This window comes from Streptomyces sp. HD (assembly GCF_028369295.1).
Classification (GTDB): domain Bacteria; phylum Actinomycetota; class Actinomycetes; order Streptomycetales; family Streptomycetaceae; genus Streptomyces.
Window position 1 is genome coordinate 1 of sequence record NZ_JAQMYP010000009.1, and the last position, 113757, is coordinate 113757.

Sequence of the window (113757 nt, forward strand, 5' to 3'; positions counted from 1 at the left end):
AAGTGCTGACCCGCCCCGTACCGACGCGTGTGCCCGGGAACCTGCACACGCACCGGGGACCGCGCGAGGAAAACGGCCGGGCCCCATGAACCGATGCATCTGAACCGAGGCGTCATGACTCTTCCGCAGCTGAACATCTACCGGCACGACCGGGGCAGGCGGGCACTGATCACCCTGGCCGGTGAGATCGGCCCGGCCACCGCACCCCAGGTGCGCGCCGCTCTGGAGCGGTGCCTGCATGACGGCATCACCACCATCGACGTCGATCTGACCACCGTCGGCCGCTGCGACAGCAGCGGCCTGCGCGTCTTCCTCGACGCGTCGCGGCACGCCGCAGGGACCCGCGCGTCCCTGCGGCTGCACCACCCGTCCCCCCCAGACCGCACGGCTCCTCGCGGACACCGGCTCCGATCTTCTGCTCCTGTGACGGCTCCGGGAGAGATGTGGTGCACAGCGGCACGGAGAGCCATCTTTTCTGATCATGTGTGACATGCCGTTCTCTGGCGTAATGGGCTGTTCGGAGCGACCGGCCGCGTCACTCTGTGCGGGTTGATCGCGGTCGTGTCAGGAGCCCGTGTGTCGGTGCGGGCGCTGGACTCGCGGCACGAGGTGAGCATGGACACGGCGGCCGAAGCTTCGACGACGCCGATGGGGTGCGGTTGTGGCGGAAGGTGGGCGCCGACCCGACGAGGGCATGCTCGATCGGTCGGAAGGGTTCGGTGAGCGCCTGCTGGGGGTGCTGCTGGACCGGGCACACGAGATGCCGCCGCAGCTGATCGCCCCGCTGATCGCGGAAGAGGTGGCCAGGGTCGGTGGCCGCGACGTCTCGATCCTGCTGCAGGACTACGGCCAGCTGGTGTTGGTGCCGCTGTCAGGTCGGCGGCTGCTGGTCGGCGAGCCCGAGCCGATCGATGACTCTCCCGCCGGCACGGCCTTTCTGCACGCGACCATTGTCGAGGTGCCGCGGTCCGACGGCGTCCGGATGTACCTGCCGTTGCTGGACGGCAGCGACCAGGTGGGCGTGATGGCCCTCACCCTGGACACCGTCGATGACGACGACCGGCGGCTGCTGCGCAGGCTCGCCGGCCTGGTCGCCGACATGCTGGTCACCAAGCACAGTTACACCGACCAGTTCTTCCGCGCCCGGCGCCGTGAACCGATGAGCGTGGCCGCGGAGATCCAGTGGTCCCTGCTGCCGCCGCTGGCCATGTCCGTCCCGCAGGTCGCGGTGGCCGGAATCCTGGAGCCCGCCTACGACGTCGCGGGCGACAGCTTCGACTACGCCCTCAACGAGGACATCCTGCACGTGGCCATGGTCGATGCGATGGGCCACGGCCTGGACGCCGCCACGATGGCGACCGTCGCCGTCGGCGCCTACCGGCACGCCAGACGTGCCGACATCGGCCTGTCCGAGATCTACGCGTTCATGGACCGGGCCATCGCCGAGCAGTTCGGGCCCGACCACTTCGTCACCGCCCAGATGATGCGTCTGAACATCGCGACGGGCCACCTGCAGTGGGTCAACGCGGGCCACCCCGCACCGCTGCTGATCCGCGACCACCGGGTCGTCCGGCAACTGGCAGGCCCGACCACCCTGCCCGTCGGCTTCGGCGGTGAAGAGCCCCGCATCAGCCAGCAGATGCTCCAACGCGGCGACCGCGTGCTGTGCTTCACCGACGGCCTGATCGAGGAGCACGAAGCCGGCGAAGAACAATTCGGCGAAGAACAACTCATCCACTGGGTCAACCGCATCGAACACACAGCGAAGGGAGTACGAGCGGTGGTGCGCTCACTCTCCCACGCCCTGAAGCAGCAACGAGGCGGCCGCACCACCGACGACGCGACCCTTTTCCTGATCGAATGGCGAGGGGGCGCCGCCGACCACCTCGTGCTCCTGGAGTGAGCCGACAACCGCACCACCGAAGACAGGGCCGACGCCACAGCGACCCGGTGCCTGCCCAGCCCCGGTACTCACTCGCCCCTGGCTGTCCGCCGGTGCACCCTCGACCACGGCCGACACCGTCCATGTCCTGGGATGGGACGGCTTCGGACCGTCCCTGACACGACGCGAGGACTACGCTGTTGTACAGACGTCCCAGACCCCGGCGGCACGCTGTTTGCTGAACACAGATGGCCGCGGGGTACGGACTCCACGTCTGTCACCCGGCACATCCCCGGAGGGAACGGGGCGGGTCCTCCGGCCTGCTGCGCCGGCTGGGGACCCGCCGTTGCTCCGCCTCCGCCGAAAATTCGCCCCAGTCGGAGCGCGCCCAGGGGGCCGGAACTCCGGCCGCCGGTGCCCTGGCCGGACATCGGAGAACTTCGCAGGCCGGCGGGCGCCACCACGTTCCGTGTGCTGGTGTTTCCCCTCGGGGAACGCACCACGGCGAGGCTGAGGGCCTTGTCGCAATGCCTGGAGACGGTGGCCCGGCTGGGGCCTGACAGCCGGTCGGCTTTGCGGGCGACCTCGCGCCGGGCCCGCTCAAGGAGCGCGTGCGCTTCCTCCCGTACGCCCCCGGCGGACAGCACCACGGCGGAGTGGTACAGCACCTCCTCCGTACGGAGCGCCGGCATGTCCCCGACCGCGTCCAGGATGCGAACAGCCTGGCCAGTCTGGTCCTGGGCTGCGACCGTGTTGCCTTGCCGGAGCAGGATGCGGCTACGCAGCGAGTGGGCCGCGGTCTCACTGCGGATCATGCCGCTGCGCTGGGTCTCGACGCAGGTGGCGACCGCGAGCCGGTCGGCCTGCTCCAGAAGTTCACCCGACGAAGGCCCGGCCTCCAGCAGTGGAGGTCGGGCCTTCGTGATGGAGTCCGCGTCGTCCGGCACCGGTCCCTCCCCTCGTGGGGACCGGTGCCGGACGGCGGGGCGGTGTCGATCCGGGTTGTGACGGCGCCGTGTCGGTGAGGCGGCGGGTCAGTGTGGATCGAGCGAGTGTGGAAGGTGACCGAGAACTTGCGGCGCCATGAGTGGTCTCCCCTAGCTCCGGGCTGGTGGCCTGCCTGGGCGAGGCGCGAAGGTTGCGCTATTGCGTCGTGATCCTGCCATTCGGAAGGTGCCGACGAGGAGGTTCCGGTCTCCGGACGCTGACTTAGCCGCAGGTCAGCCGTATAAAGTGAGTTTTCCGGTCCGGATGCCGAGGTGCGGCGGAAGTAGCGGAAGTGAAGGAGTGGAGGCTTTGAGTTCCGACCCCGGGGCGCGTACGGCCTTCGCGGAACGGCTGGCGCTGCTGTACAAGGAGGCCGGCAATCCTCCGCTCAAGAGCGTGGCCGAAGCCGTCGTCCGGTTGCAGCGGGTCGATGAGCGAGGGCGGCCCGTGCGTGTGTCCGCTCAGCGGATCAGCGACTGGCGGCGGGCCAAGAACGTGCCCGCCCACTTCGCCGCGCTGGTGGCCGTACTGCATGTCCTGATCCCTCAGGCGCGGCGCGCCCGTCCCACGCCCGTGTCCCCCGGGCTGTACGACATGGGTCAGTGGCAGCGGCTGTGGGAACGGGCCACCTCCGGGGAAGACGAGGAGCACACTCCGGTCGAGGCCCCCGCGGTTTCCGGCGGGGTGTGTCCGTATCGCGGGCTCGCCTCGTACCGGCAGCAGGACGCCCGCTGGTTCTTCGGCCGCGAGCGCAGCACTGACGCCCTGGTCGACCAGCTCCGTACGGTGGAGAAGACCGGCGGCCTCGTCATGCTCGTCGGCGCCTCCGGGGCCGGGAAGTCCTCCCTTCTGAACGCCGGCCTGGTCCCCGCCCTGCGGAACGGTGCGCTGGGCGGCCTGCAGGAGAGGGAGAGGGACAAGGGGCAGGAGGGGGACGGCCGGGCCAGCACCGTCGTGCAGCTCGTGCCGGGCAGTGATCCGCTCGCCGAGCTGACCAGCCGTATACCGGAACTCGCGGAAGTCCTTCCAGGGCTCCCCGACACCGCCGAGGCAACCAGCTCCCCCGAATCCACCGACCTCGTCCACGCCACCCAGGACGCCGTCCACACCTGGGCCCGGCGTGAGGCCACCGGGGCCGCTCCTCCCGTGGTCATCGTCGACCAGTTCGAGGAGACCTTCACCCTCTGCCCCGACGAGGCCACTCGCCGTACCTTCATCCAGGTCCTCAGCGCCGCCTGCACGCCTCCCGAACCCGGCGACCCCGCCCCCGTGCTCGTCGTCCTCGGTATCCGTGCCGACTTCTACGAGCAGTGTCTGGCGCACCAAGAGCTGGCCGACGCGTTGCAGCACCGGCACATGGTGCTCGGGCCGCTCACCACCTCGGAGCTGCGGGAGGCGGTGAACGGGCCCGCGAAGGCGGTGGGCCTGGAGCTGGAGCCGGGGCTGGCGGAGCTGATCGTGCGGGAGGTGAGTGCGGACGGACCGCGCGGGACGCATGACGCGGGGGTGCTGCCGCTGCTGTCGCACGCGCTGCTCGCCACCTGGCAGCGGCGCAAGGCGGGGCGGCTGACGCTGGCCGGATATCGCGCCGCCGGCGGGATCCAGGGGGCGGTCGCGGCGACCGCCGAGCGTGCCTGGTCCGGGCTCGATCCGGCGGCGCGTACGGCCGCGCGGCTGCTGCTGCTCCGGCTGGTCCGGCTCGGCGAGGACACGCAGGCCACCCGACGGCGCGGGACCCGGCGGCAGCTGGCGGCCGAGTCGACGGATCCCGGCAAGACCGAGGAGTCGCTGGAAGCGCTGGTGCGGGCCCGGCTGGTGACGCTGGACGCGGAGACCGTGGAGATCACGCACGAGGCGCTGCTGCATGCCTGGCCGCGGCTGCGGGACTGGATCGACGACGACCGGCAGGGCAATCTGCTGCGTCAGCGGCTGGAGGAGGACGGCCGGGCCTGGGAGGAGTCCGACCGGGACACGTCCCTGTTGTATCGGGGGTCGCGGCTGGAGCAGGCCCACGGGTGGGCCCGTTCCGCCGGGGACACCTTCCTGACCCGCAGTGCCGTGGAGTTCCTGGCCGCCTCGGTCCGGCTGCGCCGGCGCACCGTCTGGATCATGCGCAGCGCGGTCGCGGCGCTGGTCGCGCTGGCGGTGCTGGCCGTCGGTGCGGCGGTGGTGGCGTGGCAGCAGCGCAACGATGCCGTGTTCGCGCAGGTCCTCGCCGAGGCCGACCGCGTCCAGGACACCGATCCGTCGCTGTCCGCCCAGCTCGACCTCGTGGCCCACCGGCTGCGCCCGGACGACGAGGGCGCGAACAGCCGGCTGATCTCGATCGTCAACGCGCCCCTGGCCACCCCGCTGCTCGGCCACTCGGGCGCCGTCTACCTGACCACGTTCAGCCCGAACGGCCGTCTCCTGGCCACCGCCAGCTACGACCGGACCGTACGCCTGTGGGACGTGAGCGACCGCTCCCGCCCCAAGCCCCTGGGCGGCCCCCTCACCGGCCACACCAGCTGGGTGAGCAGCGCCGTCTTCAGTCCCGACGGCCGCACCCTGGCCAGTGCCGGCGACGACGGCACGGTCCGGCTGTGGGATGTGAGCGACCCCGCGCACCCGTCGCGCATCGGTGCGCCCCTGACCGGCCACGACGGCACGATCTACCTGGTCGCGTTCAGCCCGGACGGCCGTACCCTGGCCTCTGCCGGCGACGACGGCACCGTACGCCTGTGGAACGTGGGCGACCCGGCCCGGCCGAAGGCGCTCGGCGCGCTCACCGGGCACACCGCCGCCGTGCGGTCGGTGGCGTTCAGCCCCGACGGGCGCACGCTCGCCGCGGGTGGCGACGACGACACGATCCGGCTGTGGAACACGGCCGATCCCCGTCACCCGGAGCCGGTCGGCACGGCGCTGACCGGGCACACGGACCTCGTGCACTCGGTGGCCTTCCGCCCCGACGGCCGCACTCTCGCCAGCGGCAGCGCGGACGGCACGATCCGGCTGTGGAACGTCTCCGATCCGGCGCGGGCGGCGCCCATCGGCTCTGCGCTGACCGGCCACACCGGCCCGATCTGGTCCGTGGCCTTCAGCCCCGACGGCGAACGGCTCGCCGCGGCCAGCGCGGACAGCACCGCCAGCCTGTGGAACGTCTCCGATCCGGCGTCGCCCTCCCAGGTCGGCGAACCGCTCGCGGGGAGCAGCGGTGAGATGTTCGCCCTGGGGTTCAGCCCCGACGGCCGTACCCTCGCCACCGGCAGCGGTGACAGCAAGGTCCGCCTGTGGTCGGTACCCACGCTGGACATGACCGGCCGCACCGGTGCGTTCCGCCCGGACGGTAAGGTCCTCGCCACGGCCGCCCGTGACGGCAGGGTCCGGCTGTGGAACGTGTCGGCGCCCGACCGGCCCGTGCCCCTGAGCAAGCCGTTCATGCCCGCTGACGGCTACCAGCGTTCGATGATGTTCTCCCCGGACGGCCGCACCCTCGCCGTACGGACCGGACACCACGAGCTGTACCTGTGGAACATCACCGACCCGGCCCGCCCGGCCCTGGCCGGGTCGCCCCTCACCCTGCACACGCGCTTCGCCGGCGCCGACTCACTGGCCTACAGCCCCGACGGCCACACCCTGGCGACCGCCTACGACGACCGCACCATCCAGTTGTGGGACGTCCGCGATCCGTCCCGCCCCGTTCCGCTCGGCGCCCCTCTGACCGGTCACAAGGGCTACGTCAACGCCCTCGTCTTCAACGCCGACGGCTCGGTGCTCGCCAGCGGCGGTGCGGACAGCGCCATCCGGCTGTGGAACGTGTCCGACCCCCGGCACGTCACCCGCCTCGGCAAGCCCCTCAAGGGTCATGCGGGCCCCGTCAACTCGCTGCTCTACACCCCGGACGGCGACACCCTCGCCAGCGGCAGCGACGACGACACCGTACGGCTCTGGGACGTCACCGACCCCCGCGCCGCGACCGCGCAGGGCTCGCCCCTCACCGGCCACTCCGAGGCGGTCGTGTCGCTGACGTTCAGCGAGGACGGCCACATCCTGGCCAGCGGTGGCGACGACAACACGGTCCGGCTGTGGAACGTCTCCGACCCGTCGGACGTTTCCGCCATCGGCCAGGCGATGAGCCCCAACGCCAAGACGGGCAACTTCCTGTCGTTCAGCCCGGCGAGCCACATGCTCGGCGTCTCCAGCGGCACGGACACCATCCGGCTGTGGAACCTGGACGTCGACGAGGCCGTCCGCCGCGTCTGCTCCACCACCCACGACGTGCTGACCCGGGAGAAGTGGCACGAGTACCTGCCCAGGCTGTCGTACGAGCCGCCGTGCGCGCCGTAAGTCGCGCGCAATGCCACTCAGTGACGGGGCAGAGACGGAAGTGATATGACGGCCGCTCGACGGACAGCGGTTTCCGTGATCCCAATCACAACCCCTCCCCCCAGCCGATCAGTCGGCTCCCACGAGGCGGGCAGCCTTGTTACTGTGGGGCCAGCCCGATCGCTGGTGCATCCCCCGTCGCCAGCGGTCGGGCCTTCGCATGTCCGGCGCCTGAGCGGTCGTACGCTGATCAAGTGCGCACCCCGATCCGCCGTGACAACCACCGGCACCAGTGGGAGAAGGACCGGGCCCGCCGTCCGCTCGACACCCGGGCCTCGACCGGGGCCACGGAGCACGAGACCGGCCTGGAGCCGCGCGACCTCGTCTTCCACGCGCACTACCGCGAGGTCCCCGCGCCCCCGTACCTCGCGGACGCCTTCGGCGTGCCGGAGGGAACCGTGCTGCTGCAGCGCACCTACCGGACCCGCTGCTCGGCCGAGACCGCCCCGCTCAGCCTCGTCACGTCCTACCTGGTCCGCGACATGATCGCCGCGAACCCCGACCTCCTGGACGCCGCCAGGGAGCCCTGGCCGGGCGGCACCCAGCACCAGCTGCACACCGTCGGCATCGAGCTGGACCGGGTCGAGGAGCGGGTCACCGCGCGGCCGCCGACGCCCGGGGAGGCGCGCGAGCTGGAGCTGCCGCCGGGGGCCTCGGTGCTCCTGCTGCGCAAGACGTCGTACGACACCGACGGCCGGGTAGTGGACGTCTCCGAGGCGACGCTGCCCGGCGACCGCACGGAACTGCTCTTCACGACCCCCTTGGAAAGGTGGTGAGCGGAAAGGTGGCGAGCGGAAGAGTGGTGAGTCCCGCTGTGACCCGGCGCGTCATCGTCGTCACCGCTGTCCACGGCCCTTCGGCGGCGTTCCTGCCGGAGGCCCACAAGTCGCTGGTCGCACAGGAGTTGCCGGCGGGCTGGGAGTGGCACTGGGTGATCCGGGAGGACGGCAGGACCGACGAGGTCCGCCCGTACGTCCCCGACGACGTGCGCGTGACCTTCCGTCAGGGCCGTCCCGGGGGCGCCGGTATGGCGCGCACCATGGCGCTGGCGCACGCCGAGGGCGAGTACGTGAAGATCCTGGACGCCGACGACCAGCTCACCCCGGGGGCGCTGGCCCGTGACGTGGCGGCCCTCGAAGCCGACCCCGCCATCGGCTGGACGGCCTCCCGGGTCCTGGACCTGCTGCCGGACGGTTCGACGGTGGGCTTCCCGCACGACCCCGACGAAGGGCCCGTCGAGCGGGGCGCCGTGCTCGACTTCTGGGCGGCACACGACTTCCGCGCCCAGGTCCACCCGGCGACCCTGTGCGTGCGCCGGGATCTGCTGCTCGGCCTCGGCGGCTGGATGGCGCTCCCGGCCTCCGAGGACACCGGTCTGCTGTTGGCCCTCAACTCCGTGAGCCGGGGCTGGTTCTCGGCGGAGGCGGGGCTGCTCTACCGGAAGTGGGAGGGCCAGGTGACGGGTCAGCCGGCCCACGTCGACCCGGCGGAACGGGCGGCGCGCATGGCGGTGGTGGAGGCGAGGGCCCGGGCGCTCGCCTCGTTCGACTGGAGCTATCCGCCGACGGCCGGGTGAGAGCCGCTGTTCGCCCACTCGGTGAGGGCCGCAGTTCGCCCACTCGGTGACGACCGCTGTTCGCCCCCGGCGACGACCGCTGTTCGCCCCCGGCGACGACCGCTGTTCGCCCCCGGTGGCGGCCGCTATTCGGTGAGGGTGATGGCCTGGGATGGGCACTGCTCGACGGCCTCCCGCACCTGCGGGTCGTCGCCGCTGTGCTCGCGCCCCGGTCGCACCACCCCGTACTCGTCCACGAAGTCGAAGACCGCCGGGGCGCGGTGCACGCACTCGGCAGAGCCGTAACAGAGGTTCGGGTCGATGGAGACCTTCATCCGCGCTCCCGTCGTGGACCGTGGCCGGGTTACACGACTGGACTGCCCGGCGGGGGAGCGTGCTCAACCCTCCTGATCGGACTGATCTGACCGGTCGAAGGGAAGTTCCAGCATCCGGATCGCGTTTCCGCGCAGCAGCTTGTAGGCGACCTCGTCGGGGAGCCCGCCGACGTGCTCCTCGGCGACCCGCTTCGTCTCCGGCCAGGTCGAGTCGACGTGCGGATAGTCCGTCTCGAAGGTGGCGTTGTCGACGCCGACGGTCTCGATCGCCTCGATGCCGTGCTTGTCCCGGAAGAAGCAGCAGAAGATCTGCCGGTAGTAGTACGTCGACGGCGGCTCCGGGATCAGGTCCTTCACGCCGCCCCACGCCCGGTGCTCCTCCCAGACGTCGTCCGCACGCTCCAGGGCGTACGGGATCCAGCCCATCTGGCCCTCGCTGTAGGCGAGTTTGAGCCGGGGGAACTTCACCAGCACCCCGGAGAAGAGGAAGTCCATCATCGACGCCATGGCGTTGTTGAAGCTCAGCGAGGCCTGCACGGCGGGCGGGGCGTCGGGGGACGCGGCCGGCATCTGGGAGGAGGACCCGATGTGCATGTTGACGACCGTGCCGGTCTCCTCGCAGGCCGCGAAGAACGGGTCCCAGTAGCCGGAGTGGATGGACGGCAGCCCGAGGTAGGTGGGGATCTCGCTGAAGGTGACGGCCCGCACGCCCCGGGCCGCGTTGCGGTGGATCTCCGCCACGGCCAGGTCGATGTCCCACAGCGGGATCAGACACAGCGGGATCAGCCGGCCGCCGCTGTCGCCGCACCACTCCTCGACCATCCAGTCGTTGTAGGCGCGCACACAGGCGAGCCCGACCTCCTTGTCCTTGGCCTCGGCGAAGGTCTGGCCGCAGAAGCGGGGGAAGGTCGGGAAGCAGAGCGAGGCCTCGACATGGTTGACGTCCATGTCCTCAAGGCGTGCCTTCGGGTCCCAGCAGCCGCGCCGCATCTGCTCACGGGTGATGCCGTCGAGCGTCATCTCGTCCCGGCTGAATCCGACGGCCGCGATGATGCGCTTGTACGGGAACAGATCGCCCTCGTACTCCCACCAGTCGGTGAGCTGGCCGTCCGGGTCGGTGGTGAACCGGTACTTGCCGCCGACGTACGCGAGTTCGCCGATCCCGGCGGTGAGGGGCTTGGGGCCACGGTCCCGGTACTTGGCCGGGAGCCAGGTCTCGAAGAGGTGCGCGGGTTCGATCACGTGATCGTCCACGCTGATGACCTTGGGCAGGTCCTTGGTGCTGCGGTCGGTGGTGCTGCGATCGGCGGTCGCCACGTCTGGCCCCCTCGTCCCGGCAGGCGGACCGTCCGACCCAGATCTGACGGTCCATCAGATTTGGGTTTCAGGTTAGGGGTGCCGCCCGAGGACGGCAAGGGCCCATCCGGTCGACGCGAAGGTCGAGCGGAAGGGGCTGCCGGGCCTCGCGCGTGCCGCCGGCATCCCCGGGGTGATCGAACTGGCGGAGATAATCCGGGAGTTGAGGAACGAGCTGAACGCGGCGCTGGCGGACGGGTCGGCCACGCCGGTGCGGTTCGAACCGGGTGTCAGGGGTACGCGGGGTCCCGGAGGCGGGTACCGGGCGGAGATCCGGCCCCACGGCGTCAGTTGTTCCAGCTCTCGTCGTACGGATCCTTCGGCGCCGTCACCGGCTTCGCCTCCGTGACCTCGATGAACGGGATGGGGCCGCCGTTGACCGGGTCCTCGGCGCGGCGCGGGGTGTAGGTGCCGGTGATCCGCAGCCAGGTGTCCGGTTGCAGGACCGGTGGGACCTGGCCGGTGAGGGCGACCTTGACCGGCTGGGCGTCTGCGGCACAGCAGTTGAGGGCCATGCGGACCAGGTAGGGGGTGCCGTCGCGGTCCAGGGCGAGGAAGCCGGTGAGCTGGACCCGGCGGTCGTGGAGGGTGCGGCCGTGGTCGTAGACGGCACGGCCCGCGTAGTCGACGACACTGAGGGGCAGGGGGTCGGCGGCGGGGAGGGCCGGGTAGGCGAGGGGTTCCTGGAGGGCGGTGCCGGTGCGGGTGGCGCTGTAGGAACCGAGGGCGGGTGGGGCGACCAGGATCAGGGCGAAGAGGGGGAGGACCAGAAGCCAGGCGACTCGGGGTTCGGGGTGCGAGTGCTCGGCGTCCTGGTCGTGGGCGGCCTGCACCTGGGCCTGCTTGCGGGCCTGCACCTGGGGCTGCTTCCGGGCCTGCTCCTGGACATGCTCCTGGGCCTGTTCGGGTGTCCGCTTCTCGCGGTGTGCCCGCTTCCGTTCGTACCAGATCGTCGCCACCGCCGCCGCGATCAGTACCGCGCCGGCCGCCAGCACCAGGGGGCGCAGGCCCTGTTTGACGTAGCGCAGGTAGAGGTCGGTGGTGCCGGCGTGGAGGAGGGACGCGCCGAGCAGGAACAGGACCGCGGACTGGGCCTGGCGGTTCACAGGATCACCCACCCCGTGAGTACCGATACGGCCACCGCGAGCGCGAAGGTGGCCGGGGCGAAGCGCAGGGCGAAGGCGCGGCCGAAGGTGCCCGCCTGCATCGCGAACAGCTTGAGGTCGATCATCGGGCCCACGACGAGGAAGGTGAGCCGGGCCGTCAGTGAGAACTGCGACAGTGACGCCGCCACGAACGCGTCCGCCTCCGAACAGATCGACAGGACGACGGCGAGGACCGCGAGGGCGAGGACCGACAGCACGGGGTTGTCGGCCGCCACGCGCAGCCAGCTCTCCGGGGCGACCGCCTTGAGGGTGGCCGCGGCCATCGCGCCGATCACCAGGAAGCCGCCCGCGTGCATCACGTCGTGCCGGACGGAGCCCCAGAAGGCCTCGCCCTTGCTCTGGCCCTCGTGGGACGGATGGGAAGGCGGCTTCAGCCAGTCGGTGCGGCCCAGGCGCAGCCACAGCCAGCCCATCGCGCAGGCCACCAGCAGGCTCGCGACCAGGCGGGCGAGGACCATCTCCGGATTGCCGGGGAAGGCGACCGCCGTGGCCGTCAGCACGATCGGGTTGATCGCCGGGGCGGACAGCAGGAAGGCCAGGGCCGCGGCCGGGGTCACCCCACGCCGGACCAGCGCCCCGGCCACCGGCACGGACGCGCACTCGCAGCCCGGCAGCACCGCGCCCGCCGCCGAGGCGACCGGGACGGCGAGGGCGGGGCGGCCGGGCAGGGCACGGGCGAAGAAGGACGGCGGGACGAACACCGCGATCGCCGCCGAGAGCAGCACGCCGAGGACCAGGAAGGGCAGCGCCTGGACGATCACCGCGACGAACACCGTCGTCCAGCTCTGCATGACCGGTGCGGAGAGCGCGCGGCGGATCGGGCTCTGCAGCAGGACCAGCGTCAGGAGCAGCATGGTGAGGAAGAGAGGGGAGTTGAGCTGCCGGCCCTCCTGGGTGGTCCGCCGGGGGTCCCTGCGGTCGTCGGTCCCGCCGTCCGTTCCCGGCGGGGTCTGCGAGGCCTGCGACGCCTGCGGGGCCGCTTTGGTGGTCGCCACGGGCGAGGTACCTCCGGTGGTGCGGAAGGGCGCTGGTTTCCCTCCCCTCCGATACGGGCGGAGGGGCCCGGGCGTTCAGCTGCGGAACGGCCGTTTCTGGAACCACCCGTCACTTTCAGGCAGTCTTTCCCCTCGTGGGGAGCGTTCCGAATCAGGGCTTGGCGAGTGACACCACCGCGCACATGGTGGTGTGCGGCGACGACGGGCTCGCGCACCGGCTGGCCGCCGAGTTGCGCGGGGTGTACGGCGAGCAGGTCACGCTCGTCGTGCCGCCCTCCGAACGCACGGAACGACCACCGGTCGTGGGCCGGGCCCGGGCCGCGTCGGCGGCGCTGCTGGACCGGATGGTCAGCGCGGCCGTCAACCGGGCGGGCGGCGGTGCCGGGGCCGGCGGCGAACCGGCCGGGAGCGTACGGGTGGTGGAGGCCGCGGAGGCCACCGAGGCCAAGCTCGCCGAGGCGGGCGTGGAACGGGCCGACGCGCTCGCCCTCGTCTATGACGACGACGAGACCAACATCCGCGCCGCCCTCACCGCCCGCCGCCTCAACCCCCGGCTGCGGCTCGTCCTGCGCCTGTACAACCGCCGGCTGGGACAGCACATCGAGGAACTCCTCGACCAGGCCGCCACGTTGGCGACCGGCGTCGGGGACGCGGGGCTGGACGCCTCCACCACCGTGCTGTCCGACGCCGACACGGCCGCCCCCGCGCTGGCCGCGACCGCCGTCGTCGGCACCACCAAGGTCGTACAGACGGACGGCCTGCTGCTGCGTGCCGTGGAGCGCCCGCCGCTGCGGCCCGGTCAGTCACCTCCGTCCGGGCTGGCCACGCTGGCCGTGCTGTCCAGCAACGACCCGGCCGTAGCGGACGGTTCGGACGGCAACGGGGAGCAGGGGCCGCTGCTGCTGCCGGACGCGGCGGCCGTGCGGGAGGCCAGGGGGCGGGGGACGGTCGTCCTGGAGCAGGTCTCCTACGCCGGTCCCTCGATGCCGTCGACCGGGGGCGGGCGCGGTCTCGTGCCGTCGTTCGGCTCGCTGTTCTCGCGGCGGCTCAGGTGGTCGCTGGCCGGGCTGGTGGGGTGTGTGGCGGCGTTGGCCGTGGCGCTGACGGTGGTGACCGGTGAACACCCGCTCTACGCCACCTACATGACCCTCCTCGACCTCTTCGCCATCAACGAACCCGCACTCCACCAGAACCTGGCTCGGCAGATCCTTCAACTCCTGTCCGGGCTGATGGGCCTGCTGCTGCTTCCGGTGCTGCTGGCCGCGGTCCTTGAGGCACTGGGTACGTTCCGCACCGCGTCCGCGCTGCGCAAACCGCCGCGTGGGCTGGGTGGCCATGTGGTGCTGCTCGGGCTGGGGAAGATCGGCACCCGGGTGCTGACCCGGCTGCGGGAGCTGAACATTCCCGTGGTGTGCGTCGAGGCCGATCCCGATGCGCGCGGGCTCGCCACCGCTCGGCGGCTGCGGGTGCCGGTGGTGCTCGGGGACGTCACCCAGGAGGGCGTCCTGGAGGCGGCCAAGATCCATCGGGCGCATGCGCTGCTGGCCGTGACCAGCGCGGACACGACGAACCTTGAGGCCGCGCTGTACGCACGGTCCGTGCGCCCCGATCTTCGTGTGGTCCTGCGGCTGTACGACGACGACTTCGCCACCGCCGTGTACCGCACCCTGCGTGCCGCGCACCCCCATGCGTCCACCCGCAGCCGGAGCGTGACGCATCTGGCCGCGCCCGCGTTCGCCGGGGCGATGATGGGGCGGCAGATCCTGGGGGCGATTCCCGTGGAGCGGCGGGTGCTGCTGTTCGCTGCCGTGGACGTGGCCGGCCATCCGCAACTGGAGGACAAGACCGTGGGCGATGCCTTCCGGCCGGGCTCCTGGCGGGTGCTCGCGCTGGATCGGACGCCTCGGGAGGAGCGCCGGGAGGAACCGGCGGCAGAGGAGTCCTACGAGGACAACCGGGCCGGCGACGGGGCGTCGGGGTGGGAGTGGGACCTGCCGGACACTCACGTGCTCCAGAGGAACGACCGGGTCGTACTGGCCGCCACACGGCGGGGGTTGGCAGAGCTGCTGGGGAGGCGGTCGCGGGAGCGGGCGGGAGCGTAGGCCGTTCCTCGCCCCCGCCGCCCCTGCCCGTCCCATCCCCCAGGGGTGCTGCCCCTTCGACCCCGCCGGGGCTGCCGCCCCAGACCCCGCTCCGGCCCTTGAAGGGCCTTGTCCTCAAACTCCCCCAGAGGGGGCACCCCCGGACGGGCTGGAATGCGTGACCTGCGTGGGCATGGCCGGGGACGCTCAGTTCGTCAAATGCCGCTCCGCGAAGTCCAGTTCCAGCCGTACCTGCTTGATCCGCTCGTCCACCACCAGTGACCCGTGCCCGGCGTCGTAGCGGTACACCTCGTGGGTCGCGCCCCGGGCCTTCAGGCGCTTCACATAGTTGTCGATCTGGCGGATGGGGCAGCGCGGGTCGTTCACGCCCGCCGAGATGTAGACCGGGGACGTCACCTGGTCGACGTAGGTCAGCGGTGACGACACCTCGTAGCGCTCCGGTACCTCCTCCGGGGTGCCGCCCAGGAGGGTGCGGTCCATGGCCTTCAGGGCTTCCATCTCGTCGTGGTACGCCGTGACGTAGTCGGCGACCGGGACCACCGCGATGCCCAGGGTCCAGGCGTCCGGCCGGGTGCCGAGGCCCAGGAGGGTGAGGTAGCCGCCCCAGGAACCGCCGGTCAGGATCAGGCGGGTCGGGTCGGCGAGGCCCGATGCCACCGCCCACGCGCGGACCGCCTCGATGTCCTCCAGCTCGATCAGGCCGACCCGGTGCTTGAGGGCGTCCGTCCAGGCTCGGCCGTAGCCCGTCGAACCGCGGTAGTTGACGCGGACGACCGCGTAGCCGTGGTCCACCCAGGCCGCGGGGCCCGCCGCGAACGAGTCGCTGTCGTGCCAGGTCGGGCCGCCGTGGATGTCGAAGACGGTCGGGAACGGGCCCACCGCCCCCGCCGGCCGCTGCACCAGGGCGTGGATGCGGCCGCCCGGGCCCTCCACCCACACGTCCTCCACCGGGACCGAGCCGGGGGACTTCATGCCGGGCGGGTCCAGGACCACGCGGCCCGTCGTCGAGCGCACCGTCGACGGCTCCGCCGCCGACGACCACAGGTACTCCACGCTGCCGTCCGGGCGGGCCGTCGCGCCGGACACCGAGCCCGCCGGGGTCGGGATCCGCTCCAGCTCACGCCGGGCCAGGTCGTAGCGGAACAGCTCGCTGCGGGCCTCGAAGCTGTGCACGATGAGCAGACCGGTCCCGTCCGGGTACCACTCCGCGCTCACGTCACCGGGCAGCTCCAGCGCGAGGTCCGTCTCCTCGCCCGTCGCCACGTCCCACACCAGCGGCTCCCAGCGGCCGCGCCTCTGGTGGCCGATGAGCAGGCGTGCGTCGCCGTCCACCGGGGCGAAGCCCAGGACCTCCAGGCCCAGCTCCTCGGTGCCGCCCTTGGTGTCGTCGAGCTCGGCGACCGCCGTGCCGTCGGGGCGCAGGACACGCAGGGCCGAGTGCATCGCGTCGCCGTGCTCGGTGTGCTCGACGGCGATCAGCGTGCCGTCGTAGGAGAGGTCGCCCACGCCCGCCGACTCACGGTGGCGGTAGATCTCCACCGGGGGCTCGCCGGCCCGGGCGAGATGGATCGTCGTGCCGTCCTCGTCGGTCGAGCGGCCCACGATCGCCGTACGGCCGTCCCGGGCCAGGGCCAGGCCCGCCGGGTACGACGGGTCCAGGCCCGGTGCCGCGAGCTCGTCCTCGCCGCCGTCGAACCGCTGGCGGCGCCAGACGCCGAACTCGTCGCCGTCCTTGTCGTCGAACCACCAGATCCACGCGCCCTCCGGGGAGAGCACGCCGTCCGTCGTGCCGTTCGGCCGGTCGGTCACCTGGCGCTGCTCGCCCGTCGCGCGGTCCCAGGCGTACAGCTCGTAGGTCCCTGTGGCGTTCGACACGAACAAGGAGCGGTCCGGAGCGTCCTCCGCCCAGTCGGGCAGCGACACCCTGGGCGCCCGGAAGCGCTTCTCCCAGTCCGGCATGTCCTTGTCCCGCACGGCCTTGTCCCGCATGTCGTGATCCCGTGAGTCGGACCCGTGGCTCTCAGTCATGGCCCCATAGTGCCTGGCCCGACCGACAATTCGCTGGCGAGGCCCCCGGCCTGTGGATAGCTTCGCCACCATGAGTTCCACCACCCCGCCAGACATCCCGGCAGACATCCCCGCAGCGCTTCCCCCCGACTGGAACGAGGCCAACCGCTCGCTCTGGAACGAACGGGTCCCGCTGCACGCCGCCGGTTCCTTCTACGACCTCGACGGCTTCCGCGCCGGCGCCGACCCGCTGCGCGACTTCGAGCTGGCCGAGGTTGGGGACGTCACCGGCCGGTCGCTGCTGCACCTGCAGTGCCACATGGGCCAGGACACGCTGTCCTGGGCGCGGCGCGGCGCCGCCCGCGTCGTCGGCCTGGACTTCTCCGAACCGGCCGTCGAAACCGCCCGCGGCCTCGCCGCCGACCTCGGCCTCGGCCCGGACCGTGCCGCCTTCGTCGCGGCCGACGTGTACGACGCGGCCGACGCCGTGCCCGACCCGGCGTACGACATCGTCTACACCGGCGGCGGCGCCCTGTGCTGGCTGCCCGACCTGCGCCGCTGGGCCGAGACGGCGGCCTCCCTGGTCGCGCCGGGCGGGTTCCTCTATCTCGCCGAGTTCCACCCCGTCACCGATGTCCTCGACGACGAGACCGGCTCCCGGGTCGTCCGCGACTACTTCGACCGCGACGCCCAGGTGTGGGACGTCCCCGGTACCTACGGCTCCGACCGCACCGACACGGTCCACAACCGCAGCGTCGAGTGGCAGCACCCGGTCGGCGAGGTCGTGACCGCGCTCGCGGCGGCCGGGCTGCGCATCGAGTTCCTGCACGAGCACGACGTCTCGCTGTTCCGCCGGTTCGAGAACTTCGAGAAGCAGGGCGACCACTACCGCTTCCCGGCGGGACGGCCGCGGATTCCGCTCATGTACTCGCTGCGGGCTCGCAAGGACTGATCCGGCAGTACGGGCACCGGGGCCTGCGACACGGGCCGTGACCCCGCGGCCCGGCCCTCCGCAGGAGCCCCGTACCGTTGAGGGCGTGTACCGGTTTCTGCTGACGCCCCGTTGGTGGGGGATCAACGTCTTCGTACTGCTCGCCATCCCCTTCTGCGTGTTCATGGGGTCATGGCAGCTGAGCCGGTTCGAGGCACGGGTCGAGGACCATCGCAACGCCGGTGAGCAGGCCGCGGAGAACAAGCAGGAGGCGGCCCGTCCGCTGGCCGAGCTGCTGCCCGTGGACAAGGCGACCGTCGGCAGACAGGTCACCGCGCACGGACGGTACGACAAGCAGCTGCTCGTGCCCGACCGGGAGCTGGACGGCAGGCGCGGCTTCTACGTCATGACGCTGCTGCGCACCGACGACGGCAAGGCCCTGCCTGTCGTACGGGGCTGGCTGCCCGGCGACGCCGACCGGGCCGAGGCTCCCGCCGCGCCCACCGGCGAGGTCACGGTCACCGGCGCGCTCCAGGCTTCCGAGGTGCCGGGCGAGAACGGCGTGCCGGCGCAGGGCGGCCTGCCGTCCGGTCAGACGGGGGCGATCAGCGCAGCGTCGCTGGTGAACCTGGTGTCGTACGACGTCTACGACGCCTGGGTCACCCTCGCCAAGGCCGACTCCGGCATGAAACCGGTCCCGGTGGCCGCCGCCAACGACACCGGCCTCGACCTCAAGGCGTTCCAGAACCTCGGCTACACCGGCGAGTGGTTCGTCTTCGCGGGCTTCGTGGTCTTCATGTGGTTCCGTCTGCTCCGCCGCGAGGTGGAGTTCGCCCGGGACGCGGAGCTGGGGCTTGTGGCGCAGGACGAGGGCGGCGAGAGCGCGGAACGTCCGCAGGAGCGGGCCAACGCCTCGTAGTCGCGGCGGGGCCGTCACGGCTCCGCGCCCCTCAGGGCGCCGTCGAACCGCCCCTCACGACTCACACCCCCGTCAGCACACCCGTCCAGTAAATGGTCCCCGCGCACGCGTTGGACACCGTCACCGCGGCCGTCGGCGCTCCCGCCTCCGTCGTGTTGGTGATCGTGACGCTTCCGTCGGCCGTGGTCTCGTCCGTCAGCAGCTGGGTGGAGGTGCCGGTGTCGCCGCCGGTGGAGGTGCCCTCCGTGGTGCCGGCGGTGTCCTCGGTCGCGGTCGGGGTGGGCGAGGGGTCGGGGCCGCCGGTGCTGCCGCCGTTGTTGCCGCCCGTCGTGGGGCAGGTCTCCGAGGGGACCCAGGCGAACTTCACCGCGTACGAGTCGCCCGGCTTGAGGACGAGCGAGGTGAGTTCCTGGGAGGGGTCGGGCAGACCGGCCGCCGCGTCACCGGCGACATGCCGGGACACGAAGATCTTCGTGGCGTCGGCCGCCCCACCCGTCGTGAAACTCACGGTGCCCGGGCTGCTCACGATGCAGTCGGCGGCGGAGCCGTTGCTGAAGCGGAAGGTGCCGTACACCGTGCCGGCCGAGTCGGGTACGTCGGCCGTCTCAGCGGCCTTGACGAGCTGCTCGGCGGTGCACGCGGACACGCCCGCCACGCTGGTCGCCATGGGGTTGTCGGGCCTGCCGGAGCCGGTGCCCGGACCGGCGCCCGTGCCCTTGTCCTCCTCCTTGTCGCTGCCCTTGCCCTGGTCCTGGGTCTTGCCCGAGGAGCCGCCGGAGGTGCTCTCGCCCCCCGCCGTCTCCTTGCCGTGACCGGCACCGCCCTGGGCCTGCTCGCCATGGCCGGCGTTGGATGAGTTGACGCTGGCGTCGGTGGAGTTGGAGACGTGCACCAGGGCCGGGACGGCGGTGCCGACGAAGAGGCACGCGGCCGCCATGCCGACGAGGGCCTGTCGCTTGCGCGCCCGCCGTGCGGGTACCGCCCGCCGCAGATGGTCCAGCGTGCCGTCGCGTGGCTCGATCTCGTCGACCGCGTGGTGCAGCATGCGGCGCAGTGCCAGCTCGTCCGAGTCGAGCCCGTCGAGGCCCTGGTCGTCGGGGCCGTGGTTCACAGTTCCGTTCCCAGCGTGCGATTGCTTCGGCTCTTGCTTGTACGGCGTCTCCGGCGTGTCCCGCCATCCCAGGGGCTCACGCCGGCCGTCATGGTCGTCGCTCATGCCGGTGCCTCCATGGCGACCCGCAGCGCCGCGATGCCGCGCGAGCCGTAGGCCTTCACCGAGCCCAGGGAGATGCCGAGCGTCTCGGCGACCTGCGCCTCGGTCATGTCCGCGAAGTACCGCAGGACCAGCACCTCGCGCTGCCGGCGCTGCAGGCCCTTCATGGCCTTGATCAGCGAGTCGCGCTCCAGCTGGTCGTACGCCCCCTCCTCCGCGCTCGCCATGTCGGGCATCGGCTTGGACAGCAGCTTCAGTCCGAGTATGCGGCGGCGCAGGGCGGAGCGGGACAGGTTGACGACGGTCTGGCGGAGGTAGGCCAGCGTCTTCTCCGGGTCACGGACGCGCTTGCGCGCGGAGTGGACGCGGATGAACGCCTCCTGGACGACGTCCTCGCAGGAGGCGGTGTCGTCCAGGAGCAGAGCGGCGAGCCCCAGCAGCGAGCGGTAGTGCGCCCGGTAGGTCTCGGTGAGGTGGTCGACGGTCGTGCCGGCCGCCGCGGCGTTCTCGGCGTGCTCGGCGCCGTCGCGCTGACTGGGAACGCGGGTCGGCCGCGCTGCGGGCATGGGCGCGATCACCGGCATGCCGCCGGCCGTGCCGGACATGCGGGGTCTGACGGGCCGGCGGGGCGGCCGTAGGGCCGTACCGCGGGTCGCCGCACTGAAGTCGAGTACCTCTGCCACGCCAGTTGGACACGCCTCCCCCCGCGAGGGTTGTACGTGCCGGACGTCACTTTTGCGACAGTCCCCGCAATCGACCCTCCGACCCCGGTGGCCGACCGTCTCGTGCCAGGCAGCACAGCTGACCGTGCGTCAAACGCCCACATGCCTACCCGCTCTTCCTTTATGTCCCAGATGAACTGGGCGTCCCCACGCCCGGCCCATGGCGTCCCCACGCCAGAAAAACGCGCCTCCACGCCCCGTAAGGGCGACCGCAAAGACGCTCCCCGCCCTGCAAGCGGTTGCAGGGCGGGGAGGAAAATCTTCGGCTGCCGCCGGGGCCCGGTTCAAGTGGTCCGGACCATCGATCGGCTCACACTTTTCACACAGATCCTACAAACGATTCCGTCAGGACCCAGGAGATTTGCGGCACAGCGCCGGTCTCACACGAACTCCGCCGCCACGAGCTCCGCGATCTGCGCGGTGTTGAGCGCCGCGCCCTTGCGCAGGTTGTCGCCGCAGACGAAGAGTTCGAGCGCCGTCGGATCGTCGAGCGCACGCCGCACCCGGCCGACCCAGGTCGGATCCGTGCCCACCACATCGGCGGGCGTCGGGAACTCCCCGGCCGTCGGGTCGTCGTAGAGCACCACCCCGGGGGCGGTGGCCAGGATCTCGCGCGCCTTGGCGACCGTGACCTCGCCCTCGAAGCGGGCGTGCACGGTCAGCGAGTGCCCGGTCAGCACCGGCACCCGCACACAGGTCACCGCGACCGGAAGCTTCGGCAGCCCGAGGATCTTGCGGGACTCGTCCCGCACCTTCATCTCCTCCGACGACCAGCCGTCCTCGCGCAGCGACCCGGCCCACGGGACGACGTTCAGCGCGACCGGCTCCGGGAACGGCCCGGTGTTGTCGCCGACGGCCCGCCGTACGTCACCGGGGGCGGTCCCCAGTTCCGTGCCGGCGACCAGGGACATCTGCTGTCTGAGCGTCTCCACACCGGCCCGCCCGGCCCCGCTCACCGCCTGGTAGGACGACACCACCAGCTCGTGCAGCCCGAACTCGGCGTGCAGCGCGCCCAGCGCCACGATCATGGAGAGGGTGGTGCAGTTGGGGTTGGCGACGATGCCGCGCGGCCGCATCCGTACGGCGTGCGGATTGACCTCGGGAACGACGAGGGGCACCTCCGGGTTCATCCGGAAGGCGCCCGAGTTGTCCACCACCACCGCACCCTTGGCGGCGGCGACCGGCGCCCAGTGGGCGGCCACCTCGTCCGGGACGTCGAACATCGCGATGTCGACCCCGGCGAAGGCCTCCTCGGTGAGCGCCACCACCTCGACCTCCTCGCCGCGCACGGCCAGCTTGCGGCCGGCCGAGCGCGGCGAGGCGATCAGACGGATCTCACCCCAGATGTCCGCACGCTGGGACAGGATCTGGAGCATGACCGAGCCGACGGCTCCGGTCGCACCCACGACCGCGAGCGTCGGTCGGTGAGTCATCGCCCGGTGCCCCCGTACACGACAGCCTCGTCGCTGTCGGAGTCGAGCCCGAAGGCGGAGTGCACGGCGCGGACGGCCTCGTTGACGTCGTCGGCGCGGGTGACGACCGAGATGCGGATCTCGGAGGTGGAGATCAGCTCGATGTTCACGCCTGCGTCGGACAGCGCCTTGAAGAAGTCGGCCGTGACGCCCGGGTTGGTCTTCATGCCGGCGCCGACCAGGGAGATCTTGCCGATCTGGTCGTCGTAGCGCAGGGAGTCGAAGCCGATGCCGGCCTTGTTCTTCTCCAGGGCGTCGATGGCCTTGCGGCCCTCGGACTTCGGCAGCGTGAAGGAGATGTCCGTCAGACCGGTGGAGGCGGCGGACACGTTCTGCACGATCATGTCGATGTTGATCTCGGCGTCGGAGATCGCGCGGAAGATCGCGGCGGCCTCGCCCGGCTTGTCCGGCACACCGACGACCGTGACCTTGGCCTCGGAGGTGTCGTGCGCGACACCGGAGATGATGGCCTGCTCCACCTGCTTGTCCCCTTGCTCGATCGGCTCGCTGCTGACCCACGTGCCCTGAAGTCCGCTGAAGCTGGACCGCACGTGGATCGGGATGTTGTAACGACGGGCGTACTCCACACACCGGTGGAGCAGCACCTTCGAGCCGGACGCGGCCAGCTCCAGCATGTCCTCGAAGGCGATCCAGTCGATCTTCTTCGCCTTCTTGACCACACGCGGGTCGGCGGTGAACACGCCGTCGACGTCCGTGTAGATCTCACAGACCTCGGCGTCGAGGGCGGCGGCCAGCGCGACGGCGGTGGTGTCGGACCCTCCGCGGCCCAGCGTGGTGATGTCCTTTGAGTCCTGGCTCACGCCCTGGAACCCGGCGACGATGGCGATGTTGCCGTCGTCCAGCGAGTCACGGATCCGGCCCGGTGTGACGTCGATGATCCGGGCTTTGTTGTGGACCGAGTCGGTGATGACACCTGCCTGGCTGCCGGTGAACGACTGGGCCGAGTGGCCCAGGTTTTTGATCGCCATGGCCAGCAGGGCCATGGAGATCCGCTCTCCCGCGGTCAGCAGCATGTCGAGCTCGCGCCCGGCAGGGATCGGGGATACCTGCTCGGCGAGATCGATCAGCTCGTCCGTCGTGTCGCCCATCGCGGAAACCACGGCGACCACCTGGTGGCCGTTCTTCTTGGCTTCCACGATCCGCTTGGCGACGCGCTTGATGCCCTCGGCATCGGCTACGGAGGAGCCTCCGTACTTCTGCACGACAAGGCCCACGTGCGCTCCTCGCTCAGTCCGTGTGTGTCGGCTCAGTTTACCGAGCGTCCGAATTCGACCTTGGGGTTCCCAGATGGTGAGATTCGGTCGCTCGGGGTCGTGTCTGCCCGGTGAGGAGCCCAGCACTCCGGAAAGTGGGACAGGTCACTCGGGGGGCGACAGGCTCTCTCGGGCCTCCGCCAGGTCGGCGCGCACGCTGTGGGTGTCCGGATGATCCTCGCCGAGGCTGCGCACGCAGTCCTCCAGGACCTGCTCAAGGACGACGACGGCCTCGCTCGCTCTGCCCGCCCGGTGGTACGCGCATCCCAGGTTCTGCCGCGCCGCCAGGGTCTGCCAGTGGGAGGCACCCATCAGACGCACATGGTCGTCGGCGTTGCGGCGCAGCAGCTCGATCGCCTGTTCCACGTCCCCGGCGTCCTGACAGGCCCCCGCCAGGTTGTTGCGGGCGGTCAGCGTCACCGGATGGTCCTCCCCGTGCATGCGTACGCAGTCCGCCAGGTACTGCCGTAGCAGTGGCACCGCGCTCTTCGCTTCACCCACCGCGACCATGCTGGTCAGAAGGCTGCCCTCGGCCCTGAGCGTGCGGAGGTCGTCAGGGCCCGCGGTGCGCTGCAGCTCGCGCAGCGAGCGCGCGTACAGCTCCATGGCGACCGCCCGGTTGCCGGCCTGGTAGTGCACGGTGCCGAGGCCGGCATGCAGTACCCAGAGCCGAGGATCGTCCTCGCCCAGGATCCGCGCGCCGTCCTGGCAGGTCCGCTCCGCCAGGGGAATCGCCACGGAGAAGTTCCCCGCCGCCGCGTGCGCCTGGGCGAGGCCCGTCGCCACGGCCAGCGCTTCGGGGCGCTCGGCGCCCAGCAGCCGTACGAAGGTGGCGAGTGCGCGGTCCAGGAGACGTACCGCCTGTCGCGCCTCCCCCTGAGCCATGAGGAACAGCCCAGCCTCGTACTCGACCCAGCTGAGTTCCTCCGTGTCCTCGTCGGCCTTCACACGGTCGACCAGCGCTTCGACATGGGGCATCAGAGAACGCCAGGCGGGCCAGGTGGCGACATCCTCGGACTCCGCGGGAAGGGACCGGAGGAGCAGCCGGATCGCGTGATCCCGGTAGGCCGCGATCGCCCCGGGCCTCGAAGTCGTGTGCTCACCGGGCGTCCGGGCGACGGCCTGCACCAGGCGGTGGACGGAGAGCGTGTCCCCCTGCATGGAGATCATGCTGTGGGCGGCGAGGCGGCCCAATGCGCGGGTGAGCTCCACCGGATTCGCCCCCGGCTCCAGCAGGCTCCTGGGAATGCCGTCCGGAGCGAACCAGGCGAGGACGTGCAGCAGGTCGACCGCCGCTCCGCCGCCCTCGGCCAGCCGGCTCAGCGTCACTCGCCAGACCCGGGCCACCGTCCGCTCCGGATCCCCGCCCTCGGCCGCCGCGCCGAACATGTCCGCCGGATACTCGGCCAGCAGCTCCAGATACCGCCGCGCCGAGGTCCCCGCCTCCCGGCAGAACGCCGCGGCCTGCTCCACCGCCAGCGGCAGGTTCCCCAGTTCCTCGACGAGCTCGGACACGTCCGCACCGTCACCGCCCGGACAGATGCGCTCGAACAGCTCCGCCGCGTGCCCGGTGTCGAGCACGTCCAGGTCCACGCACCCGGCCGTTCCGTGCCACCCGGTCCCCCGTCGGCTGGTGATCACGAAGCGCCCGCCCGGCACCCGCTCCAGCAGCGGCAGCACATCCGCCGGTTCGCTCACGTTGTCGAGGGCGATCAGCCACCCGTCGTGCGTGGCAAGCCACTGCAACGCCCGTTCGCGCAGGGCTTGTTGAGGCAGTACGTCCACCAGTTGCGGCTGCATGGCCATCGCGAGCCCGGTCAGTCCCGCGTCGATCGCGGCGGGCGTATCGGCGGTGATCCACCACACGGGATTGAAGTCGGCCGCGCCGTCCCGGACCCACTTCGCCACGAGCGTGGACTTGCCGATGCCTCCGAGGCCGTGCACGCACACCACCCTCGGCGCATCGTCCAGCAGCCGGAGTTCACGCTCCCGCCCCACGAACACCCGCGTCGGCACAGGCCAATCGACCAGCCGCTTCGCCAACTCCCCCACCGGAACAAGGGCTTCCGCCGGCAGCACCGTCGCCCGGTCGATCTGCTGAACGTGGTCCCCGGTCGCGATGTTGCGCACGTCCCCGCCCGCGGCGACCGCCCGCTCCCCCGAAGCCTCCGCCATTGACGCTCTCCGTAGTCGACCGCTAACTTCGCGTCGTCGTCGCCACACCAGGGGCACAAGGCTCCATCGGGACTTGCGACGCGAAGGATTCTCCTCCTTTGACGACTGCGACCGCAGCAGAGATCCAGCACGTCACCTCATTCGATCCGCCGGCCGACCTCTTCGAGGTCGAGCCCTTCACGCCCCACTGCGAAGTCATCCGCGCCGCGGGCGACCACGCCGTCATCGGCGTCTCCCCCCGGGAACAGCTACTTCTCCGCGCAACGGGTCCACGACCTCGCCCGCTGGGGCCTCGCCCTGTTCGAGCGGGTGGACTTCGTCTACACGGACCTGTACGTGGCCGAGATGTACGTGGCGTCCGGCTATCCGCCCGACGACGCGCGCCGCAAGGCGGTGAAGAACCTGCGCGGCGTACGGGCCAAGGTCCTCGGCGCCGTACAGGCCGTGGACCCCGGCGGCGAACGCCTCCGCGCCCACGCGATGTCCGACTTCCGCGGCAACCCGGCGTACCGCGAGATCCACGACCGCCTCCAGGCCCGCCTCACCACCGACGACGAGTTCCGCACGACCTGCGCGAAGCTCGTGGACTCCTTCCTGGCCGAGAAGGTGAGCCGGGTGACCGAGGCGCAGCGCGAGGTCTGCCTCGCCTACGTCTGCGCCGAGGCACCCCTCTTCCTGGACACCCCCGCCATCCTCGGCGTCCCCTCCTCCCTGAACTGCTACCACCAGCTCCTGCCGATGGCCGAGCTCCTCTACTCCCGGGGCGCCGGCCTGCGCGCCTCCCGCAACCAGGGCCACGCCATCGTCACGCCGGCCGAGGGAACCGACACGGACGGGACCGCCGATGCTCACTGAAGACCTGCTCGACTTCCCGTTCTCATGGCGCGGCGACCAACTCCCCGATGAGGTCGAGGAGTTGCGCACCCGCACCCCGGTGCGCCGGGTCCGCACCATCGCCGGCGACGAAGCCTGGCTCGTGTCGTCGTACGACCTCTGCAAGCAGGTCCTCGAAGACCCGCGGTTCAGCCTGAAGGACACCTCCGCCCCCGGCGTCCCCCGCCAGTACGCGCTGACGATCCCGCCCGAGGTCGTCAACAACATGGGGAACATCACCGGCGCCGGACTGCGCAAGGCCGTACTGAGGGCGCTCAATCCGAAGAGTCCCGGGCTCGCGGAGTGGATGCGGTCGTACGCCGTCGAGCTCGTCGACGGGCTGATCGGCGAGGGCGCCCCGGCGGACCTGCGCGGCGGCTTCGCCGACCCGTACTCGGCCGGCATGCACTGCCGCATCCTCGGCATCCCGGACACGGACGCGCCCCGGCTGATGCGGAGCCTGGACATCGCGTTCATGAACTCGGCCTGCCCGGTCGCGGGCGCCCGGCTCAACTGGGACCGGGACATCGCGTACATGGCGGAACGGCTGGACGACCCGGCGACGACCGGGCTGATGGCCGAACTCGCCGCCCTGCGCGCCGACCCGGACTACGACCACCTCACCGACGAGATGCTCGCGACGGTCGGGGTGACCATGTTCGGCGCGGGTGTCATCTCCACCTCGGGATTCCTGACCATGGCCCTGGTGTCGCTGATCCAGCACCCGGACCTCCAGGCCGAGCTCGTCGCGGACCCCGGAAGGATCCCGGCCGCCGTGGACGAGCTCCTGCGCATCAACCTGTCCATCGGCGACGGCCTGCCCCGCCTCGCGCTGGCCGACGTACGGCTGGGAGACGTGGACGTGAAGGCCGGTGACCTGGTCCTCGTCCTCGTCGAGGGCGCGAACTTCGACCCGGCCGCCTTCCCCGATCCCCACACGGTCGACCTCGGCCGCGAGAACGCCACCGCCCACCTCTCCTTCGGCGGCGGCCGCCACTACTGCCCCGCCACCGCGCTCGGCCGCAGACACGCGGAGATCGCCCTGGAGACCCTGCTGGAGCGGCTGCCGACGCTGCGGCTCGCGGTGCCGATCGAGCAGTTGGTGTGGCGCACCGGGTTCATGAAGCGGATTCCGGAGCGGCTGCCGATCATGTGGTAGCGGCGCGCCAGCCGTGCGACAGCCATGCCGTAACCATGCGATAGCAACCAATTTGCCCGCTTAACACCTGGTCACGGGCTCGGCGACCGGCCGTCTTTAAAGTTCAACCACTATGGTTCCGCCTGTGCGCGTACTTCTGGTGGAAGACGACGAACCGGTCGCCGAGTCGCTCCGGCGAGGACTCCTGCGCTACGGCTTCGAGGTGGCATGGGTCAGCACGGGTGCCGCGGCGCTGAGCCATGACACCCCCTACGACGTCGTACTCCTCGATCTCGGGCTGCCCGACACCGACGGTCTCGACGTCTGCAAGGCGCTGCGCGAGCGCGGTGACGTGCCGATCATCGTGATCAGCGCCCGCAGCGACGAGACGGACCGGGTGGTCGGCCTGGAGCTCGGCGCCGACGACTACGTGTCCAAACCGTTCGGGGTCCGTGAGGTCATCGCCCGGATACGAGCCGTCATGCGCCGCATGCAGCCCCGTACGGCCGCTGCCGCCGAGGCCGCCGGCCCGGACCGGTACGGAGACCGCCTCACCATCGACCGCAAGGCGGCCCGCGTCCGCCTGGACGGCGAGGAGGTGGGCCTCGCGCCCAAGGAGTACGACCTGCTGGCCTTCCTCACCGAGGAGCCCGGGGCACTGATGTCGCGCGAGCAGATCATGGAAGCGGTCTGGGACGCGAACTGGTTCGGTCCGACGAAGACACTGGACGTGCATGTGGCGGCGCTGCGGCGCAAGCTCGCCGGGGCGATCACCATCGAGGCGGTGCGCGGGGTCGGCTTCCGGCTGGAGATCGTCAGCGGTGACCGGGGCGAGGGCGACAAGGGCGACGGCGGTAGCGGCGCGTCATGATCCGTCAGCTCATCCGCAGTTACGTCCTGCTCGTCGCGGTCGCGATCGCCCTGTTCACCGTGCCGGTGGCCTTCACGCTCACGGACCAGCTGCGTCAGGACACCGCGGACTCCGTCCTGCGTGAGGCCAACACCATGGCCCTGCTCCTCGGCAACGGCAACGCCCCGTCGTGCGCGGCGCTGAAGGAGATGGCCACGGCGTACGAAGGGCAGACGGACGGCAGGGTCGAGGTGACCCGGCGCTGCGACACGGACCTGCCGAGTCCGAAGCAGGATGCGGCCCTGGCCAAGGCCCTGGAGACGGGCGAGCCCACCACTGACTGGGGCTCGTCCTTCATCTGGGGGCCGGAGCTGATGATCACGGTGCCCGCCCGCGCGAGCGCGAAGGATCTCGACGGACGCAACAGGGGCCCGGTCGTCGGCGCCGTACGCATCGTGTACGAGACCGACGGCATGACCAGTCGGCTCTGGCAGATCTGGGGCTTCCGCGCCGGACTCGCGGTGGTCGTGCTCGCCGTGGCCGCTGTGATCGGCGCCGCGGTGGCCCGGCGTATCACCCGGCCGCTGCGCCAGCTCAACGACATGGCGAGCAAGTTCAGCGACGGGGATCTGACCGCCCGTTCCCCGGTGACGGGCCCGCCGGAGACCCAGACGCTGGCGCGCACCCTCAACCAGGGCGCGGAACGCCTGGACACCCTGGTCGCGGCGCAGCGCATCTTCGTGGCGGACGCCTCGCATCAACTCCGTACCCCTCTCACCGCGTTGCGGCTGTCGCTGGACAACATCGCGGACGGCGTGGACGACGACTTCGTCAAGGAGGACGTGGAGCAGGCCACGGCCGAGGTCGTGCGGATGAGCCGGCTGGTGAACGGCCTGCTGGTGCTGGCGCGTGCGGAGGCCAAGGTGGCGGCCTCGGAGCCGCTCGCCCTGTGGGACATCGTGCGGGAGAGGCTGGACGTGTGGAGGCCGGCCGCCGACGAGCGCGGAGTCACCATCGCGCTCAGGGGGAATGCCGACGGCCGGCTGCTTGTGCTGGCCAGCCCCGGTCATCTGGACCAGGTGCTGGACAACGTGCTCTCGAACGCCCTGGAGGTGTCGCCGGACGGCGGCACGATCACCGTCCGGGTGGAGCCGAGGGGCGACGAGGTGGTGCTCTCGGTTCTGGACGAGGGGCCCGGTATGTCGGACGCCGAGAAGTCCCGGGCCTTCGACCGCTTCTGGCGCGGCCAGGGCCTGACCGGGAAGGCCGGTTCCGGGCTCGGCCTCGCCGTCGTCAAGCAGTTGGTGACCGACGACGGCGGGACCGTGGCCCTCGGGGACTCGCCCGAGGGCGGGCTGAAGGTGACGATCAGCCTTCGGGCATCTTCGAGGAGTGGTGGTTGACGATGAGCCACTCACCGTCCCGCTTCTCGTACTCGTAGGTGTAGCGGGCCTTGACGACGCTCTTCTCGCCGGTCTTGGGGTCGGTGAGCGTGAACTGGTAGACACCGGCGTCGAGCGCGGAGTTCCCGTCGAGGACGTTGACGTGCGACTCGATCTTCTTGCCGACCGGCTTGTTCGCCAGGAAGTGCTCGAAGTAGTCGACTATGGCGGCGCGGTCGGCGCGGACCTTGTTGGACACGGTCGGCAGCAGCACCGCGTCCTTCGCGTACAGGTCCGCGACCGTCTCCGGGTCGCCGGTCTGCAGCGCCTTGTTCCAGTTGTCGAAGAACCCGGCGACCTGCTTCCCGGTCGGCCGCTTGCTCTCGCCCCACGAGGGGCCGGCGACAGCGGCACCGGCGGCGACGGTGCCGACGGTGACCACGGCGGTGGCGGTGACAATGGCTACGCGCTTGCGTATGGACTTACCGGCCCTACGAGTCATTGCATCTCCAGAGGTGGTCTGGTGGGTTTGCCTCCCTCCGCGTCCTGTTGGGCGCTTGCCTCTGCGGTGGAAGTGACTCCAGATTCGCCGGACACCGGTTAGGGCCCGTGCAGCGCACGTACAGGCCCGGGACAGCACACTTCTAATTCACGCCGCGTATTAGGGCGATCACACAGAGTCAGGACGCTTCCCACGCCCGCGCACCAGCTCCGCCCCGGCCCCGAGCGACACGACGCCCATGCCGGCCGCGGTCATGATGCCCTGGGAGCCGTCGACGACAAAGGGGGCGGCCGCGGCGACGACTGCGTTGAAGAGGAAGAGGAACCACAGGACGGGGCGGGAGGACAGGAAGGCCTTCATGACGGTTTCCTTCGGGGTGGGGCCACGGTGGCGGCCGTTGACCTGGCGAGATCAACGATTCCGTTTCCGGGGGCGAGCGACGAGGGAGTGGTCTCCCGAAGGGGTGGTGTAGTGGGCTACACCGTGGCGAGCGAGGCACTGCTGGCCGGCATCGTGCTGCTCGGCTCCTGCGTCCAGTGGCTGACCGGCATGGGCTTCGCCCTGGTCGCCGTACCCGCGCTGGTGCTGTTGCTCGGGCCGGCGCAGGGTGTCGTCCTCGCCAACTGCACGTGCGGCGCGATCAGCGTCGTGGGCCTGGCGAGCGGCTGGCGGCAGGTGCGGCCGGCCGCGATGCTGCCGCTGTGCGCCGCGGCGGCCTGCACGGTCCCGGCGGGCACCTGGACGACACGCCAACTCCCCGAACCGGTCCTGCTGTTGCTCATGGGCGGCCTGGTGACGATCGCCGTACTCCTGGTCATGCGCGGCGCCCGGCTCCCCGCCCTGCGCGGCACCAAGGGCGCGGTCGCGGCCGGGGCGGTGGGCGGATTCATGAACTCCGCCGCCGGAGTGGGTGGCCCGCCGGTGTCCCTGTACGCGGTCAACGCCGGTTGGACGGTACGGGAGTTCGTGCCGAACGCGCAGTTCTACGGCGTGGTCGTCAACGTGTTCTCGTTGGCGGTCAACGGGGTGCCGGAACTGAGGGCGGGGCGGTGGGTGACGGTGGTCGCAGCGATGGTGACGGGTGGGCTGATCGGCGGGTGGCTCGCCGGACGCACCTCCGAACGGCGGGCGCGGCTGATGGTGTTGGGGCTGGCGCTGGCGGGTGGGGTGGTGACGGTGGGGAAGGGCCTGGTGGGCATGTGATCCCGCTCAGCCACCGTCGTCAGCCTGGTCCGCCTGGTCCGCCTGGTCCGCCCCGTCCGGCTCGTCCGGCTCCCCCGCCTTCCTGAGCAACTCGTCGAGCCGCTCCCGCGCCAACAGCCCCTGTGTGTCCACGCCGTCGTCCGGCACCGGACGCTTCCGCAGATACTCCTCGGTCACCCGGATCGCCCCGGCGAGATCGCCCGCCGCCTCGCGGACCTCGCCGAGCGTCCACATGAGGTGGAGGGCCGCCTCACCGGTCTCGCCCCGGGCCCGTACGGCCTTCTCCAGCAGCCGCTCGATCTCGATGACCGCCGTCCTGGCGGAACGCCTGGGCTTCGCCCGGGCCAGGTGGAGCCTGCGGCGGCATTTGAAGCGCTTCCGGCGGAAGTGTCAGGGACTTCTCCACCTGGTACGCGACCGCGCCGTCGCCGCTGAGCGCCTGCCGAATGGACCCGCCCGCGGCGACCGAGCGGTCCCCCGCCGCCTCCGCCGCCGCCCCGCTCACGTGTCCCCCGTCGACACCGACCCGATGTCACCGCCGGCTGCGACGGACCGCTCCCCGGAGGCGGTCACCGGCCCGTTCGCCGGTCGAGATGGTGAGGCGGGCATCGTCGGAGGGGGTGCGGCAGAGGCCCCGTCCCCAGTCGCCACGGCCCCGATGCTGCCGCCCGCGGCGACCGAACGCGCACCACTCGCCGTCACGGAGCCGGAGGGCGTGGACGTCGGATCCGGCGCCGGTGTCGGCGTCGTTGTCGGCGGCGTCGGCGTCGGCGTCGGTCCAAGAAGCGCGTAAAGCGTCACCGCCAACCCGAGCAACCCCGCCGCTCCCCCGGCCACGCTCGCCCATGGATCCGCGGCGGCAACGTCCAGCGCGCCGCCCACGCCCAACCCCGCGGCCCCCGCCACGCAGAGCCCGATTCCCGTCCACACCAACGCCTTTGACCGAGTCGCCATGCGTCCATCATGAAGGAGTTCGTGCGGTCAGGACCGCCGTATGCGGGCAGTGCGCGGCACCGTGATGCGGGTGCCGAGGGCTCGGGCGTAGGTGCGCATGGTCTCCAGGTCGTCGATCTCGCCCCCCTCTATCTGCGAGATCCACGTCGGGAAGAAGTCCGCGGCGTCGGCGGCCTGCCCGCGCGTCAGGCCCTGTTCCTCGCGGGCCTCCCGCAGCCGGTGTCCGAGGGCGTACGCCTGCGGCGCGGACAGCGGGCCCCGAAGACCGCCGCGGATCACACCCGCCCCCCGAACAGCGTGACGAGACCGTGGTCCAGTTCTGCGCCCACGGTCTCCTCGCCGGGGGCGATCACGGTGTAGGTGCGGGCCAGGAAGCGGTACAGGTCGGAGGTGGCGAACCGGAGCACTGCCGTGCCCACCGGGGAGTGGAACTCGACGTACGTGTGGGACGCCCCGCACGGCCGGACCCGCACACTCCCGAGCCCGGCGGGCGCGCACAGTCCCTCGCCCAGCAGGACACGGGCGAACGTCCAGGTCGTGACCTCGCCGTCGAGCGTGACATGGGGCGGGAAGTCGAGGTGGACGGCCAGCGGGTCGGCGGAGGTGTAGCGGAGGGTCGCCGGTATCGCGATGTCCTGGTCCGCGGCGGTCACAAGATGGGCGCCGGTCGGCTGCTCCAGGGTGACGTGCATGGTCGGGCTCCGTTCGGGGGGCGGGGCACCGGTCGGGGGAACCGATCGGTGTGCCTGTGAGAGCGCCGTAGGGGGTCGAGCATTACGCCACTTCAGAAGCCTTCTTCTGTAACCCGCGTCACATCCGGCCCAGTAGTACGTGCCAGAACGGCGCTCAGGCGCTTGCGAACTGCCCTGGTGCTCGGCGAGTCGTCCAGGAGACGCTCGCTGTCCGCGAGGAGTACCGACGCGAGCTGCCGGGCCCGATCCGTCTCCCTCGCGCTCATCAGAACGTTCACGAGATTCACCCGCGCCGTGAACGTCCTTGTGTCCGCGTCACCCCAGCGCTGCCGGAGTTCGTCCACCAACTCCTGGGCGACGGCGACGGCACCCGCGACATCACCGACAGCCATCCGCGCGGCGGCCAGCTCCCACTTCATATGGGCGAGGGTCTCGTCCCCGGGGGTCAGCCTCTCGGCTGTTCCGGCCAGTGCCACCTCAATGGTTTCGACCGCCATCGCCCCGTCCTCCTCCGGACGCACCTCGGCCGATACCCGGAACAACGTGAAGACCGGGACGAGCGCCTCCAGCACAACGGGATGTCCCGGACCCAGCACCCTCACGGCCAGCTCCAGCTGCTCCCCGAGCGCACGCAGCGTGGCACGCGGCGGATCAGGCCTGTTCAACGCGGCACAGCACAGGCGGAGACGTGCCTGGATGGTGCTGGGGTGGTCAGGTCCCAGGACTCTCTCGCAGTCCACGGCCAACCGCATGTACTCGGCCACGGCCCTGTCCCGCTCGCCCGCGTTCTCGCAGACGGAGGCGAGCGCCCGGCTCGCCGCGAGGCGGTGCACATGGTCCGGCCCGTACTTGCGCGCCACCAGAGCGACCGCCCGCTCGCCCAGGGCCAGGGCGCGTCCGAAGGCCGTCGTCGCCCCCAGGAAGGCGCTGGCCATCGCGAACAGCCGGGAAACATCCACCTCCTCGCTGTCGTCCCCCACGTGCGCCGCCAGCACCTCGGCATGGTCCGCGCACACCCGCCCCAGCCGCATCCCGTCCCGCGAGGTCTGCGCACGCGTCATGGCACGGTCGAGCAACTCCCCCGCCGTACGCCGCGCCTCCTCCACACCCCCCGCCGCACCCTCCGACGTCCGAGCCACCGCCTGCACCAGCCGGTGCACGGAGATCACATCCCCCCGCACCCTGATCATGCTGTGGGCCGACAGCCGCCGCAGTGCGTCCGTGACCGCCGGCGGATCGGCGAGGTCCGCCAGTAGTTCGCGGGGGATGCCCTCCGGCGCCCACCACGCCATGATCCGGAGGATCCGTTCCGCCAGCGGCGTGTCCGCCAGCCGGTCGAGGGTCATCCGCCAGACCCGGGCGACAGTCCGCTCGGTGTCCCCGCCCTCGGTCGTCGCCGCGAAGAGCCGTCCCGGGTAGGCCGCGAGCCACTCCAGATACGTCCGCGGCGTGATCTCGGCCTCCCGGCAGTACGCCGCCGCCTGGTCAACGGCGAGGGGCAGTCGGCCGAGTTCGGCGCACAGCTCCTCCACGCCGTCGGAGGGACCGTCGTAGATGCGCGTGAACAGCCGTACCGCTTCCGGGAGTTCGAGGAGGTCGAGGTCCAGCAGTCCGGCCATGCCTCGCCAACCGGCGCCGCTGTGCCGGGTGGTGATCAGGAAGCGGCCGTTGGGTGTCCGGTCCAGGAGCCAGTCGACGTCCGCCGGGTCCGAGACGTTGTCCAGGATCAGCAGCCAGCCCTCGTGGGCCGAGAGCCACTGCAGGGTCGCCTCGCGCAGGGCCTCCTCGGCGAGGGTGCCGACCAGCGTCGGGTGGAGTGCCCGGGCCAGTTCCGCCAGGCCCGCGTCCAGGTCCGGGCGGCTCTCGGCGGTGATCCACCAGACCGGGTTGAAGTCCGCCGCCCGGCGCCCCGCCCAGTGCGCGGCCAGTGTCGACTTGCCGATGCCGCCCAGGCCGTGCACCGCGTGCACGACCACGCCGCCCGCCTGCTCGAACGCCTCGTCCAGCAGGCGCAGTTCACGCTCCCGGCCGACGAACAGGCCTCCGGCGCGGTCCGGCAGATTCACCGTCCTCGGCACCTGCGCGGGCAGCGCCATGGCCAGCGCCAGCGCCTCCGGCGTCAGCGTGACCGCCGTCCCGACGAGCGTGGCCGTGGAGTTGTCCCCGGCCTGCGCCAGGCCGATCGAACCCGTCGCCGCGATCGAGCCGTCCCCCGACGCGGTCGCGCCGGGTCGCCACCCCTCGAACACGCCACTCATGCCTCACATGGTGACGCACCGGACGGACAACTGTCAGGAAAGTGGAGGCTGTTGGACGGCTGTCGAAGCCCGGGACCATCGAGGACCCGGTCCTGGACCCCGAAGGGACGTCAGTTCGCCGGGCGCAGCCCCAGCTGCTCCCCGATCTCCTGCTCCATGACCTGGCCGGCCTCGAACTCCAGCGTCTCGTCGCCCATCACGCCCTGGTCCGTGTCCAGGCCGTCCAGTTCCTCCAACGGCTGGTTCAGCCGCACATGGGCCAGGACCGAGTGCAGCGCGCGCAGGGTCGCGGACGCCGTCGAGCCCCAGTTGGAGAAGTAGGAGAACTGCCACCACCACAGAGCCTCGGCGGTGCGCCCGGCGCGGTAGTGGGCCATGCCGTGGCGCAGGTCGGTGATGACGTCGGCCAGGTCGTCGGAGATCCGGGCCGGGACGGGGGCCTTGCGGGGCTCGTAGGGGTCGAAGACCTCCGAGTAGACGTCCACCGGGTCCAGCAGGCGGGCGAGGTTCTCACGGAGCTCGTCGACGTCCCCCTCGGGGCCCAGGTCGGGCTCGTAGCGCTCCTCGGGAACGATGTCCTCGTGGGCGCCGAGGCGGCCTCCGGCCAGCAACAGTTGGGAGACCTCCAGCAGGAGGAAGGGCACCGTCGAGCCCGGCTCGTCGCCCTTCGCGACCTCCGTCACGGCGACCAGGAAACTCTCGATCTGGTCCGCGATCTGGACCACGAAGTCGTCCGGGTTCTGGCCGGTCGCGTGCAGCTTGGCGTCAGACATCTAGGAGTCGTCTCCCCTCGAAGGCGCGGCCGAGGGTGACCTCGTCCGCGTATTCCAGGTCGCCACCCACCGGGAGGCCGCTGGCCAGGCGGGTGACCTTCAGGCCCATGGGCTTGATCATGCGCGCAAGGTACGTGGCCGTGGCCTCGCCCTCAAGATTCGGATCGGTGGCCAGGATCAGCTCCGTGACCGTCCCGTCGGCCAACCTCGCGAGAAGTTCTCGTATACGCAGGTCGTCCGGTCCGACCCCCTCGATGGGGCTGATCGCGCCGCCGAGGACGTGGTAACGGCCGCGGAACTCGCGGGTCCGCTCGATCGCCACGACGTCCTTCGGCTCCTCGACCACGCAGATCACCGCCGGGTCGCGGCGGGCGTCCCGGCAGATGTTGCACAGCTCTTCCTGGGCGACGTTCCCGCACGTCGCGCAGAAGCGGACCTTCGCCTTGACCTCCATGAGGGCCTGGGCGAGGCGCCGTACGTCCGTCGGTTCCGCCTGGAGGATGTGGAAGGCGATCCGCTGCGCGCTCTTGGGACCGACGCCGGGCAGCCGACCCAGCTCGTCGATGAGGTCCTGGACCACGCCTTCGTACAACGGACTGCCGTCCTTCCTGGGGTTCCTTACGGTACGTACGGTAGTTGGCGGTGGCCCCTCTTAGAAAGACAAGTGGGGAACGCCCGGAACGTCAGAACGGCAGGCCGGGGATGCCGCTGCCGCCGCCCAGGCCCTGGGCCAGCGGTCCCAGCTTCTGCTGCTGGAGGTTCTGCGCGTTCTCGTTGGCCGCCTGTACGGCCGCGATGACCAGGTCGGCGAGGGTCTCGGTGTCCTCCGGGTCCACCGCCTTCGGGTCGATCTTCAGCGCCCTGAGTTCACCGGAGCCCGTCACGGTGGCCTTCACCAGACCGCCGCCCGCCTGGCCCTCGACCTCCGTCTGAGCCAGCTCCTCCTGCGCCCTCGCCAGGTCCTGCTGCATCTTCTGGGCCTGCTGGAGCAGCTGCTGCATGTTCGGCTGGCCACCACCGGGGATCACGATCAGCTCCTTGCGTGTCTACGGCTTTCCCGTTCAGCACGAGCCTACGTGGTCTGCGCAGCCGTCGCCCCGGCACTCTTTCGAGTGAGAGGAACGGGAGTCCTATACCTGATCAAGGCCCCCTTCCGGGCGGAAAAGAGGCGAAAGGCATCTCTTCGCCACCCATTGGGCGCTAGGAAGGATTCCGGCGCGTCAGCCTCAGGTGTCGCGTGACGTTCCGTGCGCTGCGGGGGGTCGTACCCGGTACGTACGTCGTACGTGATGTCACGCACCGTGACAGTAGGGAGTGGCGGGTGGGTCAGCCGGAGATGCAGCCCGACAGGTCGCCGAAGGACGGGCGGGGCGGCGAAGGGGTGGCCGGACTTCGGCCGGGTGATCTGAGGGGGCGGGCGTTTCCGCACGGGGACTGGGGGGAGCCGGCGGTGAGACTGGACGAGCTGTACCGGTGGGTGGAGCGGGGGGCGCTGAACACGGCCGCGTGGTATCTGGCCGACCGGGTGTGGAAGCGGCGGGGGGCTCGGGCGCTGCGGGGCGGGGCGGCGGCGGGGGCGGTCGTCGGGGCCGCGCTGCCGCTCCTCGACCTGACGGGGATGGCGAGCGGGGTGGCCCCCTGGGGGTATCTCGCGTTGCTGCTGGCCGTGGCCTGTGTGGCGGTGGACCGGTTCTTCGGGGTGACGTCCGGGTGGATAAGGGACGTCGCCACGGCTCAGGCGGTGCAGCGGCGGCTGCAGGTGCTGCAGTTCGACTGGGCGACGGAGAACGTGAGGGAGATCCTGGGGCCGGCCGAGGGCACGGCCGGTGAGGCGGCGGAGCGGTGCCTCGGGGTGCTGCGGCGGTTCTCGGAGGACGTGACCGAGCTGGTGCGCGCCGAGACGGCGGACTGGATGGTGGAGTTCCGGACCGGGTCCGCGCCGATGGGCATCCAGTCGGCGGTGGCCGGAGGCACGCGCCATGACGCGGGGTCCGGGCCGGGCCGGCTCGCGGTACCACCACCCAACGGTGCCCGCCCGAACATGCCACGCCAGCGACCGCCCGAGCCTCGATAGGGCCTGGGGAGCCTACGGAGCGCCTCCGGTGAACGCCCCGCGCGGGCCGCGCGGGGCGTCGTCATGTTCCGGGCGGGCGGTCCCGGTCCCGGTTTCAGTCGGGGCAGCCCTCGTTCCAGGCGGGCAGGCCCCGTACGAACTCGGTGACCAGGGTCGCCACCGCCTCCGGGGCCTCCATGTTCATGATGTGGGTGGCGTCGATCCGGCTGACGCCGATGGTCGGCCGGGTGCGGGAGAGCTCGGCCAGTTCGTCGGAGACCCCTTGTGCGAACCGGGCGCTGAACTCGTCGAACCACTCCATGCCGGGCGCGGTCGGCAGCCGTCGGCCGGCCTGCACCAGCAGCAGCGGGACGTCGACCCCGTCCAGCCACTTGGTGACACCGAGCGCGCCGATGCCGTGGAGTTCGTCGAGGACCCCCTGTGCCTCGGCCCGGCTCGGCAGCGTCTGCCATCTGCCGTCGGGCAACGGGCGGGCGGCCGCGCGGGCGGCGGTCTCCGCCCGGTCGGCCGGAATCCCGAACGGGGCGACTTTGGCGACCTGCTCCTCGATGTACTCGGGTGACGCGACGGCCCCCGCCGACGCCAGCAGCCCCGCGGCCACCTGCTCGGCGCCGGGGAACTCACGTGCCCACCAAAAGCCGTCGAGATTCACGGCGGCACGGGCACGGGCCCGGGAACGGGCACGGGCACGGTCCGAGCTCGCCCGCGCGTACTCGACCGCCACCAGGCCGCCGAGGGAGTGGCCCACCACGACGGCCTCCGGCACGCCGTGTGCGTCGAGCGTGTCCGCGATGTCCCGGACCACGGTGGGGATGGTCCAGGAGGAGGTGCCGGGCGAGCGGCCATGCCCGGGAAGGTCCACGGCGAGGACACGGTGCCCGGCGGTGAGGTGGGCGGCCGAGGCGTCCCAGTCGGTGAACGACCGTCCGTAGCCGTGCAGAAGAACCAGTTGCGGGCCATCGCCCCCGTAGTCATGAGCATGTAGGAGAGTCATATGGGCTTCACCGTAGGGGGCACCCGGCGCTTCGAGCATCGGATTAAACGCCCCCGACGACCACGGCCACGACCGCTACGCCTGCGGAGCAGGGAACGCCACCGGACTCCGCAGCCCCGACCGATTCACCGCCCTCACCCCGAAGAACACGTTGTCCTTCGACAGATCCACCTCGTGTGCCGTCACGTCGCCCACCGGCACGACATGCGTCCACTCGGCAGCCGTCGTCTCCCGCCAGACGATCTCGTAGCCCGCGAGGGCCGCTTCCGTGCCCCGCGTCCACACCAGGCGGGTGGAGTTGGTGAGGTCGGTGGTGATGATCTTGGCGCCGGCCGGGGTGCCCGGCGCCTGGGCCAGGGTCCACAGCGTGGCCGCGTTCACCCGGGCCACCCTCGCCGTGAAGTCGAAGTCGCAGAACTCCGGCAGATCGCCGTACTGCTTGCCGCTCTCGTCGACGCGGACGTCCTGGTGCTGGTGGGCGAAGTCCTCGGCGGGTTCGGTGAAGCGGGCGGCCGGGTAGCCGCGTTCGAGGAAGGGGATGTGGTCGCCGCCCCGCCGGTAGCGGTCCCGGCGGTAGATCACGCGGACGCGCATCCCGGTCGCGTCGTTGTCGGCCACGTCCCGGACGAACCGTGCCAGCTGGCGGGTCGCCGAGTCGTTCTCGCCGCCCACCGAGCGGCGGACGGCCGCCTGTTCGGGGGTCTCGGACGAGGGGACTCCCTCGGCGAACAGCCGGATCGTGTACGGGTCACGGGTGCCGTCGTCCGCCGTCGAGCTGCCGACTATGTCGTTCGTGAACATGCCCTGCACATCCGCGCCCGCCGCCTTCAACTGCTGTGCCAGATACGCCGATCCGTACAGCCCCTGCTCCTCCCCGGCCACCGCCGCGAACACGATCGTCGACGCCGGACGGCGTTTCGCCAGCACCCGCGCGAGTTCCAGTACGACGGCCACGCCCGACGCGTCGTCGTCCGCGCCCGGCGCGTCGGAGGTGGCGTCCATGACGTCGGTGACACGGGAGTCGTAGTGACCGGAGACGACATGGATTCGCTCCGGTGTCACGGAGCCGCGCAGGGTCGCGATCACGTTCGTGATGCGGGTCGCGGTGGGGATGCGCGGGGCCGGTTCCTGGACGTACGACTGGAGCTCGACCGTCATCCGGCCGCCGGAGTCCGCCGCGTACGACCTCAGCTCCGCCGCCAGCCAGTCGCGGGCCGCGCCGATGCCGCGCGCCGGGTCGTCCTGGACGGAGAGGGTGTGGCGGGTGCCGAAGGAGACCAGTTTGCGAGTCGTCGCCTCGATGCGGTCCGGGTCGATCTCGCGGAGGAGGGCGCGCAGTTCGCGGGTGGGGCGCTGGGCGGTCGCCGGAGGCCGGCTCGCAGGGGCGCCGGCCCGCGCGTCGGCCGAGGCCGGGGCCGCCTCGGCCGTGCCGCTCGCACCGGTCGTCGCCGTGGTCACCGCCGCCGCGGTCGCCGCCGTGGTCGTCAGGACCGTTCTTCTCGTGGGGCTGCGACGCATGTGTCCTCCCGGGGCTGCTGATGCCGACCGACCCCCGCAATGGTTGTGGACACGGCAACCAACGGCAAGGGCACGTCGACCGCGTGCGTCACCTCAACTCCGGGCGCCCGCACACAACTTGAGCCCCACCGGCGTCCCGCACGGCAGATGCCCCTGCGTGCGGATCACCTGCCGGCTGCTCTCCTCGTCCAGGTACGCGAGGAACCCGGAGGTGAGGGTGTCGTCGGCGGCGGTGCCGTAGGTGTAGGCGTACTCGATGTCGCGGTACGGGTAGGCGCTGTCGCCGCGCTCGATCTCGTCCACGTCGGCGCGGTCGCCGTCGAGCGGCACGGTGCGCACCCCTTCGTGCCTGGCGGCGACGCTCAGTTCGCTGTAGCCGAGGGCGCCGGGCTGCCCGGCCACCTTGTCCAGGACGTCACTGGTGCCGGCGAGTTCGCAGCGCGTGACGGCGGTGACCGTGCCCTTGGGCGGCCGGCAGTCCAGTGAGGTGCTCTGCGCCTGCTCCCACTGCCCCAGCACCCGGTCCTGGAAGGCCTGCCGTGTCCCGGAGCTGTCGCTGCGGCTGACGAGGACGACGGGCAGGTCGGCGGTCGCCTTGTCGGCCCCGCGGAGCACCTCGCCCCACCGCTTGTACCGGCCCTTGTAGATGTCCCGCACCTGCGTCACGGTCAGGCCGTCCGGCCCGAGATCGAGGCCGTCGTTGACGACGAGCGTGAAGACGGACAGCGCGACCTTCTTCCCCTTCAGGCCGAGACGGTCGCCCAGCGGGCCGTCGGAGAAGGCGATCACGGACCGCGCCCGCGACTTCGACCGGTCCGCCAGGGCGGCGAGTTCGGCGACGCCGGCCTCGCTGCCGCGCGTCTCGACGGATATCTCGGCGCCCGCGCACTTGCGCTCGTAGCTCTTCGCCAGTGTCGAGATCACCGGCTCGAAGGCGGTCGAGCCGATCACCGTCAGCCCGCCCCGCTCGCACTCGATCGGGTTGCCGTCACGGAAGACGACGATGCCCGCGAGCCCCAGCACGGAGAGGGTGAGCAGTCCGGTGAAGATCCTGGCCGGCAGGGTGAACACCGGCGCCTTGTCGTCCGGCGTGGCACTGCGGTTGGGGTGCACCTCACCGTCCCGGATGCCGCCGCGCAGCCGGATCTCGGCGCCGACGTCGCCGCCGGAGAGCAGCACCAGCAGCTTGTAGTGGTCGCCGGGGTTGAGCGGGACGCGCGGGATGCGCAGCCGGTTGCCCTCGTAGCCGAAGCCGCGTTGTGCTGTGAAGTGGTCCATGAGGTGGTCGATGTCGGTCGGCTGGGTGACCGAGACGCCCCGGATGGTGCGGTCGGTGAACACCGCGGTGAGGCCATGGGGTTCGGGGCCGGTGTAGTCGTCCCGGTCGATGCTCTGCGACCCGTCGTTCTCGACGCGCAGCAGCACGAGGGTCGCGTCGTCCATGTCCGCGTCGAACAGCCCGAGCCGGACGTTGGCCCGGCCCGACCGCACGTCGTCGCCTATCGGGTTGTCCATCTGGACGCGGTAGCCGACCCTCCCCCACTGCCTTAAAGGCGTGGGAGGTGCCCCCACCTGCGCGGCACGCGCCGCTCGTACCAGACCATGACGCCCGACGCGACGACACCGAGCACCGCCGTCCCGACGGCCACGATGTTCTCTGCGCTCAGCCACTCCACCGGGGTCACCGTAGGCTCGCCCGACCTCAACGCCCTTACTTGTACGGGTACTTGGGGTTACTGCCTGGTGTACGTCAGCTTCTCCCCGCTGCTCGTGGTCACGCGCTGCAACCCGCCGGACGGCAGCAGCGTGATCTCGGTGGCCTCGCCCGGCGAACAGGTCGCCGGTTCGCCGGCCGTCACGGTCGACGGGCCGATCCGCAACGGGCCGTCGCCGCCCGGCTCCCCGGTCAGCTCCGCCTCGAACTCGCAGTGATACCTGCCGGTGCCGGAGGGCCCCTCGGCGACGAGGGACAGGACCGTGTCGCCCACCTCGCCCTGCCGGATGGTCAGCCGACGGGTGTTCACACCGGCGCCGCTGTCGATCGAGGCGCCCCAGGTGCCCAGGTAGGCGGTGGGGATCACGCCGTCCGACGGTGCGGACGGTGCCGACGGGCTCGGGGAGGTGGTGGGGCCCGAGCCCGTGGGGTCGGTACTGATGGTCGGGGAGGAGGTCGGATCGCCACCGCTCCGCTCGCCGCCACCGCCGTTCATGAGGCCGTACACGGAGCCACCCGCCGCGAGCGCGACGACCAGCGCGACGAGAACGAGCGCCGCCGTGGAACGACCGCTCCGGCGGGGCCCCTCGGGCGGGGCGGTGGGGAGGTACGGCAGGGGCGGGTCGTAGGGCGGGGTGGGGCCGTACGACGGAGGCGGGCCGTACGCCGGGTTCTGGTCGTACGCCGGGTTCTGGTCGTACGGCGAGGCCGGGCCGTGAGGCGAGGTCGGGCCGAACGAGGGACTCGCACCGAACGACGGTCCCGCACCGAACGACGGACTCGCGCCGTACGGCGAGGGCGGGCCGCTCGGCGGTGTCGAACCCCCGGGCGGGTTCGAGCCCCCCGGCGTGTCCGGACCCCCCGGCGGGTAGCCGTACGCCGGTTGCTGCGGGTGCTGTTGCGGAGCGACCTCGCCGTTCCGTGTGGCGGCCATGGTGGGGAGCTGGTCCGGGGGCGTCACCCCGGCGGCCGGGGCGTGCTCGGGGGATGCCGCGGGAGTCGGCTCCCCGGAACCTCTCGCCACCGCCGAGCCCCCCGCCACCGCCGAACGACCCTGCACCGCCGAACGGCCCTCCCCCGGCCCCACCGGATCCTCCGTGTCCAGCAGTCGCACCGCATGCCGTCCCAGCTGTGCCACCAGCGCACTCGGCAGCCAGGGGTCCCGGGAGCGCCCGCCGGAGACGGTGTCGTCGGCCCCCGTACGCTCCAGGATCCGGGCCAGTGTCGGCCGGGTCCCCGGGGCCTTCCGCAGACAGTCGTGGACCAGTTCGGCGATGCCCTCGGGCATTCCCTCCAGGTCGGGTTCCTCCTGGGCGATCCGGAACATCACGGCGTGCGCGCCGCTGTCGACGGAGCCGAAGGGGAGCCTGCCGGTCGCGGCGTACGCGAGCACCGAGCCCAGGCAGAACACGTCGCAGGCGGGCGTGATCCGGTCGCCGCGGACCTGCTCGGGCGCCATGAACCCCGGCGATCCGACGAGGGCGCCGGTGCGGGTGAGCCCGCTCTCGTCCACCGTCTCCAGGGCGCGGGCGATCCCGAAGTCGATGACGCGGGGCCCGTCGATGGTGACGAGGACGTTCGACGGCTTCAGATCCCGGTGCACGATCCCCGCGGCGTGGATGTCCTTGAGCGCGTGTGCCAGCCCCGCCGCCAGGATCCGTACCGAACGCTCGGGCAGCGCCCCGTGGTCGTGCCCGACGACCTGCTGGAGGCTGGGCCCGGCGACATACCCGGTGGCGACCCAGGGCACCTCGGCCTCGGTGTCCGCGTCGAGCACCGGCGCGGTCCAGAACCCGCCGACCTGCCGCGCGGCCTGCACCTCCTGCCGGAACCGGGCCCGGAACTCCTCCTGCGCGGCCAGCTCCCGCCGCACGAGCTTGACGGCGACGGTACGGCCGCGGTCGGAGCGGGCGAGATAGACGTCCCCCATGCCGCCCGCACCCAGCCGCCCCAGCAGCCGATAAGCCCCGATCCTTTGAGGATCCCCCGCCCCCAGCTTCTCCATCGCACGCCCCCAACCAGCCCCCGCCTACGCGTCGGCCCCACGATAGTGCGGCATATGGGGAGGTGAGCGGGGCCGCCTCTACGGTTCCGTAACAGGAACGGCGAGGTCGTCGAGGACCTTCGACAACCGTTCCAGAACCCGTACGGCCTCGGCGAGTTCCGCCTCCCCGAAGGCCTCCGCCAGCCGGTCCGCGAAGGCGGTGTGACCGGGGTTGATACGGGAGACCGCGGCCCGCCCCTCCTCGGTCGGCGCGAGCAGCTTGGCCCGGCGGTGGGCCGGGTTGGGCCGGTACTCGGCGAGGCCCTTCTCGACCAGCAGGTCGGCGATGCGCTGCACGCTCTGCCGGGTGATGCCCATGGCCCGGGCGATGCCGGAGACGGGTAGGGGATCGCCCAGCACCGCGCCCAGCACCTGCCACCAGGCCGCCGTCAGCCCGGCCGGCCCGGCCAGTTCCTCGGCGACCGCGAGGAACTGGCCATTGAGACGGAAGACCCCGAGCGCGCTGCGGCTGAGCAGGTCCTGTCGTTCGCGGCTCACAGGACCCCGGCCTTTTCGAGGACGGCGTACGCCTCGGCGTCGGAGTCGTGGAACAGGCGGTACCAGGCGTCGACGACCTCGTCGTCGTACACCTTCAGCAGCCGCAGGATCTCCCGGGCGAAGGCGACGGGTTCGGTGGGGCCGGCCGTGACGAGCCCTCCGTCGGTGACGGCGTCGGCCTCGACGTACCGTTCGCCGCCGCCGTACCCCGTCGCGGCCAGATAGAAGGAGACCGCGCTCGTGTGGTCCCGGTCGTCGAGCAGCCCCTCGCGCGCCACCCCGGCCGTCGCCCCGCAGATCGCGGCCACCGGCACTCCGGCGTCCAGGAAGGCGCGGGCGGTGCGGGCGAAGGGGGCGAGGTCGTCGCCACCCGCCGCGGCAGCGGCTGATGTCTCGGTCCAGAGGTCGGCGCCCGGGAGGATCAGCAGGGCCGCGTCGGACGGCCGTACGTCGGCCAGGGCCAGGTCGGGCTGGATGCGCAGGCCGCCGACGGTGGTGACGGGTTCGCGGGTCGGGCCGACGGTGCGGATCCGGTACCCGGCGCGGGCCAGCTGTGCGGTGGCGTGGCCCGGCTCCCAGTCGGCGAGGGTGTCGTAGACGGCGAGATACACGGGCTTGCGGGTGGTGCCGGTGCTGTCGCTCATGGCTCCTCCTGGAGATCCCGAAGATGACAACATGCTGTCACTTCGACAGCTTACTGTCAATCATTGGGCCGTCCGCCTTGCCACACGCCCCCAAAAGCGCATATCAGGGCATCCTGGCGTCGGCGTCGTGTTTCATCCGAGTATGAAGATCATCACTGCCGTCGCCCTCGCCGGCGCCGCCCTCCTCGCCGCCGCCCTCCCCGCCCACGCCGACGAAGGGCCCCTCGACTTCGGCTTCTTCCAGGGGGTCAACGAGTCCAAGGGCACGAATTCCACGGACCCGAACCCGGCCTGGGGACAGACGGACGGTGGGGCGAACGATGCCGTGCCGAAGTCGGCGCTGACCGCGCTGGTGAACGAGCTGACGTCGCCCCGCGGGCACTGAGCCCTGTCGACAACCTGTCGCGGAAACCCCCCGACCGCAGACAGGACGCCGATATCGCGGCCCCGGCACCGGCTCCTACGCTCGCCCGCATGACCCCTCAGCCAAATCCCGAGGTCGGCGCCGCCGTGAAGGCCGCGGACCGTGCGCATGTGTTCCACTCCTGGTCCGCGCAGGAGCTCATCGACCCGCTCGCCGTCGCCGGCGCGGAGGGGTCGTACTTCTGGGACTACGACGGCAACCGCTACCTCGACCTCACCAGCGGGCTCGTCTTCACGAACATCGGCTATCAGCACCCGAAGGTCGTCGCCGCGATACAGGAGCAGGCCGCGCGGATGACGACCTTCGCGCCCGCCTTCGCCGTCGAGGCGCGGTCGGAGGCGGCGCGGCTGATCGCCGAGCGGACGCCGGGCGACCTGGACAAGATCTTCTTCACCAACGGCGGCGCGGACGCCGTGGAGCACGCGGTACGGATGGCCCGTCTGCACACGGGCCGTCCGAAGGTGCTGTCGGCGTACCGCTCGTACCACGGCGGCACCCAGCAGGCCGTGAACATCACCGGCGACCCGCGCCGCTGGGCCTCCGACTCCGCCGCGGCCGGTGTCGTGCACTTCTGGGCGCCCTTCCTCTACCGCTCCCGTTTCTACGCGGAGACCGAGGAGCAGGAGTGCGCCCGGGCGCTGGAGCACCTGGAGACGACGATCGCCTTCGAGGGGCCGTCGACGATCGCCGCGATCCTCCTGGAGACGGTCCCGGGAACGGCGGGAATCATGCTGCCCCCGCCCGGCTATCTGGCGGGCGTCCGTGAACTCTGCGACAAGTACGGGATCGTCTTCATCCTGGACGAGGTCATGGCGGGGTTCGGCCGGACCGGCGAGTGGTTCGCGGCGGACCTCTACGGCGTGACCCCCGACCTGATGACCTTCGCGAAGGGCGTGAACTCCGGATACGTGCCGCTGGGCGGTGTGGCCATCTCGGGCGCCGTCGCGGAGACGTTCGCGAAGCGGCCGTACCCGGGCGGTCTGACCTACTCCGGCCACCCGCTGGCCTGCGCGGCCGCCGTCGCAACGATCAAGGTCATGGCCGAGGAGGGCATCGTGCGGAACGCCGCCCGCCTGGGCGCCGAGGTCCTCGGACCGGCGCTGCGCGAACTGGCCGAGCGGCACCCGAGCGTCGGCGAGGTCCGCGGCGTCGGCATGTTCTGGGCGCTCGAACTCGTCAAGAACCGGGAGACCCGCGAGCCCCTGGTCCCCTACAACGCCTCCGGCGCGGCGAACGCCCCGATGGCCGCCTTCACCTCCGCCGCGAAGTCGTCCGGCATCTGGCCCTTCGTGAACATGAACCGCACCCACGTCGTACCCCCGTGCAACGTCAGCGAGGCCGAACTGAAGGAGGGCCTGGCAGCACTGGACACGGCGCTGTCGGCAGCAGACGAACACACGGAGTAGGCACCACCTCTGTCTTTCAGCCCGTCCGGCGTTTGAGGACAAGGCCCTTCGAGGGCCGTAGCGGGGGTCTGGGGGCGCGGCCCCCAGGGACGGGACGGGTAGGGGCGGCGGGGGCGACAAAGAGCGGGTGGGCGCAGAAAGGTCGCCCCCCACCCGAACGCGTAAGGTGGCGTGCTCGTAGACATAGACGTGCACGCCACCGCATCGCGACGAACAGGAGACGCCCCGACCATGCCCGGCACCGGCGGCAACGGCTCCGTAACCCGGAGCACCCTGCGCCAGCAGCTCGCGGACGCTCTGCGTGACGAGGTGCTGGCCGGGCGGCTCCAGGCAGGCCGGGAGTTCACCGTCAAGGAGATCGCCGAGCAGTACGGCGTCTCCGCGACCCCCGTACGCGAGGCACTCGTCGACCTCTCAGCCCAGGGCCTCCTGGAGGCCGACCAGCACCGCGGCTTCCGGGTCCACGAGTACTCCATAGAGGACTACCGCGGCATCATCGAGGCCCGCGGCCTGGTCACCAACGGCATGTTCCAGGTCCTCGCCACCGACCCCGGCCGCCGGCGGGACCCCGAGGACCCCCGTTTCCACGCCGCCGCCGTCGGAGTACGCCGCCGCGCCGAGGAGGCACAGCGCGCCGCCGCCGCGGGCGACCTCACCGTCCTGATCGGCTACGACCTCCGCTTCTGGCGCGAACTCGGCGCCCTCTTCGGCAACCCCTACCTCGCCGACTTCCTGCACCGGCTGCGCGTGCAGTCCTGGGTCTGCGCGGTCCAGCACCTGCTCCGCCTGGACGATCTGCGCGGCCATCTGTGGTCCAGGCACACGGACCTGGTGGACGCCCTGATGCGCCGCGACCTGCCCACGGCCCATTCGATCATCGCCTCCCACGACGCGGACTCGCTCGCCCTGATCGAGCGGCTGGCGTCCGAATGATCGATGAGGGCGGCCCGCGGATCCATGAATCGGGCCTGCCGGATCTCTCCGTGGTCATCCCCGCCTACAACGAGGAACACCGCCTCACCCACACCCTCGACGCGATCGCCGACCACCTCGGCGACGGCGATGGCGATGGCGGTAGAGCCGGCAACGGCCGCTGGGGCACCTGGGAGATCGTCATAGCCGACGACGGCTCCACCGACGCCACCCGCGACCTCGTAACCACCCGCGACGACCCCCGTATCCGCCTGGTCACCACCCCCCGCAACCGGGGCAAGGGCCACGCCCTCCGCCTCGGCGTGGCCGCCTCCCGGGGCCGCCGTGTACTCGTCACGGACGCCGACCTCGCGACGCCGATCGAGGAACTGGAACGCCTCGACAAGGCGCTCTCCGAGGGCAACTCGGCGGCGATCGGCTCCCGTTCGGTGCCCGGCGCCACCATCGGGGTCCGCCAGCACCGGATACGCGAGCTGCTGGGCCGCGCCGGGAACGTGCTGATCCGCCGTACGGTCGTCCCCGGCGTCCGCGACACCCAGTGCGGCTTCAAGCTGTTCGACGGCGACCGCGCCCGCGAGGCCTATGCCGCCTCCCGCGTCAACGGCTGGGGCATAGACGCAGAGGTGTTACGCCACCTGCAGCGCGCTGGCGTCCCTCTCGTCGAGGTCCCGGTCCGCTGGTCGCACCGGCCCGGTTCGAAGGTCGGCCCCCTCGACTACGTCCGCGTCCTGGCCGAGATCACCCGGATCGCCGCCCGCTCCCTCAGACGCCCGCGCCCCGCCGACCTCTACGCCGCGCTCCTCTTCCTCCTGATGTCGGTGGCCCTCTACTCCGGCCGCTTCTTCGACCCGGCCCACCGCTACCTCCCCGACTCCCTGCGCGACCAGAACCAGTGGGAGTGGTTCTTCGCGGTCACGGCCGACAACGTCGCCCACTTCCGCAACCCGCTCTTCACCGACCTCCAGGGCTTCCCCGACGGCGTCAACCTCATGGCCAACACGGTCATGCTGGGCATGTCCGTCCCGCTGACGCCGCTCACGCTGCTCGCGGGCCCGGCGGTCACCCTCAGCCTGGTCATGACTCTGGGCCTCGCCGCCACGGCGGCCGCCTGGTACTGGCTGATCGTCAAGTACGTGGCACGCGGCCGGATCGCGGCCTTCCTGGGCGCCGCCCTGGCCTCCTTCGCCCCGCCGATGGTCAGCCACGCCCACGCGCACCCCAATTTCGTGGTCCTGTTCATGATCCCGCTGATCATCGACCGCGCCCTGCGCCTGTGCACGGGCACCAGGGTCGTCCGGGACGGCGTGGTGCTGGGCCTGATGGCGGCGTACCAGGTCTTCCTCGGCGAGGAGCCGTTGCTGCTGGCGACGCTGGGCATGCTGCTGTTCGCCGCCGCGTATGCCGCGGTACGCCGGGACACGGCACGCGCCTCCTGGCGCCCGCTGCTGCGAGGGTTGTTGATCGGCGCCTCGGTCTGCCTGCCCCTCATCGTGTACCCACTGGTGTGGCAGTTCGCCGGCCCGCAGAGCTACACCGACATCGAGCACAACCCCCGTTCCTTCAACAGCCCCCTCGCCCTGCTCTCCTTCGCGGAGCGCTCCTGGCTCGCGGGCGACGCGGAGCGGGCGAACGCACTGGCCTTCAACACCACCGAACAGAACGCCTTCTACGGCTGGCCGCTGGCCCTGCTCGCCCTCGCGATCCTGGTACGGCTGTGGAAGCGGGCCCTGGTCAAGGCGCTGGCGTTCACGGCGGTGGCGGCGGCCTTCCTGTCCCTGGGCCGGGAGTTCCGCATCCCGCTCACCGGCATCACCCTCCCCGGCCCCTGGGAACTCCTCGCCGACAAGCCCCTCTTCGAGGCGGTCATCGAGAGCCGGGTCGCGATGATCTGCGCACCCGCGCTGGGCATGCTGCTCGCGATCGCGGTCGACCGCCTGCTCGCGACCCGCCGCATGGCGATCCGCTACGTCGGCCACCTGGGCGTCGCCCTCGCACTGCTCCCCCTCGTCCCGGCCCCGCTGAGGGCGGTGGACCGCACCGCCGTCCCCGCCTTCATCGCGGACGGCACCTGGAAGTCGTACGTCCGCGAGGGCGAGTCCCTGGTGCCGGTGCCGCTGCCGGACCCCGGCGACGCGGAGGCGCTGCACTGGCAGACCGAGGCCGGGCTCGGCTTCCGGCTGGCGGGCGGCTACTTCAACGGCCCCTACGGCGAGGAACGGACGGGCATCTACGGCGCCGAGCCCCGTTTCACCTCCAACCTGTTGCGCGATGTCAGTGACTCGGGCGACGTCCCGCCGGTCAATCAGTCCTGGCGGGAGCAGGCCCGGGTGGATCTGGCGTACTGGAGGGCGGGCGTCCTGGTGCTGGCCCCGCAGCCGAACGACGGTGCGTTGCGTGAGACCGTGGAGAAGCTGGTGGGGGCTCCTGGTAGGTGGGTCGACGGAGTGTGGGTATGGGACCTGCGCAAGGGGAGCTGATCCCGCGCCTCACCGATTACCCTTCCCTGACCGACGTGCTTCGTGCTGAGCGAGGAGCCCTCTTTTGGCCTGTGACCTGTGGCTGGTACCGCTTGTCGATGTGTTGTGCCACACCCCCGACAACCCGTTCGCCGAGGAACTCGCGCAATACAACAACGTGCTCGCCGAGGCCGGACTGCCACCGGTGCCGGTGTACCAGTACATGCCGGGCCTGTCCGGCGACGTAGCCCCGGTCGCCGGCTTCGACTACGACGCGCTGCACTTCCTGCGCCGCGCGTATCTGCTCCAGGTCTGCGGGCTCGCGGTCACCCCGGTCGACGAGCTGGGCGGCGACTACGAACAGCTACTGGAGATGTTCGAGTCGACCGCCCAGCAGTCGCATCTGGTCTGGCACTACGACCACGCGGGCGCCTACGTCCCCGTCGACTTCCCGGGCCCGCTCTCCAGCGAGGAGCTCCTGGCGGGCGGCGGCCCGCTCGGCTCCTCCCAGGCGCTCCTGCGCGAGCTGGAGTTCGTGGCCCCGGTGATCGGCATCGACCCGGCCAACCCTCCGACGGCCCCCCAGCCCCCGGCGGCCCCCACGGCCCTGGAGGAACCGGCCGTCCCCGCCCCCTACGACCCGAGCCCGTTCGCCCGCGAACGGCATGTATGGCTGGGGCTGCACGCGGCGGCGACACGGAGTCTGGCGCAGGGTTCGATGATCGTCTTCAGCTGATCTGGTTCGATCAGCCGACCTACTTCATCTGGGCCAGCCCCTTCTGCAGGTCATCGGCGTTCATCACCGGCGTGTAGTCCAGGTCTGCGCCCAGTTCCACGAAGAGCGGCTCGGCGATCGACGGCATCTGAGAGGGGTCCTCCAGGTCGAAGACCAGGTACATCGTGCGGACCCCGTGATCGGTGGTGAAGTAGGCGGATTCCGGGTGGATCTTGTCCATGAGCCCCTTGACCACCTGGGGCATCTTGCCGCTTTGGATGACGTCGTTCGACTTCGCCGTGTCGAGATGGGCTTGGAGCAGCACGCGCATAGCACTCACCTTTCCTGGGGTCCTGCTTCCACGCTATGCGTGCTATGCGCGCTTTGCCCGTTGAGGGGAGGGCACCCGACGAAGGCCCCTCCCCTCGGGGTCATCTCCGGGTCACCGCTGACGCGGCAGCCTGATGGTGCGAACGAGGGGCATGTCCGCGTACCGGTCGGGCTCGACGGTCAGGACGCGCCGCCCGTCCGGCCAGTCCGGCGTGGGCCGGGACAGATGGACAGCGTGGCCGAGCCGCCACTCCACCCCGTCACGCAACAGCGCACCCACCGTGGACGCACCCGCGAAGTCCAGCTCCACGATCTCGACCGCGGGCAGGGCTCCGACATGCTCGGCGAGCCCTTTGCGCATACCGTCGGCGGCGGCGAGACAGAGCGCGGGAACATAGACGTGCCGAGTGGGCCCGTGCTCGGAGTTCGAGACGAACTGCGAGGCCAACGAGTTCCCCGAGCCCAGCGCCAGCAGTGCCGACTCATCGAAGACGACGCCGGTCGATCCGGCCATTCCGGCGCTCACAGGCTGTCCACGGGCCGGCCGGCCTCAAGGTCCTGCCAGACCTTCTCCACCCTGTCGTGGTCCTCGTCCGTGAGCGTCACACCGAAGTGCGTCTCGCAGTACGCCTTGGTCTCCTCGTACCGCTTCCGCAGCTCCTCCTTCGTCGGCGTGGCTCCCGCCAACTCTGCGATCAGGTCACGCATGGTCATCCCCCGCTCGCGGGCGAGCACCATGAGGCGGTCACGGACAGCGGGGTCGACCTTGACGGTGGTGTCAGCCATGACGCCAGTATACCTGCGGTATACCGTCTCGGTCCGCTCAAGTAATGCAGTCATCGCATTCCTTCCGATTGGGTTGACCCGGCCCTACGGCTGCACGGCCGGGAGTCTGTGTTCGCCTACGCGGCCACCGCACGCCGCCTCAGCAGCCCCCGGATCCACTCCCCGCCCCGCCGCACGGTCGCCCGCCAGCCGAAGACACCCGGGCGACGCCGGAACTCGACCTCAACGGCCGTAATGGGTACGGGAGTTGGGATCACGGGGCACCCACGCCGCAGGCACGCCTCGATGTGCGCCGCCGCCGAATGCACCGGCCCCGGCCAGTCGTACGCCAACGCCGCCCGCACCCGCGCCGTACTGACCCCCCGCGCCCACCACTCCTCGACCAGCGGAGCGAGCCGGCGCGCCTCGGCGCCGTCGAGGGTGAGCCGGGGGTCGATGTTCCTGAGCGAGATGAGCAGGTGGGTGGCGCGCACGGTCTGTCTGCTGGGCGAGTGCCGGTTCTCGACTTTCTCGAATTCACCCATGGGTGGCTCGACTTCGCACGGAGAGTCGAACACCTCGTAGGCGATGGCGAGTTGACCGGGCCGCTCGCCCTCACGCACCACCCGCCGCAGATACCGCAGTTCCTCCAGCTCACGCAGGGCGGCGGCGGTCCGGTCCCGTCCGGTTCGGAGGCTGACGCGGGCGCCGTCCGGGAGGGTCCATAGGTACGTCAGTACGTCCACGGCGGACCAGGAGATGGTGCGGTCGCGGAAAAGGGGGGCTGAGAAGCCTGAAAAGACGCGCGCAGGCGTCGTACGATGAGAAAGCATCCGGAGGTGTTCGCTCCTGGTGTCGAGCCCCCGGGTGTTGGCGCACCGCGGGGGCATTTCGTTTCTGGCGTGACTCTAAGGCCACGCAGAGCGACGATTGCAAGTCGAAACTGCCTTTTCCCTGGCGGAAGTTCGCGTTCTTCACTCCTGCGAGTGAAGGGCGGCGTACAGCAGACGTGCGTGGACCAGGCGGTCGGGGGCCGTCGGGCGGTAGCGCCAACTCAAGGGCCAGGTCAGGCCGTCGAGCGCGGGCACCGGGATGTACGAGACACGGCTCGGACCTGCGGTGAAGCGGGTGACGTGGTCGGGCCAGGCGCGGTGGGACGTACTGCCGACGGGCACGAGGAAGTAGACCCCGCGCCGCCCCGTCGCCGTCTCGACGACCGGTCCCGGATCGCCGCCGGTCATGCGAGCGAGCCAGTCGGCGACGTCCCTGCCCTCCTCGCCGTCGACTCTGATCGCGTCGAACTGGACGCCTGCCTTGCGGAGTTGAACGCCGGATTCCGGAAGCCAGGTCAGCTCACTTTGCGTATTCACGGGGCCAGTTTGCGGGTGCGCGGCTAGCTTGATCCATGACTCTGAGTCGCCGGTTGAACACGGTTGAGTGGCGGCGTCCGTGAGTTGTGACCGGTTGAGTTCGGTTGAGTTCGGAGGTGACCGCAATGGCGCGGGCGGAGAACAAGACGGAGGCAGGCGGTACGGCCCATTTGGTCGCCGCCCTGGCGAAGGCGTTGCGGGAGCAACAGGGGCTTACGCAGCCGCAGTTGGGCGACAAGCTCGGGTACACGGCGGCGGCGGTCAGCGCGATGGAGACGTGTGCGCAGCCTGCGAGTGATCAGATGCTGGTGAAGTTGGAGGAGGAGCTCGGGGGTGGGTTGGGGGTCTTCGAGAAGGCGCGCAAGTGGATGCTGCTGGAGAAGTACCCGGCTCGGTTCCGGGGGTTCTCGGAGCTGGAGGCCGGGGCGGTCACGATCTGCTCGTACGAGGCGCTGGTCGTCGACGGGTTATTCCAGACAGAGGATTACGCGCGGGCGCTGATCGGCGGTGGCCATCCTCCCGTGTCAGAGCAGAGGCGCGAGGAACTGGTAGAGGCCCGGCTGGCCCGCCGGGCGCTCTTCGACCGGAACCCGGCCCCTCTGATCGAGCTGATCCTCGAAGAGAGCGTGCTGCGGCGGCCGTTCGGGAGCTGGGACATCATGCGCGGGCAACTGCGCTCACTCATTGAGGACGCCCAGCGGGAAAACGTCTTCGTGCAGGTGCTGCCCATGGACCGCGGACTGCGCGGAACGTACGCGGGCGACCGAGGAGGCATGCACCTCTTGGAGACCAGTGACCACCAGCACGTCGTCTACATGGAGATTGAGGACCAGGGCATTCTGGTCAGCGACCCGGCGGAGGTGTCCCAACTGGCGCACCGCTATGCGAGGATCCGAGCACAGGCCCTGAGTCCCGACGAATCACTGGCCTTCATCGAGCGGTTGGCAGGAGAGGAACGATGACCGGCACCGGAAGCCTTCGCTGGTTCAAGTCGAGCTACAGCGACGGGGGCGGCGGCGACTGCGTCGAAGTCGCCTACGCCTGGCGCAAGTCGTCGTACAGCGACAGCGGCGGCGGAGCCTGCGTCGAAGTCGCCCCCTGCCCCCACACCCCCACCATCCACATCCGCGACTCCAAAAACCCCGACGGCCCAAACCTCACCGTCTCCGGCAAAGCCTGGGCCGCCTTTATCGCACTGCCGGTCGACTAGCGCGACTCAAGTCCCTGCGGGTCAGAGCCAGCGCTGGAACTTACCGCCGTTGTCGGGCTTCGTGTAGACAGAGCCGGACTCGTTGCTGTCCAGGATGCGTCCGGTCGCCTTGTTCTTCAGGCGCCAACCGGTAGAGGTCTTCGTTTCGAACCACTTCTGGTTGTTTCCGCCATTGCAGTCAATGCCGTAGACGGATCCCCTGGCATTGCTGTCCAGGCAGTGATCTCCCGTGCTGTAGCCGTCGTACTTAAGAGTGAACGAGCCGTCGGAGTTCTTGGACTCGGTCCAGCCGCCGGCGTTCCGCTTGTCCGTGAGCACCTTGGTCCCGGTGCCGGTAATGCCGGTGTCCATGCCGAGATAGCGGCCGGTTGCGGCGTTCTTCCACGTGATCCGGTCTGCCGCGACGGCGCTACCGGAAGTGGCCAGCAAGACCGCAGAAGTAAGCGCGGTGGTCGACAGGACCACAGTCAAGCGCCTCATGTTCATGAAATACCCCCTATGAAAGAAATCCATTGGCGGTTGCAACAGGCAACCGGTGCGTCGCTGGTCAGGCGGCACCCGAGCAACCTAACAGAGGGTAATTGCATACCGCAAGATCATTAATTATGACCACAAATGTCCGGATATTACGGCGCGGGAACTCTGGTAACATCAATCAAAATTCTGGGCTTTGGGCGCCCCAGCTGGAGGCAGGGAAGTGGAAAAGGATCACCTTGACAAGGTACTGACGATCCCAAACGCTTTGAGCGCTCTGCGCGTCGCCGGAGTTCCGGTGTTTTTGTGGCTCGTTCTCCAGCCCTACTTCGGCAATCCGAGCCGTGATGGATGGGCGATTGCCCTGCTGATGATCAGCGGCGTCACCGATTACCTCGACGGGAAACTGGCTCGCCGCTGGAATCAGATAACCCGCCTCGGACAAGTACTGGATCCGGCGGCCGACCGGCTCTACACGATTTCCACGCTGCTCGCGCTGGTCCTGCGGGACATCATCCCGTGGTGGTTCCTGGCACTGCTTCTCGCCCGTGACGTATTCATGGCCCTGAATATCGCAGTGCTGCGACGCATCGGATACGGGCCACTCAAGGTGAATTTCATCGGGAAAGCGGCCACCTTCAACCTGATGTACGCGTTCCCACTGCTTCTGCTGGCCGACGGAGGAGATTCGTTGGCTGACCTTGCGCGCGTTTTCGGATGGGCGCTGGCGATTTGGGGAGCCGCGTTGTACTGGTGGTCCGCTGCTCTTTACACGACTCAGGTGCGCGGACTGAGGTATCCGTAGAAGCGCGCCGCGTCCGATGACAACCGGACGCGGCGCAGCTGTCTCTACGCCGCTGTTTCTACAGGAACGAGTTGATCTCGATCGTCTCGTCCCGGCCCGGACCAACGCCGATCGCGGAGATCGGGGCGCCGGACATCTCCTCCAGCGCCTTGACGTAGTTCTGGGCGTTCTTCGGCAGGTCGGAGAAGGACTTGGCCGACGTGATGTCCTCGGACCAGCCGGGCAGGGTCTCGTAGACCGGCTTGGCGTGGTGGAAGTCGGACTGGGAGTACGGGAGTTCCTCGACGCGCTTGCCGTCGATCTCGTACGCCACGCAGACCGGGATCTCCTCCCAGCCGGTCAGGACGTCCAGCTTGGTGAGGAAGAAGTCGGTGAGGCCGTTGACGCGGGTGGCGTAGCGGGCGATCACCGCGTCGAACCAGCCGCAGCGACGGTCACGGCCGGTCGTCACACCCCGCTCGCCGCCGATGCGGCGCAGCGCCTCGCCGTCCTCGTCGAACAGCTCGGTCGGGAACGGGCCGGCGCCGACACGGGTCGTGTACGCCTTGAGGATGCCGATGACGCGGCTGATCTTCGTCGGGCCCACGCCCGCGCCCGTGCAGGCGCCGCCCGCGGTCGGGTTCGAGGACGTGACGAAGGGGTACGTGCCGTGGTCGATGTCCAGGAGCGTGCCCTGGCCGCCCTCGAAGAGGACCACCTTGTCGTCCTCCAGCGCCTGGTTGAGGACCAGGACGGTGTCGGCGACGTACGGCTTGATCTTCTCGGCGTACTCCAGCAGCTCCTCGACGACCTGGCCCACGGCGATCGCGCGGCGGTTGTACAGCTTGGTGAGCAGCTGGTTCTTGACGTCGAGGGCCGCCTCGACCTTCTGCTCCAGGATCGACTCGTCGTAGAGGTCCTGGACGCGGATGCCGACGCGGTTGATCTTGTCGGCGTAGGTCGGGCCGATGCCGCGCCCGGTCGTGCCGATCTTCCGCTTGCCGAGGAAGCGTTCCGTCACCTTGTCCACCGTCACGTTGTAAGGCGTGATGATGTGCGCGTTTCCGCTGATGAGGAGCTTGGACGTGTCGACGCCGCGCTCGTTCAGACCGCTCAGCTCGGAGAGCAGGACCGACGGGTCGACGACGACGCCGTTGCCGATGACCGGGGTACACCCCGGGGAGAGGATTCCAGAAGGGAGCAGGTGCAGGGCGTACTTCTGATCACCCACGACTACCGTGTGGCCGGCGTTGTTGCCGCCCTGGTAGCGCACCACATAGTCGACGGATCCGCCTAGCAGGTCCGTCGCCTTTCCCTTGCCTTCGTCACCCCACTGAGCACCGAGCAGCACAAGTGCGGGCACGCGCGTACACCCCTTCCGGGCGGGGCATGTCCAAGGTCAGGGGTGTACACGGAGGGTCTTGACCGTGTACACCACGACAGGTCGCGACCGTCGTTGGCCGTGAACCGTCGGACCGGATGGCCCCGGAATAGACGAAGCCCCTGGCGCAATAGCGCAAGGGGCTCTTGCACAAAGATGCTACCCGAGGAAGCGAGGCATGGCCGAGGTGGCGACTTTCGCGATGTCCGATCAGCTGCTGGTGGTGATCGATCCGATCGCTCGCAGGAGGGACGGCGAGTCCGTACGCATCGCGAAAGACGTGCTCAGCGCGGGTGCGGCGACGAAGGTGTGCCTGCCGGACAGCCCGGACGAGTTCGCCCGGGCACTGGCCCGGCGCGGCTCTCGACGGCCTGTGGTGGTCGGCGACGACCGGGCGCTGACGCGCGCGGTGACCCTGCTGCACCGGCAGCGGGAGCTGGCCGAATGCGTGCTGTCGGTGGTGCCGGTCGGGGGCGCGCTGTCGCTGGCCGGATCCCTGGGGGTGCCGACGGGCGCGGTGGCGGCGGCCCGGGCCGTGCTGGAGGGCGTGGAGCGGCGGCTGGACCTCCTCGTCGACGACAGCGACGGGGTGGTGCTGGGCGCACTGCGGATCCCGCCGGTACGGGAGCCCGACGTCCCCGACGACGCCGCGACGCTGGAATCCGGGCCCGCACGGCCGTGGCTGCGGACGTGCCAGTCCCTCGTACGGAACCTGGTCCCGGCGCTCGGCACGGCGGCGGCCGGCGTCCCCGGCCCGGCACGGCTGCGGGTGGAGGTCGACGGGGCGACGCTGGTGGACCTCGACCAGCCGGTGGAGGCGGTGTCGGTGACGCCGGGGGCCGCCGGGGCGACCGGGGTGGCCGCGGTGGAGGTCCGCCCGGCCTCGGTGGGCGCGGAGGCATCCCCGCTGCTGGCCCAGGGTCGGACGGTGACCGTCTCGGGCGCGCACTTCCGGTACGGCGCGGACGCGGAGGTGTCGGGGCCGTTGCGCAGACGGACGTGGACCGTGGGGGCAGGGGGGCTGCGGCTGGTGCTGCCCGAGCCGGGGCCGGGGCCTGGCGTTTAATGCCGGGCGGGTCGGGGCGAGGGGTGGTTATGCTGCCGAGCCTTCGATCATGGGGGGCGCGGCGATGAGTCAGTACTACGAGGTGGCCGGGGAACCGGTGTGGAACCCGGGGCAGCAGACGTCCCAGCTCTTCCTCGCGTATGTGCGCGTCTACGAGGCGCATCTGGCCGTTCCCTCGGGGTTCGGGCCGATGGTGAGCGACGAGTGCCAGATCGATCCGGACGCCTTCGAGGAGTTCGTGAACGCCCTGCTCGACTGGTACGACCACACCGGCAGCAACCTGCTGAGCTCCCTGGTCGAGGGCTTCCTCGCCCCGCTGCTGGCCCTCGCGGAACGGGTCGGCGCCGAGCCGCGGTGGCCCGAGCGCAGCGCGGGGACATGGGCGCCCGGGGTGCGTGGAGCGGCGGCTGAGCTGCTGCGTTCCGTGACGCCTTGACCAGCCGTTCGGCCGGGTCAGCCCTGGCCGAACGTCTTCTCCCGGTGTACCCGCCAGCGCTCCATCATCGCCGCGATCTCGCCCTCGATGAACTCGAAGAAGGCCAGCGTCTCGGCCAGCCGGCGGCCCGCCGGGGTGTCGGCGCCGAGGCTGGTGACGCCCTCGCGCAGGGCGACCTCCCAGCGCTTGAGGACGGCTTCCCGGTTGGTCAGGGCCTCGTACCACTGGTCGCCGTGCACCCGGTAGCGCTCCCGGCGTGAACCGGGCTCCCGCTCGCGCGACACCATGTGCGTCTGGGACAGATAGCGCACCGCGCCGGAGACGGCCGCGGGGCTGATCTGCAGCTGATCGCCCAGCTCGGCGGAGGTCAGCACGCCCTTGTCGGAGGCGAGGAGAGCCGCGAAGACCCGGGCCGCCATCCGCTGCATCCCGGCCTCGACGAGCTGCGCCGCGAAGGACTCCACGAACTTCGACACCGACTCCGCGTCCCGGCCCGCCCCGGCTGATTCCGTCATGCGCCCATCCGTGTGCCCATCCATGCGGCCATCCTATCGGGGCTTCACACGCTTCCTTAACTTCACAAATTTCTGAAAGAAGCGTACGTTCTGAAGCATGACGAAGGCAATCACCGTCTCCGGACTGCACAAGTCGTTCGGCAAGACGCATGCGCTCGACGGCCTCGACCTGGACGTCCGCACCGGTGAGGTACACGGCTTCCTCGGCCCCAACGGCGCCGGCAAGTCCACCACCATCCGCGTCCTGCTCGGCCTGCTGCGGGCCGACTCGGGCGCCGCGCAGGTGCTCGGCCGCGATCCCTGGGCGGACGCGGTGGAGGTGCACCGCCGGATCGCCTACGTCCCCGGGGACGTGACCCTGTGGCGGAACCTGTCCGGCGGTGAGGTCATCGACCTCTACGGCCGTCTCCATGATGGGGGCCGCGCGAAGCGCGTCAGGCAGGGTGGTGGTGGGCGACGGGCGGGCGGCCTCGACGCCGGACGGCGGGCCGAACTCATCGAGCGGTTCGAGCTGGACCCGACGAAGAAGGGCCGCACCTACTCCAAGGGCAACCGGCAGAAGGTCGCCCTCGTCGCCGCGTTCGCCTCGGACGTGGACCTGCTGATCCTCGACGAGCCGACCTCCGGTCTGGACCCGCTGATGGAGGAGGTCTTCCAGCGCTGCGTGGAGGAGGAGCGGGACAGGGGCCGGACGGTCCTGCTGTCCTCGCACATCCTGAGCGAGGTCGAGGAACTCTGCGACCGGGTCAGCATCATCCGCAAGGGCCGTACCGTCGAGAGCGGTTCGCTCGCCGACCTGCGCCATCTGACCCGGACGAGCGTCACCGCCGAACTCGTCGGCGCGCCCAACGGACTGTCACACCTGCCCGGGGTCCACGACCTCGACGTACAGGGCCGTCGCGTCCGCCTCCAGGTCGACACCGACAAACTCGACGCCGTACTGCGCTCCCTGAGCGAGTCCGGCGTGCGGTCGCTGACCTCGACGCCGCCGACGCTGGAGGAACTGTTCCTGCGGCACTACCAGGACGACGTCCACGAGGCGGTGGCCGCGCGATGACCGCCACGACGACCGAGTTCGCCGTACGGCCGGGAGGCTCGCGCCAACTGGCGGGCACCGGAACCCTGCTGCGCTTCGCCCTGCGCCGCGACCGCCTGATGATCCCGGTCTGGGTGGGCGTGAACGCGCTGATGATCCTCTCCATGCCGAACACGCTGGAGAACCTCTACGCCACCCCCGCCGAACGCGCCAACGTCGTGCAGGACACGGCGGCCAACGCCTCCTTCCGCGCCCTGATCGGCCCGGCCTTCGACGACTCGGTCGGCGCCCTGACGGCCTGGCGGGTCGGCGTCTACGCGGGCGCGCTGGCCGCCGTGGTCAGCCTGCTCCTCGTCGTACGGCACACCCGGGACGAGGAGGAGAGCGGCCGCCAGGAGCTGGTGGCGTCCGGAATGGTGGGCCGCAGGGCCTCCCTCACGGCCGCACTGCTCACGGCGGCGGTCGCCAACGCCGTACTCGCCCTCCTGGTGACGTCCGGACTCGCGAGCCGGGGCACCTCCGGGGCGCTGGCGCTCGGGCTCGGGCTCGCCGGGGTCGGCATGGTCTTCGCCACGCTGGCGGCGATCGTCGCCCAGTTCACCGAGAGCGCGCGGCTGGCCCGAGGGCTGACGGCGGGGCTGCTGGGCGCCGCGTTCGTGTTGCGCGCGGCGGGCGACTCGGCGTCGGACGACGGTTCGTCCGCGCTGACCTGGGTGTCGCCGCTGGGCTGGCTGGAGAACCTGCGGCCGTTCGCGGAGGAGCGGTGGTGGGTGCTGCTGCTGTTCGTGGCCGCGGCCGTTGTGCAGGGCGTGGTGGCCTACGAACTCGCCGGTCGCCGCGACGTCGGCATGAGCTTCCTGCCCGCCCGGCCGGGCCCTGCCGTCGGCCGCCTCCGCACTGCGGGAGCGCTGGCGTGGCGGCTGCAGCGCGGGAGCGTGCTCGGCTGGTCGATCGGTTTCTTCCTCGCCGGGGTCGTCTACGGCGGGCTGACCGACGGGGTGGCCGACCTGGTCGGCGACAACGACAAAGCCCGCGAGATCTTCGAGCGCATGGGCGGCCAGTCGGGCCTCACGGACGCCTTCCTGGCCTCGATGATCGGCATGCTCGGCCTGATCGCCGCGTTGTACGTGGTCGGTTCGGTACTGCGACTGCACGGCGAGGAGACGTCGGGACGGGCCGAGCCGATCCTGGCGAACGCGGTGGGGCGGCTGCGGTGGGCCGCGGGCCACCTGATGATCGCCTTCGCCGGCTCCGCCCTGATCATGCTCCTGTCCGGCCTCGGCTTCGCCGTCGGCTACGGCAAGGAGTTCGGCCCGATCCTGGGCGCCTGCCTGGTCCAGCTCCCCGCGGTGTGGGTCATCGGCGGGCTGGCGGTCCTGCTGTACGGGGTGCTGCCACGGGCTGCGACCGGGGCGTGGGGGGTCGCCGGGGCGGTGCTGCTGATCGGCTGGGTGGGACCCGCTCTCGACGCTCCGCAGGCGGTACTGGACCTGTCGCCGTTCGGGCATCTGCCGAAGCTTCCGGGGGGCGGCATGGAGTGGGGGCCGGTGGTGGTGTTGCTGGGGCTGGCGGTGGTGCTGGCCGCCGCAGGGCTAGCGGGGCTGCGGCGGCGGGACTTGACGACGTGACTGAGATCAGTCGACGTACTGCTTGAGTTCCTCGGTGTCGAGCTCGATGCCGACAGGGTCGGGGAGGATGACCTTGCCACCGAGCCTGACCACGTGGATGTCCCGGTAACCGTCCTCCAGGTCCGGATCACTGTGCACGAGGATGGACAGGTTGTCCCGGTCGATCAGTAGATAGACCGGGATGCCGGCTTCCGCGTACGCCCGAGGCTTCTCGATCCGGTCGCGGTTGTGGGTATCCGAGTCGTACGACGTGATTTCGACTGCCATCAGCACGCCGCGGGGCTCGGCCCACTCCCCCTGGCCCATGAAGTGATCAACGGGGGCGAGCACACCGTCAGGTCGCGCCCGTCCCTTGCGGTATGCCTCCACCTTGAGACCCTGCAATGGATTTAGGTCGAGGTCGGGCCGGGCACGCATACATTGACGGATCAGCCACATAGTGATCGCGCCGTGGTTGCCGTTCGTCACTTTCTTGAGCCCGATCCGTCCGTCGATGAACTCGAACCTGACGGTCTCGTCCTCCCGTTCGGCGAACTCGGCGATCCGCTCGAACATGTCCACTGACAACTGAGACGACGCGCGCTCTGCCATAACCGTCATGGTGCCTCCCTTCGCAGGCAGGCACCAGCTTGATCGGCCACTCGCAGACAGGCCCCGCAATCTCTCGGCGATCATCCGAACGGGTGATCACCCCACCTCGACGCTCAGCCCCTCCAGCCCCCGGATCACAAAGTTCGGCTTCCGCTCCGGGTCCGCCGCCAACCGCAGTGTCGGGGCCTGCTCCAGCAGTGCCGTCATCGACGCCGCGAGTTCGATGCGGGCCAGCGGGGCGCCGATGCAGTAGTGGATGCCGGCGCTGAAGGAGATGTGCGGGTTGTCCTTGCGGGTGAGGTCCAGCTTGTCCGGGTCCTCGAAGACCTCCGGGTCATGGTTGGCGGAGCCGAAGAGCATGGCGATCTCCGCGCCGGGCGGGATCGTCGTGCCGTCGATCTCGATCTCGTCCAGGACCCAGCGTTCGAAGAGCTGGAGGGGGGTGTCGTAGCGCATCAGTTCCTCGATCGCCGAGGGGATCAGGGAGTGGTCGGCGCGCAGGGCCGACAGTTGGGCGGGGTTGCGGAACAGGGCCCACCAGCCGTTGACCGTGGCGTTCACCGTGGCCTCGTGGCCGGCGTTGAGGAGGAGGACCGCCGTGGAGATCATCTCCTGCTCGGTCAGCCGGTCGCCCTCGTCGTGGGCCGCGATCAGGCCGGAGATCAGGTCCTCGCCGGGCTTCTCACGGCGGGCCGCGATCAGCTCGCGCAGATAGTCCGAGAACTCCACCGACGCCCGGACCGCCTTGGCCGCCGTCTCCTGCGACGGGTTCAGCTCGTACATCCCGCAGATGTCCGCCGACCAGGGCCGCAACTGCGCCCGGTCCGCCTCCGGAATGCCCAGCATCTCGGCGATCACGGCGACGGGCAGCGGCTCCGCGACGTCCGTCAGCAGGTCACCGCCGCCCTTCTCGACGAGCGCCGACACCAGGTCCCCGGCCAGCCCCCGCACGTACGGCTTCAGCTGCTCCACCGTGCGCGGGGTGAACGCCTTCGACACCAGCCGCCGGATCCGGGTGTGGTCCGGCGGTTCCAGGTCGAGCATCCCGTGGTCGTTGAGGACGTGGAACGGCTCGTGCTCCGCGGGCGGCGCCGTCCGTCCGAAGTCCTCGTGCGTGTAGCGGTGCTGGTATGTGCGGCCGAGGCGCCGGTCCCGCAGCAGCGCCGAGACGTCCGCGTGGTGCGGCACCAGCCACTGGTTCGTGGGCTCGAACCAGTGCACGCGCCCCCGGGCACGCAGCTCGGCGTAGGCGGGGTACGGGTCGGCCAGGAACGCCGGGTCCCACGGATCGAAAGCGAGATCGAAAGGAGCTGCCATGCCCGGACGTTAGACCGCCTTCCCACTCCCTGACCAGGGCTGGGGGTGAGTGGGGGGGGCGGGGGCCGGTGGCCGAGGGCCGGGGGGCGGGGACCGGGGCTGGGGTCCGGGGGGTCGGAGACGGGGGCCGGGGCCCGGGGCCCGGGGGCCGGGGTCCGAGGGTCGGGGAGGTCCAGGGGGTGGCTAGGCCGTGTCGAAGTTCGGCAGGGTGATCGTGCCGTCGTCGGCCAGTGGGAAGCCCGGGTTGTGGGCGACCTCCCAGGCGTGGCCGTCGGGGTCGACGAAGGCGCTGGAGTAGAAGCCGACCGCGTTGACGGCCGCCGGCTTGGTGACCGTCCCCCCGGCCCGTTCCACCGCCGCCAGGAGCGCGTCGACCTCGGCCTCCGACCGGACGTTGTGCGCGAGCACGATCCCGCCGAAACCGCCCGCCCGCCCGGGCTCCAGACCGCAGTCCTCCGCCAGCTTGTCCCGGCCCCACAGCACCAGCCCCAGGCCGCCCGCCTGGAAGAAGACGGTCTCCTCGACCTCCTGCCCCCGCCAGCCCAGCGCCTCGTAGAACGCCTTGGACCTGGCCAGATCGGCGACTCCCAGCGTGATCAGAGTGATGCGCTGTTCCATCCCCTCACCGTAGCCCCGGCGGCTCAGCCCGGTGTGACCAACCGCGCCTCGTACGCGAACACCGCCGCCTGCGTACGGTCCCGCAGTCCCAGCTTCACCAGGATCCGGCTGACATGGGTCTTGATCGTCGACTCGGCGACCACCAGCCGCTCGGCGATCTCCGAGTTCGACAGGCCCTGCGCGATGAGCACCAGCACCTCCGTCTCCCGCTCGGTCAGATCCCCGTACGCCGCGTGCGCGGAGGACATCAGGCGCGGGGAGTCGGACAGCTTCGAGAACTCCGTGATCAGGCGCCGGGTGATCGAGGGGGCCAGCAGCGCCTCGCCGGCCGCGACCACCCGCACGCCGTCGGCGAGCTGGCGGGCCGAGGCGTCCTTCAACAGGAATCCGGAGGCTCCCGCGCGCAGCGCCTGGTACACGTACTCGTCGAGGTCGAAGGTGGTCAGCACCAGGACCTTCGCCGAGCCGTCCGCCGCGACGATCTCGCGGGTCGCCTCGATGCCGTTCAGCTCCGGCATACGGATGTCCATCAGCACGACGTCCGGGCCGAGCTCACGGACCCGCTCCACCGCCTCGCGCCCGTTGACGGCCTCGCCGACGACCTCGATGTCCGGCATCGCGTTCAGCAGGACCGAGAAGCCCTCGCGCACCATCATCTGGTCGTCCGCGATCAGCACGCGGATGGTCATGATCCGTCCTCAGTCGTCGTGGCGACCGGCAGGAACACGGCCACCTCGTAGCCGCCGTCCTCCGTCGAACCCGCCGTCATCTCACCGCTCAGCATCGACACCCGCTCCCGCATCCCGGTGATGCCGTGCCCGGCGCCCGGCGAGGGCTTCACCAGGGCCGACGCGGGCGGCGGGCCGTTGACTATGCGCACGCCGAGCCCGCCGAGGACGTACCCGATCTCCACCTTCGCACTCGCCCCGGGCGCATGGCGCAGGCTGTTGCTGAGCGCCTCCTGCACGATCCGGTACGCCGACAGCTCCACACCCTGTGGAAGGGTGCGCACCGCTCCCGTCACCGTCTTCTCGACGTCCAGGCCCGTGTCCCGCACGTTCGCCAGCAGCGCGTCCAGGTCGGCGAGGGTGGGCTGCGGGGCGTCCGGGGCCTCGTAGTCCTCGGCGCGGACGACGCCCAGGACCCGGCGCAGCTCGGTGAGTGCGGCCACCGCGTTCTCCCGGATGGTGGCGAAGGCCCGCTCCAGCTCCGGCGGCGGGTTCTCCACCCGGTAGGGCGCGGCCTCGGCCTGGATGGCGACGACCGACATGTGGTGTGCCACCACGTCATGCAGCTCGCGGGCGATGTTCGTGCGCTCCTCCAGGAGGGTGCGCTTGGAACGCTCCTGCAGGGTCACCGTCTGCTGGGCGGTGACCTCCTGCTTCGCGTCACGGCGGATGTGCCAGAGGGAGACGCAGAGCAGGATCATCGCGGAGATGACCATCATGGGGCCGGTGTTCGCGCCGTAGTAGCCCGGCCCGATGCCGGCGCCCGCGGCCAGGCCGTACGCCCCCGTCAGCAGCCACATCCACAGGGCCGTGCGCGGCCGGGTCCGCACGGCCACGACCGTCAGCACCGTCAGATGGCTGGCGAAGGCGCCGGGCACCCACGGCCACTCGCCCATGGTGTGGCCGAGCACACCCGAGAACGGGGTGGCGGCCATGGACAGCCAGAACGCTCCGACGGGCCGCACCATGGTCAACAGCACGGGGATCACGCAGAGCGGACCGAGCAACAGGGCCGAGCCACTGGAGTCGACCGTGGCGATCATCAGCGTGAACATGGCGGCCGTGCCGATCAGGGCGTGCGGGAGCCAGGAGGCGTACTCCCGCAGGCGCGCCGGCAGCCGCCTGGTCAGCGGGCCGTCCACCCGCATGCGGGGCAGCGGACGGTAGGCGAAGGCGTCGTGGAGAAGGTCCTGCCGCAGCCCTTGCAGGGCGTCCGCGGCCACCCGGAACTCCGGGGTACGCGGCGCCCTGGCCCCGTCCCCCGGCTGCTGGGTCTGCATGCGAGTCGTCTCGGTCACGTACAGAACGGTAGGCGCAAGGCCGTCTCCCAGTCGTCCCCAGTGAGAGGGGTTCCCGCAGGTCCATCTCAGGTACTACGGGTGTCACCGCTGGTCGGGGCTGGGATGCGGGGGGGGGAGAACGCGGGGTGCCGGGGGCCCGGAGTGGCAGGGGGCAGCCCGGGGCGGACCGGGATGGCCGGCGTGCCGGCCCCGGGATGCCCCGGGGTACCGGCCCGGAGGGCCGCTCAGTATCCGGAAGGTCGCACCAGGCCCGACTCGTACGCGAACACCGCCGCCTGTGTCCGGTCCCGCAGTCCCAGCTTCACCAGGATGCGGCCCACGTGGGTCTTCACCGTCTGCTCGGCCACGACCAGCCGCTCGGCGATCTCGGCGTTCGACAGACCCTGCGCGATCAGGGCGAGGACCTCCGTCTCCCGTTCGGTCAGGCCGCCGACGCGGTCCTTGAGCGGGGCACGGGGACGCCCGTCCATGCGGGAGAACTGGGCGATCAGGCGGCGTGTGATGCCGGGCGCGAGGAGTGCGTCGCCCGCCGCCACGACCCGTACCGCCTCGGCCAGTTGGTCGGCGGAGGCGTCCTTGAGGAGGAAGCCCGAGGCTCCCGCGCGCAGGGCCTCGTACACGTACTCGTCGAGGTCGAAGGTGGTCAGCACCAGCACCTTGATGTGCGGTGTCGCGTCGGTGATGCGGCGGGTGGCCTCGATACCGCCGAGCTCGGGCATGCGGATGTCCATCAGGACGACGTCGGGGGCGAGTTCGGCGACCTTCTCGATCGCGTCCAGGCCGTCGACCGCCTGCCCGATGACGTCGATGTCGGGCTTGGTGTTGAGCAGCACGGAGAAACCCTGCCGGACCATCTGCTGGTCGTCGGCGATGAGTACACGGATGGGGCTGCTCGTCATGGGGTCGATTCTCCTGTCGATGGGGTCGGTTCTCCCGTCAGGGACGGTGCTCGGGTGGGGTGTCGCCCCGCGGGAGGAAGGCCGAGACCGCGAAGCCGCCGTGCTGGGTCGGGGCCGCGGTGAGATGGCCGCCGAGCATCGCCGCGCGCTCCCGCATGCCGAGCAGGCCGTGTCCCGCGCCCGCGGAGGGGGGAACGGGGCGCTGCGGGCGGGAGTTGACGACGCCCAGATGCAAGCCGTGGAAGTCGTGGGAGACCTCGACGCGCACCTCCGAACCCGGTGCGTGCCGCAGCGCGTTGCTGAGCGCCTCCTGGATGATCCGGTACGCGGACAACTCCACACCCGTGGGGTACTGCTGGGCCTCACCCCGGATGTCGGTGACGACGTCCAGACCGGCGGCCCGGGTGTTCTCGATGAGCGCGTCGAGCCGGTCGAGCATGGGCTGGGGGGCGTCGGGGGCGGCGCCGGTGCCCGGTTCGCCGAGGCCGTAGGGGTCGTCCGGGTTCTCGGGGTCCTCGGAGCGCAGGACGCCCAGCACACGGCGGAGTTCGGTGAGCGCGTCCAGGGCGTTCTGCCGGATGCCCGCGAGGTTCGTCTGCAGCTCCTCGGAGGGGTTCTCCACCAGGTGCGGGGCGACCTGGGCCTGGATGGAGATCACCGACATGTGGTGGGCCACCACGTCGTGCAGTTCGCGTGCGATACGGCTGCGCTCCTCCAGCAGGGTGCGCCGGGCCCGCTCCTCGGCGGTGATCGTGGTCTGCCGGCCGAGCTCGGCACGGGCCTCCCGGCGGCCGCGCAGGGCGATGCCGAGGACCACGACGACCGCGAACAGAATGATCGCGAGCACTCCGGTGGGCTGGTAGGCCTGCGCGCCCCACAACCCCTGGATGACGTAGGTCACTAGCGCGGTGAGGGCCAGCGCCTCAAGGGACACCCGGGTGCGCACCCGCAGAGCGACCAGCAGCAGCACGGCCATCTGCCCGATGATTCCGGCCGCCGACCAGGGCCAGGTGAAGTCGTGCGCGCTACCGGCCAGCAGGTTGCGACGCACCTCGACGGCACCCGCCACCATGGCCGCCATCGAGAGCCACCATCCGGGAACCGGCCGCCACAGCGCGAGGACCACCGCGCCGCCCTGCGCGAGCCCGATCCCGAAGGCGACCTGGCCGCCCGCCCCGCCGTTGTCGTTCAGTTGCGCCACGGCGCCGATGGTGACGCCGAACGCGACCAGGCACAGCACGCCGTGCGGCAGCCAGCGCAGCCACGTGGAGGGCGGCAGCGGATCCACCCTGACGGTCCACAGGTCGTCGCGCAGCACCCCCAGCCAGCGCCGCACCCAGCTCATGAACGCGTGCTGGCTCCCCGTTTCCGTCACATGACCAACCCTAGGCATGGTGGCGCGCCTTCGCTTCGGTGCCGTGAGAGGCACGGTGGGACAGGACGACTCTGGACCGGCGGCCGCTCGGGCGGCGCGGTCCCTGTTCGCAGGGGCGAAACGCCGTCCAGCAGACGGCCAGCGCCAGGGCGAACAAGGGAAGCCAGAGCAGACGGGCCGTCACCCAGCCGAGGCTGTCGGGGACCGTGTGCAGTCCGGGGAGGTGGCCGGCGGGCAGGGCCACGGCCGTCGTCGCCATCAGGGCCGTCTGGTGCCAGAGGAATATCGTCATCGCGGAGAGGTTGAGCAGCGCCACCGCCGCCCAGGCCAGGGGGCGGCGCATCGCGCGGCGCAAGGGCCCCCGCAGGAGCAGGGCCAGTCCGCACTGGGCCATGCCGAAGGTGACCGCGGCCAGCGTCGGCGGGTTGAGGTTGGAGATGCCGGCGCCCGGGACACCGACCATCGACGCCGGGTAGCCCGCCCAGGCGACCAGCCCGGCCGTCATCAGCGCGCCCCCCGTCAGCAGGATCCAGCCCGCGCGACGGCGCTCCAGCTCACCCCGTGTCCAGGCCGCGCCCAGGGTGAACGGCACCAGCCAGCCGGCCGCCACATTGATCCAGCCGAGCCAGGCCGGGCCGCCGAAGCCGAAGCGGAGGAGGTCCACATGGAGAACGACGGCCAGGGGCCAGAGGGGGTTCAGTCGCCGTAGGAGGGGTGTCGCCGCCGTCAGCGCGGCGAAGACCAGCAGGAACCATAGCGGGGACAGGGCCAGTTTGAGCAACGTGTGCACGGTGCCCGTGTCCGTGCCGGAGAGGAGCAGCACCGCGGACGCCACCGTCCACAGGGTGAGGACGGCCATCACCGGTTTGAACAGGCGGGACAGACGGGACGTCAGCCACTGCCCGTACGTCATGCCGCGTGCCCGGGCCGAGGTGTAGCCGCGGGTCGCCACATGGCCGCCGACCAGGAAGAACACGGCGAGGGTCTGGAAGACCCAGGAGATCGGGGCCAGCCAGGGCATGTGGTGCAGCGGGCTCGCGGTGCGCAGGCCCCCGGCGTTGCCCTCCGCCACCAGGGCCGTGACCAGCCAGTGGCCCAGGACGACGCCGAGGATCGCGAAGGCCCGCAGGGCGTCGACCGCCCGGTCCCGACCGGCGGGAGTGGCGGCCTCGACACGGTCGGCGCCCTGGCGTACGCCCTGCCATATGCGGCGCAGGCGACGGCCTTTGGTGCGGGATTCGGTGTGGGGTTCGGCCGAGGAACCGGATGAGGAAGAGGACGAGGAAGAAGACGAGGAACTGGCCGGGGACGAGGAACCTGTCGAAGAAGAGGACGATGAAGTGGGCACGGACCGAGGCGTCGGCTCAGTCATCGGGTCACCCCCGGGGTCTCGCCCAGGACGATGCGGGTCATGTTGGCCAGGGACGTCGAGCCCGGCCTGAAGTAGTCGCTGTGGCCGCCGTCGCCCGCCGCGAAGACCCGGGCGCCGAAGGTCGGGGACACCGGATCGGTACCGAAGCCGACGGTCGTGCCGAGCAGGTCGACCTTGATGTGCGGGACCTCGCCCACCCAGTCGTCACTGCCTCGGGCCGCCCAGACGCGGGCCGGGGTGTGCAGGGCCGCGGCGGTGTCCGCGCCGGTACCGGGGCTGCCGACCAGCACGATGTCGTCCACATCCAGCTGGGAGGCGGCATGGCCGCACACCACCGAGCCGTAGGAGTGGCAGAGGAGGGAGATGCGCGGCGCGCTGCTGGCCGACCCGACCGGACCGACCGAACCGCTCGGCCCACCCGTCCCCTCGGCCGTGAGGGCACGCAGCTGCCGTATGAACTCCCGGAGCTTCGGGGCGGCTTGCTCCGCACGGTCCGGCGTCGCGACCGTGGTGCTGACCGTGCCCGGGGTTTCATAGCCGAGCCAGGCCACGACCGCGGTGCGGGTGCCCTGCGGAGCCTCCCGGGTGAGCCGCTCGTGCAGGGCGCGGGCGGCGTCGCGGAAACGGTCGTAGGTGTCGATGGACGTGTCGGAGCCGGGCACCAGGACCGCGATGCGGTCGGCGTGGGCCAGGTCGCCGAAGACCTCCGTCGCGAGGCCGTGGCCGCGAGCGTCGAAGGCGAGGTAGTGGCGGGACGGGTCGGCCATCGCACGGTCCGCGGTGGCCCGCTCCCGGTAGCCGTGGGTCTCGGCCATACGCGACGCCTGGGTGGCGTTGGCGCGGTTGGCCGCGTATGCCTCGTCCAGCGTCGCCGCGGTCACCCGGGCGACCGGGGCCGGGGCCGGGGCGGGGATCTCGGGGCGTGTGGCACCGGACAGCGGGACGACGACGGCGCCCGTGATCAGGGCGGCGAGGAAGGCTCGGCGCCATCGGTGGGTGCGGTGGGCTCTGCGGGTACGGCGGGGCTTCCCGGGCTCGCCCGCCCCGTGTGCCGTGGGCGCCTCGTGCACCTCGCCCGGCCCGCTCTGCTCCGATGCGGACGTCTCCGACGCGCTCGCTCCGGCTGCACCCGTCGTACGCCCCATGGTCGTCTTCCCTTCCAGCCTGCCCGGCCACCGGGCTTGTCTGGATGGGAAGTTACGGATCCGGACTCGTCATCCGCGTCCGCCCAGGGAGCTCACCTGCGACGTAGCTCTCAGGTATTACGGGTATGAAGGGGCCACTCTGTAGTGGGGCTGTAGTGGGGCCCCTGCACGAGGCAGCGCGCCCCGGCACGACAGGCAGCTCCCTCGGCCACACAAGGGGGCTCGCCCGGGCAAGCGAGGCAGCTCCCCCGGCCGCACGAGACGGCTCACCCCACCACACGAGGCAGCTCACCCCTGCACGAGGCGGCTCCCCCGCACCGCCCGGTTCACCACGCCAACTGCGCGATCTCCTCCACCACCACCGCACACGCGTCCGCCGCCGGATCGATCAGCGGAAAGTGCCCGACATCCTCCAGCAGCGTCAGTCCGACGACCTCCCCCGCCTTCGCCGCCGCGTCCGCGTACGAGTCGGCGACCGCGTGCGGGACGACAACGTCCGCGCGGCCCTGGACGAGGGTCGTCGCGATGCCGGTCGGGAGCAGGAGCGCGGGGTCGGCGTACGGCTGCCGCTCGGCGAACTCCACTTCTCCGCCGAGGAGTTGACGCGTCGCACCTCCACAGACGTCCAGCTTGTCGGCGACCGTGAGATCGGCGATCGGCGCCAGAGCGACCACGCCCCGCAGGAGCGCGGGCCGGTCGGTACGCCAGGGCGCGTCCGCGGGAAGGCAATGCCGGGCCGCACCCCAGAGGGCCAGGTGGCCACCGGCCGAGTGCCCGGTCAGCACGATCCGACGAGGGTCGGCCTGCGGAAGCGCCTCCCGCACGAGCGCGGGCAGCGCATCCAACGCCGCGGCGACGTCATCGAAGGTCTCGGGCCAGCGCCCGGCAACCGGACCACCGGCACCGGCACCGGCACCGGCACCGGCAGCCGTACCCGAATCCGAGCCCGAACCCGCAGTCCCAGCCGACCCCGAACCGGCAGCCGCACCTGCCCCCGAACCCTCCGAGCCCGGACCCCCCGCCCCCGAGGCCCCCGCCCCACTCGCATCAGCCCCCCGCCGATACTCCACATTGGCCACGGCAAACCCCCGCCGCGCCAGAAAGTCGGCGAACGGCGTCACATGCCGCCGGTCATAACGCGCCCGCCACGCACCGCCGTGCAGCAGGACGACCAGCGGGGCCTGGCCCCCCGGGCCGGACTCGCCGCGTGGGGCGTAGAAGTCGATCACCTGGTCGGGATGGTCGCCGTAGGAGGCGATGGCGTCGGGGTCGACGGGCGGGTGCGAGAAGGCCGACTCCTCCTCTGCGGCGGCCCGGGCTGCTGCGACGTCGTGCGGCATGCTCCAACCTCTCAGCGACATAACGGATTTGGACGGAAGCGGGGGTGGCGGACCAGGTGGGAATCGGCCGTTGGCGGGGACGGTACCAGGGAGGTGACGTGCGCGGACACGGGGATGTCACGCTCGGTGAGGGTTAAACGGTTCTACTGTTTCGTTACGCTGGTCCCGTGGATCACACCACACCCCGCACCTGCGGTTACGTGTACCAAGGAGGCCGATATGTCCGCCGAACCCGGCACCGTACGTCCCGGAGGACGCACCGCGCGTGTTCGTGCGGCCGTGCTGCGGGCAGCCGGCGACGTGCTGGCGGAGCAGGGTTTCGACGGCCTGGACCTCGCGGACCTCGCCCGCCGCGCGGAGGTCGGCAAGACGACCGTGTACCGGCGGTGGGGCTCGGTGACCGGACTCGTGGCCGACCTGCTCGCCGACATGGCCGAGCAGTCGCTGCCCCGCGAGGAGACCGGGACCGTGCTGGGCGATCTGCGGGCCAACGCCGCGCTGGTGCAGCGGACGCTGGCCGACCCCCGGCAGGGTGCGCTGTTCCGTGCCGTCATCGCCGCCGCGGCCTGCGACGAACGTACGGCGCAGGCGCTCCGCCGGTTCTACGAGGTGCGGGTGGCGGAGTGGGCGCCATGCGTGGAACAGGGCGTGACGAGAGGGGAGTTGCCGGCCGGGACGGATGCCGACGCCGTCGTACGGGCGGTGTCGGCACCCCTCTACTACCAGTTGCTGACGACCGGCGTGCCTCCCGGCGCCCCCGACGCGGAGCGCGCCGCGCGCGCCGCGCATGCCGCTGCCGTGGCGGGGGCGTACGTCGGCCAGCGCTCCGACCAGGTGCGCCTGGCCCCTCAATGAGCCACCGCACAGGAGCCGGCCGGGGCCGACCGCGGTCATCCCAGTACCCGACCGCGGTCGGCCCCGCCCAGCACCCGACCAGGGTCAGCCCAGCACCTCCCCCAGCACCCGCCCCGCCCGCTCCACATCCGCGAACCCCACGTACAGCGGCGTAAAGCCGAAGCGCAGCACATCGGGATACCGGAAGTCGCCGACGACCCCCCGCTCGATGAGCCGCTTCATGACCTCACCGGCGTTCTCGCAGCGCAGCGCCACCTGGCTGCCGCGTTCCGCGTGGGGCACCGGGGTCACCGACTCCACGCGCCCCTCACCGGCGTACGCCGCGACACACTCCAGGAAGAAGTCCGTCAGCGCGAGCGACTTGGCCCGGACGGCCTCGATCGACACCCCGTCCCAGACCTCCAGCGCCGCCTCCAGGGCGAGCATGGAGAGGATGTCCGGTGTGCCGACGCGACCGCGCAGGGCGCCGGCCGCCGGTTCGAAGTCGTTCCGCATGCCGAAGGGGTCGGCGTGGGAGTTCCAGCCGGGCAGGGGGGAGTCGAAGCGGTCCTGGAGGTCACGCCGTACATAGAGGTACGCCGGTGAACCCGGCCCGCCGTTCAGGTACTTGTAGGTGCAGCCGACGGCCAGATCCACCCCGTGCTCGTCCAGCCCGACCGGCAGCGCGCCCGCGCTGTGGCACAGGTCCCAGACGGCCACCGCGCCCGCCGCGTGCACGGCGGCGGTGAGGGACGGCAGGTCGTGCAGCCGTCCGGTGCGGTAGTCGACGTGGTTCAGCAGGACGGCGGCCGTACGGTCGCCCAGCGCTTCCGGCACCTCGGCCGGCGTCACCGGCCGCAGCGTCCGGCCGGTCAGCCGGGCCGCCGACTCGGCGATGTAGCCGTCGGTGGGGAAGGTGGTCGCGTCCACGAGGATCTCGTCGCGGCCGGAGCCGGTGGAGTCCACCAGCCGCACGGCTGCCACAAGCGCCTTGAAAACATTGACACTTGTCGAGTCGCCGACCACGATCTGCCCCGCCGCGGCGCCGACCAGCGGGGCGATCCGGTCGCCGATCCGCTCGGGCGCCGTCCACCAGCCGCTCTCGTCCCAGGACCGGATCCGCAGCTCGCCCCACTGCCGCCGCACGACGTCCTCGACACGTCCCGGGACGCTCGCGGGCAGCGCGCCGAGGGAGTTCCCGTCGAGGTAGACGACGTCATCCTCCAGTACGAACTGCTTGCGGACGCCGGCCAGTTCGTCGGCGGCGTCCAGCACCCCCGCCCTCGTCGTGAACTCAGACATGGGACCTCGCCGTCCACAGCTCGGGGAAGACGTTCTTCTGCGCCCGCTTCTCCAGCCAGGCCACCCCGGCCGAACCGCCCGTGCCGGCCTTGGCGCCCATCGCGCGCCGGGTGGCGACCAGGTGGTCGTTGCGCCAGCGCCACACGAGCTCGGCGACATCGGTCAACGCCTCGCCCAGGCGGGTGAGTTCTGCGTTCTCGGTGGTCCGGTCGCCCGCGTAGATCGCGGTCCAGGCGGCCTCGACCTCGTCCGACGGCACATACCGCTGGGAGACGTCGCGCTTGAGGACGGACTCGGGGATCTCGCAGCCGCGCCGGGCGAGGAAGCGGAGCACCTCGTCGTACAGGCTCGGCTCGTGCAGCGCCTTCTCCAGTTCCGCGTGGACGCGCGAGGCGCCGCGGTGCGGGACCAGCATGGACGCGGACTTCTCGGCGAGCAGGAACTCCATCCGGCGGTACATCGCCGACTGGAAGCCGGAGCCCTCGCCGAGGGCGCTGCGGTACGCGTTGAACTGGGCCGGGGTGAGCTGGCCGAGCGGCTTCCAGGAGGCGTTCAGGGCGTCCAGTTCCCGTACGGAACGCTTCAGGGCGTCGATCGCCACGCCCGGCCGGTCCTCGCGCAGGGCCCGCGCCGCGGTCTCCCATTCATGGACGATGACCGTGAACCACAGCTCCATCACCTGGGTCGTGACCAGGAAGACCATCTCTCCGGGGTCGTCGGAGAGGGTGTGCTGGAGGTGGGTGAGCACGTCCGCCTTGACGTAGTCCTCGTACGGCGTCGTGCCTGCGAAGTCGAGATTGGGGGTCTCGGGCTCGTGGGTCTCCGTGGACGTCTGAGCGGACGCCGCCACGGGTGGGTGAGCCGGCTGGGACATCGCTGTCTCCTGTGTAACTCCGGGTAGCGGTCCGCCCTGCCGTTATCGGCAAAGGGGCCCCGGTCCCCACCCGGCATACTCCGGGATCTCCCCCTGACCTCGCAAGGCCCGCCTGGTCACACCGACCGGGCGGGCCACGACGAGGCTCCGGTCAGCCCAGCGTCTGGGCGGCCGTCGGCGAGGAGTCCTTCAGGAACTGCGTGCAGCGCTCGTACTCCTCCTGCTCGCCGATCGATCCGGCGGCGCGGGCGAGGGCGTGCAGGGCGCGCAGGAAGCCGCGGTTCGGCTCGTGCTCCCAGGGGACGGGGCCGTGGCCCTTCCAGCCGCTGCGGCGCAGGGCGTCCAGACCCCGGTGGTAGCCCGTACGGGCATAGGCGTACGACTCCACGACGCTGCCCCGCTCGAACGCCTCGTCGGCCAGCTGGGCCCAGGCCAGCGAGGAGGTCGGGTACTTCGCGGCGACGTCCGCGGGGGCGGTGCCACCGGCGAGCAGCTCGCGCGGCCCGGGGTCGTCGGGGAGGTGAGTCGGGGGCGGGCCCCCGAGAAGGTTTTCGTGAATGGCCATGGGGTCCAGTGTGAGGGATCCCTCCGGGGGGCACACCGATGTGCTGCGCCGCTCGGTGCCGGGCGGGCGGTGCCAGTGCGGCTCTTCAGGCGCTCTTGATCGCCCCAGTAGGGTCGTCCTGTGAGTAACGAACACATCACGCTGACCGCGGGTGACGCGGAGGTGGACGTGCTGCCGGGCAACGGCGGGCGGGTCGGGGGGCTGCGTGTCGGGGGCACCGAGTTGCTGCGGCAGGGGGAACGGTTCGGGTGCTTCCCGATGGTCCCCTGGTGCGGGCGGACCCGGGACGGCCGGTTCCTGGACGGCGCCGTGGTGCGGCAGCTGCCGCTCAACGCCCCGCCGCACGCCATCCACGGCACCGCCCGGGACGGCGTCTGGAAGGTCGCCCGGGTGGCCGACGGGGAGGCCGTGATCACGTACGACCTGGCCGAGCCGTGGCCCTACCCCGGCCGCGTCACCCAGATCGTGCACCTCACCGAGGACAGCCTGACCCTCACCATGTCCGTCGAGACGTACGAGACGTCCTTCCCGGCCCAGATCGGCTGGCACCCCTGGTTCAACCGCAACCTCGGCGGCGACGGCGCCGAGGACGTCCGGCTCGACTTCAGCCCGGCCTGGCAGGAGGAGCGCGGCGACGACCACCTCCCCACCGGGAACCGCATCGACCCCGGGCCGGGCCCATGGGACGACTGCTTCGGCATGCCCGGCGGCGTCGACGTCACCCTCACCTGGCCGGGGCAGCTGGAGCTGAAGGTCGCCAGCCGCGAGGAGTGGGTCGTGGTCTACGACGAGCAGGACGCCGCCGTCTGTGTGGAGCCGCAGACCGGACCGCCCAACGGGCTGAACACGCTGCCCCGGCTGGTCACACTGCTGGAGCCGCTGGAGGCCTCGACCACCTGGAGCTGGCGGCGGCTGTGAGCTGTCTAAGCTGACAGGCATGACTGACGTACGCGGCGAGCTGCTGCAGCAGATCAAGGACAAGGCCGTGGTGCACGGCAAGGTGACCCTGTCGTCGGGTCTGGAAGCCGACTACTACGTCGATCTTCGGCGGATCACCCTCGACGGTGAGGCGGCCCCGCTGGTCGGGCAGGTGCTGCTCGACCTGACCGCGGAGCTGGAGTTCGACGCGGTGGGCGGGCTCACCATGGGCGCCGACCCCGTCGCCGCGTCGATGCTGCACGCGGCCGCCGCCCGGGGCAGGCGGCTGGACGCCTTCGTCGTCCGCAAGGCGGCCAAGGCGCACGGGCTGCAGCGGCGGGTCGAGGGGCCGGACATCGCGGGCCGGCGGGTGCTCGTCGTCGAGGACACCTCCACCACCGGCGGCTCCCCGCTGACCGCCGTGGAGGCCGTGCGGGAGGCGGGTGCCGAGGTCGTCGCCGTCGCGACCATCGTCGACCGGGCCACCGGCGCCGCCGAGAAGATCCAGGAGGGTGCGGGCGTGCCGTACCTGTTCGCCTACGCCAAGGATGACCTGGGCCTCGACTGAGTTATCCACAGGTTGGACACGGGGACGGGACCATCCGGCCAAGTCTGGAAAGATGGGGCCGACGACGACGTCACACACCCCCCAAGGTCTAGGTCAGGGCCGTAAGAAGAACGCCGTACGCAGTACGTCAACCCGCACACTCAAGGAGCGGACAGATGCCCATCGCAACCCCCGAGGTCTACAACGAGATGCTCGACCGGGCGAAGGCAGGCAAGTTCGCCTACCCGGCCATCAACGTGACCTCGACCCAGACCCTGCACGCGGCCCTGCGCGGTTTCGCTGAGGCGGAGAGCGACGGCATCATCCAGATCTCCACGGGTGGCGCCGAGTTCCTGGGCGGTCAGCACAACAAGGACATGGTCACCGGCGCCGTCGCCCTGGCCGAGTTCGCGCACATCGTCGCCAAGAAGTACGACATCACCGTCGCCCTGCACACGGACCACTGCCCGAAGGACAAGCTCGACGGGTACGTACGTCCGCTGCTCGCGGTCTCCGAGGAGCGCGTCGCGCGCGGTGAGAACCCGCTGTTCCAGTCGCACATGTGGGACGGCTCGGCCGAGACCCTGGCCGACAACCTGGCCATCGGCCAGGAGCTGCTGGAGCGCGCCCGCGCCGCGAAGATCATCCTTGAGGTCGAGATCACCCCGACCGGCGGCGAGGAGGACGGCGTCTCGCACGAGATCAACGACTCCCTGTACACGACGGTCGACGACGCCGTCCGCACCGTCGAGGCCCTCGGCCTCGGTGAGAAGGGCCGCTACCTGCTGGCCGCGTCCTTCGGCAACGTGCACGGTGTGTACAAGCCGGGCAACGTCGTGCTCCGTCCCGAGCTGCTCAAGGAGCTGAACGAGGGCGTCGCCGCCAAGTACGGCCAGCCGGCCGGCAGCAAGCCGTTCAACTTCGTCTTCCACGGCGGCTCCGGCTCCACGGAGGAGGAGATCCGGACCGCGCTGGAGAACGGCGTCGTCAAGATGAACATCGACACCGACACCCAGTACGCCTTCACGCGTCCGGTGGCGGCCCACATGTTCCAGAACTACGACGGCGTCCTGAAGGTCGACGGCGAGGTCGGCAACAAGAAGACCTACGACCCGCGCACCTGGGGCAAGCTCGCCGAGGCCAGCATGGCCGCGCGCGTGACGGAGGCCTGCGCCAACCTGCGCTCGACGGGCACGAAGATCAAGTAGTTCTGCGGTTTCCAGGGGTTCCCCGGTTTCCCCGGGTCCTCTCCGGCAACTCCGAGCCCGGCGCCTGTCTACGGCGCCGGGCTCGCTGTATACCTGGGGGCATGCCCGACGTCCGGCTGGCCTCACCGCAGGGCAAGTGGATCCTGCTCACCACCGTCCTCGGCTCCAGCATGGCGATGCTGGACTCGACCGTCGTCAACGTCGCCCTGCCGCGCATCGGCCGCGACCTCGACACCGACCTCGCCGCGCTCCAGTGGACGGTCAACGCCTACATGCTGACGCTGGCGGGGCTGATCCTGCTGGGCGGCTCGCTCGGGGACCGGTACGGGCGGCGCCGGATCTTCGTCATCGGCGTCATCTGGTTCGCCGCCGCCTCACTGCTGTGCGGGCTGGCCCCGAACGCCGGCGTGCTCATCGCCGCCCGGGCCCTGCAGGGCATCGGCGGGGCGCTGCTCACGCCGGGGTCGCTCGCGCTGATCCAGGCGTCCTTCCATCCCGACGACCGGGGGCGGGCGGTCGGCCTGTGGTCGGGGTTCGGGGGCGTCGGCGCGGCGGTCGGCCCGTTCCTGGGCGGCTGGCTGGTGGACGGGCCGGGCTGGCGGTGGGTGTTCCTGCTGAACGTCCCGCTGGCGGTGCTGTGCGTCCCCGTCGCCCTGCGGCATGTCCCCGAGTCGGGGGACGGCCGCAAGCACGGCCGCTTCGATGTGCTGGGCGCGACCCTCGGCGCGCTGTCCCTCGCCCTGGTGACGTACGCGCTGATCGAGGCCCCCACGGGCTCCTTCGGCGTCGTGCTCACCGCGGTCGCGGGGGTGGCCGCGGGAATCGCCTTCGTGGTCGTGGAGAAGCGGCGCCCGGATCCGATGATGCCGCTCGACATCTTCGCGTCCCGCCAGTTCACCGCGGTCAATCTCGTCACCCTGTGTGTGTACGCGGCCCTCGGCGGCTTCTTCTTCCTCGCCGCGCTCCAGCTCCAGGTGGTCTCCGGCTACTCGGCCCTCGGTGCCGGTACGGCGCTGCTGCCGACGACCGTTCTGATGCTGCTGCTCTCCGCCCGCTCCGGTGCGCTCGCCGACCGGATCGGGCCGCGTATCCCGCTCACCGTCGGGCCCCTGCTGTGTGCGGCCGGCATGCTGCTGATGCTGCGTGTCGGCCCGGACGCCGCGTACGTCGCCGACGTACTGCCCGCCGTTCTCGTCCTCGGCTTCGGCCTGGTCACGCTGGTCGCTCCGCTGACCGCCACCGTGCTCGCCTCGGTGGACGTCGCCCGGGCGGGGCTGGCCAGCGGCATCAACAACGCGGCAGCCCGCGCGGCGGGGCTGGTCTCGGTGGCGGCGCTGCCTCTGCTCACCGGCATGGGGGAGGAGGCGTACCGCTCGCCGGGGGCCTTCGACGAGTCCTTCGACCGGGCGATGGTCCTGTGTGCGGCCCTCCTGGCGGTTGGCGCGGCACTCGCCTTCGCGACGGTCCGCCGCCTCCCCCCGGACTGCACCCGGCCGGAGTGCCACACCCATGGCGGCATCACGGCACCCCCGCTGGAGGGCCGCCCCGCCCGACGCCGACTGGCGTAACCACCGGGATTCCTCGCCCCCGCCGCCCCTACCCGTCCCGTCCTCCAGGGGCTGCCGCCCCTTCGCCCCCGCCTCCCAGGGGGCTCCGCCCCCTGGACCCCCGCTCCTCATACGCCGGAGGGGCTGATTTCGCTCCCCCGCTCCTCATACGCCGGAGCGGCTGGTTTCGCTCCCCGCTCCTCAGACGCCGGAGCGGCTGGATTTCCGCGGAGCCCGGTTTTTCAGCCCGTCCGGCGTTTGAGGACGAGGCCCTTTCGGGGCCGAAGCGGGGGTCTGGGGGCGGCAGCCCCCAGGGACGGGACGGGTAGGGGCGGCGGGGGCGAAGGAAGCTCAGTGCCGCCGGCGCAGCATGCGGCGGCCCACCACGATGGCCGATGCCAGGACCAGCGCCGCCGCGGGGGCGGCCCAGCGCAGGGTGGAACCGGAGGTGACCGTCTGCGGGGCGGGGACGGGGGCGTAACGCCCGCGCGGCGGGGCGTGGTCCACTTCCTCCGCGCTGCGGCCGATCATCGTCCGCCGGGCGTGTGCCGCCTCGGCGACAGGGGGTTCGTCCCCGGCCCCGTTCTGCCCGGCCCGCTCCTCCTCGGCCCCGTCCTCCGTGGCCGCGGGATCCAGCGACGGCGGCGGTACGTCCGTGTCGAAGACGGACGCGGGCTCCGGACTGTCAGCGGCGGACGCCTTGTCTGCGGGCTCCGACCCCGACTCCGACCCCGACTCCGACTCCGACTCCGACTCCGACTCCGACGACAGGTTCGGTCCCGGCGCCGGTGCGTCATCCGCGTCCGGCGTCGTCTCGAAGTCACTGGTCACGCGGGTTTCGAACTCGCCGGGCGCGAGGGACTCCTCCAAGCCCTCGTCCAGGCCCTCCTCCAAGCCCTCGTCCGAGGCCCCTCCCTCCGGCCCCTGCTCCCCCGCAGCCGCCCCCAGGTTCTCCGCGAACCGGTTCAGCAGACGCGTCACCGCCGTCCCCACCGCGTCCTGCGGCAGATCCGCCACGCGCCCGTCCGCCGCGGCCGCCCCCTCGAACCGCACCGTGGTGCCGCCGTCCGCGTCCAGCAGCCGCAGCCTGAGCGAGAGCTTGACCGAGCCGGTGCCGCGCGCCTCGGTGGCGTCGCCCTCGACGGCGTACGAACCGTCGTCCTGCCCGGAGAGCCGTACCAGCCCCCGATACGTGATCGTGTGACCGCCGACGCGTACCTTCAGCCGTCCCGCGACGGGCTCGGCGCCGGCGTCCTGCTGGAGCCCGGGGACCGCCCGGGCCACCCGCACAGGGTCGGCCAGCACCTCCCCGAGTCGCTCGGCCGGAACCGGAACGAACACCTCATGCTCCATGGTGAGCGAGCCTACCCAGCATGGCGTGAACCGCACCCACAGATCTGGGGATTCTCCCCACACACCGCCATCCCGGCCGTACCCTCGCCCCCCGCCCACCCCGGTCTCTCAGAACCGGTGGAGACCCCCGCCAGCGCCACGACACCCGCCCTCCGGGCATACCTCTCCGCCCCGCCCACCTCGGTGCCTCAGTACCGCGGATGCACCAACGTCGACACCCCCAGCCCCCCGATCCGCGTCCGCTCCGCCGCCCGCGCGTCGGCCGTCAGCCTCTCCTGTGTCAGGATCTGCGGCCGCGGTGTCCCGCGCCCCTCCGCCAGCCGCAGCGCGGGCCGTTGTTCGCGGCCGGCCAGGATGAAGCCCCAGTCGTGGGGTGCCCGGCTGGGGCCGGTCGAGCGGTCGGGGCCCGGGGTGAAGCCGGAGGTGGGGCCCGTGACGCGGTACGGGGCGGTGTGCAGGCCCGCCGCGTGGAGTGTCGTGTCGACGGTCCAGAAGCCGCGGGGGCGGGAGGAGACCGGCCCGGCGTGCACCGCGAGGCGGCCGTGCGGGGTCAGGGCGCGGCGGGCGAGGCCGTAGAACTCCTGCGAGTACAGCTTTGTGCTGGCCGTGATACCGGGGTCGGGCAGGTCCGAGATCACGACGTCGTACGTCGCCGGCGGCGCCGCCCGCAGCCGGCGGAAGGCGTCGCCCGTCATGACGTGGACGCGGCTGTCGTCGTACACATGCCCGTTGAGGCGGGACAGCGGAGGGTCGCGGCGTGCCAACCGCACCACCCCGGCGTCGAGTTCGACGACGTCGACCCGGTGCACGCCGGGATGGCGCAGCACCTCGCGCGCCGCCAGCCCGTCCCCGCCGCCGAGGATCAGTACGCGCGTGTGCTCGCCGCTCATCGCGGGGTGGACCAGCGCCTCGTGGTAGCGGCGTGCGTCGCGGCCGCTGACCCGGAGCCGGCCGTCGAGGAAGAGGTCGAGGGGCCGGCCATGTGTACCGCCGGTGATGACGACGTCCTGGACGTCCGTCTGCAGCGCCACCCGTACGTCCAGCCCGTACACCGCGTGCCGTGCCGCCCGCTCGAAGTCGTCGACGAGTACGGCGGCGGAGGCGAGGACACCGAGCACGGTGACGTTGGTGATCACCAGCAGCCAGCGGGCGCGGCGGGTGAGGTCCCCCCTGAACAGGCCGAGGACCAGCACACCGCCCGCGACCGCGTTGACGGCGCCGGTGATCAGGGTCGAGGTCAACTGGCCCAGCAGGGGCAGGAGCAGGAAGGGGAACGCGAGGCCGCCGACCAGGGCGCCGACGTAGTCCGCGGCGAACAGGTCGGCCACCGCGCCGCCCGCGTCCTGGCGCCGGATGCGCTGGATCAGCTCCATCAGCAGCGGCACTTCGGCGCCGATGAGCAGGCCGATGGTGAGGGAGAAGGCGACGAGGAGACAGCGGGGGCCGTTGGCCCACAGCCCGCCCCAGTCACCGGTCCAGGCGAAGACGGCGTACAGGGCGAGCGCGCTGCAGCCGCCGACGAGGGCGAGGACGGCCTCGATGGCGCCGAACCCGGCCGCGGCGAGCGGGCGCAGGCGCTTCGCGGCGAGGGAGCCGATGCCCATCGCGAACACCATGACGGACAGCACGACGGAGGCCTGGGTGACCGAGTCGCCGATCAAGTACGAGGCGAGGGCGACCAGTTCGAGTTCGTACACGAGTCCGCAGGCGGCGCAGACGAAGACGCCCGCGAGGACCAGGAACCGACCCGTGCCGGGCCGCACCGGCAGCCGCGCCGGGCCGGTCCAGGGCGGCGGGGCGCCGGGTGGTGCGGGCGCGTGCGGGTCGATCACGCTGCCGACGGTACGTTACGCCTGCGGCACGCTACGTCACCCACACGTGTGGAACTGGCGGACAGTTGAGCGCCCGGTGTTTATCCGACCGCCACCGGCGGCTGCCGCCCCCAGCCCTCGCTGCGGCCCACCCGCACGCCCACCTTCGTCCTTGTCGCCACCAACTGCCCGTCCTGCGGATACGCGTGCCACGTCCGCCAGTGCACCTGCCCCTCGTGGTACTGGGCGAGCATCGCGGTGAACGCGTGCGGGCTGCCGGGGAACACGCCCGCGAGGCCATGCGGGTGGTCGGCGACCAGGGCCAGCAACTCCTGTGCCCGTCCCGCGAACTGACCCGGCGACAGAATCTCCACCCGGGCCGCGAACTCGTACTCCCAGTCGCCCGCCCGCTTGGCCACCCCGAGCGGCAGGGGCGTGCTGCTGCCGGGCATGCAGGCCACCGTCTCCGAGCAGTCGCCCCGCTCCTCCTCCAGCAGCACCTGGTGGGACGCGCCGAGCAGTCTCAACTGGAGCTTCGCGCCGGTCAGTTCGAGATCCAACGTGGCCAGTGCGGGCAGCGGCTCCCGCCCCAGGGCCCAGGCGAGGTCGGCCGCGCGCGTGTCGGTATAGGCGGTGTTCAGGGTCGTGAGCATGGGTCGGCTCCGCTAGCACGCAAGAAAGGGAGGTGTGGGTTTCCGGCGCACCCCGGCCGACGCCGGGAGGTCGGCCCGGTCAGCCCAGTCGGCCGGTCAGAAGGGGGGGTCCGCGGGACGTCCGAGGGGCTGCGTTGGTGAAATTAACTGAATCATGAACGGTGGCGCCACCACAGCGTTTTTACCCAAGTTCGTAGGGTTTCCATCCCTCAGAGGGCTTATCAGCTCAACTGTTCAACTCCGGCGTACGCCGGAGCGCACAAAAGCGGGGCCGGTCCCAGGCACCGACCCCGCTCATTCCGGATGCGATTCCCCCTCGGGGGAGCTCAGCTGCCCCGTGTCAGCTGCCTCCGCCACCGCATCCGCCCCCGCCGCCCCCTCCACCGCAGGACGATCCGCCTCCGCAGGACGAACCGCCGCCGCAGGAGGAGCTACCCCCACAGGACGAACCCGAGCCACCCCCGCCGGCCCACCAGCTGCCGCTTGCTCCGCTGCCCGAACGCCTGCCGTGCGAGCGGTGGGCCGGACGGGCGCTGCCGCGGGCGGCGGACACGACGATCACTACGAACACCACTGCGACCAGCGCCCCCACGATGATTATGGTCATGGCGTCAGCCTCCTTCCGTTCCCCCGAAGCGGATCCCGGCGTCCCCCCGTGGGCGCCTCCCGCTCGGTGCGTGGGAGTCAGATGCCCGGCCGTCTCACGACCCAAAGCAGAGTTGAGGAACTCCAGAGCTTGGGCGCAGGATGACCCGCATGACCTCCACCTCCCGCCCCCTGCTCAACCGCCGGCTCGCCGAGTTCGGGACGACGATCTTCGCCGAGATGTCAGCGCTGGCCCTGAAGACCGGGTCCATCAACCTGGGCCAGGGTTTCCCCGACACCGACGGGCCCGAGGAGGTCCGTGAGGCCGCGGTGCGGGCGCTGCGCGACGGGCGCGGCAACCAGTACCCGCCGGGTCCCGGCGTCCCCGAGCTGCGCCACGCCGTCGCCGCGCACCAGGAGCGGCGCTACGGGCTGTCGTACGACCCCGACACGGAGGTCCTGGTCACGGCCGGTGCCACCGAGGCCATCGCGGCCACGCTGCTGGCGCTGCTGGAGCCCGGCGACGAGGTGATCGCCTTCGAGCCGTACTACGACTCGTACGCGGCCTGCATCGCGATGGCGGGCGGGACACGGGTGCCGGTCACCCTGCGGCCGCACGAAGGAAGCTTCCGGCTGGACCTGGACGAGCTGCGCGCCGCCGTCACCGACCGCACCCGGCTGCTGCTGATCAACACCCCGCACAACCCGACCGGGACGGTCCTCACCCGCGAGGAGCTGACCGCGATCGCCGAGCTGGCCGTCGAGCGGGATCTGCTGGTGGTGACCGACGAGGTGTACGAGCACCTGGTCTTCGACTCCGCCGAGCACCTGCCGCTCGCCACGTTCCCGGGGATGCGCGAGCGGACGGTGACCATCGGGTCGGCCGGCAAGACGTTCTCCTTCACCGGCTGGAAGGTCGGCTGGGTGACCGCGCCGTCCGCCCTGGTCACGGCCGTGCGCTCGGCGAAGCAGTTCCTCACGTACGTGTCCTCGGGCCCGTTCCAGTACGCGGTCGCGGAAGCCCTCGCGCTGCCCGACAGCTACTTCGCGGCCTTCCGCGCGGACATGCTGGCCAAGCGGGACCTGCTGGCGGCGGGTCTGGCGGAGGCGGGCTTCGAGGTCTTCCGGCCCGCCGGCACGTACTTCATCACCACCGACATCCGCCCCCTCGGCGAGAGGGACGGCTTCGCCTTCTGCCGCGCCCTGCCGGAGCGGGCCGGGGTGGTCGCCATCCCCAACGCGGTCTTCTACGACCACCGGGAGGCGGGGGCGCCGTTCGTGCGGTTCGCGTTCTGCAAGCAGACGGGTGTGCTGGAGGAGGCGGTGAAGCGGCTGAAGTCCCTGGCCGGCTGAGCACTCGCGCCCGTCCTCAGCCTGTGGACGGGCGCAGACGGCACGAGCCCGGCCCGGCACACGGCCGCGATGGCCGGTGCCCTGGCCGGGCTCGTCCGAATCCGGGTCGAATCCGGGTCGAGGACTACTCCTCGTCGTCCTCCGGCTTCTCCGCGTCGTTGACCTCCTGCTCAAGGCCGAGCTGCTCGACGAGCCACTTGTCGAACTCGATGGCGGCCCGCACCCAGCTGACCGTCGACGAGACGAAGTGCTCCAGGCTCACGCCGGTGCCGATCAGCATCTGCGCCTCGCCGATCAGACGGACGGTGCCGTCGTCGTGCGTGTGGCTGTAGACCTTGGGCCACAGGGTCCGGCGGTTCCAGTCGTCGATCGACTCCAGAAGCAGGGGCTTCTCGTCGATCTTGTGGGGCCGGTCGTAGAACGTCCGCACCGAGAAGACCTGCTGGTCACCCTCACCGCGGAACATGAAGTACGTACGGAACTGCTCCCACGGCGCCGCGAGGTCACCCTCGTCGTCGACGACGTACTTCAGCTCCATCTGGTCGAGGAGCTGCTTCACGAGGTCCTGATCCGGGACAACGGGTCCGGGCGGCGGCCCGGGCTCCGGCTGCTGGCCCCCGAAGTTCGGGATCGAGGACGGGTCGATGCTCACCGTGTTTTTCCCTTCGTACGGATTCCGCCATCCTCTCCCATGCGGGGAGGGGGGTGGCAAGCCCTGACGGGTCTGTCAGCCGTGGGCTGACTCGAACCGGTCACTGCGGGCGGGTACCCGGTGACTCCGGGCGGGTGCCCGGTCCCTCCGGGTACCCGGAATCACAGCGTCTTGCCCGTCCGCGGGCCCACGATCAGGCCGTCGCCGAAGGCATCCACCCGGACCGTGTCGCCGTCCTTGACCTCGCCGGACAGGATCTCCTTGGCCAGCCGGTCGCCGATCGCGGTCTGCACGAGACGGCGCAGCGGGCGGGCGCCGTAGGCCGGGTCGTTGCCCTCGTCGGCGAGCCACGCCAGGGCCTCGTCGGTGACCTCCAGGGTGAGGCGGCGCTCGGCCAGCCGCTGCGCGAGCCGGTCGACCTGGAGGCGGGCGATACGCCTCAGCTCGTCCTTGTGTAGCGCCGAGAAGACGACCAGGTCGTCCAGCCGGTTGAGGAACTCGGGCTTGAAGGAGACCCGGACCACCTCAAGGACCTGCTCCTTCTTCTCCGCCTCGCTGGTGATCGGGTCGACCAGGAACTGGCTGCCCAGGTTGGACGTGAGCACGAGGATCGCGTTGCGGAAGTCGACCGTACGGCCCTGACCGTCCGTCAACCGTCCGTCGTCCAGCACCTGGAGGAGGACGTCGAAGACCTCGGGGTGCGCCTTCTCCACCTCGTCGAGCAGCACCACGCTGTACGGCCTGCGCCGCACCGCCTCCGTCAGCTGGCCGCCCTCCTCGTAGCCGACATAACCGGGAGGCGCGCCGACCAGCCGGGCCACGCTGTGCTTCTCGCCGTACTCCGACATGTCGATGCGGACCATGGCCCGCTCGTCGTCGAAGAGGAAGTCGGCGAGGGCTTTCGCCAGTTCGGTCTTGCCGACGCCGGTCGGGCCGAGGAAGAGGAAGGAGCCGGTCGGGCGGTCCGGGTCGGCGATGCCGGCGCGGGTGCGGCGTACGGCGTCCGACACCGCGCGTACGGCCTCGCTCTGGCCGATGAGCCGCTTGCCGAGCTCGTCCTCCATCCGCAGCAGCTTCTGCGTCTCGCCCTCCAGGAGGCGGCCGGCCGGGATGCCGGTCCAGGCGGCGACGGTGTCGGCGATGTCGTCGGAGCCGACCTCCTCCTTGACCATCGGGTCCTTGGCGGCCACCTCCTCGGCCTCGGACGCCTCCGCCAACTCCCGTTCGAGAATGGGGATTTCCTCGTAGAACAGCTGGGAGGCGGTGGTCAGGTCGCCCTCGTCCCGGAGGCGCTCGGCCCGGCTGCGCAGGTCGTCGATCTGCTTCTTCAGCTCACCGACCTGGTTGAGGGACTGCCGCTCCTTCTCCCACCGGGCCTTGAGCCCGCGCAGCTCCTCCTCCTTGTCGGCACGGTCCCGGGCCAGCTTCTCCAGCCGCTCCCTGCTCGCGGCGTCCTTCTCCCTGCCGAGCGCCAGCTCCTCCATCTTCAGCCGGTCGACCACACGCTGGAGCTCGTCGATCTCGACCGGGGACGAGTCGATCTCCATACGGCGCCGTGAGGCGGCCTCGTCGACGAGGTCGATCGCCTTGTCGGGCAGGAAGCGGGAGGTGATGTAGCGGTCGGAGAGGGTGGCGGCGGCCACCAGCGCGCTGTCCTCGATCCGGACCTTGTGGTGGGCCTCGTACCGCCCCTTGAGTCCGCGCAGGATCGCGATGGTGTCCTCGACGGTCGGCTCGGCGACCAGCACCTGCTGGAAGCGCCGCTCCAAGGCCGGGTCCTTCTCTATCCGCTCGCGGTACTCGTCGAGGGTCGTGGCGCCGACCATGCGCAGCTCACCGCGGGCGAGCATGGGCTTGAGCATGTTGCCCGCGTCCATGGCGGAGTCACCGCCGGCACCGGCCCCGACGACCGTGTGCAGTTCGTCGATGAAGGTGATGATCCGCCCGTCGGAGTCCTTGATCTCCGCGAGCACGGTCTTCAGCCGCTCCTCGAACTCACCGCGGTACTTGGCCCCGGCGACCATCGCACCGAGGTCCAGCGCGACGAGCCGCTTGCCCTTGAGGGACTCGGGGACGTCGCCCTTCACGATCCGCTGGGCGAGCCCTTCGACGACGGCGGTCTTGCCGACGCCGGGCTCGCCGATGAGGACGGGGTTGTTCTTGGTACGGCGGGAGAGCACCTGCACCACGCGCCGGATCTCGTGGTCCCGCCCGATGACGGGGTCGAGCTTGCCCTCGCGGGCGGCGGCGGTGAGGTCGGTGCCGAACTTCTCCAGGGCCTTGTACTGACCCTCGGGGTCGGGGGTGGTCACCCGTCGCCCTCCCCTGCTCTTCTGGAACGCGGCCAGCAGCTTCTTCGCGTCCGCGCCCTGCCGGGAGAGTACCTCGCCGGCCTGGCCGCCCTTCGCGGCGATCCCGACGAGGAAGTGCTCCGTGGAGAGGTACTCGTCCCCGAGCTCCTCGGCCCGCGCCTGCGCCTCGGCGAAGACGGCGAGCAGCTCGCGGTTGGGCTGCGGCGGCGCGACGGTGGACCCCGTCACGCTGGGCAGCCCGGCGAGGATCTTCTCCGCACCGGCGCGTACGGCGGCCTGGTCGGCCTCGACGGCGGCGAGCAGGTCGGTGATGTTCTCGTTGTCCTGCCCCTCAAGCAGCGCGAGCAGCAGATGGGCCGGGGTGAGGTCGGGATGCCCGTCCTTCGCGGCCCGACTGCTCGCCGCGTTGAAGGCGTCCCGGCTCCGGTTGGTCAGGTCGGCGTCCACGTGTCCGTTCTCCTCCTGGCGTCAGCTTCTCCCAGTACTGACTGGGTCAGCGTACACAAAGTTGAGTCTATTCCGCTCAAGGTTCCATTCAAGGTAGTGCCGGGAGGCGGAGTGGGGCTAGGTTCCGGGCCATGGCTGCATACCCCCAGGACCCGGACGCGCCGGACGCGTCGTACCTCACCTTCTGGCAGGAGAGGCATCTGTGCACCCTCACGACCCTCCGCTCGGACGGCACCCCGCATGTCGTGCCCGTCGGAGTGACATACGACGCCGAGGCGCGGCTGGCTCGGGTGATCACGCTGAAGTCGAGCGCGAAGGTACGCCACGTACTGGCGGCCGGCGCCGACGGGGCACACGTCGCGGTCTGCCAGGTGGACGGCGGAAGGTGGGCCACCCTGGAGGGGCTGGCACAGGTCCGGACCGAGCCCGAGCGGGTCGGGGACGCGGAGCGGCGGTACGCGACACGGTACGGGCGGACGCCGACGCCGAATCCCGACCGGGTGGTGATCGAGATCGCGGTGACCCGGGCGATGGGGCGAGGGTGAGTGGGGGGTGCGACGGGGTGTGCGGCAAGGCGAGCGACGGGGTACGCGGCAAGGTGAGCGGCAAATGGTGACGAACCGGGCGGGCAGACCTCTGTCACCCGGTTGGCGGATCACCGGGTGGCCGGATACCCGGAGGCCGGGTGGCCGGATACCGGGCGCCCGGTTTCGGCCACCGAAGGAACAGCCGGATATGAGGACATGTCCCGGGAAAACTGCAGCGGCGTCACCGTGTTCAGGTCACGGTGACGCCGCTGCGGGGGGAAGCACCTGAGCGATCTGTTACGACGGGGGAATCGCGTCAGGCACTGCGGGGGGTGGCTGAGATAGTCCTTGGGGCCGGGGCCTCCGGCTCCACCAGACGGTGGTCGCGCTGATCGAGGTTGACGAAGATCATTCCGTACCGGATGGCACATCGCACAGGCTGCGGCGCCCCCCGAGGCCGCCGCAGACACCGGTACGCCCGCACGTCCTCCTCGTCGTCCCGCGTGACGACGACCGGCTCGCCGAAGACGGTCACCATCAGCGAGTCACCGGGGTGGGGGAGCGCGGTGACCAAGTCGATGAAGTGCCAGCCCGAGCGGTATGCGGTGGCCATTTCGCGGCGGAAGGAACGGTCGTCGGGAGGAGTGGTCATCTCGATCAGTCCCACCTGGTATCCATGGGGACGACCGGCCCGTTGTCGCCGTCGGCCGCGACAACCACAGACTGAGCATCACCCACCTTGTGCACGTCACTCTTCGCACCGGAGAGGCCCGCCAGCGTTCCGAAGGCCACAACGGCGGAGAAGGCGGCAACAAGTACCGAGCGAAGCATTCTCTTACGCATAGTCGGCTTCGTCCTCACTTGAAGGTCCCCTCTTCCCCCGTCGGATAAGACGATGGCTCATTCAGGCACGTCATGGCCACACGATCGGTGCATCATGTTCCTGCATGTTCAGGACCCTGGGGGGTGGAGATTTGACAACAAATCGGACTAAGGTGACACATCCCCATGCGGTTACCGAGCTGTGTGAGGAAGGGAGCCGTCTCTACGCGACCGCCCTGCGCACAGGACGCATTCTGCGGGCGGATGTCGAGCCTGCTCCGTGCCTGATGGAGTTCGCCCTCCTCCACCCCGATCCCGACGACGCGCAATGGTTGCGACCGGTTCCCCCGTCGCTCGCGCTCGCCCAGCGGCTCAATCCGATCGAGCGCGAGATCACCGCGCAACGGCGTATGTCCATCGAAATCGCCGAGGTCTTCGAGCCATTCATGGCCCTCGGCGCCCAGGACGCCGCCCCCACCCACGCGATCACCGTGCTGGAGGGCCTCGACCGCATCAACACTGCTCTCGACCTGGCGACGGCCCAGTGCCAGACCGAGGTGCTCGCGGTCCAGCCGAGCGGTCGCGCAAGCCCCGAGAACCGGCTCCTGGAGGCCCTGGAGCGCGACAAGCCGCTGATCGACCGCGGGGTGCGGATCCGGACCCTCTACCAGCACACGGCGCGCTACATACCCGACCGGCTCGCCTACATGGACCGGTTCGCCGACGGCAAGGTCGAGTACCGCACCATCGACGAGCTCGTCGAGCGCCTCATCATCTGCGACGAGACCGTCGCCTTCATCCCCATACGGGACGACCGTCAGGTGGCCCTGGAACTCCGTCACCCGGGTCTGGTCCGCTATCTGATCAAGGTCTTCGAGTTCATGTGGACGCGCGCGGTACCGCTGCAGGCGGGTACGCCGTACGAGACCGACCCGGACGGCATCACCGACATCCAGCACTCCATCGCCAAGCTCCTCGTGGAAGGCCACGTCGACGAGGCAATCGCCCGGCGCCTCGGCATGAACGTACGCACCTGCCGCGCCCACATAGCCAAGCTGGCCACGGCCCTGGGCAGCGGCAGCCGGGCTCAACTCGGCTTCCTCATAGCCCAGTCGGGGATCCTGAACCAGGATCACCGGCCGTCAGGGGGAGAGGGTCACGCGTGACCGCACAGGCGCATGGCCACCCGGCGGAAGAGGTGTGCGCCGCGGGCCTGGCGCTGTACGCCCGCGCGCTGCGTGAGGGCGGTGTGCAGGTGCCGGACGCCGCGCCGGTGCCGTGTCTGCTGCACTCGGGGCTGCTCCGCCCGGACGCCGACGACCCGCGTGCCCTGCGCCCGCTCCCTCCCGCGCTGGCCCTGCCGAGGCTGCTGCGCGGCATCGCCGAGGACATCGCCCGGCAGCGCCGTACCGAGACACGGCTGACCGAGGCGTTCGAGCCGCTGCTCGCCCTCGCCGAGCCCGGCCCCGATCCCGCGGCGCACGCCGACGTCCGCCTGCTGAGCGGGATCGGCGCGATCAACCGCACCGTCACCCAGGCGATGGTGGAGGCCACCACGGAGATGCTCACCGTCCAGCCCCACCACACCTACATCGGCATCTCCCCGGAACTCCATGCCCAGGCCATGGAACGCGACCAGTCGTTCCTGGACCGCGGCGGTCGGATCAGGTCCCTCTACCAGCACACCACGCGGCACATGCCCATGCTGCTGGCCCGTTACGAGCACCTGAAGGGCGACGTGGAGGCCCGCACCCTGGACGAGGTGACCGAGCGTCTCCTCGTCATCGACCGCACCGTCGCCTTCATCCCCGCGAACGCGGACCGCACCCTCGCGCTGGAGCTGCGGCACCCGGCGATCGTGACCTACCTGGCGACGGTGTTCGCCCGCCTGTGGCGCCTGGCCACCCCCATGCACCCCGAGACCGTCCGGCAGCCCACCCTCAACGGCGTGACCCCGCGTCAGCGTGCCATAGCCGCCCTGCTCATCGAGGGCCACACCGACGCCGTCATCGCCGACCGGCTCGGCATGAACATCCGCACCGCGCGCGTCCACATCGCCAAGCTCGCGGCGACGCTGGGCAGTGAGAGCCGGGCCCAACTCGGTTATCTCATCGGCCGGTCGGGGATTCTCGACCGGGAGCCCCGGGGCCCCCTGGAATCCCGCTGACGCCGGACGGTCCCGGTATCCCCGGCACGCCGGCGACGCTGATCACCGCGGCCTCGGAGGACGACGCCCGCGGCCGGTCCAGGCCCACCTGAGCGATACGGACCCCGAGTTGCGTACGGCTCGCCGCGCCCAGCGTCTCCGACAGCCGTGCGATGTGCGCCCGGCAGGTACGGACGCTGATCCCGAGCCGTTCCGCGATCACCGCGTCCTGGTGTCCCTCGGCGAGCAGCGCGGCGATGGACTGTTCGCGATGGGAGATGCCCTCGATGCCGGTGTCGGGGAGGGGCGCCGTCAGCGGGATGGCCAGTCGCCACAGCCGCTCGAACACGGTCAGCAGGTAGTGCACCAGGGCCGGGTGCCGCAGCTCCAGCGCGAGGGTGCGGTCGGCGTTCGCGGGAATGAAGGCGACCGTGCGGTCGAAGAGGATCAGCCGGTCGATCACCTCGTCCAGCGTGCGGGCCTCGACCGAATCGCCCATCAGCTCAAGGTAGTTGAGCAGTCCCTGGCCGTGCCGGGCCACATGGGTGTACAGGTCCCGCATCCGCACGCCCCGCCCGCGCAGCGCCATCGCCCGGTGCAGCCCCTCGGTCAGCTCGTGCTCGGGGCGGATGCCGCCGGGCTGCACGGTCAGCACCTCCGTGGTGCACGCCTCGGTCGCCGCGTCGAGGGCCCCCTGGATGCGGGAGGCGCCGTCCAGCACCCGGATCGCCGTGCCCTCCGCGCCGGACGCCTGCGCCGACATGGGGCCCAGCCCGGCGTACCACTCGAACGCCGACACCGCCGAGCCCACCCGCCGCTGGCTCGCGCTGACCTCGTCGTACACACCGCGCAGCAGCCGCGTCATGACCTCCTGCGGGGAGGTCGGCACCAGCCAGTCCATGTCGTCGGGATCGGGGTGCAGCAGGGCCAGCTCCAGCAGACAGGGCACCGGCTCCGCGTCCCGGCGGGGCACACGGCCACGCCGTACGGCCCGGGAATACACGCGATCCCCGGCCTCGCACAGTCGGTCGGCACCGTGTGGATGCTCCTCCGTCCCGTGCCCGGCCATCGCCCATCCACCCCCGGTTCTTGCCTCTCGCCGGCTCGCCCGCTGCTGGAGCGCGGTGCCGACACCGTCACCGGGACGCCCCGGCAGGGCATGGCCCTGGTCGAGGGGCCCACCATGCACAGCCCTTCGGGCGGACGACGGGAAGGGTGACGACTGAGCCGAGTTCGCTCGCGCTTCCGCAGCGCAACTATGCGCGGACCGGCCGTGCTCCGCAACACGGCTCCGGGCGGGGTGGGCGCCGTAAAGCACCGGTATGCCCAATTATTTCCTAGCCTCCGTCCTTCGAGTTGCAACAAGCTGGGGGTGTCGATCCAGCCCTTTGCCCTGTGCGCAGCAAAGTGCCTCACGTCCGGACGCGGCCCTTCCGCCTGGCATCTCCCGGAAATCCCCCAGTGATCACCGCGTTACGCGCCGCGCTTAACGTCAGGCCATGGCGGACATATTTGACGCATACGCGCTGGCCGACGCGTGGGACGAGATGTTCGATCGGCCGGGTGAGGTCAGGACCGCCTATGAGCCGGTGCTGGCTGCACTTCAGCCGATCGCCCCGAGTGAACTCAGGTTCCGGGCCGACCAGATGGCCCGCGCGTTCACCGACCGCGGCGTGACCTACGCCTTCGCGGGCGAGGAGCGGCCCTGGCCGCTGGACCTCGTGCCCCGCATCCTCGACGCCCTGGAATGGGATCTCATACAACGCGGGGTGAGTCAGCGGGTCAGGGCCCTGGAGGCCTACCTCGCCGACGCCTACGGGCCCGCCCGCGCCTTCGAGGACGGCGTCGTGCCCTGGCGGCTGCTGCTCAACTCCCCGCACTTCCACCGGGCGGCCCACGGGATCGAGCCACCGGGCGGGGTCCGGATCCATGTCGCCGGGATCGACCTCGTACGGGACGAGGCCGGGGACTTCCGGGTCCTGGAGGACAATGTGCGGGTCCCCAGCGGGGTCTCGTACGTGATCGAGAACCGGCGTGCCATGACCCGGATCTTCCCCTCCCTCTTCGCCGAGCAGCACGTCCTGCCCGTCGACGGCTACACGCAGAAGCTGCTCGCCGCACTGCGCGCCGCCGCGCCGGACGGGACCGGGGATCCGCGCGTCGTCGTGCTCACCCCCGGGCCCAACAACGCCGCCTACTTCGAACACGCCCTGCTGGCCCGGCTGATGGGTGTGCAGCTCGTCGAGGGGCACGACCTGGTGTGCCGCAACAACCGCGTGTGGATGCGCACGACACGTGGCGAGGTCCCCGTCCATGTCGTATACCGGCGGCTGGACGACGACTTCCTCGACCCCCTCCACTTCCGCCCCGACTCGGTGATCGGCTGTCCGGGCATCCTCAGCGCGGCCATGGCCGGCAACGTCACACTCGCGAACGCCGTGGGGAACGGCATCGCCGACGACAAGCTCCTCTACACCTACGTCCCGGACCTCGTCCGCTACTACCTCGGCGAGGAGCCGATCCTCCCCAACGTCGAGTCCTACCGCCCTGACGAGCCGGGCCAGTTGGAGGCCGTCCTCGACCAGATCGAGCAGCTGGTCATCAAGCCCGTCGACGGCGCCGGCGGCCAGGGCATCGTCATCGGCCCCAAGGCCGACCGCGAGACGATCGAACGCACTCGCAAAGCCGTCATCGCCGACCCGCGCGGCTTCATCGCCCAACGGCCCGTCGCCCTGTCCACCTCCCCCACCCTCGCGGGCGAGCGCATGGCACCACGCCACATCGATCTGCGCCCCTTCGCGGTCAACGACGGCAACGATGTCTGGGTGCTGCCCGGCGGCCTCACCCGCGTCGCCCTCCAGGAGGGCAACCTGATCGTCAACTCCAGCCAGGGCGGCGGCTCCAAGGACACCTGGGTGCTGGCCGAGGGGCCGGCGCAGTCCCCGGGGACGCCGAGCGCCGGAGAGCTCCTGAAGGTCGCACCGCGTCAGCTCGGACCCGACGGCACCCCCGCCGTCGTACAGGAAGGAGCGCAGCAGCAGTGAACGACGTGATCCTCTCCCGTATCGCCGAATCCCTGACCTGGACCGGGCGTTACGTCGAGCGTGCCGACGCCACGGGCCGCATCCTCGACGCCTACCTGCACCGCATGCTGGAGGATCCCTGGCGCGACGAGGACGTCGCCTGCCGGTCGCTGTACGCGATCCTCGGGATGGACGCGGGCGGGGCACCGGTGGACATGCAGCAGGTGCTCGACCAGCTGGCCTTCGACGCCCGCTCGACCGGGTCGATCGAGGGCGCGCTGGGCGCTGCCCGGCTGAACGCGCGCAGCGCCCGCGAGGCCGTCTCCTCCGAGATGTGGGAGTGCCTGAACTCGACGTGGCACGCGCTCGCGGACCAGCGGCTCGCGGCCAGACGGACGGGGCCGTACGCGTACCTGGAACTGGTCCGCCGCCGGGCCGCGCTCTTCTTCGGTCTCGCCGACTCGACGATGAGCCGGGACGACAGCTGGCGCTTCGTCGTGCTGGGCCGGAGTCTGGAGCGGGTGGACATGACCGTACGGCTGCTGTCGGTGCGGGTGCTGGACGCCGCCCACGCGCCGGACTGGCCGACCCTGCTGAGCGCGTCCGGCGCCGACGAGGCGTACGCGCGCGTGTACAGCGGCTTCGGGGACACCCCTCGGGTGGCCGAATTCCTGCTGCTGGACCGGGACTTCCCGCGCTCGGCGCTGCACGCACTGACCACGGCGGAGGAGTGCCTCACCGCGCTGGGCCGGCCCCGCCAGGATCCGGCGCGCCGCCCGATCGGCCGGATGCGCACCCGCCTGGAATACCTGGACACACACGCCCTGGAGGACCAGCTGCCCGCGCTGCTACGGGACTTGCAGCAGTCCTGCATGACCTCGGCGGACGCGGTGGCCGACCGGTTCTTCCCGTACCAGGGGCCCGTCGAGTGGGCCCAGGAAGGAGCGTGAGATGACCACCCAGGGAACTCGTCGTCTGCGCATCAAGCACCTCACGAAGGTCGCGTACGCCCAGCCGGCGGCCTCGTCCCACAACGAGGTCCGGATGACCCCGCTGACCCTCCCCGGCCAGACCACCCTGGACGCCCGGGTCACCGTCAACCCGTCGACCCCCACCTGGTCGTACTGGGACTACTGGGGCACCCAGGTCACCGGCTTCGATCTGATGGACCCGCACGGCCACCTCACCATCACGGCCTCCAGCCTGGTCGAGACCCACCCGGCGGGCCCGCTCCCCGAGGCGCCCACATGGCGGGGGCTCGCCGAGCGGACGGCGAACTCGCGACTGGCGGAGTACATCAACCCCACGGCCCGTACGACGGTCCCCGCCGGGCTGATCGAGCGGGCCCGCGATGTCACGGCCGGCCTCGACCCGCACGAGGCGGCCGTCGCCGTGTCCTCGCTGGTCGCCGACCGGGTGGCCTACCTCCCCGGCACCACGGGCGTGAACACGTCCGCCGCCGAGGCCTGGGAGCAGTCGGCGGGCGTCTGCCAGGACATCGCCCACCTCACCATCGCCCTGCTGCGCGGCCTGGGGCTCCCGACCCGCTATGTCTCGGGCTACCTCCACCCCGACCGCGAGGCGGAACTGCACCGCCCGGTGGCCGGCCAGAGCCACGCCTGGATCGAGTACTGGGCGGACGACTGGTGCGGCTACGACCCCACCAACCGGACGCGGGCCGACGAGTCCCACGTCGTGGTCGGGCGAGGGCGCGACTACGACGATGTCACTCCGCACAAAGGGATCTACCGGGGCGTTCCGGGCGGACCGCCGGAGGTGACGGTGGAGTTCACACGGGTGGCGTGAACGCGCGGCGTCCTACTTGCCGAGCCCGATGGAAGCGCAGTCCGCCTTGTACTTGGCCGTGCAGATGTCGCCCAGCTGATAGATGCCGTCGGCGACGACCGTCTCCTCGATGTTCTTCCGGGTCAGGGCGACCACGGGGACCAGCAGGGCCGGGATGTTCTTGGCGGTCGGACTGTCGACCTGGTCCTGGGTGAGGGAGTCGAACTGGATGTCCTTGCCCTGGACCTTGGCGACGGCCATCTGCGCGGCGCTCTCGGCCTCCTGCGGGTACGACTTGTACACGCTCATGAACTGCTCGCCGGACACGATCCGCTGGACGGCGTCCAGTTCGGCGTCCTGCCCCGTGATCGGCGGCAGGTTGGTCACGCCCGCGGCCTCCAGGGCCTTGATGATGCCGCCGGCCATGCCGTCGTTGGCGGCGTAGACGCCCTTGAGGTTGTTCACGCCGATCGACTTGATCGCCTGGGCCATGTTGGCCTGCGCGTTCTCCGGCTTCCAGTCCTTGGTGTCGTACGACTTGGCGATGTCCACCGTGCCGCTGAGTTCGGAGAGGGCGCCCGCCTTGAACTGCTTGGCGTTCGGGTCGGTGGGCGAGCCGTTCATCATGACGATCTTGTCGGAGGAGTCGACCTCCCCCATGGCCTCCAGGAGGCTTCGGGCCTGGACCTCGCCGACCAGTTCGTTGTCGAAGGAGACGTACGCGTCGATCGGCCCCTCGGCCAGGCGGTCGTAGGCGATGACCGGAATCCCGGCGTCCTTCGCCTTCTGCACGCCCTCGGCGATCGCGTGCGCGTCGACCGCGTCCAGCAGGATCACGTCGACCTGGTCGTCGACCATCTGCTGCAGCTGCTCCGCCTGCTTGGACGCGCTCGCGTCCGCGTTCAGGTAGTCGACCTTGCCCTGCTTGTTGGTGAGCTCCATCACCTTGTTCCGGATGATGGGGTAGTCGAACTTGTCGTAGCGCGTGTTCGCCGTCTCCGGCAGCAGCAGCCCCACGGTGACGTCGTTGCCCTTGGTGGGGCTCGCCTCGGAGCTGTCCCCGCTGACGCCCAGCGCCCCGCACGCGGCCAGCGAAAGGGTCATCGTGGACGCGGCGGCCACGGCGGTGGCGATACGACGCGTGGGGCGCATGGGACGCATAGAGGAGCTCACTTCTGGTGCCTTCGGGACTCGGGCGCGCCATTGCGCCCAGATGACTGAAAAGCCAACGCGCCGTCGCCCCCCAGCGTCAAGCGGAACTACTTAACGAGTGCGCAACACCACGCTCCGCTGTGCATGTAAAGACATGACGGAACCTCTCCAAACACCCATTACATCCCGTTCATCAAACCTTGAACGAACGGGCGACCAAGATCAGTACAAGCCATGCCATTCCTCCCGAGTGGTGATCATGAGCGTGTTCGCTGCGCCGTCCCTCACTCGACCAGAGGATCGAACAATCCCAGCCACACCCGCGACCGCCACCACGGCCGCCTGAAAGTCAGGGGAAGGCGCGTACAACCCATGGGCCCGTCCATGAGTCGTGATCGTCGCCAGCCTTCCCCGGCCAACGACGATCACGTCCGAGGAATCAATGAACCCAGCCAGACGCACGACCACCGCGGCCGCCGCCGCTGTCGTGCTCGCCACCTCGGGTGGCCTGCTCACCGCCGTCGCCGCACCCTCCGCCGCCGCGACGACCTGCAACTCGCCGGTCTACAAGCGCCAGTTCTTCGCGAACACGGCCTTCTCCGGGACTCCGAAGAAGACGGACTGCGACAGCGTCATCGACCAGAACTGGGGCGCCAACGCACCCGCCTCCGGTCTGCCGACGAACAACTTCGGCGTCCGCTGGACCGTGACCCGCGACTTCGGCTCCGGCGGCCCCTTCGCGCTAACGGCCGCCACCCAGGACGGCATCCGCGTCTACCTCGACGGCAGCCGCAAGACAGACGTCTGGAAAAACGTCTCGTCGACGGTGAGCAAGACCGTCAACGTCACCGTCCCCGCCGGCAAGCACACCCTGCGTGTCGACTACGTCAACTGGACCGGCAACGCCAACGTCAAGTTCACGTACGCCCCGCGCACCTCGGCCACCGTCGACAAGGTCAAGCCCCTCACCCCGGCCGGCCTCACCTGGGACGACTACGCCGCCGACGCGGAGAACGGCCCGATCGTCGCGCTCTCCTGGGCGAAGAACAAGGAGATGGACCTCGCCGGCTATCGCGTCTACCGGCGTGTGCAGGGCACGAGTGCCTGGACGCGAGTGGCCACGACGACCGGCACGAGCGTCAACGACAGCGTGCCGATGACGGGGAAGTCCTACTACTACGAGGTCCGCGCCTACGACAAGGCCGGCAACGAGTCCACCGGCACCGCCGACGCGGGCCCCGTCAACACCCCGGACCGCACCGCGCCCGCCGCACCGGTCCTGACCGCTGAGGCCGTCGAGGCGTCCAACAACCTCTCCTGGACGGCCTCCGAGGACGCGGTCACCTACCGGGTCTTCCGCAAGACGCCGACGACGACCACGTACAGCGTGCTCGCCGACATCACCACCCCCGGCTACACGGACACCTCGGCCACCTACGGCCGCGCCTACGACTACAAGGTCAGCGCGATCGACGCGGCCGGCAACGCAGCCGTCTCCAACGTCGTACGCAGCACCCGGACCATCACCCCGCCGCAGAACGTGACGGCGACGGTGCCGAGTTGGGGCGCGGTGTTCACCTGGACCGAGCCTGCCGGCGGCAACACCGCCGACTACGACGTCTACCGCTCCACGGCCTCGCCGGTGGCCCTGACCTACGACAACCTCACCGACTGCCGCAGCCGGAAGACCAGTGCGGACGCGTCCGGCAACACCGTGCGCAGCTGCACCGACTACGACGGCGACCAGGGCACCACCTACCACTACGTGATGACCCGGAAGAACACGGCCGGCCGCTGGTCCACCGGCTCCGCCGAACTCACCGTCACCCGGCCCGGCGACGAGACCCCGCCCCCGCCGGTGACCGGCCTGACCGCCGAGCCGCTGGAGTACGGCGTCAAGCTGGACTGGGCGGACAGCACGGCGGCGGACCTGGAGAAGTACTGGGTCTACGAGGACCGGTCCTGCTGCGAGCCGGAGTACCTCGGCACGGTGCCCGCGGGCACGTCCGAGTTCGTCGTGGGCCCGTCGGCGGCGGACGGCGAGACGAGGACGTACATCGTCGTGGCCGTCGACGCCTACGGCAACTCCCTTACCTACCAGGACGAGACGGACATCCCGGACTGGAGCGGCCCCGTCTCGAAAGTCACCGTCACCGAGCTCGACCTCCGGCCGACGACCGCCCCCGAGGACACCGCGCCCTGCTCCCTGCTCACCTACACGACGTACGGCGACCACGGCGGCATGTACATCGAGTGCGCCGACTCGGTGGCCACGGAGGCCGCCGGCATCAACGTCTACCGCTGGGACCGCGCGACGAGCACCTACGCGCGGGTGACCGACGTACCGCTGGCGCCGACCACCACCAACTACACCGACACCACGATCCCCACCGGAACGACGGTCTACTACCTGCTCTCGGTCGTCGCGGCCGACGGCTCGGAGACCTTCAGCAACGTGGACTCCAGCGTGTCCCTGCCGAGCGGGACGTGATCCGATGAGGCCCTGTCTGAACCTGACCGCCACGGCGGTCGTACTCGCCACGACCGGCGGCCTCCTCACGGCCGTGGCCGCCCCGGCGTCGGCGGCCGTGAGCTGCACGTCCCCGGTCTACAAGCGCCAGTTCTTCGCGAACACCACCTTCTCCGGCACCCCGAAGAAGACCGACTGCGACACGACGATCGACCAGAACTGGGGCACGTCCGCCCCGGCCACCGGCCTGCCGCGCGACAACTTCGGCGTCCGCTGGACGGTGACGCGCGACTTCGGCTCGGGCGGGCCGTTCGCGCTCTCCGCCTCGGGCCTGGACGGCATACGCGTCTACGTCGACGGCGCCCGCAAGATCGACATCTGGAAGAACGTCTCGACGAGCGTCGCGAAGACGGTCAACGTCACCGTCCCCGCCGGCAAGCACACCCTGCGCGTGGACTACGTCAACTGGACGGGCAGCGCCAAGGTCAAGTTCGGCTACACGCCGAGGACCTCGGCGACGGTCGACACGGTCAAGCCGCTTGTCCCGACCGGGACTTCGGTGTCGTACGACAAGGCCACCGGGAAGACGAAGCTCACCTGGGCGAAGAACCAGGAGATGGACCTCGCGGGCTACCGGGTCTACCGACGCCTGCAGGGCGGCGCATATCCGAGCAAGCCGCTCGCGACGACCGCCGCCACCTCGTGGGTGGACACCCCGCCGCCGACCGGTGAGACGTACTACTACGAGATCCGCGCCTACGACAGGGCGGGCAACGAGTCGGCCGGTACCGCCGATCAGGGCGTGACGACGGTCGACCGCACGGGCCCGGCCGCGCCCACGGGGCTCACCGCGCACGGCGACCTGTGGGGCATGATGCTCGGCTGGGACGCGGTGCCGGGCGCGGCCTCCTACGAACTGTTCGAGAAGGACCCGGCGACCGGCTCCCCCACTCTGGTCAAGCAGCTCACCGGCACGTCCTACGTCCACGACGTGGGCCACAACAAGACACTGCACACGTACGTGGTCCGGGCCCTGGACTCGGCCGGGAACGCGGGCGCGTACTCGGCGCCCGTCACGTCCGACGGCATCGACCGGACGCCCCCGGACGCACCGGAGAACCTGCGGGCGAAGGTGACGTCGTCCACGGTGTACCTGACGTGGAACGCGCCGCAGAACCCCACCGCGGACGAGCTCCTCAACGACGCCCGCTTCACCGTCTTGCGCTCGTCCACCTCACCGGACGTGGACACCGGGTTCGTGAACTGCGCCGTGAACGAGTCCCTCGACACCGCCGCGCACGAGTACACGTTCACGTGCTCCGACGACGAGTTCGAGCCCGACACCACTTACACCTACGAGGTCTTCCTCACCGACTGGCAGGGCAACCGCTCCGCCCCCTCCGACCCGGTCACCGTCACCACGGCCGACCGCGTCGCCCCGCTCCCCCTCACCGGCCTGACGGCCACGCCCCGCGCCGACGGCATGGAACTGCGCTGGAACGCCCCGGCCGACACCGACGTCGCCTCCTACCGCGCCCTGCGCGGCGTACGCCAGGCCGACGGCACGGTGAAGTGGGGCGGGGGGCTGGTGAACTGCGTCGACAGCGACGAGGACCCGCTGGCCATGCTCTGCATCGACACCCCCGACGGCGAGAGCTACGTCTACACGGTGATCGCCGAGGACGTCTGGGGCAACAGGCTCTCCGCGAACGACCCGTCCGCCCCCATCGTCACCGCCACGGAACTGAACATCGCCCCGGGCGAGCCGATCGGCAAGGACTACGAGGCGGGCGGCCCGCTGTGGGGTGGCGGCGGCTGGACGGTCTCCGAGACGGCCCGTCCGGTGCAGTGGCACTGCGAAGGCGACGTCTGCGCCCGGATCACGGAGTACCGGGTCAGCCGCTGGAACGAGGAGACCCAGAGCTACGAGCTGCTGGGTACGGCCGCGCCGACGACCGACTACTACCAGTCCTTCACCGACGCCACCCAGCCACTCGGGTCCATCTCCTACTACCGGGTGGTCGGCGTCCTGCCCGACGGCACGGAGACGCTGCCCGCGCACCCGTGGAGGATCCGCCCGGACCTGCTCTGACCTCCGGTCGGCCTGCCTCAGCCCCGCTTCACCCCCGCCTCGGGCCTGTGATCCCCTCACCGATCACGAAGCCCGTGGCGGGGCCTTCGGGGATGGTGACGTCGGTGCCGTAGGGGACGCGGCGGATGTCCGCCCAGTCGGCCTCGTCGGGGCGGGGGGTGGTGAAGAGGGTGACGGTGCCCTGGCTGTCGTAGGTCGTCGATGAGGACGTGGAGGGGGATGCCGGCGCGGGCGTATTCGCGGCGCTTGCGGATACGGTCGGCCGATGGGCCGCACCTCACTCGGTGAAGGACTCGCTGGCCCTTGTCCAGCATGTGCTCTACACCCTCTGAGGAGGCCCCGATGCCCGAACTGCACTGGCAGAAGTCGTCGTACAGCGGCGGCCCCGAAGGTAACTGCCTCAACGTCGCCACCGCCCCCGACGGAACGATCCGCCTCCGCGAGAGCGACACCCCTGACGTCATCCTGGCCGCGGCTCCCGAGGGCCTCGCCGCGCTCCTGCGGAGCCTCAAGGCCGGGCCTGTCATCAGCCGACCGTGAGAATCCCGGCCCATTCGGCGAGCAATTCCCTCGCCGCGTCTCCCGCAGGCGCGCGCTCGGCAAAGTGGTCGAAGATTCGGTCGTAGTGGGTGACATCGGCCGCCTCGCGCAGCACCACCCGCCCGGTGAAGACCTCCAACGTCGCCACGGTGGTGTCGTAGACCGTGAAGGTGTTGAACGGAATCTCGGAGACCAGGGCCGACAGCGGTAGCACCCTGAGATCCACATTAGGACGGCGGGCCGGCCCTGGAGTCTGCCGCTGGAGGAGCGGGTCCTGCTGGTCGCCGCGTACTGGCGCACGAACCTCACCCTGCGCCAGCTCGCCCCGTTGTTTGGGGTGTCGAAGTCGGCGGCCGACCGCATCATCGACCACCTTGGGCCGTCGCTCGCGCTCCAGCAGCGCAAGCGGTTCCGCAAGGACGCTGTGTTGATCGTGGACGGCACCCTGGTCCCGACGCGTGACCACACCGTCGCCGAGCAGTCGAAGAACTACCGGTACTCCACCAATCACCAGGTCGTCATCGACGCTGACTCCCAACTCGTCGTCGCCGTCGGCCGGCCGCTGCCCGGCAACCGCAACGATTGCAAGGCATGGGAACTTTCCGGTGCGAAGGCCGCCGTCGGCCGGGCCACGGTCATCGCGGACGGCGGCTATCGGGGCACCGGTCTGCTCATTCCGCACCGCCGTGAATGCGGCCAGGCCGAACTGCCAGCTTGGAAAGAGGAGCACAACGCCTCACACCGCAAGGTCCGGGCCCGTGTCGAGCACGTCTTCGCGCGGATGAAGGCATGGAAGATCCTTCGTGACTGCCGCCTGAAAGGCGACGCCGTTCACACTGCCATGCTCGGCATCGCCCGGCTGCACAACCTCGCCCTCGCGGGGTAACTCCCGCCCCATGCGAGACCAGAGAGGCCCAAGGGAGGTGGCTCCCCGCCTCCCCGGCTCGAAGAATGTTCAGTCGATACAGAACTCGTTGCCCTCGATGTCCAGCATCGGGATGCACGACTCGTTTTCCTCATCGGCATACAGCGTTTGCACGTGGGTCGCACCGAGCGCGACCAGTCGTGCGCACTCGGCTTCGAGCGCGGCGAGGCGCTCGTCACCCACGAGCCCGGTCCCGACCCGGACGTCGAGATGCACCCGATTCTTGACGATCTTGCCTTCCGGGACGCGCTGGAAGAACAGACGCGGGCCCACACCTGAGGGATCACTGCAGGCGAACCATGATCCCTGCTTCTCAGGAGGCAGGGTGCGGTTGAAATCGTCCCAGGCGGTGAACCCCTCAGGTGGCGGCGGCATGACGTACCCCAACACTTCACACCAGAAGCGGGCGAGACGCTCAGGTTCTGCGCAGTCAAAGGTGACTTGGAACTTCTTGATCTCTGACATCGGCGCACCGTACCGCGCAGCAGGGTGACCCTGCCGCTCATTTCCCCAGGCGGATCCGCCCGCCACCCGTCGCATCTGGGCCGCCTCGGAGACCAAGTGATCAAACCGAACAGTCCAGGAGAACGACGCGACCGTGGCGGCGGAGCGCCCCGGCGGTCCCCAGGATCCAGTCCTGCACGAACCACCTTCGGACCAAGATCAGTTGCGGGACAACCCTTGGGGAACGCTCCAGACCGAGGAATACGCGACGGTGATCCTCCGGCGGGTCGTGGAGTTCCTCGGCATTCCCAACGACGTTCCGGCCGGCGTCGCCAAACGGATGGAACGTCAGCAAGTGCTGTACGACGGTGAGCACCACTATGACGTGATCCTCGGCGAACAGGCCCTGTACACGAACGTCGGCGGGCCGGCGGTGATGAGCGGACAGATGGAACGCCTTCTCCGCGACATCGACCTGCCCTCTGTCACTCTCGGCGTGCTTCCCACCACCGCAGAGGTAGACGCGGTTCCCTTCCCCGGCTTCAACATGTACGGAGATGAACGGGCTCGCTATGAACTCGTCTCCACCGGCGTGGACATCACCGACCCCGACGAACTCGCCCTCCGCAACAAGGCGTTCACCGCCCTCCGCACTGCCGCATGTTACGAGGACGCCGCCAAGGCATTGATCAGCAAGGCGTTGACCTTCTGGAGCAATGCGTGACTGCTCCGCCGCCCTCACGTCAGAACCAGTGCAGGCAGTGTGGCGCGCGGTCGGCGCGGAACAGGGCGTCGGCGAGGGGGGCCGCGGCCGGGTGGTGGGACCGGATGTGTCCGGCGCGTACGAGGGTGCTGGGGGCGGTGCCGCCGAGGTAGATCGAGCCCAGGTCGGTCACGTCCAGGGACAGGTCGGGGGCACGGTCCGTCGGGGCGCAGTCGGCCTTGCCGTCCCGGACGGTCAGCAGGTAGCGGCCGTGCTCGCCGAGGAACGGGTCGTCGACGTCGAGGACGAGCTCGCCGTCCGTGAACCAGCCACGCGCGGTCAGCGCACGCGGGATGTCCAGCAGCCGTACCCAGAGCCAGTCGGTGTCCTCGCTCACCTGGCCGGCGCGGAAGTCCGCGAGCTGCCAGCGCAGCGGGTGCCCGGGCGGGACGTGCTTGAAGACGACCTGACTGACCAGGTCGTGTCCGAGCACGAACCGGGCCAGGGCCGTGAAGACGGCGTCGTCGGTGGCGATGGTCTCGTCGACGGTCAGGGTGTTGTTCTCGCCCAGCGAGTAGCTGGCGTATCCGTCGGGGACACCGTCGGTGTCACGGTGGACGGCGACGTAGCGCGGCGCCGGGGAGACCGGGGGCTGCCCCGCGCCCTGGGTCCACCAGCGGTGCGGCCGGGACAGCGCGCCGGGCTGTGCGCGGCGGTACCGGTCGTAGACCTCCTCCAGGAGCTCGCCGCACTCGGCACGCCGCAACAGCTCGACCGAGCCGGTGTCCGAGCCCGAGCCCGTGTCCGAGCCCGAGCCCGTGTCCGAGCCCGAGCCCGTGTCCGAGCCCGAGCCGGCGTCCGAACCCGAGCCGGCGTCCGAACCCGAGCCAGTGTCCGAGCCCGAGCCCGAGCCGGCGTCCGAGCCCGAGCCGGCGTCCGAACCCGAGCCAGTGTCCGAACCCGAGCCAGTGTCCGAGTCTGTGGACGGACCGGCGGCCGAGGTGTCGGCCGGTCCGCTCGCCCGGGGGACCGCGAGGGCGGCCCGGTGGCGCGGCACCGTCAGCCGCTGTGTGTAGGTCGCCGGGCCGTAGCCGAAGCGGCGGTAGATCACGGCCTCCGAGGCCAGCAGTACGGAGAGGAACTCCCCTCGGGACCGCAGCTCGGTGAGCTGATGGCGCATCATCGCGCTGAGCACGCCCTGGCGTCGGTGCGAGGGCAGGACGCCGACGACGCTCACTCCGGCGGCCGGGACGACGGTCTCGCCGGGCAGGGTGAGCTCGAAGGAGTACGCACCGGCGGTGCCGACGGGCCGCCCGTCCGCCGTGAGCGCGAGCAGGCCGCGGTCGATTTCGAGCGCTGCCCACCACACCCCGCCGCCGTTGGTCGGCGTCTCCGGGAAGCGCCCGAACGCGGCATGGAGGGTGTCGACGAAGACGTCGAAGTCCTGGTCTGTCGTGGGACGGATCTCCATCGCTGCCGCTGCCTCCCGGGATACCGGCCCCACACCCCGTGGCGCCCCGCCACAGTGCAGCGTTGCCCCGTGGCCAGGTCAAACGAATTACGGCCGTCCGAGCCCGAGCCGGTCACGTCGGCTTCCGAGGTGATGTCGGCGAGATCAAGCAGGCTGGCATGATCGATACGTGACCTCTGAACCTGCCCGGCCGGGCCGCCCGAAGTACGTCCTGTTCGATGTCGACGGCACGCTGATCGACGCGGTGAGCAACCAGCGTCGGGTCTGGGCCACTTGGGCGGAGCGGTACGGGCTGGATGCCGACGAGGTCTATCAAGTGGCTCTGCGGACACGGCCGATGGAGACGTTCGCCCAGGTCGCCGCGGACCACGATCCGGACGAATGTCTCGCCCTGCTGCACGCGCTGGAGGACGAGGACGTACGGTCCGGCGTCTACGCGGCGTTCGACGGCGCGGCGGAGCTGCTGCACAGCCTGCCGTCGGCGGCCTGGGCGTTGGTGACGTCGAACTACGAGCACCGGGTGCGTGGCCGTTTCCTGCGGACGGGCCTGCCGGTGCCGGACGTGATCGTGGACGCGGCCGCCGTCGAGGAGGGCAAGCCCTCTCCCGTGCCCTATCTGCGGGCCGCCGCTCAGCTCGGCGCCGAGCCGGGGGACTGCCTGGTCATCGAGGACGCCCCCTCCGGAGTGCGGTCCGGGCTGCGCGCCGGGATGACGGTGTGGGGCGTGAACGCCGACGACGCGGTGGAGGGCGTACACCGCCACTTCGTCACTCTGCGGGAGGCGGTCCCGCACATCCGTCGCTTCGTGTCGGAGCACCGTGGGGATCTCGCGGCGGAGGCGACAGAGGCAGCAGCGACCGTCCCGCAGTGAACCGTCCCGAACTGACCGGCGAGGATCGCAGAATGACTGATCTACGTGTCCGCCCGGCCGCCGAGGCCGATCTCGCGGACCTCGTCCGCCTCCGCGACGGCGCGGCCCGCTGGATGCTGGCCCGTGGCATCACCGGGCAGTGGCAGCCGGGGGAGTTGGACGAGGACCACTTCCGCCGGATCATGGCGCGGGGCGAGGTCTGGCTCGCGGAGGCCGACGGGCGTATCGCGGGTGCGTGGGAGCTGTGGTGGGACGACGAGGCGGCCTGGGGCCCGCAGCCGCCCGTCGCCGGATATGTGCACCGGCTCATGGTGGACCGGGAGGTCGCCGCGCCCGGGGCGGGTCGGCTGCTGCTGACGGCCGCGGAACGCCGGGTGGCCGCGACGGGCCGCACCCGCGTACGCCTGGACTGTCTGGCCGGCAACGCCCCGCTCACCACCTACTACCGCGACGCCGGTTACCGCGTCGTCGGCCACAAGGAGGGCAAGCCCCAACCGGGCGGGGCGCCCAAGTCCTTCACGCTGATGGAGAAGGAGCTTCGGCCGGTGGGACAGGCAGAGCCCAAAGAGCTCAAAGAGCCCACCTCGTAGATCGCTGCCTCACGCCCGCTCCAGCTGCCTCACACCCGCTCCAGCGGCTTGTGCGGGCCAGCGGGGAGTTCCGCTTCGATGGTGTCGCCGGGACGCACCACGCCGCCTTCCCTCACGATGCTCATGATTCCGGCTTTGTGCACGATGTTCCCCGCCTCGTCCCGGCCGACGACCTGCTTCAGCAGGCCGTCCTGGAAGTTGTCGATCTGGAGACAGGGATTGCGCAGGCCGGTTACTTCCAGGACCGCGGAGTCGCCTATGCGCAGCAATGTGCCGACCGGCAGACCAAGCAGATCGATGCCGCGCGTGGTGATGTTCTCGCCGAGTTCGCCGGGCGCCACCTTGAACCCTTCTTCGCCGACCTCGCCGAAGAGCTCCTCATGAATGAGGTGGACCTGGCGCAGATTCGGCTGGTCGGGGTTCTGCGCGACGCGCGAGCGGTGCTTGACCGTCACACCGGAGTGCACGTCACCCTCCACACCGAGCCCGGCGAGCAGTCTGATGCTGTCCCGGTTCGGCTTGGTGAACGAGTACTCCCCGTTGCTGCTGACCGCCGTCACGCTTCCGCTCATGTCGGATCCCCCTCTTCGGTAACAGTGACCAGCCGCGAGCCTAACGCTCGATCTTCAGGGCGTAGCAGCCACGCCCACCGTCTTCTGCAGGTAAACGTCCTGGTGACCCCCCGGCACGCCATTGAGGCGCCCCGTCTCCCGATACCCCAGCCGCTTGTAGAAACCGGGCGCCTGGAAGGAGTACGACGAGACGAGGATGTCGGTGCACCCGCGCCGCCCCGCCGCCGCCTCGGCCTCCCGCATGAGCCTCGTCCCCCAGCCCTCGTGACGCTGGTCCTCCCGGACCCACAGCATCTCGATGCCGCACAGGCTGCCCCAGAACCACCCTGTGAGCCCTCCGGCGAGTTCGCCCGCGGCGTCGGCGGCCCGGACCGAGAACTCGACGGGTTCACCGGCGCCGGTGGCCCGGGCGTTGAACGCGGTCAGCTCCTGGTCGAGCCGTCGGGAGAGTTCCTCGTCCTCCCCGCCGACCCGCAAGGAGGGCACGGCGGGCTCATGATCTGCGGTCATCGCCGCACTATTGCACCGAGTCCCGGCTGTGCGCCCCTTCTTTTGCGGCACGGGCCCCGGCCCGGGACCGGTCGCTGCTCAGCGGAAAGCGGCGGCATGCTCCGCCGCCCACTGGCGGAACGTCCTGGCCGGGGCCCCGACGATCCGGGGAACCGTGTCGCGCACCGTGAGCAGTTCGTCGTTCACGTCGCCGCCCGTCACATCGAGGACGGCGTCCGCGACTTCGTCCCCCAGGAAGGCGGCCATGCCACGGTGCGCCTCGCCCCGGCCGATCTCGTCGAACGGCACCTCCCGGCCCAGTACGTCCGCGATGACCTCGACCTGCTGCCGGGGCGTGATCCGCTCCGGGCCGGTCAGGGCGTACGTCTGCCCCCGATGGCCCGGCTCGGTCAGCGCCGCCCGGGCCACCGAGGCGATGTCCGCGGGGTGGATCGTGGGCAGACCGACGTCCGCGAAGGGCACACGGACCGCCTCGCCCGCACGGATCGCATCCGCCCACCACAGGGCGTTCGACGCGAACTGCGTCGGCCGCAGGATCGTCCAGGCCAGGCCGCCGCTGTCCTGGAGCATGCGCTCGACGGCCAGGTTCTCCGCGGCCGGGCCCAGGTGCGGATGCGTCTGTACGGTGATGGACGACACCAGCACCACATGGTCCACCCCTGCCTGCAGCGCGGCATCGAGGATCTCGGCGTCCGGGCCGAGCCGCGACAGCAGGAACAGCGAACGCACCCCGTCCAGCGCCGACTTCAGTGAACCGGACCTCCGTGAAGTGGTCAGGGCGAAGTCGGCCTCGACCGCCTCAACCCCTTCCGGGAACACGGCCCGCGCGGCATCCCGGGTGAGCCCCCGCACTGGTCCGGCACCGGCTCTCCGGAGTTCCTTCAGGAGGGCGCTGCCTATGTTTCCGGTCGCTCCGGTCACGAGAATCATGCGGGGGACGTTAGGACCTCGATCAGACTTGAGGTCAAAGCCCCGACCCGCCGCCCCCCCCGGAGGAACCCCTCCCCATGCCAGTGCCTGCCGACCCGACCGTCCTCCACCCGATGCCCGAGCAGCCCCGCGTGGTGCTGCTCAAGCCGCTCGTGAAGTCCCCGCTGATCGATGTCGGCGAGTACTCGTACTACGACGACCCGGACGACCCGACGGCGTTCGAGACGCGCAACGTGCTCTACCACTACGGGCCCGAGAAGCTGGTCATCGGCAAGTTCTGCGCGCTGGGCACCGGCGTGCGGTTCATCATGAACGGCGCCAACCACCGGATGGACGGCCCCTCCACGTTCCCGTTCCCCACCATGGGCGGATCCTGGGCCGAACACTTCGACCTGCTCACCGGGTTGCCCAACCGAGGCGACACCGTCGTCGGCAACGACGTCTGGTTCGGCCACGGCACCACGGTCATGCCCGGCGTACGGATCGGACACGGCGCGATCGTCGCCTCCGGCGCCGTGGTCACCGGCGACGTGCCCGACTACGGCATCGTCGGCGGCAACCCGGCCCATCTCATCCGCACCCGCTACAGCGAGCAGGACATCGCCCGGCTGCTGGCCGTGGCCTGGTGGGACTGGCCCGCGGAACACATCACCGAGCACGTGCGGACGATCATGTCCGGCAGCATCGCCGAACTGGAGGCCGCCGCCCCGGATGCCGCTCCCGGTCCGGGTTCCGGCTCCGGCTCCGGCTCCGGCTGAAGAGGCTCGTTCTCAGCGGCCCGCGCTCCGCGTCGCCGCGATGATCTCCTCCAGGTCCGTCACCGCCGCGTGGACGCCCTCGGTGAGGAGGACGGCGGTGGGGTTGAGGAGGATCTCGTCGACGCCGGCGGCGCGGTAGGCGGACAGGGTTTCGGCGATCTCCTGCGGGGTGCCGGTGACGACGACGTCGGCGCGCAGGAGTTCGGCCGCGGGGTCGGGCGCGTCGAGGTTCACGCCTGCCCGGCGCAGCATGTCCGCGTAGTGCGGGGCGTGCAGATGGGCGCCCGCCGCCGTCTCCGCGAGGCGGCGCGGGTCGCGGCCGGGGCGGCATACGGCGACATGGACCGCCGTGGCGATACGGGGGCGGGCGGCGCGGCCCGCCTCCGCGGCACCGGCGGCCAACTGGGGTGCGAGAGTGTCGCGTACGTAGTCCGGCGGGGTCATCCAGGTGATCGCCACGTCCGCTGTCGCGCCCGCCGTGCGGGCCATGCCGGGCCTGAGCACCCCGGCGCCCACCTCCACCGGCGCGTGCGGGCCGACCGGCGGCAGGGTGGCGTGCAGCCGGTGGTACGGGCCGTCGTGCGCCACGCTCGCCCCGTCCAGCAGGGCCCGTACGGAGGTGACGTACTCCCCGACCGCCGCACGCGGGCTGCGATACGGCTCGGAAGTGAGACCGCTCGCGAACTCCGGGGTGCCGATGCCGTATCCGGCCACGACCGGCTGCCCGGTGAGCAGCGCGAGGGAACGCGCCTGGAGCGCGGCCTCGTAGGGGTGCCGCAGCGGCATCAAGGTGACCGCCGTGCCCACCGGCACGGTGTGGCCCATGCCCGCCAGGTGGGCCAGCACCTGGTGCGGTTCCGCCCGGAAGGACTGGCAGAGCCAGAGGCGGCGGGCGGCGGTGCGCGCCACCAACTCCGCGAAGGGGGCGACCAATTCGGGATGGTCGGGCTGGAGGGGGTACAGGACGGCCGGGGTCGGGTCCGTACCCCCGGAGGTGGCGGCCGACAGCCCCTCGGGGGCGGACGAGGGGGCGGACGAGGGCTCGGGCGCGTGTGCGGCGGTCATTGGTTGCCTCCTTCAGGCGCCGGGGTTCGGTCGAGCGTGGCCACCAACGTGCGGGCCGGGGTCAGGAAATGCGCGGCGGCCTTCGCGATGTGATTGTCCGTCACCTCGGCCACCGCGTCCGGGTAGCGCGTCAGCCAGTCCAGGTCCATGCCACTCGCCGCGAAGCCCGCGAGGGCGCTGGCCTCCTCCGCCCGGGTGGCGAGGGCGAAACGGGTGAA

Annotated in this window: 108 protein-coding genes and 2 pseudogenes (1 of these 110 only partly in view); 48 read left to right on the forward strand and 62 right to left on the reverse strand. The window is 70.9% G+C overall.

Annotation, left to right across the window (positions count from 1 at the left end):
• Positions 1–114: 114 nt before the first annotated feature.
• The 5 genes from POF73_RS11090 to POF73_RS11110 all read left to right on the forward strand — a co-directional run bounded on the left by POF73_RS11090 (position 115) and on the right by POF73_RS11110 (position 8810).
• The gene (locus tag POF73_RS11090; protein WP_272114431.1) at positions 115–489 is read left to right on the forward strand and encodes an STAS domain-containing protein; all 375 of its coding nucleotides are present in this window, start codon (positions 115–117) and stop codon (positions 487–489) included.
• A 205-nt stretch (positions 490–694) separates the two neighbouring features.
• Positions 695–1903: a PP2C family protein-serine/threonine phosphatase gene (locus tag POF73_RS11095; RefSeq protein ID WP_272114432.1), complete on the forward strand. Its 1209-nt coding sequence runs from the start codon at positions 695–697 to the stop codon at positions 1901–1903.
• A gap of 1266 nt (positions 1904–3169) precedes the next feature.
• Entirely contained in the window at positions 3170–7195 is a 4026-nt protein-coding gene (locus POF73_RS11100; protein ID WP_272114433.1) for a WD40 repeat domain-containing protein, read from the forward strand.
• Positions 7196–7428: 233 nt separating this feature from the next.
• Complete coding sequence (locus POF73_RS11105; RefSeq protein WP_272114435.1) at positions 7429–8010, forward strand: UTRA domain-containing protein; 582 nt, start codon at positions 7429–7431, stop codon at positions 8008–8010.
• A gap of 26 nt (positions 8011–8036) precedes the next feature.
• Complete coding sequence (locus POF73_RS11110) at positions 8037–8810, forward strand: glycosyltransferase family 2 protein (protein WP_272114628.1); 774 nt, start codon at positions 8037–8039, stop codon at positions 8808–8810.
• Between the two features lie 125 nt (positions 8811–8935).
• On the opposite strand, the gene POF73_RS11115 is transcribed toward POF73_RS11110, so the two are convergent.
• Together POF73_RS11115 and POF73_RS11120 are read right to left on the reverse strand one after the other, a co-directional pair.
• Positions 8936–9124 carry a ferredoxin gene (locus POF73_RS11115; RefSeq protein WP_272114437.1) on the reverse strand — a complete coding sequence of 63 codons (189 nt, stop codon included), beginning with the start codon at positions 9122–9124 and terminating at the stop codon, positions 8936–8938.
• Between the two features lie 63 nt (positions 9125–9187).
• On the reverse strand, positions 9188–10441 hold the full coding sequence (locus POF73_RS11120; RefSeq protein WP_272114439.1) for an amidohydrolase family protein: 1254 nt from the start codon (positions 10439–10441) through the stop codon (positions 9188–9190).
• Between the two features lie 172 nt (positions 10442–10613).
• Between POF73_RS11120 and POF73_RS46200 the strand changes: the two genes are divergently transcribed.
• Positions 10614–10829: a trypco2 family protein gene (locus tag POF73_RS46200; protein ID WP_443049482.1), complete on the forward strand. Its 216-nt coding sequence runs from the start codon at positions 10614–10616 to the stop codon at positions 10827–10829.
• Here the strand turns inward: POF73_RS46200 and POF73_RS11125 are convergent.
• Positions 10768–11586 (reverse strand): TIGR03943 family putative permease subunit, encoded by an 819-nt coding sequence (locus tag POF73_RS11125; protein ID WP_272114440.1) that lies wholly within the window; start codon positions 11584–11586, stop codon positions 10768–10770. The two genes, POF73_RS46200 and POF73_RS11125, sit on opposite strands and share 62 nt — an antisense overlap.
• The gene (locus POF73_RS11130; protein ID WP_272114441.1) at positions 11583–12641 is read right to left on the reverse strand and encodes a permease; all 1059 of its coding nucleotides are present in this window, start codon (positions 12639–12641) and stop codon (positions 11583–11585) included. The genes POF73_RS11125 and POF73_RS11130 overlap by 4 nt, the downstream gene beginning before the upstream one ends.
• A gap of 182 nt (positions 12642–12823) precedes the next feature.
• Here POF73_RS11130 and POF73_RS11135 point away from each other — a divergent pair, with 182 nt between their 5' ends.
• Positions 12824–14743: an NAD-binding protein gene (locus tag POF73_RS11135; protein WP_272114629.1), complete on the forward strand. Its 1920-nt coding sequence runs from the start codon at positions 12824–12826 to the stop codon at positions 14741–14743.
• 186 nt (positions 14744–14929) lie between these two features.
• On the opposite strand, the gene POF73_RS11140 is transcribed toward POF73_RS11135, so the two are convergent.
• Positions 14930–16771, reverse strand: coding sequence for a S9 family peptidase (locus POF73_RS11140; RefSeq protein WP_272114442.1), 1842 nt, complete (start codon positions 16769–16771; stop codon positions 14930–14932).
• 70 nt (positions 16772–16841) lie between these two features.
• On the opposite strand from POF73_RS11140, the gene POF73_RS11145 reads away from it, so the two are divergent.
• Positions 16842–17702 carry a class I SAM-dependent methyltransferase gene (locus POF73_RS11145; protein WP_272114443.1) on the forward strand — a complete coding sequence of 287 codons (861 nt, stop codon included), beginning with the start codon at positions 16842–16844 and terminating at the stop codon, positions 17700–17702.
• A gap of 85 nt (positions 17703–17787) precedes the next feature.
• A complete protein-coding gene (locus tag POF73_RS11150) occupies positions 17788–18600 on the forward strand; it encodes an SURF1 family protein (RefSeq protein WP_272114444.1) in 813 nt (270 codons plus the stop codon).
• 61 nt (positions 18601–18661) lie between these two features.
• On the opposite strand, the gene POF73_RS11155 is transcribed toward POF73_RS11150, so the two are convergent.
• The 5 genes from POF73_RS11155 to POF73_RS11175 form a co-directional block, all read right to left on the reverse strand.
• Complete coding sequence (locus POF73_RS11155; RefSeq protein ID WP_443049495.1) at positions 18662–19711, reverse strand: hypothetical protein; 1050 nt, start codon at positions 19709–19711, stop codon at positions 18662–18664.
• A gap of 101 nt (positions 19712–19812) precedes the next feature.
• Complete coding sequence (locus tag POF73_RS11160) at positions 19813–20496, reverse strand: SigE family RNA polymerase sigma factor (protein WP_272114446.1); 684 nt, start codon at positions 20494–20496, stop codon at positions 19813–19815.
• 419 nt (positions 20497–20915) lie between these two features.
• Entirely contained in the window at positions 20916–21968 is a 1053-nt protein-coding gene (locus POF73_RS11165) for an aspartate-semialdehyde dehydrogenase (protein WP_272114447.1), read from the reverse strand.
• Positions 21965–23242, reverse strand: coding sequence for an aspartate kinase (locus POF73_RS11170; RefSeq protein WP_272114448.1), 1278 nt, complete (start codon positions 23240–23242; stop codon positions 21965–21967). Before POF73_RS11170 ends, POF73_RS11165 begins: the two co-directional genes overlap by 4 nt.
• A 144-nt stretch (positions 23243–23386) precedes the next feature.
• The gene (locus POF73_RS11175; RefSeq protein ID WP_272114449.1) at positions 23387–25456 is read right to left on the reverse strand and encodes a tetratricopeptide repeat protein; all 2070 of its coding nucleotides are present in this window, start codon (positions 25454–25456) and stop codon (positions 23387–23389) included.
• Between the two features lie 297 nt (positions 25457–25753).
• On the opposite strand from POF73_RS11175, the gene POF73_RS11180 reads away from it, so the two are divergent.
• The 4 genes from POF73_RS11180 (at position 25754) to POF73_RS11195 (ending at position 29720) form a co-directional block, all read left to right on the forward strand.
• Entirely contained in the window at positions 25754–26311 is a 558-nt protein-coding gene (locus POF73_RS11180; RefSeq protein WP_272114630.1) for a tRNA-dependent cyclodipeptide synthase, read from the forward strand.
• Positions 26301–27488: a cytochrome P450 gene (locus POF73_RS11185; RefSeq protein ID WP_272114450.1), complete on the forward strand. Its 1188-nt coding sequence runs from the start codon at positions 26301–26303 to the stop codon at positions 27486–27488. Before POF73_RS11180 ends, POF73_RS11185 begins: the two co-directional genes overlap by 11 nt.
• A 124-nt stretch (positions 27489–27612) precedes the next feature.
• On the forward strand, positions 27613–28338 hold the full coding sequence (locus POF73_RS11190; RefSeq protein WP_272114451.1) for a response regulator transcription factor: 726 nt from the start codon (positions 27613–27615) through the stop codon (positions 28336–28338).
• On the forward strand, positions 28335–29720 hold the full coding sequence (locus tag POF73_RS11195) for a sensor histidine kinase (protein ID WP_272114452.1): 1386 nt from the start codon (positions 28335–28337) through the stop codon (positions 29718–29720). The genes POF73_RS11190 and POF73_RS11195 overlap by 4 nt, the downstream gene beginning before the upstream one ends.
• Here the strand turns inward: POF73_RS11195 and POF73_RS11200 are convergent.
• Both POF73_RS11200 and POF73_RS11205 read right to left on the reverse strand, forming a co-directional pair.
• The gene (locus POF73_RS11200; protein ID WP_272114453.1) at positions 29686–30201 is read right to left on the reverse strand and encodes an SgcJ/EcaC family oxidoreductase; all 516 of its coding nucleotides are present in this window, start codon (positions 30199–30201) and stop codon (positions 29686–29688) included. The genes POF73_RS11195 and POF73_RS11200 overlap by 35 nt on opposite strands.
• A 168-nt stretch (positions 30202–30369) precedes the next feature.
• Positions 30370–30561, reverse strand: a complete 192-nt coding sequence (locus POF73_RS11205; protein WP_272114454.1) for a hypothetical protein — start codon at positions 30559–30561, stop codon at positions 30370–30372.
• Positions 30562–30672: 111 nt separating this feature from the next.
• On the opposite strand from POF73_RS11205, the gene POF73_RS11210 reads away from it, so the two are divergent.
• Positions 30673–31404, forward strand: a complete 732-nt coding sequence (locus POF73_RS11210) for a sulfite exporter TauE/SafE family protein (protein ID WP_272114455.1) — start codon at positions 30673–30675, stop codon at positions 31402–31404.
• Positions 31405–31410: 6 nt separating this feature from the next.
• Here POF73_RS11210 and POF73_RS11215 read toward each other — a convergent pair whose 3' ends face one another.
• The gene (locus tag POF73_RS11215; protein ID WP_272114456.1) at positions 31411–31638 is read right to left on the reverse strand and encodes a hypothetical protein; all 228 of its coding nucleotides are present in this window, start codon (positions 31636–31638) and stop codon (positions 31411–31413) included.
• 295 nt (positions 31639–31933) lie between these two features.
• On the opposite strand from POF73_RS11215, the gene POF73_RS11220 reads away from it, so the two are divergent.
• Positions 31934–32197: a hypothetical protein gene (locus tag POF73_RS11220; protein WP_272114457.1), complete on the forward strand. Its 264-nt coding sequence runs from the start codon at positions 31934–31936 to the stop codon at positions 32195–32197.
• Between the two features lie 188 nt (positions 32198–32385).
• Here the strand turns inward: POF73_RS11220 and POF73_RS11225 are convergent, their stop codons facing one another.
• From POF73_RS11225 to POF73_RS11250, 6 genes are all read right to left on the reverse strand, one after another.
• Positions 32386–32637, reverse strand: a complete 252-nt coding sequence (locus POF73_RS11225; protein WP_272114458.1) for a helix-turn-helix domain-containing protein — start codon at positions 32635–32637, stop codon at positions 32386–32388.
• The gene (locus tag POF73_RS11230) at positions 32634–33050 is read right to left on the reverse strand and encodes an SsgA family sporulation/cell division regulator (protein ID WP_272114459.1); all 417 of its coding nucleotides are present in this window, start codon (positions 33048–33050) and stop codon (positions 32634–32636) included. Before POF73_RS11230 ends, POF73_RS11225 begins: the two co-directional genes overlap by 4 nt.
• A 92-nt stretch (positions 33051–33142) precedes the next feature.
• Positions 33143–35308: a tetratricopeptide repeat protein gene (locus POF73_RS11235; protein ID WP_272114460.1), complete on the reverse strand. Its 2166-nt coding sequence runs from the start codon at positions 35306–35308 to the stop codon at positions 33143–33145.
• A 110-nt stretch (positions 35309–35418) separates the two neighbouring features.
• Positions 35419–36081, reverse strand: a complete 663-nt coding sequence (locus tag POF73_RS11240; RefSeq protein ID WP_272114462.1) for a DUF5063 domain-containing protein — start codon at positions 36079–36081, stop codon at positions 35419–35421.
• Positions 36074–36673 carry a recombination mediator RecR gene (gene recR, locus POF73_RS11245; RefSeq protein ID WP_272114463.1) on the reverse strand — a complete coding sequence of 200 codons (600 nt, stop codon included), beginning with the start codon at positions 36671–36673 and terminating at the stop codon, positions 36074–36076. Before recR ends, POF73_RS11240 begins: the two co-directional genes overlap by 8 nt.
• A 91-nt stretch (positions 36674–36764) precedes the next feature.
• Positions 36765–37109 (reverse strand): YbaB/EbfC family nucleoid-associated protein, encoded by a 345-nt coding sequence (locus POF73_RS11250; RefSeq protein ID WP_272114464.1) that lies wholly within the window; start codon positions 37107–37109, stop codon positions 36765–36767.
• Between the two features lie 293 nt (positions 37110–37402).
• Here POF73_RS11250 and POF73_RS11255 point away from each other — a divergent pair, with 293 nt between their 5' ends.
• The gene (locus POF73_RS11255) at positions 37403–38155 is read left to right on the forward strand and encodes an SLATT domain-containing protein (RefSeq protein WP_272114465.1); all 753 of its coding nucleotides are present in this window, start codon (positions 37403–37405) and stop codon (positions 38153–38155) included.
• Between the two features lie 94 nt (positions 38156–38249).
• On the opposite strand, the gene POF73_RS11260 is transcribed toward POF73_RS11255, so the two are convergent.
• The 6 genes and pseudogenes from POF73_RS11260 to POF73_RS11285 all read right to left on the reverse strand — a co-directional run bounded on the left by POF73_RS11260 (position 38250) and on the right by POF73_RS11285 (position 45567).
• The gene (locus POF73_RS11260) at positions 38250–39149 is read right to left on the reverse strand and encodes an alpha/beta fold hydrolase (protein WP_272114466.1); all 900 of its coding nucleotides are present in this window, start codon (positions 39147–39149) and stop codon (positions 38250–38252) included.
• Positions 39150–39224: 75 nt separating this feature from the next.
• Positions 39225–40667 carry a M28 family metallopeptidase gene (locus POF73_RS11265; protein WP_272114469.1) on the reverse strand — a complete coding sequence of 481 codons (1443 nt, stop codon included), beginning with the start codon at positions 40665–40667 and terminating at the stop codon, positions 39225–39227.
• 93 nt (positions 40668–40760) lie between these two features.
• A pseudogene (locus POF73_RS11270) lies at positions 40761–42343 on the reverse strand (PstS family phosphate ABC transporter substrate-binding protein).
• A gap of 57 nt (positions 42344–42400) precedes the next feature.
• The gene (locus tag POF73_RS11275; RefSeq protein WP_272114471.1) at positions 42401–44386 is read right to left on the reverse strand and encodes a serine/threonine-protein kinase; all 1986 of its coding nucleotides are present in this window, start codon (positions 44384–44386) and stop codon (positions 42401–42403) included.
• Between the two features lie 78 nt (positions 44387–44464).
• Positions 44465–44923, reverse strand: coding sequence for a MarR family winged helix-turn-helix transcriptional regulator (locus tag POF73_RS11280; protein ID WP_272114472.1), 459 nt, complete (start codon positions 44921–44923; stop codon positions 44465–44467).
• Positions 44920–45567, reverse strand: a complete 648-nt coding sequence (locus POF73_RS11285) for a DJ-1/PfpI family protein (protein WP_272114473.1) — start codon at positions 45565–45567, stop codon at positions 44920–44922. Before POF73_RS11285 ends, POF73_RS11280 begins: the two co-directional genes overlap by 4 nt.
• A 142-nt stretch (positions 45568–45709) precedes the next feature.
• On the opposite strand from POF73_RS11285, the gene POF73_RS11290 reads away from it, so the two are divergent.
• The 5 genes from POF73_RS11290 (at position 45710) to POF73_RS11310 (ending at position 51522) form a co-directional block, all read left to right on the forward strand.
• Complete coding sequence (locus tag POF73_RS11290) at positions 45710–45952, forward strand: hypothetical protein (RefSeq protein ID WP_272114474.1); 243 nt, start codon at positions 45710–45712, stop codon at positions 45950–45952.
• Between the two features lie 89 nt (positions 45953–46041).
• On the forward strand, positions 46042–47397 hold the full coding sequence (locus POF73_RS11295; RefSeq protein WP_272114475.1) for an aspartate aminotransferase family protein: 1356 nt from the start codon (positions 46042–46044) through the stop codon (positions 47395–47397).
• Between the two features lie 231 nt (positions 47398–47628).
• Positions 47629–48330 carry a GntR family transcriptional regulator gene (locus POF73_RS11300; protein ID WP_272114476.1) on the forward strand — a complete coding sequence of 234 codons (702 nt, stop codon included), beginning with the start codon at positions 47629–47631 and terminating at the stop codon, positions 48328–48330.
• Positions 48327–50807: a dolichyl-phosphate beta-glucosyltransferase gene (locus tag POF73_RS11305; RefSeq protein ID WP_272114477.1), complete on the forward strand. Its 2481-nt coding sequence runs from the start codon at positions 48327–48329 to the stop codon at positions 50805–50807. Before POF73_RS11300 ends, POF73_RS11305 begins: the two co-directional genes overlap by 4 nt.
• Before the next feature lie 64 nt (positions 50808–50871).
• Complete coding sequence (locus tag POF73_RS11310; RefSeq protein ID WP_272114478.1) at positions 50872–51522, forward strand: hypothetical protein; 651 nt, start codon at positions 50872–50874, stop codon at positions 51520–51522.
• A gap of 19 nt (positions 51523–51541) precedes the next feature.
• Here the strand turns inward: POF73_RS11310 and POF73_RS11315 are convergent, their stop codons facing one another.
• The 5 genes from POF73_RS11315 to POF73_RS11335 all read right to left on the reverse strand — a co-directional run bounded on the left by POF73_RS11315 (position 51542) and on the right by POF73_RS11335 (position 53966).
• On the reverse strand, positions 51542–51832 hold the full coding sequence (locus POF73_RS11315) for a hypothetical protein (protein ID WP_272114479.1): 291 nt from the start codon (positions 51830–51832) through the stop codon (positions 51542–51544).
• 111 nt (positions 51833–51943) lie between these two features.
• Positions 51944–52345: a hypothetical protein gene (locus tag POF73_RS11320; RefSeq protein ID WP_272114480.1), complete on the reverse strand. Its 402-nt coding sequence runs from the start codon at positions 52343–52345 to the stop codon at positions 51944–51946.
• Between the two features lie 8 nt (positions 52346–52353).
• Positions 52354–52617 carry a hypothetical protein gene (locus tag POF73_RS11325; RefSeq protein ID WP_228044417.1) on the reverse strand — a complete coding sequence of 88 codons (264 nt, stop codon included), beginning with the start codon at positions 52615–52617 and terminating at the stop codon, positions 52354–52356.
• A gap of 116 nt (positions 52618–52733) precedes the next feature.
• Positions 52734–53342 (reverse strand): hypothetical protein, encoded by a 609-nt coding sequence (locus POF73_RS11330; protein WP_272114481.1) that lies wholly within the window; start codon positions 53340–53342, stop codon positions 52734–52736.
• 228 nt (positions 53343–53570) lie between these two features.
• Entirely contained in the window at positions 53571–53966 is a 396-nt protein-coding gene (locus POF73_RS11335) for a hypothetical protein (RefSeq protein WP_272114482.1), read from the reverse strand.
• Positions 53967–54082: 116 nt separating this feature from the next.
• Here POF73_RS11335 and POF73_RS11340 point away from each other — a divergent pair, with 116 nt between their 5' ends.
• Positions 54083–54928, forward strand: coding sequence for a Scr1 family TA system antitoxin-like transcriptional regulator (locus POF73_RS11340; RefSeq protein WP_443049483.1), 846 nt, complete (start codon positions 54083–54085; stop codon positions 54926–54928).
• Entirely contained in the window at positions 54925–55176 is a 252-nt protein-coding gene (locus tag POF73_RS11345; protein WP_272114485.1) for a DUF397 domain-containing protein, read from the forward strand. Before POF73_RS11340 ends, POF73_RS11345 begins: the two co-directional genes overlap by 4 nt.
• A 21-nt stretch (positions 55177–55197) precedes the next feature.
• Here POF73_RS11345 and POF73_RS11350 read toward each other — a convergent pair whose 3' ends face one another.
• The gene (locus POF73_RS11350) at positions 55198–55647 is read right to left on the reverse strand and encodes an RICIN domain-containing protein (protein WP_334313589.1); all 450 of its coding nucleotides are present in this window, start codon (positions 55645–55647) and stop codon (positions 55198–55200) included.
• A gap of 226 nt (positions 55648–55873) precedes the next feature.
• On the opposite strand from POF73_RS11350, the gene POF73_RS11355 reads away from it, so the two are divergent.
• Complete coding sequence (locus POF73_RS11355) at positions 55874–56455, forward strand: CDP-alcohol phosphatidyltransferase family protein (RefSeq protein WP_272114486.1); 582 nt, start codon at positions 55874–55876, stop codon at positions 56453–56455.
• Between the two features lie 58 nt (positions 56456–56513).
• Here POF73_RS11355 and POF73_RS11360 read toward each other — a convergent pair whose 3' ends face one another.
• Positions 56514–57797, reverse strand: coding sequence for an adenylosuccinate synthase (locus POF73_RS11360; RefSeq protein WP_272114487.1), 1284 nt, complete (start codon positions 57795–57797; stop codon positions 56514–56516).
• A gap of 196 nt (positions 57798–57993) precedes the next feature.
• Between POF73_RS11360 and POF73_RS11365 the strand changes: the two genes are divergently transcribed.
• A complete protein-coding gene (locus POF73_RS11365; RefSeq protein WP_272114488.1) occupies positions 57994–58881 on the forward strand; it encodes a diacylglycerol kinase family protein in 888 nt (295 codons plus the stop codon).
• Positions 58882–58945: 64 nt separating this feature from the next.
• Positions 58946–59317 carry a DUF6086 family protein gene (locus tag POF73_RS11370; RefSeq protein WP_272114489.1) on the forward strand — a complete coding sequence of 124 codons (372 nt, stop codon included), beginning with the start codon at positions 58946–58948 and terminating at the stop codon, positions 59315–59317.
• Positions 59318–59334: 17 nt separating this feature from the next.
• Here POF73_RS11370 and POF73_RS11375 read toward each other — a convergent pair whose 3' ends face one another.
• Positions 59335–59832 (reverse strand): GbsR/MarR family transcriptional regulator, encoded by a 498-nt coding sequence (locus POF73_RS11375; protein WP_272114490.1) that lies wholly within the window; start codon positions 59830–59832, stop codon positions 59335–59337.
• A gap of 97 nt (positions 59833–59929) precedes the next feature.
• Here POF73_RS11375 and POF73_RS11380 point away from each other — a divergent pair, with 97 nt between their 5' ends.
• Complete coding sequence (locus tag POF73_RS11380; protein WP_272114491.1) at positions 59930–60889, forward strand: ABC transporter ATP-binding protein; 960 nt, start codon at positions 59930–59932, stop codon at positions 60887–60889.
• Complete coding sequence (locus POF73_RS11385) at positions 60886–62496, forward strand: ABC transporter permease (RefSeq protein ID WP_272114492.1); 1611 nt, start codon at positions 60886–60888, stop codon at positions 62494–62496. The genes POF73_RS11380 and POF73_RS11385 overlap by 4 nt, the downstream gene beginning before the upstream one ends.
• A 6-nt stretch (positions 62497–62502) precedes the next feature.
• Here the strand turns inward: POF73_RS11385 and POF73_RS11390 are convergent, their stop codons facing one another.
• The 10 genes from POF73_RS11390 to POF73_RS11435 form a co-directional block, all read right to left on the reverse strand.
• The gene (locus tag POF73_RS11390) at positions 62503–63096 is read right to left on the reverse strand and encodes a Uma2 family endonuclease (RefSeq protein WP_272114493.1); all 594 of its coding nucleotides are present in this window, start codon (positions 63094–63096) and stop codon (positions 62503–62505) included.
• An 87-nt stretch (positions 63097–63183) separates the two neighbouring features.
• Entirely contained in the window at positions 63184–64404 is a 1221-nt protein-coding gene (locus tag POF73_RS11395; protein ID WP_272114494.1) for a cytochrome P450, read from the reverse strand.
• 183 nt (positions 64405–64587) lie between these two features.
• On the reverse strand, positions 64588–65022 hold the full coding sequence (locus POF73_RS11400) for a VOC family protein (protein WP_272114495.1): 435 nt from the start codon (positions 65020–65022) through the stop codon (positions 64588–64590).
• A gap of 23 nt (positions 65023–65045) precedes the next feature.
• Positions 65046–65711, reverse strand: a complete 666-nt coding sequence (locus POF73_RS11405) for a response regulator (RefSeq protein WP_272114496.1) — start codon at positions 65709–65711, stop codon at positions 65046–65048.
• Positions 65708–67048 carry a sensor histidine kinase gene (locus tag POF73_RS11410; RefSeq protein ID WP_443049486.1) on the reverse strand — a complete coding sequence of 447 codons (1341 nt, stop codon included), beginning with the start codon at positions 67046–67048 and terminating at the stop codon, positions 65708–65710. The genes POF73_RS11405 and POF73_RS11410 overlap by 4 nt, the downstream gene beginning before the upstream one ends.
• A 227-nt stretch (positions 67049–67275) precedes the next feature.
• Positions 67276–67950: a response regulator gene (locus POF73_RS11415; protein ID WP_272114497.1), complete on the reverse strand. Its 675-nt coding sequence runs from the start codon at positions 67948–67950 to the stop codon at positions 67276–67278.
• Positions 67951–67987: 37 nt separating this feature from the next.
• Positions 67988–69343 (reverse strand): sensor histidine kinase, encoded by a 1356-nt coding sequence (locus tag POF73_RS11420; protein ID WP_443049487.1) that lies wholly within the window; start codon positions 69341–69343, stop codon positions 67988–67990.
• Positions 69336–70532: an acyltransferase family protein gene (locus tag POF73_RS11425; RefSeq protein ID WP_272114634.1), complete on the reverse strand. Its 1197-nt coding sequence runs from the start codon at positions 70530–70532 to the stop codon at positions 69336–69338. Before POF73_RS11425 ends, POF73_RS11420 begins: the two co-directional genes overlap by 8 nt.
• Positions 70533–70693: 161 nt before the next feature.
• Positions 70694–71842 carry an alpha/beta hydrolase gene (locus POF73_RS11430; RefSeq protein WP_272114500.1) on the reverse strand — a complete coding sequence of 383 codons (1149 nt, stop codon included), beginning with the start codon at positions 71840–71842 and terminating at the stop codon, positions 70694–70696.
• Between the two features lie 326 nt (positions 71843–72168).
• Positions 72169–73182 carry an alpha/beta hydrolase gene (locus POF73_RS11435; protein WP_272114501.1) on the reverse strand — a complete coding sequence of 338 codons (1014 nt, stop codon included), beginning with the start codon at positions 73180–73182 and terminating at the stop codon, positions 72169–72171.
• A 219-nt stretch (positions 73183–73401) separates the two neighbouring features.
• Between POF73_RS11435 and POF73_RS11440 the strand changes: the two genes are divergently transcribed.
• The gene (locus POF73_RS11440) at positions 73402–74037 is read left to right on the forward strand and encodes a TetR/AcrR family transcriptional regulator (RefSeq protein ID WP_272114502.1); all 636 of its coding nucleotides are present in this window, start codon (positions 73402–73404) and stop codon (positions 74035–74037) included.
• An 84-nt stretch (positions 74038–74121) separates the two neighbouring features.
• On the opposite strand, the gene kynU is transcribed toward POF73_RS11440, so the two are convergent.
• From kynU to POF73_RS11455, 3 genes are all read right to left on the reverse strand, one after another.
• Entirely contained in the window at positions 74122–75318 is a 1197-nt protein-coding gene (gene kynU, locus POF73_RS11445; protein ID WP_272114503.1) for a kynureninase, read from the reverse strand.
• On the reverse strand, positions 75311–76192 hold the full coding sequence (locus POF73_RS11450; protein ID WP_272114504.1) for a tryptophan 2,3-dioxygenase family protein: 882 nt from the start codon (positions 76190–76192) through the stop codon (positions 75311–75313). Before POF73_RS11450 ends, kynU begins: the two co-directional genes overlap by 8 nt.
• Before the next feature lie 151 nt (positions 76193–76343).
• On the reverse strand, positions 76344–76757 hold the full coding sequence (locus tag POF73_RS11455) for a DUF3151 domain-containing protein (RefSeq protein WP_272114505.1): 414 nt from the start codon (positions 76755–76757) through the stop codon (positions 76344–76346).
• Between the two features lie 120 nt (positions 76758–76877).
• On the opposite strand from POF73_RS11455, the gene POF73_RS11460 reads away from it, so the two are divergent.
• The 4 genes from POF73_RS11460 (at position 76878) to POF73_RS11475 (ending at position 80998) form a co-directional block, all read left to right on the forward strand.
• Positions 76878–77675, forward strand: coding sequence for an aldose epimerase family protein (locus tag POF73_RS11460; RefSeq protein ID WP_272114506.1), 798 nt, complete (start codon positions 76878–76880; stop codon positions 77673–77675).
• A gap of 19 nt (positions 77676–77694) precedes the next feature.
• Positions 77695–78243: an orotate phosphoribosyltransferase gene (gene pyrE, locus POF73_RS11465; RefSeq protein WP_272114508.1), complete on the forward strand. Its 549-nt coding sequence runs from the start codon at positions 77695–77697 to the stop codon at positions 78241–78243.
• Between the two features lie 155 nt (positions 78244–78398).
• Entirely contained in the window at positions 78399–79430 is a 1032-nt protein-coding gene (gene fbaA / locus POF73_RS11470) for a class II fructose-bisphosphate aldolase (RefSeq protein WP_272114510.1), read from the forward strand.
• A gap of 101 nt (positions 79431–79531) precedes the next feature.
• Positions 79532–80998, forward strand: coding sequence for an MFS transporter (locus POF73_RS11475; RefSeq protein ID WP_272114511.1), 1467 nt, complete (start codon positions 79532–79534; stop codon positions 80996–80998).
• 330 nt (positions 80999–81328) lie between these two features.
• Here the strand turns inward: POF73_RS11475 and POF73_RS11480 are convergent, their stop codons facing one another.
• The 3 genes from POF73_RS11480 to POF73_RS11490 form a co-directional block, all read right to left on the reverse strand.
• On the reverse strand, positions 81329–82330 hold the full coding sequence (locus POF73_RS11480; protein WP_272114512.1) for an SRPBCC domain-containing protein: 1002 nt from the start codon (positions 82328–82330) through the stop codon (positions 81329–81331).
• A 188-nt stretch (positions 82331–82518) separates the two neighbouring features.
• Positions 82519–84162 (reverse strand): polyamine aminopropyltransferase, encoded by a 1644-nt coding sequence (locus POF73_RS11485; protein ID WP_272114514.1) that lies wholly within the window; start codon positions 84160–84162, stop codon positions 82519–82521.
• An 80-nt stretch (positions 84163–84242) separates the two neighbouring features.
• On the reverse strand, positions 84243–84794 hold the full coding sequence (locus POF73_RS11490) for a DUF2617 family protein (protein ID WP_272114515.1): 552 nt from the start codon (positions 84792–84794) through the stop codon (positions 84243–84245).
• A 747-nt stretch (positions 84795–85541) separates the two neighbouring features.
• Between POF73_RS11490 and POF73_RS11495 the strand changes: the two genes are divergently transcribed.
• Positions 85542–86732 carry a pyridoxal phosphate-dependent aminotransferase gene (locus tag POF73_RS11495; protein ID WP_272114516.1) on the forward strand — a complete coding sequence of 397 codons (1191 nt, stop codon included), beginning with the start codon at positions 85542–85544 and terminating at the stop codon, positions 86730–86732.
• A gap of 124 nt (positions 86733–86856) precedes the next feature.
• Here POF73_RS11495 and POF73_RS11500 read toward each other — a convergent pair whose 3' ends face one another.
• Both POF73_RS11500 and clpB read right to left on the reverse strand, forming a co-directional pair.
• Positions 86857–87384, reverse strand: coding sequence for a YbjN domain-containing protein (locus POF73_RS11500; protein ID WP_272114517.1), 528 nt, complete (start codon positions 87382–87384; stop codon positions 86857–86859).
• 161 nt (positions 87385–87545) lie between these two features.
• The gene (gene clpB / locus POF73_RS11505; protein WP_272114518.1) at positions 87546–90143 is read right to left on the reverse strand and encodes an ATP-dependent chaperone ClpB; all 2598 of its coding nucleotides are present in this window, start codon (positions 90141–90143) and stop codon (positions 87546–87548) included.
• A gap of 131 nt (positions 90144–90274) precedes the next feature.
• Here clpB and POF73_RS11510 point away from each other — a divergent pair, with 131 nt between their 5' ends.
• Entirely contained in the window at positions 90275–90688 is a 414-nt protein-coding gene (locus tag POF73_RS11510; RefSeq protein ID WP_272114521.1) for a pyridoxamine 5'-phosphate oxidase family protein, read from the forward strand.
• 298 nt (positions 90689–90986) lie between these two features.
• On the opposite strand, the gene POF73_RS11515 is transcribed toward POF73_RS11510, so the two are convergent.
• Positions 90987–91322 carry a hypothetical protein gene (locus tag POF73_RS11515; protein WP_272114635.1) on the reverse strand — a complete coding sequence of 112 codons (336 nt, stop codon included), beginning with the start codon at positions 91320–91322 and terminating at the stop codon, positions 90987–90989.
• A gap of 295 nt (positions 91323–91617) precedes the next feature.
• Here POF73_RS11515 and POF73_RS11520 point away from each other — a divergent pair, with 295 nt between their 5' ends.
• Positions 91618–92658 carry a helix-turn-helix transcriptional regulator gene (locus POF73_RS11520; RefSeq protein ID WP_272114522.1) on the forward strand — a complete coding sequence of 347 codons (1041 nt, stop codon included), beginning with the start codon at positions 91618–91620 and terminating at the stop codon, positions 92656–92658.
• A complete protein-coding gene (locus tag POF73_RS11525) occupies positions 92655–93659 on the forward strand; it encodes a helix-turn-helix transcriptional regulator (RefSeq protein WP_272114523.1) in 1005 nt (334 codons plus the stop codon). The genes POF73_RS11520 and POF73_RS11525 overlap by 4 nt, the downstream gene beginning before the upstream one ends.
• On the opposite strand, the gene POF73_RS11530 is transcribed toward POF73_RS11525, so the two are convergent.
• Entirely contained in the window at positions 93601–94707 is a 1107-nt protein-coding gene (locus POF73_RS11530) for a helix-turn-helix transcriptional regulator (RefSeq protein WP_272114525.1), read from the reverse strand. The two genes, POF73_RS11525 and POF73_RS11530, sit on opposite strands and share 59 nt — an antisense overlap.
• Positions 94708–95137: 430 nt before the next feature.
• Here POF73_RS11530 and POF73_RS11535 point away from each other — a divergent pair, with 430 nt between their 5' ends.
• From POF73_RS11535 to POF73_RS11545, 3 genes are read left to right on the forward strand one after another with little or no spacing between them, the layout of a single operon-like run.
• Positions 95138–96682 carry a circularly permuted type 2 ATP-grasp protein gene (locus POF73_RS11535; RefSeq protein ID WP_272114526.1) on the forward strand — a complete coding sequence of 515 codons (1545 nt, stop codon included), beginning with the start codon at positions 95138–95140 and terminating at the stop codon, positions 96680–96682.
• Entirely contained in the window at positions 96679–97611 is a 933-nt protein-coding gene (locus POF73_RS11540; protein WP_272114527.1) for an alpha-E domain-containing protein, read from the forward strand. The genes POF73_RS11535 and POF73_RS11540 overlap by 4 nt, the downstream gene beginning before the upstream one ends.
• A gap of 1 nt (position 97612) precedes the next feature.
• Complete coding sequence (locus POF73_RS11545; protein WP_272114528.1) at positions 97613–98467, forward strand: transglutaminase family protein; 855 nt, start codon at positions 97613–97615, stop codon at positions 98465–98467.
• A gap of 12 nt (positions 98468–98479) precedes the next feature.
• Here POF73_RS11545 and POF73_RS11550 read toward each other — a convergent pair whose 3' ends face one another.
• Entirely contained in the window at positions 98480–99607 is a 1128-nt protein-coding gene (locus POF73_RS11550; RefSeq protein ID WP_272114529.1) for a sugar ABC transporter substrate-binding protein, read from the reverse strand.
• A gap of 433 nt (positions 99608–100040) precedes the next feature.
• Here POF73_RS11550 and POF73_RS11555 point away from each other — a divergent pair, with 433 nt between their 5' ends.
• The 3 genes from POF73_RS11555 to POF73_RS11570 all read left to right on the forward strand — a co-directional run bounded on the left by POF73_RS11555 (position 100041) and on the right by POF73_RS11570 (position 104700).
• On the forward strand, positions 100041–102089 hold the full coding sequence (locus POF73_RS11555; RefSeq protein ID WP_272114530.1) for a fibronectin type III domain-containing protein: 2049 nt from the start codon (positions 100041–100043) through the stop codon (positions 102087–102089).
• A gap of 4 nt (positions 102090–102093) precedes the next feature.
• A complete protein-coding gene (locus tag POF73_RS11560; protein ID WP_272114531.1) occupies positions 102094–104160 on the forward strand; it encodes a PA14 domain-containing protein in 2067 nt (688 codons plus the stop codon).
• 342 nt (positions 104161–104502) lie between these two features.
• Positions 104503–104700 carry a DUF397 domain-containing protein gene (locus POF73_RS11570; protein WP_272114532.1) on the forward strand — a complete coding sequence of 66 codons (198 nt, stop codon included), beginning with the start codon at positions 104503–104505 and terminating at the stop codon, positions 104698–104700.
• Here POF73_RS11570 and POF73_RS11575 read toward each other — a convergent pair.
• Positions 104687–104914: a hypothetical protein gene (locus POF73_RS11575; protein WP_272114533.1), complete on the reverse strand. Its 228-nt coding sequence runs from the start codon at positions 104912–104914 to the stop codon at positions 104687–104689. The genes POF73_RS11570 and POF73_RS11575 overlap by 14 nt on opposite strands.
• Positions 104915–104938: 24 nt before the next feature.
• Between POF73_RS11575 and POF73_RS11580 the strand changes: the two are divergent.
• Positions 104939–105586 (forward strand): annotated as a pseudogene (locus POF73_RS11580) (transposase); the annotation flags it as partial.
• 69 nt (positions 105587–105655) lie between these two features.
• On the opposite strand, the gene POF73_RS11585 reads toward POF73_RS11580, so the two are convergent.
• A complete protein-coding gene (locus tag POF73_RS11585; protein ID WP_272114534.1) occupies positions 105656–106090 on the reverse strand; it encodes a VOC family protein in 435 nt (144 codons plus the stop codon).
• A 133-nt stretch (positions 106091–106223) separates the two neighbouring features.
• Between POF73_RS11585 and POF73_RS11590 the strand changes: the two genes are divergently transcribed.
• Positions 106224–106793, forward strand: coding sequence for a DUF5753 domain-containing protein (locus POF73_RS11590; protein WP_272114536.1), 570 nt, complete (start codon positions 106224–106226; stop codon positions 106791–106793).
• 19 nt (positions 106794–106812) lie between these two features.
• On the opposite strand, the gene POF73_RS11595 is transcribed toward POF73_RS11590, so the two are convergent.
• On the reverse strand, positions 106813–108243 hold the full coding sequence (locus POF73_RS11595; RefSeq protein WP_272114537.1) for a GNAT family N-acetyltransferase: 1431 nt from the start codon (positions 108241–108243) through the stop codon (positions 106813–106815).
• Positions 108244–108412: 169 nt separating this feature from the next.
• On the opposite strand from POF73_RS11595, the gene POF73_RS11600 reads away from it, so the two are divergent.
• Entirely contained in the window at positions 108413–109114 is a 702-nt protein-coding gene (locus tag POF73_RS11600) for an HAD family hydrolase (RefSeq protein WP_272114538.1), read from the forward strand.
• A 32-nt stretch (positions 109115–109146) separates the two neighbouring features.
• Positions 109147–109704, forward strand: a complete 558-nt coding sequence (locus POF73_RS11605) for a GNAT family N-acetyltransferase (RefSeq protein ID WP_272114539.1) — start codon at positions 109147–109149, stop codon at positions 109702–109704.
• Positions 109705–109733: 29 nt separating this feature from the next.
• Here the strand turns inward: POF73_RS11605 and POF73_RS11610 are convergent, their stop codons facing one another.
• The 3 genes from POF73_RS11610 to POF73_RS11620 all read right to left on the reverse strand — a co-directional run bounded on the left by POF73_RS11610 (position 109734) and on the right by POF73_RS11620 (position 111716).
• Positions 109734–110276 (reverse strand): MOSC domain-containing protein, encoded by a 543-nt coding sequence (locus POF73_RS11610; RefSeq protein ID WP_272114540.1) that lies wholly within the window; start codon positions 110274–110276, stop codon positions 109734–109736.
• Positions 110277–110330: 54 nt separating this feature from the next.
• Entirely contained in the window at positions 110331–110786 is a 456-nt protein-coding gene (locus tag POF73_RS11615) for a GNAT family N-acetyltransferase (protein ID WP_272114541.1), read from the reverse strand.
• Positions 110787–110864: 78 nt separating this feature from the next.
• Entirely contained in the window at positions 110865–111716 is an 852-nt protein-coding gene (locus tag POF73_RS11620) for an SDR family oxidoreductase (RefSeq protein WP_272114542.1), read from the reverse strand.
• A 77-nt stretch (positions 111717–111793) separates the two neighbouring features.
• On the opposite strand from POF73_RS11620, the gene POF73_RS11625 reads away from it, so the two are divergent.
• Positions 111794–112474, forward strand: coding sequence for a CatB-related O-acetyltransferase (locus POF73_RS11625; RefSeq protein WP_272114543.1), 681 nt, complete (start codon positions 111794–111796; stop codon positions 112472–112474).
• 12 nt (positions 112475–112486) lie between these two features.
• Here the strand turns inward: POF73_RS11625 and lxmJ are convergent, their stop codons facing one another.
• Positions 112487–113539, reverse strand: coding sequence for a F420-dependent peptide dehydroalanine reductase LxmJ (lxmJ, locus tag POF73_RS11630; protein ID WP_272114544.1), 1053 nt, complete (start codon positions 113537–113539; stop codon positions 112487–112489).
• Positions 113536–113757: the 3' portion of a M16 family metallopeptidase gene (locus POF73_RS11635; protein WP_272114545.1), read on the reverse strand. It continues 1062 nt past the right edge of the window; 222 of the gene's 1284 nt are visible here — the last part of the coding sequence; its start codon lies beyond the right edge, outside the window — the gene reads right to left on this strand; the stop codon is at positions 113536–113538. The genes lxmJ and POF73_RS11635 overlap by 4 nt, the downstream gene beginning before the upstream one ends.

Bases quoted from the DNA above. Each gene is read 5' to 3' on its own strand.
- POF73_RS11090 (WP_272114431.1), top strand. From the start codon at position 115: ATGACTCTTCCGCAGCTGAACATCTACCGGCACGACCGGGGCAGGCGG.
- POF73_RS11095 (WP_272114432.1), top strand. From the start codon at position 695: ATGCTCGATCGGTCGGAAGGGTTCGGTGAGCGCCTGCTGGGGGTGCTG.
- POF73_RS11115 (WP_272114437.1), bottom strand. From the start codon at position 9,124: ATGAAGGTCTCCATCGACCCGAACCTCTGTTACGGCTCTGCCGAGTGC.
- POF73_RS11135 (WP_272114629.1), top strand. From the start codon at position 12,824: ATGGTGGTGTGCGGCGACGACGGGCTCGCGCACCGGCTGGCCGCCGAG.
- POF73_RS11140 (WP_272114442.1), bottom strand. From the start codon at position 16,771: ATGACTGAGAGCCACGGGTCCGACTCACGGGATCACGACATGCGGGAC.
- POF73_RS11145 (WP_272114443.1), top strand. From the start codon at position 16,842: ATGAGTTCCACCACCCCGCCAGACATCCCGGCAGACATCCCCGCAGCG.
- POF73_RS11165 (WP_272114447.1), bottom strand. From the start codon at position 21,968: ATGACTCACCGACCGACGCTCGCGGTCGTGGGTGCGACCGGAGCCGTC.
- POF73_RS11175 (WP_272114449.1), bottom strand. From the start codon at position 25,456: ATGGCGGAGGCTTCGGGGGAGCGGGCGGTCGCCGCGGGCGGGGACGTG.
- POF73_RS11185 (WP_272114450.1), top strand. From the start codon at position 26,301: ATGCTCACTGAAGACCTGCTCGACTTCCCGTTCTCATGGCGCGGCGAC.
- POF73_RS11195 (WP_272114452.1), top strand. From the start codon at position 28,335: ATGATCCGTCAGCTCATCCGCAGTTACGTCCTGCTCGTCGCGGTCGCG.
- POF73_RS11200 (WP_272114453.1), bottom strand. From the start codon at position 30,201: ATGACTCGTAGGGCCGGTAAGTCCATACGCAAGCGCGTAGCCATTGTC.
- POF73_RS11205 (WP_272114454.1), bottom strand. From the start codon at position 30,561: ATGAAGGCCTTCCTGTCCTCCCGCCCCGTCCTGTGGTTCCTCTTCCTC.
- POF73_RS11215 (WP_272114456.1), bottom strand. From the start codon at position 31,638: ATGTGGACGCTCGGCGAGGTCCGCGAGGCGGCGGGCGATCTCGCCGGG.
- POF73_RS11220 (WP_272114457.1), top strand. From the start codon at position 31,934: ATGTCACCGCCGGCTGCGACGGACCGCTCCCCGGAGGCGGTCACCGGC.
- POF73_RS11230 (WP_272114459.1), bottom strand. From the start codon at position 33,050: ATGCACGTCACCCTGGAGCAGCCGACCGGCGCCCATCTTGTGACCGCC.
- POF73_RS11235 (WP_272114460.1), bottom strand. From the start codon at position 35,308: ATGAGTGGCGTGTTCGAGGGGTGGCGACCCGGCGCGACCGCGTCGGGG.
- POF73_RS11240 (WP_272114462.1), bottom strand. From the start codon at position 36,081: ATGTCTGACGCCAAGCTGCACGCGACCGGCCAGAACCCGGACGACTTC.
- POF73_RS11260 (WP_272114466.1), bottom strand. From the start codon at position 39,149: ATGACTCTCCTACATGCTCATGACTACGGGGGCGATGGCCCGCAACTG.
- POF73_RS11265 (WP_272114469.1), bottom strand. From the start codon at position 40,667: ATGCGTCGCAGCCCCACGAGAAGAACGGTCCTGACGACCACGGCGGCG.
- POF73_RS11275 (WP_272114471.1), bottom strand. From the start codon at position 44,386: ATGGAGAAGCTGGGGGCGGGGGATCCTCAAAGGATCGGGGCTTATCGG.
- POF73_RS11285 (WP_272114473.1), bottom strand. From the start codon at position 45,567: ATGAGCGACAGCACCGGCACCACCCGCAAGCCCGTGTATCTCGCCGTC.
- POF73_RS11290 (WP_272114474.1), top strand. From the start codon at position 45,710: ATGAAGATCATCACTGCCGTCGCCCTCGCCGGCGCCGCCCTCCTCGCC.
- POF73_RS11295 (WP_272114475.1), top strand. From the start codon at position 46,042: ATGACCCCTCAGCCAAATCCCGAGGTCGGCGCCGCCGTGAAGGCCGCG.
- POF73_RS11300 (WP_272114476.1), top strand. From the start codon at position 47,629: ATGCCCGGCACCGGCGGCAACGGCTCCGTAACCCGGAGCACCCTGCGC.
- POF73_RS11305 (WP_272114477.1), top strand. From the start codon at position 48,327: ATGATCGATGAGGGCGGCCCGCGGATCCATGAATCGGGCCTGCCGGAT.
- POF73_RS11315 (WP_272114479.1), bottom strand. From the start codon at position 51,832: ATGCGCGTGCTGCTCCAAGCCCATCTCGACACGGCGAAGTCGAACGAC.
- POF73_RS11320 (WP_272114480.1), bottom strand. From the start codon at position 52,345: ATGGCCGGATCGACCGGCGTCGTCTTCGATGAGTCGGCACTGCTGGCG.
- POF73_RS11325 (WP_228044417.1), bottom strand. From the start codon at position 52,617: ATGGCTGACACCACCGTCAAGGTCGACCCCGCTGTCCGTGACCGCCTC.
- POF73_RS11345 (WP_272114485.1), top strand. From the start codon at position 54,925: ATGACCGGCACCGGAAGCCTTCGCTGGTTCAAGTCGAGCTACAGCGAC.
- POF73_RS11365 (WP_272114488.1), top strand. From the start codon at position 57,994: ATGGCCGAGGTGGCGACTTTCGCGATGTCCGATCAGCTGCTGGTGGTG.
- POF73_RS11370 (WP_272114489.1), top strand. From the start codon at position 58,946: ATGAGTCAGTACTACGAGGTGGCCGGGGAACCGGTGTGGAACCCGGGG.
- POF73_RS11375 (WP_272114490.1), bottom strand. From the start codon at position 59,832: ATGACGGAATCAGCCGGGGCGGGCCGGGACGCGGAGTCGGTGTCGAAG.
- POF73_RS11380 (WP_272114491.1), top strand. From the start codon at position 59,930: ATGACGAAGGCAATCACCGTCTCCGGACTGCACAAGTCGTTCGGCAAG.
- POF73_RS11385 (WP_272114492.1), top strand. From the start codon at position 60,886: ATGACCGCCACGACGACCGAGTTCGCCGTACGGCCGGGAGGCTCGCGC.
- POF73_RS11390 (WP_272114493.1), bottom strand. From the start codon at position 63,096: ATGACGGTTATGGCAGAGCGCGCGTCGTCTCAGTTGTCAGTGGACATG.
- POF73_RS11395 (WP_272114494.1), bottom strand. From the start codon at position 64,404: ATGGCAGCTCCTTTCGATCTCGCTTTCGATCCGTGGGACCCGGCGTTC.
- POF73_RS11400 (WP_272114495.1), bottom strand. From the start codon at position 65,022: ATGGAACAGCGCATCACTCTGATCACGCTGGGAGTCGCCGATCTGGCC.
- POF73_RS11405 (WP_272114496.1), bottom strand. From the start codon at position 65,711: ATGACCATCCGCGTGCTGATCGCGGACGACCAGATGATGGTGCGCGAG.
- POF73_RS11415 (WP_272114497.1), bottom strand. From the start codon at position 67,950: ATGACGAGCAGCCCCATCCGTGTACTCATCGCCGACGACCAGCAGATG.
- POF73_RS11420 (WP_443049487.1), bottom strand. From the start codon at position 69,343: ATGCCTAGGGTTGGTCATGTGACGGAAACGGGGAGCCAGCACGCGTTC.
- POF73_RS11430 (WP_272114500.1), bottom strand. From the start codon at position 71,842: ATGGGGCGTACGACGGGTGCAGCCGGAGCGAGCGCGTCGGAGACGTCC.
- POF73_RS11435 (WP_272114501.1), bottom strand. From the start codon at position 73,182: ATGCCGCACGACGTCGCAGCAGCCCGGGCCGCCGCAGAGGAGGAGTCG.
- POF73_RS11440 (WP_272114502.1), top strand. From the start codon at position 73,402: ATGTCCGCCGAACCCGGCACCGTACGTCCCGGAGGACGCACCGCGCGT.
- kynU (WP_272114503.1), bottom strand. From the start codon at position 75,318: ATGTCTGAGTTCACGACGAGGGCGGGGGTGCTGGACGCCGCCGACGAA.
- POF73_RS11450 (WP_272114504.1), bottom strand. From the start codon at position 76,192: ATGTCCCAGCCGGCTCACCCACCCGTGGCGGCGTCCGCTCAGACGTCC.
- POF73_RS11455 (WP_272114505.1), bottom strand. From the start codon at position 76,757: ATGGCCATTCACGAAAACCTTCTCGGGGGCCCGCCCCCGACTCACCTC.
- pyrE (WP_272114508.1), top strand. From the start codon at position 77,695: ATGACTGACGTACGCGGCGAGCTGCTGCAGCAGATCAAGGACAAGGCC.
- fbaA (WP_272114510.1), top strand. From the start codon at position 78,399: ATGCCCATCGCAACCCCCGAGGTCTACAACGAGATGCTCGACCGGGCG.
- POF73_RS11475 (WP_272114511.1), top strand. From the start codon at position 79,532: ATGCCCGACGTCCGGCTGGCCTCACCGCAGGGCAAGTGGATCCTGCTC.
- POF73_RS11480 (WP_272114512.1), bottom strand. From the start codon at position 82,330: ATGGAGCATGAGGTGTTCGTTCCGGTTCCGGCCGAGCGACTCGGGGAG.
- POF73_RS11490 (WP_272114515.1), bottom strand. From the start codon at position 84,794: ATGCTCACGACCCTGAACACCGCCTATACCGACACGCGCGCGGCCGAC.
- POF73_RS11495 (WP_272114516.1), top strand. From the start codon at position 85,542: ATGACCCGCATGACCTCCACCTCCCGCCCCCTGCTCAACCGCCGGCTC.
- POF73_RS11510 (WP_272114521.1), top strand. From the start codon at position 90,275: ATGGCTGCATACCCCCAGGACCCGGACGCGCCGGACGCGTCGTACCTC.
- POF73_RS11515 (WP_272114635.1), bottom strand. From the start codon at position 91,322: ATGACCACTCCTCCCGACGACCGTTCCTTCCGCCGCGAAATGGCCACC.
- POF73_RS11520 (WP_272114522.1), top strand. From the start codon at position 91,618: ATGTTCAGGACCCTGGGGGGTGGAGATTTGACAACAAATCGGACTAAG.
- POF73_RS11530 (WP_272114525.1), bottom strand. From the start codon at position 94,707: ATGGCCGGGCACGGGACGGAGGAGCATCCACACGGTGCCGACCGACTG.
- POF73_RS11535 (WP_272114526.1), top strand. From the start codon at position 95,138: ATGGCGGACATATTTGACGCATACGCGCTGGCCGACGCGTGGGACGAG.
- POF73_RS11545 (WP_272114528.1), top strand. From the start codon at position 97,613: ATGACCACCCAGGGAACTCGTCGTCTGCGCATCAAGCACCTCACGAAG.
- POF73_RS11550 (WP_272114529.1), bottom strand. From the start codon at position 99,607: ATGCGTCCCATGCGCCCCACGCGTCGTATCGCCACCGCCGTGGCCGCC.
- POF73_RS11555 (WP_272114530.1), top strand. From the start codon at position 100,041: ATGAACCCAGCCAGACGCACGACCACCGCGGCCGCCGCCGCTGTCGTG.
- POF73_RS11560 (WP_272114531.1), top strand. From the start codon at position 102,094: ATGAGGCCCTGTCTGAACCTGACCGCCACGGCGGTCGTACTCGCCACG.
- POF73_RS11570 (WP_272114532.1), top strand. From the start codon at position 104,503: ATGCCCGAACTGCACTGGCAGAAGTCGTCGTACAGCGGCGGCCCCGAA.
- POF73_RS11585 (WP_272114534.1), bottom strand. From the start codon at position 106,090: ATGTCAGAGATCAAGAAGTTCCAAGTCACCTTTGACTGCGCAGAACCT.
- POF73_RS11595 (WP_272114537.1), bottom strand. From the start codon at position 108,243: ATGGAGATCCGTCCCACGACAGACCAGGACTTCGACGTCTTCGTCGAC.
- POF73_RS11605 (WP_272114539.1), top strand. From the start codon at position 109,147: ATGACTGATCTACGTGTCCGCCCGGCCGCCGAGGCCGATCTCGCGGAC.
- POF73_RS11610 (WP_272114540.1), bottom strand. From the start codon at position 110,276: ATGAGCGGAAGCGTGACGGCGGTCAGCAGCAACGGGGAGTACTCGTTC.
- POF73_RS11615 (WP_272114541.1), bottom strand. From the start codon at position 110,786: ATGACCGCAGATCATGAGCCCGCCGTGCCCTCCTTGCGGGTCGGCGGG.
- POF73_RS11620 (WP_272114542.1), bottom strand. From the start codon at position 111,716: ATGATTCTCGTGACCGGAGCGACCGGAAACATAGGCAGCGCCCTCCTG.
- POF73_RS11625 (WP_272114543.1), top strand. From the start codon at position 111,794: ATGCCAGTGCCTGCCGACCCGACCGTCCTCCACCCGATGCCCGAGCAG.
- lxmJ (WP_272114544.1), bottom strand. From the start codon at position 113,539: ATGACCGCCGCACACGCGCCCGAGCCCTCGTCCGCCCCCTCGTCCGCC.